Below are 111740 nucleotides of genomic sequence, written 5' to 3'. Positions count from 1 at the left end.
CGCCGCCGGCGGTGCGTTCACCAACTCGGTCGTAAGCAAACCCACGGCATTCGGCATGGCCGGAGGCAAAACAGGCGTCATGGGCGAGGCGGGGGCGGAGGCGATTATGCCGCTGACTCGCACGTCGAGCGGCAAGCTTGGCGTCATGGCTATGGGCGGCGGTGGAGCAGGCGCAACGCAGATCAATGTAGAAGTGCACATCGATGGTGACGGTAACGCGTCGTCTACTGCTGACGCACCAAGCTACGACCTGTTTGGCAAAGAGCTGGCGACCTTCGTAGAACAGAAATATCAAGAGCTGCGCTCGAAGGACATGCGCCAGGGCGGCGTCATCAACAAAGCAATTAAGGGGCGCTGATGGCAATCGAACGATTTACCTGGGCCACGGAGAAGGGCGCGGAGGGAGATATTGCCCAGCGCGTCCGCTCCAAGCAGTTCGGCGATGGCTACGAGCAGTCGGTCGAGGATGGCCTGAACAATCTGTCGCAGTCCTGGCCGGTGACCTTTACCGGTCTGAAACCGCGAATCAAGGAAATCATGGCCTTCCTCGACCGGCACAAGGGTGCGAAGGGCTTCCTGTGGGAGCCGCCGCTCGGCGAGCTGGGCCTCTACAAGTGCAATGGCTATAAGCCGGTGCATCGGGGCGGCCAGGTCTACGCAGTCACCGCCACCTTCCAGCAAACCTTTCAGCCCTGAGATAACCGCCCATGGCACTCATCACGGACATCCAGAAACTTGAGCCCGGCGGCGAAATTCGCCTGTATGAAATCGACGGTACTGAATACGGCGCGGATTACCTGCGCTTTCACGGCCACGCAATCCCGCACACGGCTGAGGAACTGCTGGCCTACGAGTATTCTGAGGACGACTTGCCCGCCAAGTCGATTATCTGGCAGGGCCAAGAGTACGCGGCCTGGCCGGTGCAGATTGAGGGCATTTCATCGAGCAGCGACGGTACCGCTTCTCGGCCGACGTTCGCTGCCGGCAACGTCAACGGGCGTGTCACGGCGTTGTGCCTGGCCTTCGAGGACATGCTGAAGTTCAAGCTGACGGTTCGCGAGACCCTGGCCCAGTACCTGGACGCGGCCAACTTCCCCGAGGGCAACCCAACCGCCGACCCGACCCAGGAGGCGCTGGAGATCTGGTACATCGACCAGAAAACCAGCGAGGACGGCGAGGCTGTGGTCTGGGAGCTGTCTTCCCCGGGCGAGATCGACAACCACGGGCTGCCCGGCCGGCAAATGACGACATTCTGCCATTGGGCCATGACCAACGGTTACCGGGGGCCAGACTGCGGCTACACCGGCGCAGCCATGTTCGACGATGAGGACAATCCCACGGATGATCCAGCACTGGATCAGTGCAAGGGCTGCCTGTCGTCCTGCAAGTTGCGCTTCGGCGAGAACAACGAGCTCTCCTTCGGTGGATTCCCCGCCGTTTCCCTGATAGCCCGGAGCTGACCATGCGCAAGCACATCATCGCGGCGATCCAGGCGCACGCGACCGCGCAGTACCCGAAAGAATGCTGCGGCTTGTTGTTGGCCGTCGGCCGCGCGCAGAAGTACTTTCCATGCCGGAACATCGCCGCGGAGCCTAACGAAGAATTCCGGCTTGATCCCGAGGACTACGCCGCAGCGGAAGACTTGGGCGAAGTGATCGGCATCGTTCACTCCCACCCGGACGCCACCAGCAAGCCGTCACCGCATGACCTGGCCATGTGCGAGGCCACCGCCTTGCCCTGGCACATTCTGAGCTGGCCTGAGGGCGATATGCGCACGATCACCCCAACGGGCTGCACGCCGCTGCTCAAGCGTCCGTTCGTGCACGGCGCCTGGGATTGCTGGCAGGTCTGCGCTGACTGGTACCAGCGTGAATGGGGGCTTGAGTTCGAAGCCTTCCAGCGTACCGACGGCTGGTGGGAGAGTGCGGAGAACGCGAGCCTGTACGAGCAACATTACGACGCGGCCGGCTTTGTGCGAGTCGACCGGCCGCAGCGCGGCGATCTGATCGTTATGCATGTGGGCCGGACAGTTCACCCGAACCACGCTGGGATTTACCTCGGCAAAGATCCGGCATTGCCTGGTGAATATTCGGGCGCTTTCGGCCCCGGCCCATTCCTGCTGCACCACCTTTACGGAAGGCCGTCGGAGATCATCGTCTACGGTGGGCCTTGGCATGATCGAACTCGCCTGATTCTCAGGCACAAAGATGCAAAATGACTAACATGACGCGGCATGGCCGCAGGAGTGGGTATGCAAAAGATCGATAAGTTCAGCCCGGTAATCGCTTGGCGCTCGATGCTGGGTAATAAGCCAAATCGGGAGCCAGTCGAAATTGATGTTCAGGACGGGCGCGCCGAGTACTTGCTCAGCGGCCCGTACAATCTTTCCGAGGGCGGTAAAATCGAAGTTGTCGGTGGCAAGCTTCTTTTTACCGGAAGCAGAACGAAGGTCAGTTGATGTGATGGAAGGCCCTATCGAAATTGCCGTCGCCGAAGTAGTTAAGATCATCAGCCAAGATCAGCGCATACCCTGAGCCAACGCTTTTTAGCGCGTCGTAGATGGTCCCAAAATCCGACTCTGACAAAAAGGTGATGACACCGCACCCCACTTCAACGCCTTTGTAGGCGAATTTCTCCGCTACTGGGATGTAGTCGTCTTTCGCGGTGACGATAATATAGGGGAAGATGGTTTGTCCTTCGTTCACATTGACCTCCAGGTCATAAACGCGCCGATATTGGCGCTATCCCAGTCCTTGGGCTTGCACGCGTAGGACTGGGGAAATCCTTTTTCACTCATTCGAGTATTTCGAAATGACTCAAATCGAACGTAGCGACATCGCGCGCACGATGGATGCTCTCGCGTTGGCGTTGGCTGATCATGGACACAGCTGGAGTGATGAGCTGAGAGCTTCCTACGAGCGCGCCACAGCAACCCTCAAGGCTTGCGATTGTAAGGTGACTGATTCGTCGGCTTGAGGCTGATGCCCAGCTCGGCGGCCTTGCTGTAGATGGACGCCTCGGAACGGCCAAGCTTGAGGCCGATTACGCGGGTGGGGGTGTTACCTGCTGCCAGGGTGCGCAGCTGAGTGATCTCTGCTGCCGTCCATTCCTTGCCACCGTTCGTGGGTTGCTTGGCCATTGCTCAGTTCCTTCTGGGTTGGAGGCCAAAAGCTACTACTGATAGCGGCCTGGGCGTTACTGGCATTTCATCCACGCTGGATGCTTGTTCAGTTGGTTGATGAATGGCGTTTGGCTATTATGCTTGCCTACTGCATTTCGTTAACTACAAGGATCAGTAACCCATGGCGCAGCAACCCAAAAAGCAGTGGTTCCGGGCAAAATATCAGCGTAAAAAGCCGGGCAGCTCTACGAGCTCAACAGGCGCGAAGTCGTTCTTCGTTTTTACTCATCAAGAGGCGATTGACACTCTTTTGTTTGAGCAAAGAACTGCATATCCTGATAATGATGTCCTGGTTACCGCGGGATAACTCTTGGCTTCGATATTCCAAAGCCCAGCCCCGCGCTGGGCTTTTTGCAACCGGTCCCCAGTGCTACAGTCCCGCCAAACCAAAGAGGGAACGACATGCGAATTTTGATAGCGGCGGTAGCGGTGGCGATGCTGGCGGGGTGTATGGCACCAACGATGAACGAGGCCCGCCAAGAGGGGCCATACAAAGTGCTGACCTCAAAAAAATCAGACGCTGCACTGGCTAAGTGCGTTCATTACGAGTGGCAGAACCAGCCAATATTCGGGGGTACGCCTGGCGCAACGCTTCAGCCGGGGCGGGATAATGGATATACGGTCTTTACAGAAGGCTCCCAATATTTCGTGGACATTCAGCCGCAGGGTGCTGGTTCGGTGGCGAAATATTATGTGGTGGTTGGTAACTGGATCGCCAACAAAAGGCTGACTGCATTGCAGAGTTGTCTTTAGACGATCAGTCATCTATTCAAGGCTCGCTTCGGCGGGCTTTTTTATTGTCCGGAGAAGTCTCAATGGCAGCACTCGCTATTAATTATCAGCCCATGACCACGATCATGCTCTATGGGCAACTTCGGCAGTTTGGCCGGTCCTTCCGCATGGCTGTGAGGTCACCAGCAGAGGCGATCAAGGCGCTTTGTGTGCAGATCCCCGGATTCGAACGTTACCTGTCGAACGCCAAGTCTAGAGGGATTGAGTTTGCCGTATTCCGAGGGAAGACGAACCTGGCAGAAAAGGAGTTGGGGTTTGCTGGTGGCGGAGATATTCGAATTGCCCCGGTCATCACCGGCAGTAAGCGCGGCGGGGCGCTGCAAACCATCATCGGCGCCGTACTGATCGTTGTCGGTCTTGTCATCACCGGCGGCACGTTCGGTGCCGGAGCGCCTTTCGGTTCTGCCTTGGTAATGATGGGCGGCTCAATGGCGTTGGGAGGCGTGATCCAGATGCTAAGCCCCCAGGCTGGTGGCCTCAAGACCAGCGCCGCGCCCGAGAACACCCCCGGCTACGCCTTCGGCAGCGCCAAGAACACCACGGCATCTGGTAACCCGGTACCGCTTTGCGCAGGCGAAAGGGACTGGGGAGGCGCGATCGCTAGCGCTGGGATTTACGCCGAAGACCAGATGTAAGAACCACCCGCAACACAGCAGCCGGCTATGAGCCGGTTTTTTATTGCTTGGAGAAAAGCATGGGCGCAGCACATAAGCTCGACATCTACGGCGCCAAGGGCGGCTCCGATAAGCCAAAAACGCCGACGGAAGCTCCTGACAGTCTGCGCTCGATCGCGCTCGCGAAGATGCTTATAGCTGTTGGTGAGGGTGACTTTGAGGGCATGCCTACCGCCAGTGATATTCGCGTTGACGGCACGCCCTTGCAAGATCCTCAAGGCAATATGAACTTCCCCAACGTGAAGTGGGAATGGCGGACAGGCTCAGTCGATCAGCCCTATATCCAGGGCATCCCATCTATCGAGAATGAAATCACCATTGGCGTCGAGCTTCGTAGCACCACGCCGTGGGTTCGAGCGATCACCAATACCCAGTTATCGGCTATGCGTGTGCGCCTTGCGTGGCCTGCACTCCAGTCAGTAGATGCCAGCGGCAACATCAACGGGTACCGGATTGAGTACAAGGTCGAGTTGGCAACGGACGGCGGCGCATATCAGCAGGTTCTGAGTGAGGCTGTCGACGGCAAGACTACGACCATATATGAGCGCACGCGTCGTATTGACCTGCCAAAGGCAAACAGCGGTTGGTTGATTCGCGTCACGCGGCTTACTATCAACCAGAACAACAATAAAATTTCCGACACCATGCAGATCGCCGGCTTTACCGAGGTGATCGACGCGAAGATTCGATACCCGAATACCGCGCTGCTCTATATTGAGTTTTCGGCAGAGCAGTTCCGCAGCATCCCGGCCGTCACGATCCGCTGTAAGGGCCGCAAATGGCAGGTGCCGAGCAACTACGATTCGGCCTCCCGCAGCTATAGCGGAATTTGGGACGGCACCTTCAAGGAAGCGTGGACCGATAACCCTGTCTGGCACACCTACGGCATAACCACGAACGACCGCTTCGGCCTTGGCCGCCGCATCAAACCGTGGATGGTTGACAAGTGGGAGCTCTACCGCATCTCCCAGTATTGCGATCAGTTGGTGCCGGACGGGAAGGGCGGCCAGGAGCCGCGCTTCATCTGCAACCTGAATCTTCAGAGCAAGGCCGACGCCTGGTCTCTGCTGCGTGACATCTCCACGATATACCGAGGCATGACTTACTGGGCCCAGGGCCAAGTCTTCACCCTGGCTGATATGCCGCGCGCTACCGACTTCGACTTCGCCTACACCCGTGCGAACGTCATTGACGGCAAGTTCACCTACTCCAGTGCGTCGGAGCGTACCCGGTACACTCGGGCGCTGATCAGCTACGACAACCCGCTGAACAACTTCGACACCGACGTCACCGCAGTGACCGACGCCAAGCTGCAGCGGCGCTACGGCGACAACCCGCTGGAGATCAGCGCCATCGGCTGCACTCGCGAGTCAGAAGCCCAGCGCCGTGGCAAGTGGGCGCTGCTGACCAACTCCAAGGACCGGGCGGTAACCTTCAAGGTTGGCTTGGACGGGCGTATTCCGCTGCCTGGCTACGTGATCCCTATCGCGGACGAATTGCTTGCGGGTCGGCCGGTGGGCGGGCGCATCTCGGCGGTGAACGGCACGGTCATCACTTTAGACCGCGATACCCAGGCCAAGCCCGGCGACCGGTTGATCCTCAACCTGCCTGACGGCAAGTGCGAGGGCCGCACGGTTCAGCTTGTCAGCGGCAGGCAGGTCACTGTGACGGTCGCCTATTCCGTGCCGCCTGAGCCCGAACTGGTGTGGGCGCTGGATGCTGACGACCTGGCCATCCCGCTCTACCGCGTGGTGAGCGTTGCCCGGCCAGAGCCAGGCGTGTTTGAGATATCGGCAGTTCAGTACGATCCGAGCAAGTTTGCTCACATCGACACTGGCGCGCGCCTGGAAGAGCGCCCGATCAGTGTGATTCCGATCACGGTGGTACCGGCACCGGCCAGCGTCACGTTGACGTCGAGCTACTCGGTCAATCAGGGCATCGCGATCACCACCATGAACATCTCGTGGCCGGCCGTCACCGGCGCCGTCGCGTATGACGTGGAGTGGCGCAAGGACAGCGGAAACTGGATCAAGGTGCAGCGCAGCGGCTCGACGAGCGTCGACGTAACCGGCATCTATTCGGGCGCATACCTGGCTCGGGTGCGCGCGGTGAGTGCCTTCGACATCTCGTCGGTTTGGGAAAATTCGATCCTGACGAACCTGCAAGGCAAAACCGGCCTGCCGCCGGCGGTGTCGTTCCTGACCACCACCAGCCTGGTTTACGGCATCGGCATTCAATGGGGCTTCCCACCAGGTGCAGAGGACACCGAGCGCACGGAAATCTGGTACAGCCAATCGGCTGACCTGACGACCGCGATCAAGCTGAGCGACTTCAGCTATCCGCAAGCGAAGCATGAGATGCATGCCATGCTGCCCGGCGCGACGTTGTTCTTCTGGGCCCGCCTGGTGGACCGGTCGGGCAATATTGGCCCGTTTTTCCCGGTATCTGGCGCGGTCAACGGCCAGGCCAGTACCAAGCAGAGCGACTATGAGGCGTATTACGCCGACAAAATCGGCAAGGGCGCCCTGTACCAGAGCCTGCGCGAAGAGATAGAACTGATCACCGGAGACGGGCCTGGCTCTGTGAACGAACGCCTCGAGGAAGCCAAGCAGGAACTGGAAGATCTGATCAAACAGGTAAGTGATGCACTCGCCTACGATCCTGCGAAGCCTTATCTGAAGGGTGACATTGTCCGGCTGGATCAGCACCTCTACCAAGCGAAAGGCCCGGTGCCCGTGGGAGCGGCCCCGCCAGACGCCGATCACTGGACCGATATCGGCACTATCCTGGAAACAGCGAATGCGTTGGCATCCCAAGTGCAGATCATTGAAACCAAGATCGAAGAGATCGACGGCAAGGTGCTGGCCACCGCTACCTCGGTGGAAGCTTTGCGCTCTGCTGCTCGTGGTGATGACGGCGCCGGCGACCTGGCCGACGCTCTCAAGGGCTGGACGTCGACGGCAGATCTTGCGGTCGAGCGCAAAACACGAGCCGGCGAGAATTATGCAATGGCTCAGCAGTTGCTCACCCTTGGCGCGCAGGTAGGCGATAACAGGTCGTCGCTCACCGTCCTTGAGCAGGTGGTGGCCAGCAACCGCGAGACGTCGGCGGCGCAGATCACCCAATTGAAAAGCGATCTTTCTGCGATCGATCAAAAGGCGATCGGCAATGCCCAGGCGATCACGAGCCTCGATAGCAAGGTCACCAACCTTGACGGAAAGATCATTTCTCAGGCGTCGAGCAACGAGGCGCTACGGGCTTCCGTCCGGGGCGACGATGGAGCTGGCGATCTTGCGGGCGCTATCAAGGCCTGGGAGTCCACCGCCGCGATCAGCACTGAGAAAAAGGTGCGAGCATCTGAAATCGAGGCCCAGGCCAAGGTTTCGGAAACGCTGCAATCGAGCATTGGCCAGACAAGCGCCTCTGTCCGATCCGTGAGCGAGACCGTAGTTGGCCTCGACAACAGGGTATCCGCGCAGGTCACGCTCCAGGCACAAACCATTGTGGATGGTAGGCGGGTGACCACTGGCCTTGCCTTCGGCTCAAACGGGTCGCAGTCGGAGTTCCTGATCATGGCTCAACGGATGGCGGTCGTGAATGAAATCGACGGCAAGGTTGTACCGATGTTTGTGATTGAGAACGGGCAGGCTGTGTTCAACACCGCGATCATCAGCAAGGCGATCATTCAGGAAATCATCCTCGGCATGGTGCTTCGTTCGCCGACGGCGGACTCGAAAGGGCGGCCACTGCTGGAAATCAACATTCCGGCAGGCACGATCACTGTGCGTGGCGAGGGCACCGACGGCTCTAGCCTGTTCGATAACAGCGGTATCTCGGTGTTCGACGCGAACGAGAAACGTCGCGGCAAGTTCGGGAGGCTTTCCTGATGGCTGAATATGGCCTGGGTACGTGGGACGAGAACGGGGTCCAGCAAATTGGCCCCGCCTCTTTCACATTGCGCACTGTTTTCTCAACGCTCGTTACCTTCACCGGCGCGGCAACTGGCACAGGTGCGTCACAGACGTTCTCTGTGCCAGGGGTTACTCCACAAAACTGCATCGCTATCGTCCTACCGATTGGGCCGTATTCAACTGGCTTGAACACAATTCAATACGAGCCCGAAATACTTGTCGGCCAGATAAGAGTGTGGCGCGGGCATAGAACAGCAGTTGATGGACGATTTGGAGAGGGTACGCAAAGGCTTATTGTTTCGAGGTACAGATGATGGGCTGGGGATTTGAATTTATCAATAACGAAGATGTAGTCATTATTGATTCTGAATATGCTCGACTTTCAATTTTGTCGAAAGGTCGATTTATTCCAACACAAGAGTCCGGCCTTGGATCTGCGACCAACTTTGAGAAAGTCATAACCACTCAAGAACCACCTCTAGTCTTTGTTAAGCCTGACAATGTTGGAATTGTTGCAGGGCTCTGCAGGGTTCTCATCCTGGGGACGCCTGGTAATTGGACGGGTTTTTACGTTCGTGCGTATGACGTGAACACGGCGCAGCCAAGAGGCAGCTACTTTGCGGCAGCTTACTTAGCGAGTCCGACCGCTTTGTGGGGAGGCAGACTTTACGATCAGAACGAGTCTCTGATATTTGACACAGGCACTCCCAGCGCGGTGTTCAGCCGGTCTTCTGCATCTTGGAACTTCGTAACTTCAGGCAGAGACGCTCAAGGCCTGTCCATGGTTTATTTCAGTGTGCCATTCGTGTTCTCTAGCGATGAGTACATGCTGATTAACAACTTTGGTATGGATGTGGCTGGGAGCTCATTTCGTTCAGCGTCTTTGTATTGTTGGTGGGATTTTCCAGCGAACAGGTTGTGGGCGATAACGATTGGAGCCACGCCACAAACAACGTTTTTTATACCGGCGGTGTTTGCGAAAATGCAAGCCTAATTCGTTTGCTTGAAGGGCTAATTATAATTTCTGATTGGAGAAAAACATGGCTTCTTGGTTTTCAGAAGGAACCGTCACCGTCACGAATGGCAGCGCCACCGTGACAGGTGCCGGTACAAAGTTTTCTAACTGCCGATCCGGCGACATGTTCGTTGGGCCGGATAACGGCATTTATCAAGTGATCAACCCGTCGAGCGATACCTCCGTGTCGATCTCGCCGGCGTACCGCGGTGCCAACGCCGCTGGCGCTGTTTACGGCATCGTGCCCGTGAACGGCTACCCAAAGGCTTTGGCCGATGCTGTAAACGTGCTGGTTCAGCAGTGGGGAGCAACGCTTGCCGGGCTTGGCCCAGTGGCGAGCATGACTACTGTTCCTGTTGCAAATGGTGGTACCGGGGCGACCTCGGCCGCGGCCGCGCGCGCAAATCTTGGACTGGGGTCGGCGGCACTGAAGGCAGTGGGTAGCGCTGCGGGGAACATCCAGGACGTGAGCTCACCAACACCCATGGTGGGAAACTCCGCGTTTATCGAGCAAGGCAGCCACTTCATTAACTACGGGGACGGCACAACGGTGGTGCCCGCAGGCGGCGCTTACTGGGCGGGCATTCGCGCTCAGTACCCTTTCCAAAACTGCGCTATGGATCTCGTTGCACAAGTGGTTACGGGGAACAGCATGAACTTGATGTTCCGGACCGTCGCCGCAAGTGGAGCGGGCGACCCGTGGCGCAAGATTTACCACGATGGAAACACCACCCGTGCCCAAGACGGCACCCTTAAGGCGATTTAATCATGGCAAGAGCAGCAATCAATATCGTGGGCGCTACTGGCGCGATGTACGACCTGACCTCGCTTGGCGGGATCGACGTGGGCAGTTACCGTAAGGACGTGGGTGTGTACTGCGTGACCGGTGCACTGGGCATGGTTCCGTTTCCACCTTTGGACCAGGGCTGGGGCTTCTCGCTGCACCCGTCGGAAAACCAGGCACTCGTTGATACGTCGTTCTCCGACGGGCTGTTGACCGTCACCGTCACGATGGATGGCCAGCCGTATGACCTGAAAACAATGATCACGCTGCACATCCTGGTCCCGGATCTGGAGGCAATTGTCGTTCCGCCGCCGGCTGCTGATCCTTTGGTAGAGGCGCAGACCGAAATCAATCGCTTGCGCGCTGCCGCCGACTACGCGATCGCACCACTTCAGGACGCGGTCGATGTCGACGAAGCGACCGATGCCGACCTGGCCGCACTGAAGGCGTGGAAGAAGTACCGCGTGGCACTCAGCCGCGTTCCCGACCAAGCGGATTACCCTCAAACGATCGAATGGCCTGATGTTCCTGCGTAATTGCTGAAGCCGACCACCAGCCGCCTTGTGCGGTTTTTTTCGCATGGAGAAAAGATTTCCGAATTCAATCGGAATGGAAGCTTGCGCCGGAAAACCCATAAGTCGGTGCTTCCTGCGCATGTTCGCCTGCCCACTCAGCAATACGCTTTATGTCATCGCGAGTAATTTTATCGAGATTAACGGGCAGAGGTTCAAGGCCTGCAACCTTTAGCAGGTTCGTACCGGGAATAATCACAGCGTCTCGAATGTAAATATTCTGCATAAGCTCACCCTAATTGAATTTTTAGTATAGCCCGCCCTTAGGTGGTGTTTTTGTTGCCTGGAGAAAAGTATGCCGATCACCGAGCAGCAGTTGCTGCAGATCCTCCCGAACGCCGGCCGCCAAGCCGGCGTTTTTGTATCCGCTCTAAATGCGGCAATGAACCGGTACGCGATTGTGGGCGCAGCGCGCGCCTCAGCGTTCATTGCTCAGATCGGCCACGAGTCGGGCCAGTTGCGTTACGTGCGGGAAGTTTGGGGGCCGACCGCCCAGCAGCTTGGGTACGAGGGCCGCGCCGATCTGGGCAACACCGTGAAGGGAGACGGTTCCAAGTACCGCGGGCGTGGCCTGATCCAGGTCACCGGGCGAGCCAACTATGCTGCGTGCGGCGAGGCCCTGGGCCTGGACCTGATCAACAAGCCTGAATTGCTCGAGCTGCCCCAGCACGCCGCTATGTCAGCTGCCTGGTTCTGGTCGACGAATGGCCTGAACATGCTGGCGGATCAGGGGCAATTCGAGAAGATCACCAGGCGCATCAATGGTGGGCTCACCGGACAGGCCGACCGCCAGGCGCTGTACGACAAAGCGCTGAAGGTGCTGGCATGACCTCGGTGCAGAAGCTGGCCGGCCTCGCAGCGCTGATCCTGCTGCTGATGGCCAGTGCCGCCGGCGTGACCTGGCAGGTACAGGACTGGCGCATGGGCAAGAAGCTCGCCGAGCAGGCCGGTCTGCACAAGGATGATTTGGCGGCGATAACCAATGCCGCCGCAGATCAGGCCCGCGCCGAGCAGGATAAGCGAGTTGCCACCGAGCAGGCCCTGGCCACCGCCGACCAAAAACACACCAAGGAATTATCCGATGCCCAGCGCAACCAGGTTCTGCTGCGTGACCGCCTTGCTACTGCTGATGTGCGGCTGTCAGTCCTCCTTGCCGAGGATTCAGCCAGTGGCTGCAACGTGCCTACCGCCTCCGGCGCCGTCAGCGTGGTTCATGCAGCCCGTCGAGCCCAACTTGACCCAGCGCATGCTCAACGAATTGTCGCCATCACCGATGACGGAGACAACGCCATAATCGCATTGCGCGCGTGCCAGGCGTACGTGCGGGCTATTACACGCTGATGGGGCTGATCAGTTCAGGGCCCTTGTTCCGCACGTTTCCCACGGCCGTGTCGACCTTGAACCACTCGAATACATCGGACGGTTCGCCCTGGTGCAACAACATTTGTTCGGCGCGCTCCTTGGGCGTGGCGGGGTCCAGCCACTCCCGCGCCAGATGAGGTGTCAGCACCACCGGTCGCCGGTCATGAATGTCCACCATGCCCCCGGCACTGTCGGCGGTGATGATCACAAAACCGTCATGCTCGCCTGGGCCTTCATCGGCATCCGGCAGCTGGCCGATGGCAGCACAGAAGATCGGCGCACCATCCCGCCGGCGGATCAGGTAGGGCTGCTTCTTGGGGCCGCCTTCATCCACCCACTCAAACCAGTTGTCGATAGGCGTGATTGCTCGGTGCGGCCAGATCGCCCGAAAGAAGGGGCCGTGGGCGACCTTTTCCACACGCGCGTTGATCGGCGCGGCGCGGTCCTTGGCCCAATGCGGTCGCCATCCCCAACGAACCGGGTCGGCGTGCAGCAACTCGCCTTGCAGGTGTAGCAGCGCCACGGCGGTCGTCGGCGCCACGTTGTAACGCTCTATCGGCTCGTCGCCCACGGAGTTCTCCAGCGCATTGGGCATGCTCAGCGCCGCAACGAAGTCATGAATCCCGGTGTATTGTGAAAGCCTTCCGCACATAGGCGCCGCTCCGTCTGTCGAAATCCCCTACAGAAAAATTGACCACAAGCCTTCTGCAAAGTTAACTGTACATTCATACAGTTCGTGTAGAAGACTGCATCATGAGCTTCACCATTTTAGGCCCTATATCCGAAGGCGGCACGAAGCTGCCTTTCTGCTCGTTTCGGGTGCCAGCTGGGTTTCCATCACCAGCGGCCGACCATATCGAGCAGCACATCTCATTGGATGAGGTCCTAAATATCCGCGCGCCGCACGTTTACTTGATCGCCATTACCGGCGAAAGCATGCAAGGCGCTGGCATTTTCGAGGGCGACCTGGCTGTTGTGGATCGTTCTATTGAGCCAGCTCACGGGCATATAGTCGTGGCCCTGCTCAATAACGACCCGATGTGCAAGCGCCTGTGCAAGCGTGGGGCCGAGGTTATCCTGCTGTCAGAAAACCCCAAGTACCCAGCGCGCTACATCCTCGAAGGTGACGAGCTATCGATCTGGGGCGTGATCACCAGCACGGTGCGGAGTCATGTCTAATACGCCTGTCTTTGCGCTGATCGACTGCAACAGCTTCTATGCGAGTTGCGAGCGGGTATTCCGGCCCGACCTAGCCAAAACCCCAATCGTCGTGCTGAGCAACAACGATGGCTGCGTGATCGCCAGGAGTTATGACGCCAAGCCATTTATCAAAATGGGCGAGCCGTACTTCCAAATCAAGCACAAGCTCAAGCAGCACGGCATCGTGCCTTTCTCCTCGAACTACGCGCTTTACGGCGATATGAGCGAGCGCGTGATGACGCTGATCGAGACCTTGGTGCCCGCGGTTGAGATTTACAGCATTGATGAAGCGTTTGCCGACCTCACGGGTATATCGGGGCTCGATGCCCTGGGGCGCCAGATCAGAACAAAGGTGCTGCGCGGCACCGGTATCCCCGTCGGTGTCGGCATTGCAAACACCAAGACCCTGGCCAAGCTGGCCAACCACACCGCAAAGCGCTTACAGGCGCAGACCGGCGGGGTCGTGAATATCACCGACCCGGTCAAGCGCGATTGGGTGCTGCGCAATACCGACGTCGCGGAAGTTTGGGGCGTCGGGCGGAAAATGAAACTGCACCTAGACGCAATGGGTATCAAGTCGGCAATGGATTTGGCCAAGGCTGATCCACGGACGCTCCGCAAGAAATTCAGCGTAGTGATCGAAAAGACGGCGCGGGAGCTGGCCGGCACATCGTGTCTGGAACTGGACGAGCCCGACCCACCCAAGCAAGAAATATGCTGCAGCCGAATGTTCGGAAGACGCCTGACCGAGCTACCCCCCATCAAGGAAGCGGTGGCCACCTACATGATGAGGGCATCCGAAAAGCTGCGCGCCCAGAACTCTCTCTGCAAGAAGGTCCGCGTCTGCATTCGCACCGGGATGTTCAATCCCGAGGAGGCGAAGTATGCCAACGGCGTGGTGGTCGATATGCCGTACCCTACCGATGACGTGCGCCTGCTCACGAAAGCCGCTGTCGATGCGCTCGACAGGATCTTCCGACCAGGCTTCAAATACAGCAAGGCCGAGGTAATGCTGCTCAACCTGTGCCAGCCAGGAGAATACACGGACGATCTGTTCGCGATATCTCAGGCGGCCGAGGCAACCCGTGTAATGACTGTGCTTGATCAGATCAACGAGCGGTGGGGCAGAGGTACGCTTCGGTCTGCCAGCGTGCCGACCAATCCAGACTGGGGGATGCGTCGGGAGATGATGAGCCAGAGCTATACCACCAAACTGGACCAGCTCTGGACGGTGGCATGCAAGTAGAGCTCAGTCCTGCGTCATAAGGACAGCCAGAGACATTTTGATGAACTCTTCATTGTCGCCGATCGTGAAAAGTGCGCCGCGCACGTTGTCTGCCACTTCAGCGGAGCCTCGCTGCTCCACCCAGTTCGACAGTTCCATGATTGAGGCCTCGAGGGCGAGTTGGTTCTCGTAGAGTTTGGATAGTAGGGAAGGGATCAGGTCAGAATTCAACATCGTTGTTCCTCCGTGGAGTGAACAGCGTAGCAGGCAAATTATGGAGTTGGGAGATCGATCGGCAGGACGCCGGAGGAGGGGGTTATGCAGTTTCGGCATGAGCTTAAATTTACCCGTTGGGACCAGTCTTGGAACCAACGGGTGCATTTCGGTGCGTTATTGTTGCTTACTGATGACGACTTGGCCCAGTAAACACTGATCACCAGTAATCACCATTATGCGTTTCATACCGCATGGTGATGTTAGCTGTGGAGATCAATTACTTTACCTATCAATGGGTTGCGAGCGTGGCGGCAGGTGCCTTCAGGCATGCGTCAACAGCGACATCAAGGCGCGAAACCCGGTCGCTGAACGGAAAATTTGGGATGTGTGTTGGAATTTGGCGCGCATTGTCGCATATGTCAGGCGACAGTTGTATGGCCAGCGAAGGTTGGTTTAGCCAATGTCTCCGGCATGGCCAGCCACAGCAGCAGCAAGGCGACGGCGGCCACCCCGGCCAGGGTCAGGAAGGCGGCGTTGTAGCCGGCCATTTGCACCACGAAGCCGGCCAGGCTGCTGCTCAGTGCCGCGCCCAGGCCAAACACGGTCGACAGCGCGCCGAGGCTGACGTTGAAGCGGCCGGTGCCTTGGGTCAGGTCCTTGACGATCACCGGGAACAACGCGCCGAAAATGCCCGCGCCGATGCCATCGAGCATCTGCACGGCAACCAGCCAATAAGGGTCGCTGGACAAGGTGTAGAGCACGCCGCGCAGCGGCAGGATCATGAAGCCGGCCAGGAGCAGGGGCTTGCGGCCCCAGAGGTCGGCCTTGATTCCCACCAGCATTGCGGTCGGCACCATCACCAACTGCGCGGCGACGATGCAGGCCGAGGTCAACGGCGTGGCCATCTGCAGGTTGATCTGCGACAGCTTCTGGCTGACCAGCGGCAGCATCGCGGCATTGGCCAGGTGAAACAGCGCGCAGCAAATGGCGAACAGCAGCAACGGACGGTTGGCGAGCAGCACGCGCAGGCCCGAGGGCTGCTCATGGTCGGTGTGGTGAGCCGGGTCGAAGCCACGGGCCACCTCGTGATCGATCGCCTTGGCCGGGACGCAACTGACGGCGACGACACTGGCGACGGCCATAAACGCCATCAGGTAGAACACCACCACCGGCCCGAACAGATACGCCAGGCCGCCGGCCAGCAATGCCGCGACGGCGTTGCCGGCATGATTGAAGGTTTCGTTGCGCCCGGTACGCCGGGTAAACGCGCGCGGGCCGGTGATGCCCAGGGAAATCGCGGAAATCGCCGGGGCAAACACCGACGCGGCAACGGCGCTGGCGGCTTGGGTCAGCGCCACCCAGCCAAACGAGCTGACGAAGGGCAGCATCAGGCAACTGAGCGTGACCAGCAGCGCGGCAAGCGCAATCACTGCGCGCTTGCTGCGGGTTCGGTCGATCAGCGCGCCCGCCGGGCCCTGGGTGATCAGCCCGGCGATGCCGGCCAGCGTCATGACCACGCCAATACTGGCCGGCTCCCACTGGTGTACCGCCAGCAGGTAAATGGCCAGGTACGGCCCCAGACCGTCGCGCACATCCGCGAGGAAGAAATTCAGGCTGTCCAGGGACAAGGCAATGCGCAGGTCTGAGTGATGGGCCACGATGCTATCTTCCAGAGCAGTCCAGGGGCTGGACACGCGTTGGGGTAGTGACCTGCACGGGGAGTGATTAGTTCGCGGCTGCCTGGAATTTCCAGGCGCAAAAAAAGCCCGCAAGCAGAGGCGGGCCAAGGGATTCACTGGAGTAGGTAGGCTTCACCCTATAGGTCGCAAAGTGAAGGCCTTGTGAAAATGCCGTGATCAAACCGCTAATCAGACCCGCTCATGCCCGACGCACGAAGGTGCGCATGGTCTGCCCCGGGCCGGTGCTGAATACGGTGGGCCGGGGCATGCCTTCATCGGCGGCGATAAACACAAAATGATCGCCGTCGAGGCAGTAGCTGGCCGGTAAAGGCTTGCCGGCGTCCGCACCGATGGCGTCCACCCAGGTAATGCTTTTGGGCGTGGTGTCGGCGTTCAGCACAAAACGGCCTGCCAGCAAGAGGTCACCCTCGACGGTGACGACTTCAAATTTATCCGCGCTGATAGTGGTAATGGCTCCTGGCGCGCTATGTGCATCGGCAGGGTTGAGTACGCCATTGTCTTCCAGGGCGATTTGCTCCCAGGCACCTTGCAGAGCGTGGTAATCCGTGACTGAAGAGGGTGACATGCAACTTCCTTTTGCTGGGGAGCGAGGCGGGCGATTGTATCGGCAATGTAACAGCCTTGCAGATAAAGGGATTTTTTTCTTTGGGGACAGCTATTTGACAGCTTTTTCATGTTGTTTTGACTACGCTTGTAGCGTGATTAGTCCCACATCAAAATATCTTTGTGACTACATGTCTGCATAAAGCAGAAATAATCCTCAAGTCAGTGGGATTTTTCGTCAGACTGAGTGGTCAGACTGCCATTGTCGGCTGTGCTCAGGGCGTTGTCCCTGACGTGAAGCCGCTTGGGCTTCCGCTAAGTGATGGCCTTTTAGTATTAATTTAAGGTGTTCTTATTTTGAATCGAAGCTCCCCGCTTGCGCCTGCTGTAGCGTCTGATGAGATTGATCTGTTCGAATTGTTTAATGCCATATGGCGGCAGAAGAAGCTGATCGTGGGGTGTACGGTTCTGGCGGGTGCCCTGGGCGCGGGATATGCCTTTCTGGCACCCAAGACCTACGAAGTCAGTAGCGTGCTACGGCCAGCGGCGATCAACGAACTCGACGCGTTGAACCGCTCCGAAGTGTATAAATTGCCGCCCGCTGATGCGTTGCTCAAAGTGGGCGCGCAATTGGACTCCTACGAGGCGCGCCTGGGCTTTTTCAAGGACCATGAGGAATTGTTCAAGGCGTTTCAGAAGCCAGGGCGAACGCTGGAGCAGAGTTTTGAAGACTTCAATCGCAACTCGGTCAATCTGATCCTGCCGGACCCCAAGAAGTCCGACTCGCTGAGCAGCTACATCCGTCTGGAATTGCAGTACCCGACCGATGTCGATGGGGTGAAAATTCTCAACGGGTTTGTTGACTACGCCATTGCCGCAGAGCGTCAGCAGGTAGGAGCCGACCTCAAGGTGATCGTCAATAACCGCCTGAATGAACTCAAGGGCAAGATCGACGCGGCCCGTGCCAACTACGACACCGACAAGGAGTCGAAGATCGCCAAGTTGCTCGAGGCGGACCGGCTCAAGCGTGCTCAGTTGCAGGATGAGCTCAGCGCCCTGCGGTTGCAGATGAAAATGGAGCGTACCAATCGCCTGGCGGAATTGTCTGAGGCCATTGGTATCGCCCAGTCCATGGGGATCAAGACACCGACAACGCCGTCCTCCATGGCGGACTCCACGCGAAACGGTTCAAGCCAGGTGATGCGCACCGAGGTCAACAATCAGAAGATTCCGCTGTACTTCATGGGTACTGAGGCGCTGGAGGCTGAGCGCGCTGCGCTGCAAAAGCGCACCAGCGATGACTTCACCAACCCGCGTATTGCCGAAATTGGCAAGGAGCTCCAGTTGCTGGACGCCAACCGGGAGGTTGAGGTGTTGCGCAAGCGTGCCAATGAAGACATCTTCCTGCAGGACGTAGAGCCACTGCGCGCCGAAGTCGCCCGGTTGCGTGGTTTGAACATCGACATGAGCAACCTCAAGCTGGTGACGGTCGACCGCCGCGCCCAGGAGCCGCTGTCACCGATCAAGCCCAAAAAGGCCCTGGTGATTGCGTTGAGCCTGGTGGGCGGCATGTTGCTGGGCCTGATGATCGCGCTGATCCGCCACCTGGTGCTGACGCGCCGCCAGGCCGTGCCTTTCTCGGCATTGGAAGACAGCAGTTTTTCCCGCCGTGAGCGTAAGGGCGACCAACTGTAAGCCTTGGCATTTCCCTGCAGTGGGCGGGCCCAGGGGCCCGCCTGCTCATCCCCCCCCCCAGCACACTTTGTAGACAGCTTTTCACAATTCTTAGTTAACCTTTGGTTACAAAGTATGGCTAAATAACCGCCAATGGTCACACATCGCATGGTCTCCAGTCGGTCGTGTTACCTGTATGTGAATTGTGATTTCAGGTGCTGCTTATCCAATCCTCGGCCGTTGTGGGCACGCAGGAGCAGCCTGTTATCTCCCTGACGTGTGACGAATCCCTTGAAACTCATCATTGTTGCTCTCTACGTTGCTTCCATCGCGTATGTACATCTGCGCGGCCGGGTGCGACACAAGCTGGGCCGCCAGCTTAGCGATCATTCGACGTTCCTGGCGCCGATCAACTGCTTCCTGTACCTGTTCTCCAGGCAACCCAGCCGCCCCTTTCTGTCGCCCAGCGACTTTCCTGACCTTAGCCCGTTGCAGGAGCACTGGGAAGAGATCCGCCGGGAAGGCCAGAACCTGATGCGTGCCGGGGAGATCAAACGTTCGCAACAGTACAACGATGTGGGGTTCAACTCGTTCTTCAAGTCGGGCTGGAAGCGCTTCTATCTGAAGTGGTACGGCGACAGTCACCCCTCGGCGATGAAGTTGTGCCCGCGCACTACCGAGCTGGTGCAGGGCATTGGCTCGATCAAGGCCGCGATGTTCGCCGAGCTGCCACCGGGGTCCAAGCTGGTGCGCCACCGTGACCCGTATGCGGGTTCCTACCGTTATCACCTGGGGCTCGATACGCCGAACGATCCGGGCTGCTACATCAATGTGGACGGCGAAAGCTATTACTGGCGCGACGGCGAGCCCGTGATGTTTGACGAGACCTACATTCATTACGCCGAGAACACGACATCACACAACCGCATCATTTTGTTCTGTGACATCGAACGGCCGATGAAATATCGCTGGGCAGCCGCCTTCAACCGTTGGTTCAGCCGCAATGTGATGGCAGCGGCGGGTTCACCCAATGACGAAGGCGACAAGACCGGCGGCCTCAACCGGGCCTTCACCCGCCTGTACAAGATCCGGTTGCGCGGCAAGGAGCTCAAAAAGCGCAACCGCACGCGCTATTACCTGGAAAAGTGGGCGATCTTCGCCGGCTTGGCGTTGATTTTCATCCTTATCTGATTGCTGCCCCGGACGCGAATCACTTCGGTGGCTTCGCGCCCAGCTTGTCCCACATCTGCTTGCTGATCTTCTGCCGATTGGCATAGCCGGCCCAAGGGTCGTCTTTCAAGTCGCGCAATCGCTCGTGCAGGTTGGCCACCGTCCATTGCTGGGCACCGCGCAAGTCACTCAATTCATCGCGACTGATCGGTACCGACACCGGCAGGCCTGGTCGCGCCCGCACGGAGTAAGCCGCCACAGTGCTGGCGCCCCGGGCGTTGCGCAGATAATCGATGAAGATTTTGCCCACGCGGTTCTTCGGGCCGCTGGTGGCGGTAAAGCGCTCCGGCAGTTGCTGGGTCATGAATTGGGCGATGGCCTTGGCGAAGGCTTTGACGGTGTCCCAGTTATCGCGCCGCGCCAGCGGTACGATCAGGTGCAAGCCTTTGCCACCGCTGGTTTTGACGAAGGCCTGCAAACCTATTTCATCCAGTACCGACAGCGTCAACTGCGCCGCTTCCAGCATGGATTTCCAGGGCAGGGCGGGGTCCGGGTCGAGGTCGAGTATGAACAGGTCGGGGGTTTCGATCTTATCCGTGGTAGCGCCCCAGGTGTGCAGCTCAACCGTGCCCATTTGCACCGCGCCGATCAGGGCATCGGCGCTGTCTATTTCCATCAGGCGGGCATGGCCGGGGTCCAGTGCCTTGTCCAACTGCTTGATGTGCGGGATGGTCATGCGCTCGGAATGCTTCTGGAAGAACTGTTCGCCTTCGATGCCTTCCGGCGCCCTGAGCAGTGAGACGGGCCGGTTGCGCAGGAAGGGCAGGATCGATTCGCTGATATCGGCGTAGAACTGTGCCAGTTCCTGCTTTTGCGTGCCGCTCTGCTGGTCGATGACCCGCTCAGGGTGGGTGATTTTCATGGCCTTCACGGGTTTCACCTCCTTCTCGGTTTTTTTCGCCTTTGGCGCCTTCACCGATTTGGCCGTACGCGGCTGCTCACGGATGATCTGCGCAGCGGGCTTGTCGGTGCGCATGCCCACAAAGGCAGCCTGGCGCACCACGCCTTCGCGAGTCCACTCGGCAAATTGCACTTCACCGACCAGGCTCGGCTCAACCCAGTGCACGCCGCGCGCCTGGGCGCTGGTCAACGGCTTTTGCAGCGGCGAGTCCGTGCGTTCGAGCGCGGTAAGCTTGGCATAGATGGATTTGAGCGACGCCTGGTCGAAACCGGTGCCCACCCGCCCGGCATACACCAGTGCGGTATCGTCGTTGACTGCCAGCAGCAGCGCGCCAAACCCGGTGCGCGAGCCTTGGGGCCGCGTGTAACCGACAATCACGAACTCCTGGCGCAGGCGGCATTTGAGCTTGATCCAGTCAGCACTGCGGCTGGACACGTAAGGGCTGCCGGCACGCTTGCCGATGACACCCTCCAAGGCCAGGTCACAGGCGCTTTCGAAAATGTCGCGGTGGTTGGCGGCAAAGGCTTCGGAGAAGCGCAGCAGCTTGCTCTTGCTGGCGGACAGCGCAGATTTAAGTGCCGCGCGACGCGCTTCGACGGGCTCTTCGCGCTGATCACGGCCGTCAAGAAACGGCGCATCGAACAGGTAGTAAATGATGTCGAGGCTGCGGCCAATGTCGAAGGCATTTTGCAATGCCTGGAAATCCGGCAACCCATCGCCGTTAAGGCTGACCACTTCGCCATCAAGCCAGCTGTCCTTAAGCTTGAGCGCTTGCAAGGCTTTGACCTGGCGCGGCAGGCGCTCGGTCCAATCGTGGCCATTACGAGTGAACAGGCGTACCTCGCCGCCGCGGATGCGCGCGAGGATGCGGTAACCGTCGAACTTGATCTCGTAGTGCCAGTCACCCTCGGGCGCCCGATCAACCAACGTTGCCAGTTGCGGGGAGAACGCTTCGGGCACGGCGGCTGCCTGCTTTCGCGCGCTCGCCTTGGGTGTCGTTTTGGTTGCTGCCTTGGCCTCAGGCTTGGTCTTGGATTTGCCGACCACAGCATCGCTGAGCACGCTGGCGGGCTGTGCCTCGACGATATCGTACTCAGCCGAAGGACGCGCCTGCTGGTCCTTTTCCTTGATCAGCAACCATTGTTGCTTGTCGCCGCTGCCTTTGAGCCGGGTGCGCACCAAGGTCCAGTCGCCGGTGAGTTTTTCGCCGACCAGGCTGAATTTCAGTTTGCCAGCCGCGTAGGCCTTGTGCGGGTCGTCATGGGGTTGCCAGATGCCACGGTCCCAGACGATCACATCCCCGGCGCCATATTGCCCGGCGGGAATGCTGCCTTCGAAGCCGCCATAACTCAGGGGATGGTCTTCGACGTGGACCGCCAGGCGTTTCTGGCTCGGGTCCAGGCTCGGGCCTTTGGGCACGGCCCAGCTCAACAGCACGCCGTCCAGTTCCAGGCGAAAATCATAGTGCAGGTTGCGCGCAGCATGTTTCTGGATCACAAAGCTCAGGGCGCAAGCTTTGCGCTTGCCGGCCGATGGCTTGCCTGCCGGCTCGGCGGTAATCCCGAAGTCGCGTTTGCGGTTGTACTCGCTCAGGGGCTTTGCCATGTCGTTCTCCAGCCAATGGCCAGCTCAAGAAGCCTTCTTATTGGATTTTTTCGCCGTGGTTTTTTTTGCGGCAGGTTTACCCGCCAGGCTGCGCTTGAGCAATTCGGTCAGGTCGATCACATCGGCGGATTTGCGCTCTTCGCTGCCTTCGGTCGATTCGACGTCCTCGATCTTGCCGGCCTTGGCCTTCTTCTCCACCAGCGCCATAATCTTTTCCTGGAAGCTGTCGCGGTATTCCTCGGGTTGCCAGTCTGCGCTCATGTCTTCCACCAGACGCTTGGCCATGTCCAGCTCACCCTTGGCCAGGGTCGGCTTGGTTACGTCGCTGCCCAATTCCAGCTCATCCAGGCTGCGCACCTCAGCGGGCCAGCGCAGCATCACCAGCACCAGGGCCGACTCCAGCGGCATCAATGCGGCCAGGTGTTGCTTGGTGTGCAGCACCACATTGGCCAGGGCAACCTTGCCGGTTTTTTTCAGGGTCTCGCGCAGCAGCGCATAGACCTTGCCGCCGCGTTTATCCGGGGCCAGGAAGTAGGGCGTGTCGATGTTCTGCAGCGGAATCTGGTCGCTGGCGACAAAGGCGATGATTTCGATGGTCTGGGTCGACTTGGGGTGGGCCGAGCGAATTTCTTCTTCGCTGAGCACCACGTAGCGGCCCTTTTCATAGGCCACACCCTTGACGATATTCTCCTTGTCGATCTCTTTTCCGGTCGCCTTGTTGATGCGCTTGTAGCCCACCGGGTCCATGCTGCGTTTATCCAGCCAGTCGAAATCAACGCCTTGGGACGACGTGGCCGACACCAGCGAGACCGGGATGTGAACCAGACCGAAGCTGATGGCGCCTTTCCAGATTGCCCGGGGCATAGATACCTCTCCTTCAAAGATAAGCCTGTGTTCTGGTGACTCGTGGGCCTGGACAAAAGTTTCGGCGAACGGATGCTCGGACAGATCCTGTTACACCTGATGAGAAACAATTTAATGTCCCCAGCCGAACCCCTGGCGTAGCGTGTTATCGAAAGCACGTACTACCACTCGGTATAGAGAGGCAGAGTCATGAACAGTTGTGTGCGTTACCTGGCAGTGCTGGCTTTGGGGCTGGTCCTGGCCCCCTTGGCCCAGGCGCAAAACCTGCCGGGCCGCTACGATTCCAACAACAGTCCCATTCATCGGGCCAACCCCAACAGCATGCAGGGCACCCAGCCCAATGCGCCGGTCGTGCGCGGTATCCAGACCGCCCCGAGCAACCCTCGGCCTACGCTGGAAAACGGCGGGATCGGCAACAGCTACCCCAAGCGCGACAACGCGCCCAGTCGCCCGACCACCGAACCCAAAGCGCCCACCTATGATGCCAACGGCAATCGCCGGTAAGGATCCGTCTTATGTTTTTACGCAAAACCCTGCTGGCCGCCCTGTACGCAACCACGCTGCTGCCATTGGCCACAGTCCAGGCCGCCGAGGCCCGACAGTTTCCCAGCGAGCAAGGCAGCATCACCGCGACGCCGGTCGCCAAGGGCCTGCATCATCCCTGGGCGGTGGCGTTCCTGCCGGACAGGCAAGGCTTCCTGGTGACCGAACTTCCCGGCCAGCTGCGTTTTGTCAGCCAGGATGGCAAGCTCTCCGCGCCGTTGACGGGCGTGCCGCAGGTGTGGGCCAAGGGGCAGGGCGGCTTGCTGGACGTAGCGCTGTCGCCGGACTTCAAGCAAGACCGCCTGGTCTATCTGTCGTACGCCGAAGGGGGCGGCAAGGATGGCAAGGCCGGGACCGCCGTGGGGCGCGGGCGCCTGGCCGATGACTTGAGTGGCTTGAAGGACTTCACGGTGATCCTGCGCCAGGAGCCCAAGCTGTCCACCGGCAATCACTTCGGTTCGCGCCTGGCATTTGACCGTGACGGTTACCTGTTTGTGACTCTGGGCGAAAACAACGACCGGCCTACCGCTCAGGACCTGGACAAGTTGCAAGGCAAGGTCGTGCGCATCTACCCCGACGGCCGCGTGCCCGACGACAACCCGTTTGTGGGCCAGCCCGAAGTACGTCCCGAAATCTGGTCCTACGGCCAGCGCAACCCGCAGGGCCTGGCGCTGAACCCTTGGAGCGGGACGATCTGGGAAAACGAACACGGGCCACGTGGCGGGGATGAAATCAACATCATCGAGCGCGGCAAAAACTATGGTTGGCCGTTGGCGACGCATGGCATCAATTATTCGCTCGCGCCGATTCCAGAGGCCAAGGGCAAGACCGCCGAAGGCACCGTGGCGCCGCACCATGTGTGGGAAAAGTCACCGGGGATCAGTGGCATGGCGTTCTATGATGCCGACCGGTTCAAGGCCTGGCAGCACAACCTGTTTATCGGCGCCTTGGCCAGTCAGGAGCTGATTCGGTTGCAGTTCGACGGTGACAAGGTGGTCCATGAGGAGCGTTTGCTGGGGGATTTGAAAGCCCGTATTCGCGACGTGCGGCAGGGGCCGGATGGTTATCTGTATGTGCTGACGGATGAAGAGGATGGGGGGCTGTACCGCGTCGGACTGAATCAGGACTAGGCATGTGGCGGGGCGGCGCCACGACGACTTGCTGCGGTCTCGGCCGCAAAGCCAACGCGTATTTACCTGACGTTCCGTGATTCATGAGTGAGGGACGTGTCAGTGGGGTAGCTGTCGGTCGGGATATCGTCACTGGGGCAAGTCCCCTCCCACATTTGGCCAGGGATCTGCATCCCGATGCAACGAATCGCCCCGGTCGTCGCTCCTATGCTTACGAATCACCTTTAACGACCACAGGTATCAGGCTTATGACGGCGGCGGACAACGATCATGTGAATTGGCTGGTGCAACAGTCCATGCTGAACGCGGCGCGCCAGCGCGCCAAGCTCTATTCGGGGCAGGGACGGATGTGGCAGCAACCCTTCGCACAAACGCGCCCGCGTGACGCTTCAGCCTTGTCATCGGTGTGGTTCACGGCTTATCCGGCGTCGATCGTGACCCGCGAAGACGGCACGGTGCTGGAAGCGCTGGGGGACGAAACCTTGTGGCATGCGTTGTCGAAGATCGGCATCCAGGGCATTCACAACGGTCCGCTGAAGAAGTCCGGCGGTTTGTCCGGCACTCAACATACGCCGACCATCGATGGCAACTTCGACCGCATCAGCTTCGACATCGACCCGCAACTGGGCACCGAGGCGCAGTTGCAGGCGCTGACGCGCATGGCCGCCGCGCACAACGCGGTGATCATCGACGACGTAATCCCCTCGCACACCGGCAAGGGCGCAGATTTCCGGCTGGCGGAAATGGCCTATGAAGACTATCCCGGCCTGTACCACATGGTCGAAATCCGTGAAGAAGACTGGCCGCTGCTGCCGGACGTCGCCGAGGGCCGCGACGCGCAGAACCTCAGCCCGCCGCAGGTGGACGCACTGCGCGACAAGCATTACATCGTCGGCCAATTGCAGCGGGTGATTTTCTTCGAGCCCGGGGTCAAGGAAACCGACTGGAGCGCCACGCCCGTGGTGATGGGGGTCGACGGCAAGCCGCGCCGCTGGGTGTACCTGCATTACTTCAAGGAAGGGCAGCCGTCGCTGAACTGGCTCGATCCGTCATTCGCCGCCCAGCAGATGATCATCGGCGACGCACTGCACGCCATCGATGTCATGGGCGCCAAGATCCTGCGCCTGGACGCCAATGGCTTTCTCGGCGTGGAACGCAAGCTCGACGGCAGTGCCTGGTCGGAAAGCCATCCGCTGTCGATCACCGGCAACCAGTTGCTGGGCGGCGCGATTCGCAAGGCCGGGGGTTTCAGCTTCCAGGAACTCAACCTCACCGTCGACGACATCGCTTCCATGTCCCACGGCGGCGCCGACCTGTCCTATGACTTCATCACCCGGCCGGCCTACCAGCATGCGCTGCTGATGGGCGATGCCGAGTTCCTGCGCCTGATGCTGCGCCAGATGCACAGCCTCGGTATCGACCCTGGCTCGCTGATCCACGCGCTGCAAAACCACGATGAATTGACCCTGGAACTGGTGCACTTCTGGACGTTGCATGCCCATGACAGCTTCATGTTCCAGGGCCAGACCTTTCCCGGCAACATCCTGCGCGAGCATATCCGCGAGCAGATGTATGAACGCCTGACCGGCGAGCACGCGCCGTATAACCTCAAGTTCGTCACCAACGGCGTGTCCTGCACCACGGCCAGTATCATCACTGCGGCGCTGGGCATTCGCGACCTGGACGCGATCACCGCGGCCGATGTGCAGCAGATTCGCCAGATCCATCTGCTGCTGGTGATGTACAACGCCATGCAGCCAGGCGTGTTTGCGCTGTCCGGTTGGGACCTGGTGGGTGCGCTGCCATTGGCCGCCGAAGAGGTCGGGCATTTGATGGCCGATGGCGACACGCGCTGGATTCATCGCGGCGCCTACGACCTGGTCGACCTCAACCCCGACGCCGAACTGTCGGCCGGGCAGATGCCGCGTTCCAGAAGCCTGTACGGCAGTTTGAACAGCCAGTTGCAGGACCCGGACTCCTTCGCCTCGCAATTGCAGAAGATCCTCGGCGTGCGCCGCGCCTATGACATTGCCGCCAGCCGCCAGATTCTGATTCCGGACGTCGAGCACCCGGGCCTGCTAGTCATGGTGCATGAGTTGCCGGCAGGCAAGGGGACGCAGATCACTGCGCTGAACTTCGGCGCCACGCCGATCACCGAATCCCTGCACCTGCCCAATATCGCACCGGGGCCGGTGGTGGACATCATCAATGAGCGAGTGGAAGGGGATTTGACCGAGGAGGGCACCTTCACGATTACGCTGGATGCCTATGAAGGACTGGCACTGCGGGTGGTGAGCAGTACGCCGATGTAGTGGGCGTGAAGGCTACCTCTTACACGCCGGGTTGAAGGGCGAGTCAAGGTCGTTCAACCCGGCGAGTGTGCTGTCGGGAGAGCGTCAGAGGATCAGCGGTGCTTGTTCTTGTGCTTATGCTTGTTGCCTTTGTGTTTCCCGCCGTCATCCCCCAGGTTGTTGCCCATCGCGCCGCCGGCGGCGCCACCCAGGCCGGCGCCGATGGCCGAGCCGGTGCTGCCGCCCAAGTGATTGCCGATCACTGAACCGCCCGCAGCGCCAACTCCGCCGCCCAGTGCCGCCTCCGCTCGATTGCCTTTGCGCGCGCCCACCGCGCTACCGGTCGCACCGCCTACACCGGCGCCGATGGCCGCACCGGTCGAGCCACCGAGCTGTCCGCCCACGACATTACCCAGCACGCCGCCGACACCGCCGCCCAGAGCGGCTGTGCCATCCCCGGCGGCCGAAGCGCCTTGGGAGATCAGGATGCCCAATGCCAGGGCTGGGAGAGTCATTTTCATTTTTGTATACCTCAAGGGCTGTCGCAGGCGCTCACGGGGTAAAGCACGCCTGTGTTGAGATTAGAGCACAAGCGCTGACCCCGCCGTTCCTGCTATAGCGATATCAGCAAAGAAAATTTTTTTCAGCCCCCTTGAAATCCTTTTGCGCGTCCATAAATTTTTGATCACGCGATGCCGAATGCGGGTCGCGTCCTAAATCACTTGGAGAAACTCAGGAGATTTTAAAATGGCTACTACCCTTTCGTTGGCCCCACTGTTCCGTCAATCGGTGGGCTTTGATCGCTTCAATGACCTGTTCGAGTCGGCGCTGCGCAGCGAGGCTCCGAATTCCTATCCACCTCACAACGTGGAAAAGCACGGTGATGACGCCTACCGGATTGTCATCGCAGTGGCTGGCCTGACCGAGGAGGATCTGGATATCCAGGTCGAACGAGGTGTATTGACGGTTTCCGGCGGCAAACGCGAAACCGACGAGAAGGTCGCTTACCTGCACCAGGGCATCGCCCAGCGTGCTTTCCGGTTGTCGTTCCGCCTGGCGGACCACATCGAAGTGCGCGGCGCGGCCTTGAACAACGGGCTGCTGAGCATCGACCTGCTGCGCGAGGTGCCTGAAGAGGCCAAACCCAAGCGCATCATGATCGGTGGCGAGGCCAAGCCCGAGCTGCGTCAGGTCAGTTTGCAGTAAGGCAATCGGCGGTAGAAAGGCGCTCTTCGGAGCGCCTTTTTTGTGTGCGCGGAGAACCAAAAGTCACAAGGCCGCAGCCTGCGCGACCATTCATTTTGAACTGCCTGCACCGCAGAGTGCCGAAACTCTACAACCTGGAGGAATCAGCCATGACCGAAGAAAAGCCCAAGGAACCCGAAGAGCAAACGCCGGCGCACTCCACCGAAGAGGAGCGTGAGCGACTGAAGGATTTCAACAAGGACGGTATCCCGCCGGGCGCGTGCTGAAGGGCACTCGCACGTTCTGTCTGAACAGCCCACTCAGCCCTGTGCGCAACCGCGCTAGTGAAATAGAGGTGATTTATGGTCGATGACAATAACGGTCCCGCAGCGCCCTATCCCGGACCGGAAAAGCAAGTGCCCGACCTGGGCGAAGGTCACGCGTCAGGCCTGGAGCAAGCTGAATCCGAGCCCAAGCAGGGTACAGGCGAGAAGCCGGAAGATTGGAACCCCCCGCCGGGCAATCCCGGATCGGATCAGGACGCCCAGACCGACCGTAACAATGGCGGTGCGAAGTAGTTCGTCCCACAGCATGAACTGACAAAACCCGGCCAAGCGCCGGGTTTTTCTTTTGCAGGCAGGAAGGATGTCTGCTCCCTGAGTAGGAAATGGTGTTGATGAAGAATTATTTAGATTGCGCCCGCAGGTGATTCCTACTCGATATCCCCCTCGGCTCAGCCGGTTTTCGTGCCTGCAAATTAATGTCAAATAATCAGCACGTTAGAAAATATGCAGGCAGTCAACCGGACTTCAGTGCCGTGATTTTTATTAGCTTCCTATCTTTATTTTCAAGTTGGCTATTCCAAAAAGGTCTTTTGTGGAGAAATCCAAGCCATGTTTTATTGCGGGAGGATGTAACAATTTGTTTCAGTTTTCTGCCGTTTTTCGGTACCGGCTAGGGGGCTTTCTGTCGGCGAACAGGTAATTTCCGTTCGTTGCGACGCTGTGGGTTAAGCCTGGGACATTGATGATTTTGCGTGTGTCCGTCCGGCGCACTGCAAACAAGGGATTTGACAATTATCGAGGCTTGAACCCATGAATCATGTGATCAATTCCATACTGGAAAATGCATCAACTCGCCCCTCAATCGGCCATACCAACCCCGCGCTACTGCATGACGTTCTATGGCGAGCATTGGAGCACGCACTCAAGGCCAACACGGATGATGCTTCCCAAGCCCCGCACACCCGCGCCTGCCTGAGAATCTATGCTGAAATCGATACGCTGTCGTATCTGGACAAGGGTGATTCGAAATTGGCCGCTGCCCTGGGCAAGGCGTTCTTTGAATCCCGTTCCAGCAAGGACGTCGAGGCGTTCTGGAAGTTGTTGCTGATCAAGCAACTGCTGTTCGAATTGTCGGTCAGGAGCGTGGCGACCCAGATTGCGTCGCAGGCCAGCCTGCCTCGTCAGTTGCTCACGCTTGACCCGCAGTTGATTACAGCGCCGGCGGGAGTAAATATCAGCCTTGGGGTGCTGTGCAAAGAGACCGACCAGCTCAAGCACTCCGTTGTGCTGGTCTTGCAGAAACTGGCCCAGCACGTCGAAGACCGTGGCCTCAAAAAGCCTCAAGTCACTGCGCAGCTCCTGCTGGAGCTGTACAACGCCGTGTGGTCGGGCAGTAATGGCACGGATATCGAATCACAGATTTTTTACGCCGACAGTGTGTATGACGCGTTGCCCGACGTGCATCACGCCCTGGGCCTGGCGCCGCAGGAAAAATGGCTGACCTTGTTCACCTGGTTATACGGCGACAAGGATGGCCGCCCTTATGACACCAACCAGCACACCGAAACCCTGGTGCTGGCGCTGGAAACGGCGCTGCGCAATCGCTACATCGCCGATATCGACAGCCTGATCAAGGACGGCGGCGCACGGCATCGCCTTGAAGAGATTCGTGCCCGCGTGGGCCAGGATCATCCCGCGCATTTCGAGCGTCCCGCCGAACTGATCGATGCACTGAGCAGCATCCGTTTTACCCAGCCGGCCGCCATCGACCGTCTGCTGCTGCGGGTGCATGCGTTTGGCTTTCACTATCTGGATATCGAGTTTCGTGAAAACGCCGAGATGTTCAGCAGCGTGGTCGATGAGATTCTGTCCAGCCAGTGGCTGGAAACCATTGGCCTGGGCCAGGGCCGGCATTATCGCGAGCTGGATGAGCGTACGCGTCAGGCCGCACTTGAGGTCGCGCTGGAAGGCGCAGCGGCCCAGACGCCCGCTGGCCTGTGGCAGGAGTATCTGCAACGCACCACGCCGCTTTACACCCGCAAAGTCCAGCAATACGCAGGCCAGGATTACATTGCGCTGATGGAGCAGGACCCAAGCTATATCCGCATGCACGATGCGCGCAACGCGGTGGAACGGTTTGAAATGATCGACCGTTATCGCGACCGCATGAAAATCCACGGAGTCGCCGAGTACACCTCGGCCCTCAGCGCGCTTGAAGTGCTGTTCCTGATGAAAGCGGCCCAGGTGCGGGATGGGATCGACATCGCCCTGCAACCCGAAGACCTGGCAGGTGCCGAGCGCACGCTGGCCACCGTGCATGAGGTGTACGAAAACCCGGTGTACCGCCAGCACCTGGCAACGCGCGGCAACCGTCAATACATCACGTTTGGCCCCAGCGACACGGGCAAGCAGGGCGGCAAGGCCATGCACAAACTGAACATGGCGATTGCCAACCAGCACAAGCTGATCGCGGCCCGTTACGGCATCGAGGTGGTCGTCCACGTCATCATGGGCGGGGAACACGCACGGTGTAATGGGGTGATCGCCGAGACCTTGCAGGAGTTCGGCGCGCTGGAGGGCCCGGAAACCCGCTTCATGCTGGCCGGCTGTGCGGAGATGCGCGCGCATCTGCTGACCCGCAACCAGTCCGTCAACTTTCTCAGCCAGTTGTACCGTATGCACGCCGAGCCCCAGCCGCAGCTGTCCGAGGAGGTCATTGCCGGCAGGATTCAACGTTGGGGGGACGTAGTGCGCCGCTACCAGGCGACGTTCTTCGAGCATCCTGCGCTGCCTTCCCTGCTGCGCGACCTGGCGCGATTCGATGTGGTCAGGGCCACCGCCAAAGGCACCCGGCCGCCTTCTCGTATCTTCAACATCAAGGTGTTCGAGTCGCGCCCCGATGCCATTCGTGCGATTCCCTGGACCCGCGCCTTGCTGGCCGGTGGGTTGCACAGCGAACTGATCGGCGTCGGGCAGTTCGCGCCAGCGCCGGCAACGCAGCTGTCGAAGGCTTTTAACGAGGATGAGAGCTTTCATACCTACGTCAAAGGGATGGCCTACGCCATTGCGCGAACCGACCTCAAATGCGCCTGGCTGACGCTGACCGGCAGCATTCCGGAGAAGGCCCACATCCTGGCGCTGGCGCAGGCCTTGAAGACTGAAGCTGTCGGCACGGCAGAACAGTTGCTGGCCAGCCTGCACCTGGAAGTGATTGAAGGTAAGCGCTTCGTGTACAAGGCCACCACCGGCACCGAGCCGGCGGACCCATGGAAAATCAAGGAAAACAGCGTGCTCAACCTATGGCCCAGTCTCAAGGCCGAGGTCTACCGCAAGGAAAAGAACCTGCGAATCTATCGGTTGTTCCTGATCTACGCCAAAAGCAATCCCGCGTTCATCCAGTCTTCATCGCTGAATGATTTCTACAGCGGGTTCCTCGCGGCCGTGAGTACCGACGCGGGCCTGGTCGATCCTACCAGCGCCCACCATTTCACTTGGTGATTAACCCGATGGTTAACCCCGATGCCTGGGGCAACCCGGGTATCGGCAGGCGCTACCCTCCAAGAGGATCAACGGTATGGCATTGACCACCCTGATACTGGATGCCCCCGGGCCGCCGTTACTGTTTGAGGAAGTCGATCGATTTCTCGAACGGGGCCTGGGCGTCACCCTCAACCTGCACTATTTTGCGGACAAAGAGCGCATTCGGCAGCACTACGGCACGCGTATTGACTATGCCGAGATCGACTGCCATGACGAGCCGGCCTTTATTGTCGCCGTAAGTCGGGCTGGCGGCTACAGCGTGTTCAAGACGCGCCTGAACATTCCCCTGGGCGCCGGCCTGATTCGCGCCGCCACCTCGACGGCGCTGGCCACGCCACTGCGCGCCATTGCCCAGGCTGGCACAGGGGTCAATCATATTGATCGGCTGGCGTGCGAGCAGTGCGGCGTGGTGATCCTTAATACGCCGGGCTCCAACGCGGCCGCTGTTGCCGAATACGTCCTGGCCCAGGCGCTGTTTTTGTCGCGCGACCTGGATGACTACAACGCCGAAACGCACAACGGCCATTGGGCAAAAGGCACCTTGGCACCTGCCTCCGAATACGCCGAACTGACGCTTGGGCTGGTGGGCACAGGCAGCATTGCCCGGCAGGTGGCGCGCAAGGCTGCGGCGCTGGGCATCAAGGTGATCGCCACCGGGTCCGAACGTTTTACCGAGCCGGTAGCGCACAGCCTCGGACTTGAACGACGCGCAGGTCTTGAACAGTTACTGGCCGAGGCGGACATCGTCTCGATCCACGTACCGCTCACCCCCCAGACCCGAGGCATGTTCGGCACTGCCGAGTTCCGGCAGATGCGCCAGGGCTCAATCCTCATCAATACCGCACGCGGCGGTATCGTCGACGAGCAGCAATTGGCCGCCTTCATGCGCCAGTTTCCCAGGCATATCAAAGCCGTCGCCATCGATACCTTTGCCCTGGAAAAAGACCGTTTCGCCTCGCCATTGACCGACATTCCCAATGCGCAATTGACGCCGCACATCGCCGGCAATACCAGCACGGCAATCCGGACGGCGTCACGCCAGATCGTCGACAAAATCCACGCATTCAGTGCCGCCGCCACCGCGCGTTAACCCACAGGACACAAGGAAGGCCCCATCATGCAAACCTCTATTTTTACCCGTCTTGACGGCCTGAGCTGCACCGACCTCAGCGATGCGATGGACCGCCTCAACATCGTTTGCCAATGCACCGACATCATGCCCCTGGACCGCACGTTCAAGCTCACGGGCAAAGCCTGGACCCTGCGCTACGGCCCCATTGGCCTGGACGGTGGTTCGGTGGGTGATTACATCGATGACCTCGAAGCCGGCCAGGTGGTGGTGATCGACAACCAGGGGCGGCAGGACACCACCGTGTGGGGGGATTTGCTGACCTCGACCGCCTCGCGCCAACGCTTGGCCGGCACGGTGATTGACGGCATCTGCCGCGACGTTGACCGTGCGCTGGAACTCGGCTATCCGATCTTTTCCCGAGGCAACTGGATGCGCACCGGCAAGGACCGCGTGCGTGTCGAAGCGATCCAGGCACCCGTGACGCTGGGTGGCGTGCGGGTACAACCGGATGACTGGTTGCGCGGCGATGGTGATGGCCTGGTGGTGATTCCCGCCGGTTCACTCAGCCAGGTGCTGGCGGTGGCCGAAGAAATCCACCAGGCCGAAGAGCATATTCGTGCGGCGATCGAGGCGGGCATGCCGTTACGCCAGGCCCGCGCCGATTACGGCTACCACGCCTTGCAGACGCCGCGCCGCTGACAGCCCAACGACAGAAGCCGCAGTGGACGCGGCTTTCGTCTTGGTTACAACTGCCGGCCTCATCGCAGAAGCGTGCCCGGGATGTATCCGTTCACAGCATGCGGCGCAGTACGTCGTTGCGAGGGTCGCGGTCGAACAAGCGGTGTTTGAGTGCGCCCGCGATATGCAGCACGATCAGGACCAGCAAGGTATAGGCCAGGACTTTGTGCAGCCATTGGAATACCACAAACCAGTTGTCATTCTTCGGCAGCAGCTCCGGCAGGTTCACGCCGAAAAAGAACACGCCGTCGCTCATGGTGAAGGTGCTCGACATCGAGTACCCCATCAGCGGCACGGCCACGATCAGTACGTACATGGAGCGTTGTACGAACCGTGAGAGGAATCGCTCATGCGCCGCCAGGGTGAGCGGTGGCTGCGGAAGGGCGGGGGTGCGAACACGCAGGGCGATCTGTACCAGCACCAGCAGAAACGCCAGCACGCCGAACGATTTGTGCCACGGGTAGTAGAGGGTGAATTTACTCACGACTTCATCATCAAGCCCGGTCATGTGCCAGCCGGCCCAGAGCAGCCCGGCTATGACGACGGCACGCACCCAGTGCAGGATGCGCAGGGACACGGGATACCGATCGATTGCCGTTTGTGTTTGGTTGTTCATCGCAGTCTCTTTATTGATCATCAAGGCGTCGAAACGCACGGCTGAATCCCACCCTCTGCGACCAGGGCCGAGAGGGTGGCAGGTGCAGTGACTGTTCTAGGCAGGCAGCAGCACGGTGATCACTTTCTCCTCGGTGTAGGCCAGCGCGCCGCTGATTCCGCCTTCCCGACCGATGCCGCTGGCCTTGACGCCGCCCCACGGCAGGTTGGCGTCCAGCGGGCTCCAGCAGTTGACGCCGATGGCGCCGGCCTTTACCGCTGCAGCCACGCGGTGCGCGCGCGCAAGGTCGGTGGTCCACACCGTAGCGGCCAGGCCGTAGGCGGAGTCGTTAGCCAGTGCCACGGCCTCTTCTTCGCTGTCGAAGGTGATCACCGTGCCGACAGGGCCGAAGATCTCGTCCTGGGCGATCGCCATGTCATTGCGGGCATTGGCGAAAATCGTCGGACGCACGAACCAGCCCTGGTCAGGGGTGGATACGCCGCCGGCCAGCAGCGAGGCGCCTTGGTCGATACCCAGCTGGATGTAACGGTTGACGCGATCAAATTGCGCTTTCTTGGCCACCGGCCCCATCTGGATGTCAGGCTGGCGAGGGTCGCCGACCTTGATCGAGCGAGCGGCCTCGGCCAGGGCGGCCGCGAAGCGTTCGGCGAGGCTGCGCTGGACCAGGATGCGCGAGCCGGCGGCACATATCTGCCCCTGGTTGACGAACAAACCCAGGGTGCAGCCGAACAATGCATCGTCGAAGGGCGCATCGTCGAACACAATCTGCGGGCTCTTGCCGCCCAGTTCCAGGGCCACGCGCTTGAACAGCACACCCGCAGTGCGCTGGATCTCACGCCCGGCCTCGGGGCTGCCGGTGAAACTGATCTTGGCCACATCCGGGTGTTCGCACAGGGCCCGACCCACCTGCGCACCGTAACCGGTCACCACGTTGATCACGCCGTCGGGAAATCCCGCTTCCTGCGCCAGCGCCGCCAGGTGCAGGGCCGATTGCGGGGTTTCTTCGGAGGGTTTGATCACCACGGTACAGCCTGCCGCCAGCAATGCGGCGAGCTTCCACACGGTGATCATCAGCGGTGAGTTCCACGGCACAATCGCGCCCACCACGCCTACCGGCTCGCGTACGGTGTACGAGAGGGTCTTGCGACCGAAGTAGCCGCCGGTGGGAATGGTGCGCCCTTCAAGCTGATTGGCCCAGCCGGCGGCCGCGCGCAGGTTGGCGATGGCGTTGGGCAGGTCCATCCGGCGCGGTTCGAGCGGTGAGCGGCCGATGGCGTCGGCGTCCATGTCGGCCAGTGATTCGCTGTCGCGCTCCACCAGGTCGGCGAGTTTGGATAACAGCCGACCGCGCTGGGCGCCGTCAAGCTGGCTCCAGGCGCCACCTTCCAGTTGGGCGCGCGCCGCTGCCACGGCACGGTCGACATCGTCGGCGGTGCCGCTTGCGCAACTGCCGTACACCTGTTCGGTCACTGGGTTGATGAGCGGGATGCGCGCTCCGTCGCTGGCGTCGCAGGGCGCGCCCTGGATAAAGTGTTTCAGGTGCTCGGTCATGTGGGTGTCCATGCGTGATGGGAGGGGTTGGAGATGACGCACTCAGGCCTTGAGGGAGGCCAGGGCATCGCCGAAAATGTCCAACGCCTTGAAGAACAGCTCGCGCGTGATCGTCAGCGAAGGCATCACACGCATCACGTTGCTGTAACGCCCGCAGGGAATCATAAGTACGCCGTGGTTCATCAGGTAGCCCATGAGCTGGCCGATCCTGGCGCCTTCGAGCGGCGTCTTGGTGGCGGCGTCTTCAACCAGCTCGATACCGATCATCAGGCCGCGACCGCGAACTTCGCCGACGAACGGGCTGTTGAACCCGCGGATACGTTCCTGCGCTTCCAGGCCCAGGGTGTGGGCGCGATCGAGCAGGCCGAGTTCCGGGTCCTGCAGGATGTTGATATTGGTCAACGCCACGGCCGCGGACAGCGAGTTGGCGGCGAAGGTATTGGGCATCGAACCGTCGGGAATCTGCGCGGCGAGGTCCGAGCGCATGATCAGCCCGGCCATCGGCAGGTCGCTGCCAATGCCCTTGCCGAAGGTGAGCATGTCGGGTTTGACCCCGGAGTGCTCGACCGCCCACATCTTGCCGGTGCGGCCCGCACCGGACTGGACTTCGTCAACGATCAGCAACGCGCCGGCGCGGTCGCAGGCCTTGCGCAACAGTTGCAGGAATTCGGGGGAGGGCGGCACGTAGCCGCCTTCGCCCTGCACCGGTTCCACAATCACGGCGGCCACGTCATCGGCGGCGGTGTAAGGGCTGTTCAGCAGGTAATCCACGTAGTCGCCGGCAATCTGCTCGGCACTTTTTTGCGTGGTGTCGAAGGGAAAGCGGTAGGCGTAGGGGTAGGGTGCGTGAATCACGCCGCCCATCATCGGGCCGTAGCCCTTGCGGTAGGCCGTGCCGGTGGTCAGCGCGCCCGAGGCGTTCCACACGCCGTGGTAGCCGCCGTGGAAGGCGAGGATCTGGTGACGCCCCGTGATGCGTTTGGCAAACTTGATGGCAGCTTCCAGCGCATCGCTGCCGCTTTGCGTGAAGAACGTGATGCAGTCACCGCGCAAGCCCTCGGGCGCGATCTCGGACATCTTGGCGGCCAGTTCGGTGCGGCGGGTGCTGTTGATTTCCAGCGCATGCATCAACACTTCGGACTGTTCGCGGATGGCTTTTACCACCTGCGGGTGACAGCGACCGACGCTGCTGACGCCCACGCCCGCGGAAAGGTCGATGTAGGTGTTGCCGTCGGGATCCTTGAAGGTCGCGCCGAACGCGCGGTCCATGGCAATAGGCATGCGGCCGCCGCCGCGCGCCATCGATTCGGTACTCGCCGACAATGCCAGCGCTTCGCGGGTCAGCGGGCCGGGCAGGGTGCTGGAAATAATGCGCGGGGCATCCGCGAAATGCAGGGGTTCTAGTTTGGACTCAATCATGACGCACTCTCTGGAATGTCGGTTTCAGTATGTGGATCATTCTCATGGAGTGTGCCTGTCCGTTAGCCCGAATCGGCAAATGATGAATCGGTCCATCGGCAGGTTCCGCCAAAGGCCCTATTTGAGAAGAAACTTCGCGGTAATTGATCTATGTGCGAATATTGCAAGGTAGCTTGAGATAAAAACAAAAATTGGCAGAGGCTTTTCGCACATTATGAAAAATCATCATATAAGCCATTTTCGCGATATCCACGTCCATGCGGCCAATGTCCAGGAGTGGAGCCAGGATTACAGCCAGTTAACGGCCGGTCCGGCCGAGAGTTCGTTGATGCAGCTGACCACTGCGCGTTGCCACGTGTTTCGCGAGCAGATCAACCAGCGGGTGGTGCAGCGCGGTGTGGCACCGCGAGGCAAGATGTGCTTTGCCGTGCCGATCAGCGTGCCGGGTTCGACGCGCATGCAGGGTCGCGAAGTCGATGACAGCAGCCTGTTCTTTCTGCAGGGGGGCGAGGAGTTCATGTTCCATATGCCGATGGGCATGGAGCTGCTATCCGTGACCTTCGAGCGCGAGTGGTTCGAGCAGGTACTGGAGCAAACGGCGTCGGCCAGTGAGGTCAGTCGGTTGCTGCGCCAACCCGTGATCCGGGTGTCTGCGCAACGCTTCGCCCAGGCTCGGCTTGGATTGCTCGCCGTGCTCTCGCTGGCGGAGGTCGGCGAGGAACTCGACAGCGCGGGCGAGCAGGGGCTGGAGCGGGCGTTGCTCGGTGAGTTGTTGCAATTGCTCACCGACCCGGCCTGCGACAAGCTCCAACGCAGCCCCAGTTCCACGCGCAGCTTCATTGTCGAGAAATGCCACCGACTGGCGACTGCCGAAAGGATCGACGTGCCCAGCGTCAACGAGTTGTGCCAACGCCTGCAGGTGAGTCGGCGCACCGTGCAGAACAGCTTCCGCTCGGTAGCCGAGACCACGCCGCTGAACTACTTGCGCTCTGTCCGGCTCAATGGCGTGCGTCGGACCCTGATGTGTACCCTCGCGTCCCGCCTCTCCATCGGTGACGCCGCCGCCCAGTGGGGCTTCTACCACCTCAGTCATTTTGCCGAGGAGTACCAGGCACTGTTCGCAGAGTTACCGTCCCATACCGTCCGCGCCGCCATCCCCGTCTGCGCGCGCGCGTGATGGCCTGCACGGCGGCGCAACGGCACGCCACGGGTTAAGCGCGGAACTGATCCATCAGTTTCATTTGCTGATTGGCCCGTTCGTTGAGCTGACTGCTGATCTGTGCCGACTCGGCGGCCTGTTCAGTCAGTGTCTCGGTCACTCCGCGGATGGTCGAGACATTGCGATTGACCTCCTCGGCCACCGCGCTCTGCTCTTCCGCCGCGCTTGCGATCTGCAGGTTCATGTCATTGATCACCGTGACCGCCTCGCTGATTTTTCCGAGCGCCTCCACGGCCTGATGGATCTGGCTGGCGTTGCTCTGGGCCTGGGTCTGGCTTGAGTGCATGGTGGCCACCACGCCACGCGTGCTGGTCTGGATACGCTCGATCACCAGGCGAATTTCCTCTACCGAGTCCTGGGTACGCTTGGCAAGGTTGCGGACTTCGTCGGCCACCACCGCGAAACCCCGACCGCTTTCGCCGGCCCGCGCGGCCTCGATCGCGGCGTTGAGGGCGAGCAGGTTGGTCTGCTCGGCGATGCTGCGGATCACCTCCAGTACCGAGCCGATCTGTTCGCTGTTGACCGCCAGCGCTTCGACTTCGGTCACGGCCTTGCTGACTTCGCTGGCCAGCGCGTTGATGTCACGGGTGCTGCGCTCGATGATGGTGATGCCTTCCCTGGACGCCTGGTCTGCGCCTCGGGCCGCCGTCGCTGCGCTTGATGCGCTGTTGGCGACTTCGTGGGCCGTGGCGCTCATCTCGTTGGACGCGGTTGCCAGTTGATCGATCTCGCGAAATTGCACCTGCATCCCTTCGCTGGTCTGGCGCGCGATGTGCGACGACTGGTCGGCGGTGCCGCGCGCAGCGGTGATGCTCTGCTTGAGTTGCGCAATGGTGGGTTGCAGTTTGTCGAGAAACCGGTTGAACCAGTTCACCAGCTCGCCCAGTTCATCTTTCTTGCGGTAATCGAGCCGCTGGGTCAGATCGCCGTCGCCGCTGGCAATCGCCTTGAGCATCCGAGCGACACTGTTGATCGGGCGCGTCACACCGGAGGCGGTGAACCAGATGAGCAGCAAGCCCAACAGCCCTGCGCCGACGGCGACCAACAGCGACTCCAGAGTGTCGCGGGTTTGCGTCTGGTCAAGCAGGGTCTGCAGCTTCATCGAGTCCGCCAGCAAGACGTCCTTCGGCAGGTCGATGACCACGCCCCATGCCGGCGCTTCGGCGATGGGGGCAACGGGATACACAGCACGAATCAGCGCATCACCGGCCAGCACCACCGGTTTTTGTTGCGTCAAGGCCGCAAGCACCGCCTTGCCCTCATCCTTCAACGGGACGCCGATGTTTTTGCCGACCTGACTCGCATCCGCGCTGTAGGCGGCAAGTACGCCACTGTCGGAAACAATCAGCATGCGCCCTGAACCGTCGAACAGGGTGCGCTGGGCATCGCTCGCGGCAGCTTGCAGGGCGCCGAGCGCAAGGTCGACCCCAAGGGTGCCGATCACCTTGCCATCGGCGATCAGGGGCATCGACAGCGTGGTCATCAGCTGGACCTGTCCGGCCTGGGTGTCGGCATAGGGAGCCATCAGGCAGGTACGTCGCGTATCTCGCGGGCAGGTGTACCAACTGTTGTAGGGCGTGCCGCTGATGCTCAACTCGGTCTTTTGCAAATCGCTTTCGGGGATCAGAATATTCATCGCTTGACCCGCGCCGCGATTCCAGGCGCTGGCAAAACGTCCGTTCTCGTTGGCGGCGCGTGCGGCGTCGTTGACGAACTCGCTGTCTTTGCCATCCAGCGCATCAGGTTCGTACACCAGCCAAAGCCCGAGAATCTCGGGATTGCGTTCGAACGTGGTCTTGAGCGCCAGGTTAAGTTCTTCACGCAATGTCGCGGCCGCCAACCCGCGCTGGGCGGCCATGGTGCGCAAGCCGGCCGCCTGGTCGGAAAAAGCGCTGATGATCTGCCGGCTGCGGGCGAATTCGCCCTGCAGGTTCTTCGCCTGTTCCGCCGCCCTGGCCAGCAGCAGGGTTTCGCCGCTGTCAGTCAGCATCTTGCTGCTCGAGGTGCTGATCAACCGGTTGTTCTGGTTGCCCTGGTAGAGATTCATGCCGACGATCAGGCCGATCACGCCGAGCAGGCACAAACCGGACAAAAGGACGAATTTCAAACGGATGGAAAGGGCGTCGAGCATTGGGCTATCTCACAGGTGAACAGCGTGTTGATCGATCATCGGTTGGTGTGGCACCACCGACTTTTTTTATTGGATGTGTTACTGCATCGGCTGATGTCACTGATTCATGACACCCGGTTGCGTGGCCTGACCAGCAGCGCTGCCATCAATAGCAATGCCGCACAGGTGGCCATTACCGCGACGAAACCCGCGTCGAACGCCGAACGGGCCGACCCGATCAGCATCGCCGCGTCCTCCGGCGCCAGCGTCGCGGCGACCACCAGCGCATCGTCGAGGCTCTCGAAGATCATGGGGTTCAGGGCCAGCCATGGAGGAATCATCTGGCTCGCCGAGTAGGCGTAGATGGCCGATAACAGGCTGCCCGCCAGTGTCACGCCTGCGGCGCCGCCCAGTTCAAAGGAGACCTCCTCGAGGGAGGCGGCCATGCCGGCCTTGTCGGCGGGCGCGCTGAGCATGATCGTGCTGGACGCTGCGGTCAGTGAGGCGCCCATCGTAAGGCCCAGCAGCGCGAGGCTGATGATTTGCACTGGCGCTGCGGCGTTGTGCGCCAGCAAGTAGGTGAGCATCGCGGCAGCCGAAAGCAGCAGCGTCCAGAACAGCATGCGCTGCTCTCCCAGGCGCGGCAGATAATGCCCGGCAAGCGGCCCGGCGACGAACGAACCCAGCGGCAGCGGCAGGATGAACAGCGCCGCCTCCAGTGGCGACAGGCCCAGCACCAGTTGCAGGCGCTGGCTGAAGACCAGCTCCATGCCGATCAAGGCGGCGGCTGATACCACTGCCGAAATCACCGCATTTCTGAAGCCAGGCGTGGAGAACAGAGACAGATCCAGCATCGGCTGATCGGCACGCCGTTGACGTCGAATGAAAAGCGTCAGGAATAACGTGCCCAGGACGAGTGCTATCAGCATGGCCGCGAAGGAGGGGTGCCGTTTACCCAGTTCCTTGACCGCATAGGCTACGCTGATCAAGCCGATCATGACCTGCAGCGAACCGAGCCAGTCCCAGCGTCTTTGCGCATTCCCCGGGTGATCGGGAATCACTGTCGCTGCGAGCAGCAGGGCCAGCAGCACAATCGGCACATTGATGAGAAACACCGAGCCCCACCAGAAATGCTCCAGCAAAAGCCCGCCCACTACGGGGCCGAATGCGGCGCCCCCGGAGGCTACTGAGGCCCAGACACCGAACGCCATGGCCTGCTCGCGCGGGTCGGTAAACGTCAAGCGCACCAGCGCCAACGTGGCGGGCATCATCATCGCCGCGCCGACCGCCAGGAACCCACGGGCGACGATCAAGATGCTGGCCGATGGCGAGAACGCGGCGATCAGCGAGAATAGGCCGAAAACGCTCAGGCCGCCGATAAACAGCCGTTTGTGCCCGAGACGGTCGCCGAGGGTGCCCATGCCCAACAGCAGTCCGGCGGCGATCAGCGCGTAGATATTAATGATCCAGAGCTTTTGCGACGCCGTGGCGCTGAGCTCCCGCGTGAGTGTGGGCAACGCGGTATACAGCACCGTCATGTCAATGACGATAAGCAGCAACGCGCTGGAAATGATGGCAAGTATCAGCCAGCGATGTTTGGAGTCGGTAAAGGGCATGGCCGGCATCCGGAAAAGGGGGCTGGACCTAGCATGCCTGAATGCAGAGGGGCGCCGTTATCCCAAATCGGTTCTGAAGGCCGGTATCTGTCGGTCTGATGCGACAGCGGCGATGTTACCGATTTGGGATAGCGGGTTGTTCATGGGCGGGCATAGCATCGAATACAGCGTGCAATCCCAAAAACAAAAGCGCTATCTGGTACCGATAGCGCCTCGCTCGGTCCCACACCACAGCGACTGCCTCATACAATAAGGTTAATAACATGAGTCTATCTATCCCGGTCAACAGCTCCACGGAGCTCAAGCGTGGCGCCTTGGGTGTCGGCTTTATCATCTTCTTCGTGATTTCGGCGGCGAGCCCGCTCAGCGTTATCGCCGGAGGCTTCCCGATTGGCATCATGCTGGGCAACGGTGCCGGCACCCCGGCCTTGTTATTGCTGGCCCTGGCGGTGCTGCTGGCGTTTTCGGTCGGTTACACCACCATGGCCAGGCATGTCACCAACGCCGGTGGTTTTTACGCCTTTACCTCGCGCGGCCTGGGTGGCCTGGCCGGAGGGGCGGCGGGCGTGCTGGCGATGTTTGCCTACAACATCCTGCAGGTCGGCCTCTATGGCATGTTCGGCGGCGTGGTCAGCGGCACCATGGAAAGCGTATACGGCGTGGTGTTGCCCTGGTGGTCCTACTCGCTGATGGCGATGGTCAGCATCGCGATCCTGGGCTATCGCAAGATCGATCTGTCCGCCCGCGTCTTGTCGGTGGTCGTGATTGCCGAATACCTGGCGATCCTGACCCTGGATATTGCGATTCTCAAGACGGGCGGCGACAGCGGTGTCAATCTCGACTCGTTCACCCGCCAGCATGTGCTCAGCGGTACCCCGTCGATCGGCCTGCTGTTCTGCTTCGCGGCCTTTATCGGCTTCGAGGCCACGACGATTTACGGCGAAGAAGCGAAAAATCCGCACCGCACCATTCCGATTGCCACCTACAGCTCGGTGCTGCTGATCGGCGGATTCTACGCGCTGTCGGTCTGGTCGATGGTGGTGGGCGTAGGTACGGATAAAATCGTGCCGATGCTGCAAGCCCTGCAGGACCCAACCACCTTTATCTACGGCATGTCGGACCACTTTGTCGGCCCGTACCTGACGCAGATTATCCGGGTGCTGTTCATGGTCAGCATCTACGCCGGGCTGCTGGCATTCCATAACGCCGCAGCGCGCTATTTCTACGCTATCGGGCGCGACGGTCTGCTGCACAGTCTGTTGGGCACCACCCACCGTGTGCACCAAAGCCCGCATATGGGCTCGGCGTTGCAAAGCCTGATCGCAGCCGTGGTGGTGCTGATCTTCGCTGCGATGGATGCCGATCCGATCCTGCAACTGTTCGCCTGGTTCTCCAACCTCGCCACCTTGTGCGTGATTTTGCTCATGGCGATGACTTCGATCTCGGTGTGTGTGTATTTCCACCGGCACCCGGAACTCGATGTCGGCCTCTGGCGCGGGCGTATCCTGCCGATTTTCTCCAGCCTGGCCTTGCTGATGGTGCTGATACTGGCGGTGGTGCATTTCGACGTGCTCACCGGCGCCAGCCAGCTCCTGTCCTACGCACTGTGCGCGGTCATTCCAGCGGCGCTGCTGGGCGGCGTTTTTCTCGCCGCGCGACTGCGCAAGGTCTCGCCGCAGCGCTTCCTGGCGCTGGGCAGCCACAAACTCTAAAACATCGAGCGATACCGTCCCACTGCACACTGTTCGCTTGCCGTTGTCCGGCAAGGCTCGCCAGCGTTAAAGGAAGATGACACATGCACCACTACAAGATGCTTATCAATGGGATTCAGGTTGCCGGTGAAAACGGGCAGTTTGATGTGATCAATCCGGCTACCGGCGCCGCATTCGCACAATGCCCGGCCGGTTCGCTGGCTCAATTGGACGACGCGGTGGCCGCCGCTCAAGTGGCCTTCAAGGCGTGGCGTCACGTATCCCATGCTCAGCGCTGCGAGCGGCTGTTGGCGATTGCCGAGAGTATCGAGCAGGGCGCCGATGAGTTGGCCCGGTTGATCGTGCAGGAACAAGGTAAACCGCTGGAACTGGCGTTTTCCGAAGTCATGGGCGCCGCTGCGTGGACCCGCTATGCCGCCGGACAGCAGATTGAAGTGGAGCTGGTGGAAGAAACCCCGACCCAGCGCATTGAACTGCACCGCAAACCCCTGGGTGTGGTGGCGTCCATCACGCCATGGAACTGGCCGTTCATGATTGCCGTGTGGCACATCATGCCGGCGCTGCGGGCCGGCAACTGCGTGGTCAGCAAGCCGTCGAGCCTGACGCCGCTCAGCACCCTGCGCCTGGTGGAAATCATTGCCCGGCATGTGCCCAACGGTGTGATCAACTGCGTGACCGGCGAGCAGGGTTTCGGCAGTGCGATCACTTCGCACCCCGGCATCCAGAAGATTGTCTTCACCGGTTCCACCGCCACCGGCCAGAGCGTGATGCGCGGCGCTGCCACCAATCTCAAGCGCCTGACCCTTGAACTGGGCGGCAACGACGCTGCGATTGTATTGCCCGGCACATCGGTGGAAGAGGTCGCCGAGGACATTTTCCAGGCAGCCTTCCTCAACATGGGCCAGACGTGCGCAGCCCTCAAGCGTTTGTACATTCACGAATCCCAATACGAGGCCTTCGCCGACGCGCTGACGCTGATTGCCCAGCGCCAGGTGGTGGGTGATGGCCTGGAGCCCGGTGTCAACTTCGGGCCGGTGCAGAACCTTGAGCAATTGCAGTTGGTTGAAGCCCTGGTCGCCGATACACGGGATCAGGGGGCGCGGGTCCTGTGTGGCGGCGCCCGTCTGGACCGTCCGGGGTTCTTCTACCCACCGACATTGGTCGCGGATGTGACCGATGGTCAGCGCCTGGTGGACGAGGAACAGTTCGGCCCGGTGCTGCCGCTGATCGCTTACAGCGACGTCGAGGATGTGCTGCGTCGTGCCAACGCCGGTGACATGGGCCTGGGCGGCTCGGTATGGGGCCCGGATGTCGAACAGGCGCAGGCGTTGGCCAGCCGCCTGGAAAGTGGCGTGGCCTGGGTCAACTGTCACGCCCGGATCCAGCCGAACACGCCATTCGGCGGCAGCAAGATGTCTGGCTTCGGTGTCGAGTTCGGCCTCGAAGGGTTATTGGAATTTACCGGCCAGCAATTGCTGTTCGTCAATAAGCGCGCGGGCGAGTAACCCTCGGCCAACAGGGGCGCAGCGTCGCTGCGCCCTGTTGCCACTATCCGAGACAGCCTTTAACGACGCGCTTCAAGGAGCTTCGATCATGCGCTACCCATCCACTTTATTTCTCGGCGGTACGCTGGCATGCAGCTTGACGCTCTGCGCCATCAGCCAGGCCCAGGCCTATGAGCTGTACAGCGATGACAGCCGCCATCTCAACGCAGACATGACTGCCGTATTCGGAATGTTCAACAGTCGCAAGAACTACAACGGCACGTCGGGCGGCTCAACCTGGCGTGAAGGCTTTATCAAATATGGCCTGAGCGGCGACCAGTCCCTGGCAGGCAACGGCACCGCCTACGGTGCGTTCGCCCTGCTCAGCTCCGCCACCTGGGGCGACGGCGACGCGGCCGGCAATACCCTGGGCACCGAACGCACCACCAAAATCGAAGACGCTTACCTCGGGTGGCGCTCAGGCGACCTGTTCCCGGCATTGGGCCAGGACGGCGTGGATATTTCCGGCGGGCGCCAGGTGGTCAAGCTCGGCAGAGGCTTCCTGATCAACGACGACGGGCCGAACCTGGGCAAGGGCCCGGCCGATGGCGCGCTGAACCGGGGCGGTGCCTACTATCTGGCGGCGCGGCATGCGTTCGATCAGACCGCGTTCCTGCGCTTGGGTGGCAAGGACGGCCTGCATGGCAGTCTGTTGTGGCTCAAATCCGACAACCGCGCCCAGGCCGAAACCGAAGTGGCCGCCGGTACCCTCGATTACACCACCAAGCCCGGCACCCTGGGGTTGACCTGGGTGCATGGCATCGATGTAAACGATCGCTGGGCCAGTGATTTTCAGCGCCAGCGCAAGGGTATGAATATCTACAGCGTGCGTGGCGAAGGCGACGCGGGCCTGCCCAATGTCAGCCTGGCCTTCGAATACGCCTGGCAGGACAAGGACAGCGGGCCGGAAAAAGCCTGGTACGGCGAAGCCGGTTACACCTTTGCCGATGTCGCCTGGGCACCCAAGGTCACCTACCGTTACGCCCGCTACTCACAAAAATGGGATTCGCTGTTCACCGGCCAAAGCACTGGCTACGGCACCTGGCTGCAAGGCGAAGTCGGCGGCAACTATTCCGGACCGTTCAACAGCAACACCCGCATCCATCATGTGGGCCTCAAGGCCACGCCGCTGGAAAACCTGACCCTGGGCGCGTTGTACTTCGCCTTCGAGACCGTGCGCAAAAGCAATGCACTGAACCTCGATGCGCGGGAGCTGGACGTGTACGCCGAGTGGGCGGTCAACCCGCACCTGATCATCACGCCCCTGATCGGTCTCTACAAACCGAAACAGGACTCCACCACGGGCGGCAACCAGGCCGTCGGCAACGGCACCAATGTGTACAGCCAAGTGACTGTCGCCGTACCGTTCTGATCCACCCTGGCTGTCGCGTCTTGACCTCAGGACGCGGCGGCGCCTGGCTGATTGCGCATGTTCTCGGCAATCCGCCGGGTGGTGTCCATCACCATCTCGATCACGGTTTCCTGGCGCAGCAGCTTGAAGCTCTGGGTGCTGCCGACAGCGGACAGGCTGCCCACCACCTCGTCGATATCCGGCTGGATGATCGGCGCCGCGATGCCGGTCAGGCCCAGGTTCAGTTCATCGTGGGTCATGCAATAGCCGTCCTTGCGAATCTTCTTTGTGGCCTTGGCAAAGCTTGCCCAGTCGTAGGCACTGTCCGGATCGCCGGCCATGTGTTCTTCGAACAGGCGTTGCAGGCGACGACCTTTCTGAAAGGCGATCAATACCTTGGATTGCGCGCCACGAAAAAACGGCAGCGGGTGACCGCGCCCGAAGGAGAAGTGGTAAGTGTCGGTGGGTTCGGCGATGTAGGTGTTGATGATGCGTCCGTCATAGAAAACGCTGGCGAACACCGCAAGGCCGGTCTGCGCCGACAGCTCATGCATCAGTTCGCGCCCGGCGAGGAGGATGGGGTCGTACTGGCGCATCATCCAGTCCAGCTCGATCACGCGCGGCCCCAGGCCATAGTTGCCGGCGTCCACGCGCGTCAGCAGCCCGGCGTCGCATAACTCCTTGACGTAGCGGTACGCGGTGGCACGCGACAGGCCCATGCGCTCGGCGATGGTGTCCGGGTCGATCTTCAACGTCTGTGGACCGATCAGATCCAGGACCCTCAACAACTTGTTCAGACTGCTCATTTCGTTCCTAGAGAAGGGGTTGCACGCGGGTATGCACTATAGGCGAAAACGCCCCGGATCCACTGTAGGAGCGAGCTTGCTCGCGAAAAACGTCAACGATAACGCGGGCCTCCTGAAGGAACGCGGTGCCTGTGAGTTTTTCGCGAGCAAGCTCGCTCCTACAGGTCATCACATTAACTTATCTCGGTTTAAATATCGCATAAATCTCAATATAAGAGATTTATTATTAAAAATACTTGTCATGTGCTGTTTTGTGTGTGATAAATCTCACCAAAGAAAACGCTCAAGTGAGAGGGCTGACAATGAATGGTGCGCAACTGATAGTGAATGCGGCAGCGGCAAGCGGTATCGAGTACTGCTTCGCCAACCCGGGAACCACCGAGATTCCACTGGTGGCCGCGATGGCCAGTGCACCCGCCCTCAAGCCGGTGTTGTCGTTGTTCGAAGGGGTGTGTACCGGTGCTGCGGACGGTTACGGCCGTATCGCCGGCAAACCGGCAATGACCCTGACGCACCTGGGCCCTGGCTTTGCCAACGGCATCGCCAACCTGCATAACGCACGGCGCGCCAACACGCCCATCGTCAATGTGATTGGCGACCACGCGTCATGGCACGTCAATTACGATCCGCCTTTGGCCAGCGACATCCAGGCCCTGGCCGGTACTGTGTCCAGCTGGGTACGCACCTCGCGCACCGCGTCGGGTGTGGGCGAAGACTTGCAGGAAGCCATGCGCGCCGCCTGGCAAGCCAAGGGCCAGATCGCCAGCTTGATCCTGCCCATGGACCTGCAATCCAATACCGTGACCCACAACGGCCAGTTCAGCCCGCTGCGTGCGCCGGTGCGGCGCTTTGCCGGCGACCGCATCGAAGGCGTGGCCCAGGCCCTGCGCGACGGCCAGCGCCTGGTGTTCATCGTCGGTGACCAGGGCTTGTCGGTGGCCGGCCTGGAAGCGGCGGGGCGCCTGGCGCAACTGCCCGGCGTGCGTATGTTTGCCGAAACCTTCCCGCGCCTGAGCTACCGGGGGGGTGGCTTGCCCGACCTGGATCGCCTGCCGTACTTCCCGGAAGTGGCCATCGAGATCCTCGAGCAGTACGACAAGGTCGTGTGCGCCGGTGTCGTGGAGCCCATCAGCTATTTCGGCTACGAAGGTATCCCGTCGCGACTGGCTGAGCGTGAGCGTCTGCTGTCGCTGGCCGAAGTGGGCGACGATGTGGCCGGGGCGCTGACCGCGCTGGCCGATGCGCTGGACGCGCCTGCCTACATACCGACGCCGCAGGACATCCAGCTGCCGCCGGGCGAGGCCGCGTTGAGCCCGCAGTCGGTGGGGCAAGTGTTGGCCGCCGCGCTGCCGGACGACTGCATTGTCTCGGTCGAGGGCGGCACCTGCGGCTATCCGTTTTTCACCGCCTCTGCCCGTGCCGCGCGGCACCGTGTATTGACCAATACCGGTGGCGCGATCGGCCAGGGCATTCCGGTGGGGTTTGGCGCGGCCCTGGCTGAGCGTGGCAACCGGGTGTTCTGCCTGCAATCGGACGGCAGCGCCCAGTACACCATCCAGACCCTGTGGAGCATTGCCCGCGAGCAGTTGCCGGTGGTAATCCTGATTGCCGCCAACCACCGCTACGCAATCCTGCAGAACGAACTGCGCCGTTTCGGCATGACCGAGCTCGACCCGCAGTCGCTCAAGCTGACCGTGCTCGACACTCCGCGCATCGACTGGAAGGCCCTGGCCAAAGGCTATGGCGTGCCGTCCTGCACCGTACACACCAATGCCGAACTGCAACGGGCGCTGGCCAATGCCGCCGCCGATGCCGGGCCTTGCCTGATCGAAATGGCGCTTTGAAGGAGTCGACCATGAACCAGCTCCCATTATTACCTGCCGTCCAGGCGTTCCTGGACCAGCCCGGTCGCCTGTTCATCGGCGGTACCTGGCAGGACGCCGCCAGCGGTCGCCGCTTTGCGGTGGAAAACCCGGCCACTGAACAGACCCTGACCGAAGTCGCCCAAGGCGATGAGCGCGATGTGAATGCCGCCGTTGCGGCCGCCCGCGCAGCGTTTACCGGCGCCTGGGCCTTCCAGTCACCGGCGCAGCGCGGCCTGTTGCTGTTTCGCCTCGCCGATCTGTTGGACCAGCACCGCGAGGAGCTGGCGCAACTGATCACCCTGGAGAACGGCAAGCCGATCGCCAACGCACGGGGTGAAGCGGCCAGCGCGGCCAACATCATTCGCTACTTCGCCGGCTGGCCCAGCAAGATCGAAGGCAGCACGCTGCCCGTATCGCCGGCCAGCGGCGCGCCGATGCTCAACTACACGTTGCGTGAACCGGTCGGTGTCTGCGCGCTGATCGTGCCGTGGAACTTCCCGTTGACCATGTGCGTATGGAAGCTCGGCCCGGCGCTGGCCACCGGTTGCGTGGCGGTGCTCAAGCCCGCCGAGCAGACGCCGTTGGTGGCGATTCGCCTGGTGCAACTGATCGAGGCCGCCGGTTTCCCCGCCGGCGTGGTCAACCTGATCACCGGCCTGGGCGCCGACACCGGCGCACCGCTGGCACAGCACCCGGACGTGGACAAGATCGCCTTTACCGGCTCGACCCAGGTCGGTCGGCTGATCGCCCAGGCGGCCACCGGCAACATGAAAAAAGTTTCGCTGGAACTGGGCGGCAAGTCACCGAACATCATCCTGCCCGACGCCGACATCGTACGCGCCGCCAAGGGGGCGGCCGACGGGATTTTCTACAACCAGGGCCAGGTGTGTACGGCCGGCTCGCGCCTGTATGTGCACGACAGTGTGCTCGACCAGGTGCTTGAAGAACTGCAGCGCCATGCCGCCGCCTATGTGCTCGGCAATGGCCTGGACCCGGCCAACAGCATGGGCCCGCTGGTATCCGGGCGGCAGTTGAACACGGTCAAGGGCTACCTGCAGCGGGGCCAGGAAGAGGGCGCCGAACTGATCTGCGGCGGTGGCCGTCCTGAGCACCTTGAGCGCGGTCACTTCATTGAACCCAGCGTGTTCCTGGACCGTGCCGAGCGGGCCTGCGTGGCCCGCGAAGAAATCTTCGGCCCGGTGCTGACTGTGATGAGCTGGAGCGAGATCGACGACCTGGTGCTGCGCGCCAACGACTCGCCCTATGGCCTCGCTGCCGGCCTGTGGACCCGTGACCTGCGTTCGGCGCACCGCGTGGCCGCGCAGCTCAAGGCCGGCTCGGTGTGGATCAACTGTTGGAACGTGGTCGATCCGGCGTCGCCGTTCGGCGGTTACAAGCAGTCCGGCTGGGGCCGGGAAATGGGCAAGAACGTGATTGACGCCTACACCGAAACCAAAAGCGTCTTCGTCGATCTGGCCTGAATCGAATAATCACAAGAGGAAATGGCAATGGATCTGGAATTGAAAGGCCGCGTGGCAATCGTCACCGGTGGTGGCATGGGTATCGGCAAGGAAGTCGCACGCTTTCTCTCCGAGGAAGGCTGCAAGGTGGTGATCTGCGCGCGGCGCATGGCGTTCCTGCAACTGGCCGCCGAAGAGATCACGGCACAGACCGGCAATGAAGTGCTGCCGCTGTTCTGTGACACCAATGACATGAAGGCCGTGTCCGAGATGGTCGATGCGGCGTACAAGCATTTCGGCCGTATCGACATCCTGGTCAACGGTGCTGCCGCGCCATCGGGCGTGGTGCGCAATGACATCGAACACGCTGGCGACGATGAGTTGCTGTCGGACCTCAACACCAAGGTGATCGGCTACTTCCGCTGCGCCAAGGCCGTGACCCCGCACATGAAGGCGGCCGGCTTCGGTCGCATCATCAACATCGGCGGGCTTACCGGGCGCAGCAGCAAAGTGCTGTCGGGCATGCGCAACCTGGCGATCGCCCACATGACCAAAACCCTGTCCGACCAGCTCGGCCCGTCGGGCATCACGGTCAACCTGATTCACCCAGGCGTGGTGGATACCCCGCATATCCAGGAGCTGTACGACCGCGAAGCGGTCAAGCAGGGCAAGACCGCGGAACAGGTTGAACAGGCCTACATCGACGCAACGCCGATTCGCCGCACCCTGGCGCCGATTGAAATGGGTTGGTTGATCGGCTTCCTGGCGTCGCCCAAAGCCGGCGCGGTAACCGGTGAGTCCATCGGCATCGACGGTGGTTTGACCCGTGGCATCTATATCTGAGGAGTATCAGAGATGAGTAACGGAACCCTTTTGGTCGCCACTGTCGGGCAAGCGGTGATTCGCAGCGCCGACGATGGCAAGACCTGGCACCGCCTGGGCCTGGGACAGGACCTCGAATTCGATGCGATCACCCGGTCCCTGAGTGTGCATCCCGACACCCCGGAGCGGATCTACGCCGGTACCGACGTGGGCTTGTGTGTCAGCCAGGACACCGGCGGGCATTGGCAGCGCATCGATTCGCCGTTCAACGGGCAGACCGTGTGGAAGGTGGCGGTCGACCCACAGGACGCCCAGCGGATTTTCGTCGGCACCGGCGCGCCGTCGCGTGCCGTGTTGTGGCGCACCCTGGACGGTGGCCTGAGCTGGGATCGCGCTCCGGTGGAGATCCCGGAATTCTGCGACGGCGTCAGCCGCCCGCGTTTGCTGGCCTTCGCCTATGACCCCACCGACCGCAACCAACTGTGGTTCGGCCTGGAAGAGGGTGGGCTGTTTCACTCCCGTGACGGCGGTGACAGCTGGACCCGCGTCGACGACCGGCTGCTGTGGGACTACAACTCGGACATCCACAACATTGTGGTACTGCCCAATCACGGTGAGAAAGTCATCGTGGTGGTTTGCGTCAATGCGGTCTACCGCAGCCTGGACGAGGGGCTGACCTGGACCGGCATTGTCGGTCGCGAAGCCTTCGGACTGTATTACCTGCGCGCCATGAACGCGCCGCTGGGCACGGAAAACGAGCTGTACCTGAGTATTTCCGATGGTACGCCAGGCACCACCAGCAAGATCCTGATATCCCGTGACGCTGCACTCACGTGGACCGTGCTGCCCCTGCCGCAACAACCCAACTCCTGCGTCTGGGCGATTGCCTTCAACCCGGCGAACCCGCGCCAGATCGTGGCGGGCACCAAGTATGGGCATTTGTTCACCTCCGACAATGGTGGCGATAGCTGGCAGAAGCACTGGCGCGAATTCAGCGAGATCGCAGATGTGCTCTGGACGCCTGCCGTGGCGCAGATCAAGGCCGGGCATCAATCCATCGTCAAGAAGAACTGAGGTAATCAGTGATGAAAGTCAAAATCCTTCGGACTCACTTATCGCTATTTGTGAGTGATCCTGATGTGTCGGCACTGTGGTACGCCGACATCCTGGGCATGCACGAAAGTGCCCGGGGCGAAAGTTGGGTCATGATGGCATTTGGCACCAAGCATCACGACATCGCCTTGATTCGTGCAGAACCGGGCGCCCACCAGGGCGGCCTGGGCCTGCAGCACTACGGATTGGAAATCGAAGGTGACATGACCACCTTGCGCCAGCTCTACGGCATGTTGCTGAAGAAGGGGGTGGAGGTGGTGAAAATTACCGATCATGAAATCGGCAACGGCCTGTATTTCAACGACCCCGATTGCAATCGTATGGAATTCTTTCTCGAGACCGAGCATGACGATGCGTGCGGCAAGGCCCGCTTCAAGGCCGCCCGCGCGCCGAGTCGCAACATCACGCTTGATCCCCTTGACCCGATTTGAACTGAGGTTCACCTGATGAAAACCGCGAATTTCGCCAGCTATCACATCCGCAAATGGTACAGCTTCGTCGAAGAAACCCTGGCTAACGAAAGTGGCCAGTTGGCCGATGGCGAACCGGTGTTCAAATACGCCGTGGCCGCCGTGATCGCCAACCCGTACGCCGGCCGTTACAGTGAAGACCTTGCGCAATTGATCGAGCCGTCGCCGTTGCTGGGCGAAGAGTTCGGCCGGCGCATTCAGGCCCTGGCCGGTGCCCGCAAGATCGAAAGCTACGGCAAGGCTATCCTGGTAGGTAGCGCGGGTGAGTACGAGCACGGCAACGCGTTCCTCACCAACCCGGCCGCCGACCCGATCCGCGTTGCCCTGGGCGGTGGCAAGTCGTGGGTGCCGTCCACCGGCAAGCGTGGCGGCCCGGGTTCGACCATCGACGTGCCGCTGGCGCACAAGGATGCACTTTACGTGCGCTCGCACTACGACACGTTCTCGGTGACATTCGGCGACGGCCCTTCGCCGGATGAGCTCGTCGTGATCTGGGCCTTCGCCACGCGTGGACGTCTGCATGCACGCCTGGGCGGGCTGAAAGTAGAAGATGTAAAGGGCCTTGACGGCCTGCACTGATAAAAGCACAGCAATTGTAGGAGCGAGCTTGCTCGCGAAGAACCCACAGGCGCCGCGTTCGCTCAGCGAGAACGCGTTATCGTTGAAGTTTTTCGCGAGCAAGCTCGCTCCTACAGAAAGGCCGATGCCGGACCTCACTCACAACAAAAAAAGCGGTGAATAGCGATGAAGCAGGAGAAAACCCAGGTTGTCATCGTGGGCGGTGGCCCCAACGGCATTACGGCCGCGCACTATATGGGAATGTACGGTATCGACTGCATCGTCCTTGAACTGGCCGATGGCATACTGCCTTATCCGCGTGCCGTGGGCATGGACGATGAGGCATTGCGTGTGTTGCAGGGCATCGGTATCGCCGAACTGGCGGTACGCGACATGATTTGCGATGTGCCGCTGCGCTACTACAACGCGCGCGGCGTGTGTTTTGCCGAGGTCAAGCCAAGTGCTGCGCAATACGGCTGGCCGATGCGCAATATTTTCATGCAGCAACTGCTCGAAGGCACCTTGCGCGAAAACCTTGGACAGCACACCAGTGTCGAGTTGCGCCAGGGGCATGAACTGCTTGAACTTGAGCAGGACGGGCAGGGCGTGACGCTGCAGGTGCGCGGCGCCGACGGCGAGCTCTACCAGCTCCAGGCCGACTATGCGATCGGCGCCGACGGCGGCCGCTCCACGGTGCGTAAAAAACTCGGCATTGAACTGCTGGGGTTGACCCATCCACGCAAATGGGTGGTGGTCGATACGGCCAACGACACGCTGGACGCACCCTTTACGGCCCTGCATGCCGACCCGCAGCGGCCCTTCGTGTGCATCTACTTGCCTTACCAGCAGCGGCGCTGGGAGTTCATGCTGATGGAAGGCGAGGACGAAGCGAAAATGTGCGAAGAGGCGACGATTCGCAAGCTGATCCACGGGCATATCGGCGACGCCGTCGACCAACTCAACGTCATTCGCATTCGTGCCTATACGCACCACTCGCGTGTCGCGGCGCGCTTTGTCGAAGGGCGTGTGGCACTGGTGGGTGATGCGGCGCATATTTCCCCGCCCTGGGCCGGGCAAGGCCTCAATTCCGGCCTGCGCGACGTGGCCAACGTGGCCTGGAAGCTCGCGGCGATCATCCAGGGCCGGGCGGCGCCATCGATCCTGGCCAGTTACGACCAGGAGCGACGTGGCCACGCCACCGAACTGGTCGCCCTGGCCGACAATATGGGCGCTGTCCTTGGCTTGACCAACCCGCTGATGGCCGGCGTGCGCGACTGGCTGTTCCAGGCCGTCAACAGCGTCGACAATCTGCGCTCGCACTTGCTGGAGTTCAAGTTCAAACCCAAGGCGACCATCACCAAGGGGCTGGTCCATCACGAGCGGGCCGAATTGCGTGAGGATGACCTGGTCGGGCAACTGTTCATCCAGCCCAATATCGAAGACGCCCAGGGCCAGCGCCGGCGCCTGGACGAAGTCCTCGGCAACGGCTATGCCGTGCTGGGTTATCGAGTGAACCCGCGCGAACACCTCAGCGAACCGATGGCCGAGTATTGGGCTCGTTGGGGCACGCGTTTCATCCAGGTCAATCGGTCGCGCAGCGGCGTGGGGCGTAACCAGCCGCTGACGGCCAACGACGCCGTGAGTGTGGAGGACGTGGATAACCGCTTGGGCGAATGGTTCTCCAAGGTGCGTGACTGCATCGTGGTGGTGCGTCCGGACCGTTTTGTCGCGGCGATTACCACTCCGGAGCGGCTTGATGGGGTACTGCGCAAGCTGGCGGAGCAACTGTCATGAGCGGCGCCAACGCGTTGCTCGTCGAACTGGACGAGGCCTTGCGCAGCGTCCAGCCCATTGCTCCTTTGGCGCCCGAAGCGCTGGACCGGCTGGAAGGCTACGGTCTGCAGCGCCAGGGGCTCGTGCGGCGCCAGGCCGACGGCGAACGGTTGAGCGGCTGGAAGGTCGCCTTTGCCGGCCGCGCGGCGCAAGCACGCTTCGGCCTCGACGAACCGGTGTACGGCGGCCTCACCACGGTCATGCAGGTCGAGCCGGGCAGTGCGGTGTCACTCGGGCGGTTGATCCAGCCCAAGCTTGAGATCGAACTGGCGTTCGTCTTCGGGCGCGCGCTGGAACCGGGCGACTACGCGGATGAGGAGATTCTGGCGGCCATCGCCCAGGTGGCGCCAGCCTTCGAAATCGCCGACTGCCGCTGGCAAGGCTGGCGTTTCGGGCTTGGCGCGTTCCTGGCCGATAACGCTGCCGCCGCACTTTACTGTGTAGGACCGCAGGTGCCGTTCGACCCTGTGCGGCATGCCTGTGTGGCGTATCACCTGGAGCATGAAGGTGTGTATCTGGGCAGCGGCGATACCCAGGACCGTGAAGACAGCCCCCTGTTCAACCTGTGCTGGCTGGTGCGGCGCCTGCTGGCCGATGGTCATCGCGTGGAAGCCGGGCAGGCGGTGCTCTCCGGTGCGCTACTGGCGCCGATGGATATTCAACCGGGCACGTATCATTTGCACATGCTTGGCACGGAACTGGCTTTGGTGTTCCAGGCGGGCGCTGCGCCTGCGTAACGCCAACCGATGTCACGGATGACTGAGCCCCCTTCAGGCCAAATGCAAGTACCCGGCGGCCGAGGAATGACGAATATGCTCGCTGAAGTCCGAACCTTCAATGACTCTCAACAGCACGCCGGCTCGATCCAGGGTTGGCAGCAGGTGTATGACCAGCTTGGTCGCGGCTGCCTGACCAGTGAACTGCGGCAGTTGTCCGGTGATCGCTTTCAGATCTTCCAGGAGGTGCTGGACAAGCGCGTGGTGCAGCATGGCCGCTCGCCCCAGGGCCGCTTGTGCGCCGCCATGTCGCTGGGCAACCCTCCGGTGGTCCAGGGGCAAAGGGTAAGCGCGCAAAGCGTGGTGCTGCTGCGTGATGCAGAAGAGTTCGTATTGCATGCGCCGGAAGGTACGCATTTTTTCGCGTTCAACGTCGATGCCGTGCGTTTCGCCAAGCTGGCGGCCTTCGAATTATCCAATGAGCAACTCAAACGTTTGACCAGCGTGCCCGCGCTTAACGTGGATGAAACGTTACTGCAGCGCATTCGTCAGCGCATTCACCCCTTGTTTCGTCACTTTCTGCAACACGCCGACGCCATCAACCCGGCGTCGGAAAAAATCCTCGAAGACGAACTGCTCGGCGCCTTTCTCGATCTGTTCAGCCATGCCAGCGATGAAGTCCGTTGCCGGCGTGGCAATTTTGCGGTCAGCGCCTATCTGGTCAGGCGCAGCCAGGAATTGATCATCGCCAGTGGCGATACCCCGTTGAGCATCCTGGACCTGTGCGAACAGTTGCGTGTCAGTCGCAGGACGCTGCAGAACAGTTTTCAGGCGGTAACCGGTATGCGGCCGGTTGAATACTTGCGCAATTTGCGCCTCAACGCGGTCAGGCGACGCCTGATCGAAACCTGCCCAAGCCAGAAAAACGTCGGTGATATCGCCGTGGCCATGGGCTTTTTTCACCTGAGCCATTTCGCCACGCATTACCGCGAGCTGTTCGGTGAATCGCCCTCCGAAACGCGCAGGTCACCGCGCTGAATCACGCCAGGCCTGGGTCCACGCGCTTGCCGATATCCTTGAGCCGCGCCAGTTGGTCGATCATCGAGGGGGCTTCATCCAGGCAACTGACGAAGGTCCACAGGTAGGTCATCACCGCATAGATATGCCCGGCTTTCACCGCTGGCGCCAAGGCCAGTTGGGTGATCGCGACCACGAACAGCAGCGCCGCCAGAATGCCGATGGACAGGAACGCCACGGCTTCACGGTCCGACAGCCAGATGCGCAGCCGCGACAGCACCTGATAGTGGCGGTGCAAGGTGTGCGCACCGACCGTTTCCACCAGGCCGATTTCCTTCTCCAGTCGATTGTTCAGGCGTTCATGCAAGCGTTGGTTGCGTCGCGCAAAACCCGGCATGAGCGTGACGCACAGCAGCAGCGCCAGCAGGCAGGCCAGGCCGACCCAGGGCTCGATCACCAGCAGCATGCCCGCCGCCCCGACGATTGACACCAGCGCGGTGGCGATTGTCGGCACGTGCTTTTCAAAAAAGTCGACGAAATCCCGTGCCAGCACGACCCGCGCCGCCGCCTTGGAGGTGCTGTGGCGCTGCAGGCGCTGGTTGAGAATCACCGGCACCGCAAGGTCGGCGTAGATGCGCGTAAAGGTCCGCGTGTCCAGCGCCCGCCGCGCCGCGCCGACCACCCAGAAGCCGAGGACCACGGCGGCATACCACAATGCACTGGCGGCATCGCCGCGGATGATCGAGTCCACGGCAAAGCCTGCGAACAGCGGGTAGGCCAGCAACAGCGCATTTTCCAGTGCGACAAGCGACAAGGTGCCGAACAATTTACCGGGGTAGGCCCGGGCGATGGCCTTGAGCGTCTGGCTGGCGGATTGCTGCCCCAGCTTTTTACTTTCTTCGAGCAGAATCGGCGGTGTTACGGATGCCATGGTGCACCTGTGGCGCGCGTTGCGCGGTGATGATCGTCGCGGGAGATGCCCAGCCGATAACGTGCTTCGTCGGTCATCAATAACAAGTCGGTCTGGACTTCTTCGATGATGATTTCCAGGGTGATCAAGATGCAAATGGCCGGCGCCATCAACAGCCAGTGATAATAGGACTGAGTGATCAGCGACGCACCTACGCCCAACAGCCACAACGCCAGGACACACGACGGCGCATGCCTTTGCAGCGGAATCCAGAAACGCTGCAACTTTCTGAGTTTGAACGTGTAGAGCATCAGGGATGCTTCCAGTTGTTCAAGGGCGATAGCGTTCCCAGCTGAATGCAGTGCAGGCATAACAGTTATCCACGGTAGAGCGTTAAACAAGCGGGCCAGGCGTTACACGATGCGGGTGTTCGCTGCCTGGGGTTGAAGGTCCGGCAGCATTTGATTGAGCCAGGCGAGATTGACTGCTTCGACTTCCACCCAGTTACCCGGGCTTGGCGTTCCTTCGCAACTCATGAAAGCGATACAACGTCCGTGTATATCCAGTAAGGCAAAGTGCCGATATTTAGTGGCTCTTTTGAATAGGGAAATACAGAAGCGCATGCCATCACCTTGGTGGGTGCTAATAAAGCAAACGTTGCTTTACGCTTGTCAGGATTCAATATTCAAAGTGGTTGTCGTTGGCCAACTGAGTTCAAATAAAGTGCCGCCATTTACACGTGTTCGACAGGCCACGGCGCCGCCATGGGCCAGTGCAATCGAACGCACCACGGCAAGGCCCAGGCCACTGCCGCCCTGGGCACGGGAACGCGAACTGTCGCCGCGTTGAAACGCATCGAAAATAAGCTCGGCGAACGGTTCGGCGACCCCCGGCCCCTCATCCGCAATCCTCAGGAAATGACCGCGCTCGTCACTGCCGAGCTGAACGCTGACCTTGCCCGGCGTGGCATGCCGGCGCGCGTTGTCCAGCAGCGCCAGCAATGCCTGGCGGATGCGGGCAGGGTCGCAGTTCACGGGGCCTTTGCGCAGGTCCAGCAGCAGCACGAATCCGGCAGCGTTCAGGCTGGGTTCGAACAGCCGCGCTTCGGCCTCCAGCGCATCGGACAACTCGACCTGCTGGATTTCAAGTTTCAGGTAGCCGTTATCCCCCATGCCCACGACACGCAAGTCTTCGACCATGCGCGTCAAGCCTTCGACCTGGCTCAGCAGGCTGTAGAACTGCGCGGTGTCCGGCTCGAATACGCCCTCGGCCAACCCCTGCAAACGGCCACGCAGGATCGTCAGCGGGGTGCGCAGTTCATGGGCAATCGCGGCGTTCCAGAAGGCTTGTTCTTCGGCCATGCGTTTCAATCGGTTCGCCATGCTATTGAAGTCATTCACCAGCCGGGCGGCTTCGCCCGGAGAAACGTCGGGCGCCACTGCCCGTGCATCCAGGTCGCCGTCAGCCAGGCTGCGCAGACTGGCCGCCACCGAGTTCAGCGGCATGAGAATGCGTCGGGCCAATTTGACGGCCACCGCCACGCCGACGCCCAGACTGATGCTGGTGATCAAGCCCATCCAGGCCCATTCAACGCCGCTGGGCAGCCATTCATCCGCCTCCAGCTCCAACTGCGTCGGCGGCGACAGCGCCCACAGCAACGAATAGAACACGTAGGTGCCGACGACCGCGAGTGCGATGACGCAGAGCACCACGGCAGTCATCGACAAGATAATCTGGCGGCTCATGCCGCTGCCGACGTTCATGCCTGGCTCCCGAAGCGGTAGCCGACGCCACGGATACTGGTCGGCACGCCGCGCAGGCCGAGGTCTTCGATCTTGCGGCGCAGCTTGCTGATATGGCTGTCGACCGTACGCTCCAGGCTGTCGCTCTCGGGGGAGCAGAGCACCAGCAGTTCGGCTCGGCTGAACACGCGACGCGGCGACTTTGCCAACTGCGCGAGCAACCTGAATTCGGTCACCGTCAGCTGCAACGGCTGTTTTCGCGTGCCGATGCGCACGCTCACCTCATGGTTGTCGATATCGATCTCGAAGGGGTCGACGCGCAGCACACTGTGGCCGCCGCCATGCCCCTGGTCGGCGCATCGACGCAGCACGGCCTGGACCCTGGCGATGACTTCCGCCGGGTTGAAGGGTTTGACGATGTAGTCATCGGCGCCTATGCGCAGCCCCATGAGCTTGTCCATGTCCTGATCCTGGGCCGTCAGCATGATCACGGGCGTGTTACCGCGATGACGAACTTCGGCCAGCACCATCCAGCCGTCCAGCTTGGGCATCAGCACATCGAGCAGCAACAGATCGGGCTTGAGCGTCTGATGCAGCTCCAGCGCGCGCCGCCCGTCCTGAGCATGCGCGGTTTTAAAGCCGGCGCGCTTGAGGTAGGCCGAGAGGATGTCGGCAATTTCCGGCTCGTCTTCGGCGATCAGGACCAGTGCCTGGTTGGAGCTCGATGCAAGGAGTGATTCAGTCATGGTGTGCTCGGTCGATGTGCTGGGCGGTGTCTCAATGCTGCAACGGCGCGCAGGCGTTCAGCAACGGATAGGATGATGCCTCGTCAGCATGCACGTTCAGCGTAGGATTTATGGAGAAATGATGGAGGCGCTGAATATTTTTTTCGGCGAGGGCAGGGGACAGGGATTCAGGCGAAGCAGATGCGGTCGTTATAGGCGTTTCGCAGCATTTTGCGTTGGTATTCGCAGGGCGTGGTACTGACCAGTTTCTTGAAGTCGCGCAGGAAGTGCGACTGATCGGAAAAGCCCAGATCCAGGGCCAGTTCCGAGAACGACACATCGTGTTGGGTATTGAGGGTTTCCAGCGCCGCCTGGCAGCGGATGATCCGGCAGAAGGTCTTGGGCGACAAGCCCGTGTCCTGGCTGAACTGACGATGAATGGTGCGGCTGGTGTAGCCACTGAGGTGTTCCAGCTGCTGGATGCGCAGGTCGCCGCGATGGGCGAGCGCCTGTTGAATGACCATGGCCGTCAACTTCGAGGTCCTGCCCATCAGGCGCGGGATCAGATAGTCGTTGAACAGCTTCATTTGCTCCTGCAACTGCGGGGCCTGGACGATGCTCTCGAAAATGCGCTGAGCAAACGCAGACACCTCCAGCAGGTCCCATTCCCGTTCGGTCAGGTCCTCGGCCATTACGGTGATAAAGCCGGGAATCACCCCCGGCGAAAAGCGCACGCCAAAATAATGATGACCCTGCAGCAACTCCACGCGCTGCGCCACCAACGGCGTGCCGCAAATCCTCACGCTGGGGCGCGTGGGGTCACAGTCGAACACGATGTCCACACAGCCATCCGGAACCGCCAGCAGGTCGGCCGAGTGGGCAACGTCGAAGGCGTAAAAATGCGAGATCGCCGGGTGATCCGAAGGCATTACCGAATAGCGCGATGAATTGAGTACGAACCAGGGTTGTTCGTATGCAGTGTGGTGCTTCAGCGTCGGCGCAAACAGGTTGACCATGACCGGACCTTCAAAGGGCGTTATGCGCGAATAATCACGCATTTATCGCGCCAATTCCTGCGCGCGGAATAGATGTCGATGTCCGAAATTTACAATACCGCCCAGGTTCGCCCGCTGATACTCAAGGTCGATAGCGTGGAGCCGCGCCTACCGCGGTGATATCACCTTCAGTCCGAGAATAATTATGTCCATTACTACAAAAATAGACTTCATCTACTTGTCCGAGCAGGACATGATCCGCGCCGGCGTGACCGACATGCTCGCCTGTGTGAACACCATGGAAGAGATGTTCGCGCTGCTGTATAGCGGCGACTATCGCATGGCTGGCCCGAACAACGATTCCCACGGCGCAATGGTGATATTCCCGAAGGAATCGCCGTTCCCGAACATGCCCAAGCCCACCGCTGACCGGCGCATGATGGCGATGCCGGCCTACCTGGGCGGCAGTTTCTGCACCGCAGGCGTCAAATGGTACGGCTCCAATATTGCCAACCGCGACAAGGGCCTGCCTCGCTCGATCCTGATGTTCACCCTCAACGACCCCGACACCGGAGCACCGTTGGCGCATATGTCCGCCAACCTGCTGTCGGCCTATCGCACCGGTGCGATCCCCGGTGTGGGCGCGCGCCACCTGGCGCGCAAGGACTCGAAAGTGGTCGGCCTGCTCGGCCCGGGCGTGATGGGCAAGACCACGCTCGCCGCATTCATCGCCGTTTGCCCATTAATCGATACCTTGAAAATCAAGGGCCGTGGCGAGAAGAGCCTGAATGATTTTCTTGCCTGGGTGAAGGACACCTACCCGCAGATCACCACGATTAAAGTGGTCGACAGCCTCGAAGAGGTGGTCCGTGATTCCGACCTTGTTACTTATTGTAGCTCCGGTGAGACGGGCGACCCCTCAAAGTACCCAATTGTGAAGCGCGAGTGGGTCAAGCCGGGTTGCTTCATGGCGATGCCGGCGGCCTGCTCGCTGGACGAAGGCATGGAGCGCGCCGACGTGCGCAAGGTGCTGGACAACACCGGCCTTTACGAAGCCTGGTTCGAAGAACTGCCCAAGCCTGCGCACCACAACGTGCCGGTGATTGGCGTGCGGTTCATGGACATGATCGCCGAAGGCAAGATGCAGCTCCATGAGCTTGAAGACATCGGCAAGATCATCGCCGGCGATGCCCGGGGCCGTCGCAACGATGAAGAAATCATCATCATGTCGGTCGGCGGCATGCCGGTCGAAGACGTGGCCTGGGGCACGGTGGTGTACCGCAATGCGATCGAAAGAGGCATCGGCGTGAAGTTGAATCTGTGGGAAACCCCGGAGCTGCGCTGAGCCATTCCTTTTTACAACTGACGAGACCTTCGACATGACAAAAATCATCAAGCTCAAGACCGGTTCCCCGTTTGAAGATCAGGCCAGCTATTCGCGCCTGGTGGTGGTGGACAACTGGATCTATGTGTCCAACACCGCCGGCCGCAACCCGCAAACCAAGCTGATCCCCGAAGATATCCTCGAGCAGACGCACCAGGTGTTCGCCAACATCGAGTCGGCCTTGAAGGCAGTCGATGCCAGCCTGGCGGATGTGGTGTGCTCGCGGGTGTTCATCCAGGAGCCCAAGGACGTGCCGGCGGTAATGGCCTTGATCGGCGAAAAGTTTCGCGGCGTCGACCCGGCCAGCACCGTCACGTGCCCGCCGCTGGGCTCGACGGTCTACAAGGTGGAACTGGAAGTGACGGCTTATCGCAACGCTTCCAAGGCGCAAGTCGAAGTCATTCGCCTGTCGCAGTAACCCGTTATGCGGCCGTGCGTGTGCGCGGCTGACCTCTATTGCTTATCGAGTCTTGATCATGGCCCCGACGATTGCGCCCGTGAATACGTCCACCGAGTTTCCCACTGCGACCAGCGTCGTCATTATCGGCGGCGGCATCATTGGCCTGACGGCTGCGCTGACGCTGGCCGAACGCAATATTCCGGTAGTGGTGCTGGAAAAAGGCCGTATCGCCGGCGAGCAGTCCTCACGCAACCTGGGCTGGGTGCGCAAGACCAGCCGCCACGCACACGATATCCCGCTGGCCCTGGCCGCAGACCGCTTGTGGGCACAAATGCCTGAGCGTGTGGGTGCGGATGTGGGCTACCGGCAAGAGGGCATCATGTTCGTCGCCCGCAACGACACGCAGCTGGCCATGCATGAAGGCTGGCTCAAGTCGGTCGACCACCTGTCCCTTGATTCTCGGATGCTGAGCAAACGCGAGATCGAACAGTTGGTGCCGGGCGGCGCGGGCAATTGGTCCGGCGGCATCTACACGCCGTCCGACGCGCGTGCGGAACCGACACTGGCCAGCAGCGCGATTGCCAAGGCCGCGATGGCCCTGGGCGTGGTCATCATCGAGCAGTGTGCGGTGCGTACGTTGCAGATGTCTGCCGGCAAAGTCAGTGGCGTGGTCACGGAAAAAGGCGAGATCCGCTGCGACCAGGTATTGCTCGCAGGCGGTATGTGGTCGCGGCGCTTCTTGGGTAACCTCGGGGTGTCATTGCCGACCCTGGCCTTGACCTGCTCGGTGTTGCGTACCCACCCGATGGAGGGCCCGACGGAAATTGCCGTGGGTGCACCGGACTTTTCGTTTCGCAAACACAAGGATGGCGGTTTCATCGTTACTCAGCGAGGCAAGCTGGACGCTTTTCTGACCCTCGATCACCTGTTGCTTGCCAAGCAATACATGCCGCAATTTCGTGCGCAGCGCAGCGTGTTGAACGTGTCGCTGGGCAAGTATTTTTTCAACGACCTGGCGCTGCCCAGGCGTTGGTCGGCCGACAGCATCAGCCCGTTCGAACGTGTACGCATGCAAGACCCCGCCGCCAACCCGCGGCTCAACAATGATGCGATGAACAACCTCAAGGCGGCCTGGCCGGTATTCGAGCAAGCCCGGATCGCCCAAAACTGGGCCGGCACTATCGACGTGACTCCGGATTCCAACCCGGTAATAGGCCCGGTCGCACAGATTCCCGGCCTGACCGTGGCGACCGGTTTTTCCGGGCACGGCTTTGGTACTTCACCGGCGGCGGGTCACCTGGCGGCGGATATCGTCAGCGGGCACACCCCCATCATCGATCCAAGCCCTTATCGCTTCGATCGTTTCTAAGTCGACCCAGGCCCCTGATGCCACTGTAGGAGCGAGCTTGCTCGCGAAAAACGTCAACGATAACGCGTGCTTCCTGGATGCATGCGTCGCCTGTGCGTTTTTCGCGAGCAAGCTCGCTTCTACAGGAAAATCTTAACTGTACTTACGGAGCAAACCCATGTCCCCAGACAGCCGCTTTTTCATCAATCGCACCGGCTTGCGTTTGCATTTTCTACGGTGGGGCGACCCGAGCGGCGTGCCGCTGGTGTTGTTGCATGGCTTGCGCGCCTATGCACAGACCTGGGAGTCGCTGGTCGAGGCCCTGGGTGCCGGTTATTGTGTCTACGCGCTCGACCAGCGCGGTCGCGGCCTGAGTGACTGGGGCCCGGCCGCGAGCTATCACACGCAATCCTATGTCGAGGACCTGCAGGACTTCGTCGCCCATGTCGGCTTGCAGCGCTTCGTGTTGCTGGGGCATTCGCTGGGCGGCGCCAATGCCCTTGAGTACGCACGGCAGGCACCGGGACGCTTGATGGGCTTGATCATCGAAGACATCGGCCCCGGGTCGTCGAGCCAGGGCGACGGTGCGGCGCGCATCCGCCGCGAGATGAACCAGACCCCCCTGCGGTTCGACGACTGGCAAGCCGCCCGCGCTTTCTGGCAAGCGTCCCGCCCGGGCTTGTCGGAGCAGGGCCTGGCGTCACGCCTGGCGCATTCGATGAAGGAGAGCGAGGGCGCGATCATTTGGCGCCACGATCAGCAAGGCATCGCCGAGGCGCGCCTGAGCATCGAACCGACGGACTTGTGGCCGGCGGTGCGCGCCCTGGATTGCCCGACCCTGTTTATCCGCGGCGCACGCTCGGACTTTTTGCCGGCGGCAACGCTGCAAGCGATGCGCGACTGCAATGCACAGGTGCGCACCGCCGAAGTCGCGGACGCCAGCCATTATGTACATGACGATCAAGGCGATACGTTCAACCGGCTGGTCATCGACTTCCTTGAGAGCCTGGCGACTTCGGCCCCGTCAGCATAGGTATCTATTTACAGCGTTCCTGGCCCAAATGTGGGAGGGGGCTTGCTCCCGATGGCGGCCTCAGAGCCGACCAGGATTTTGAGTCGATCCTGGCTCAAATGTGGGAGGGGGCTTGCCCCCGATGGCGGCCTCTGGGCCGACCAGGATGCTGGATCAGTCGAGTACATATCCGTTTCTGCGGTAACGGCCACTTAGGGTTCCGCCCTGACGGCGGCTCACTTTTGAAAAGCGCAAAAGTAAGCAAAACGCTCTTGCCCCACCACTCGGCACCTCGCTTAGGCTCGGTGTGCCCGAACGCAGGCTTGAATCCGTGGGCCGCCGCCACGCGCCATCCATGGCGCGGGGCGGCTAACCCGGCGTCCTGCCGGGTTGCCCACGGATTCAAGCCTGCGTTCGGCCAGCGTGGTTTAACGGGGCGCCTGAGATCAAAAGCCAGATCAAGATCAAGAGCGACTCGCTTCGCATCGTGGTTACGGTGGGCGCTACATCGACACAACATCCTGGTCGGCTCTGAGGCCGTCATCGGGGGCAAGCTCCCTCCCACTGGCTGTGTCAGCGGCAACTGAAGCAGGTTATTTCATGTCCTTGACCTGCACCCACAGCACCGCATCCTGAGACAACGGTTTGCCCTTATAGGTTTTGGTCGAACCGACGTTAAGCGCTGCAATGCCCCACCAGCCTGCCCGTGGCAGGCCGATCGTCACGACACCCTGGGCGTCCGAATACGTACTCAAGGATTTGAATGAAGCCTGGGGCGCCTTGACATAGTCCTGCTGGCCAAAGGCGTTGTTCTTGATGTCGACAGAATGGTTGACGTACTCGATCTCTATTTCGGCGAACGGCACGGGTTTGCCGTCCGCCAGCACCACGCCTCGGAACACACCGCCCGTCCAGTTTGCATACGGCTTGTTGAGAGGTTGAATCTCGACCGCCAGCCCCTGGGGCTCCGACCAGTCGCCGGGGACGCCGCCCACGTTCACGATGAGTTTGGTGAACTGCTGGATGTAGACGCCTTCCTCGTTTTCCAGATACGGCTCAGGTTCGAGTACGAAAATATGGTCGCCCAATGAGCGCACCAGCTCCCGTGGAATCGACGCGCGGTAGGAGGCCGCCGGTTTATCGCGACTTTGCCATTGCACAGGGTGCAGGTACTGGCGCAGGTCGGTTTTTTCTCCGCCGTGGGCGCCGACAAGGTTGAACGCGCGGGGCTCGCCCATGTTCATCGTCGGCCCGCCGGAGAACGGGTGCGTGAATACGATCGCGAACTCCAGGTCGGCCGCACGTTGCAGCGCCGTTTCGTCGAGGTAGAGCATCTGGAAGTGGGCTTGCGCGGCGCAGGTCACGCCCCCGAAGGTCGCGGCGGCAAGGGCTTGAAGCAATCGTCGTTTGATCGGCATGGTCGATTTCACTGTGTAATGTCGGAAGACTGGATCGTGGCGCCGTGGTTTTCGCCGCCTATGAACTCAACGGAGTACGCGCCGGTGGGGGCCTTGAAGGTGTAGGTGTTGTCTTTGTCGACCGTGCCTTCGAGCAGCAGCTTGTTGCTGGTGTCCTGGACATGGATTTTCTTGCCCACGGCGGAACTGCCGTCGGTAAAGCCCGCTTCACACTTCACCGTGTCATCGTGCTCGATATAGCAGTCAAACACGGGGCCATGGGCCAGGGCGGCCTGGCAGAACAGCAGTGCACTTGCCAGCAGGATCGGGTGGGTCAGATTTCGCGGTTTCATAGCGTTTGAGTCTCCATGGTCAAAGTGATCACTGGGGCGTGGCTGCTTGAACGCCAGCGAAGGCCGCGAGCAACGCGTCCAGGTTCGAACTCAGCAGCGCCTCGTAGCTGCTGGCGGTGTTGGCGAGCAGGCCGGGGTTGCCGATATCCAGGATCAGCAGGCGTGCGCCGCCGTCCTCGATGGCCTTTACAATCCCGGCGTCAGGCGCCCACTTGTGGACCACCACGCGGATATCACGCTCGCGCAGGTAGCGGCTCAGGGCGCTGCGGTCAGCGTCCGTCCAGTCGATGTCCTGGCGCACGAACCAACCGTCCACATACACGCCGAACTCGCCGAGCAGATACACCGGCTCGCTGCTCAGCGACAGCACGCGCAGGTCCGGCACTTTCAGCAGCCGGTCGCCGTAATCAGCCTTGAGTTGGCGTATGCGGCCGTCGAGCGCGGCGAGGTTGCGAGTGATCCGGGGCGCGTCGCTCGGCGAGAGGCGTGCCAGGTCGGCGGCAATCAGCGCGGACATGCGCATGGCATTGATGGGGCTCAACCAGGCGTAAGGCGAGGGGCCCGCTTCGGCGTTACGGGCGCCGGCCCAGGGCACATCGTTCGCGGGCACGCGTGTGACGGCCACGCCGGGCTTGAGGCCGTCCCATGAATGCGATGCATCGATTTCGACGATCCGCAGGTTGTGCCGACGGGCCGTCGCGTACAGCGGGTCGGCGCGCCACAGGCTGCTCAGGGTGACCACGGCGACGGCATTCTGGAACACGGCGGGGTCCAGGCGTGACAGTGCGTTGGCCTGGCTTTCCATGGGCGTGGCGGCGTCCAGCGGTACACGTACGACCTCGATGTGTGTACCTTCGCCGAGCGCCGAGGTGAGCGCATACACCGCCGGCAGGGCGACCAGCACTCGTTGCTGGTCGACCTGCGCAAAAGCCGACGGCGCGACGCCCGCCAGCAATGCCAGCAGCACCAGGCAAGGCCGAACAAATGAGTTGAACCGTGTCATACGCTGGCCCCTCTGAATTGCGGCGCGGTGCCGCGAATGATGGTGGTAAACACGAACACCAGGGCCGCGACGATCACGATGGCGCCGCCCGTGGGGACGGGAATATGGAACTGCATCGGTGCCAGGATTCCGACCACGCAGGAAAAGGTCGCAATCACCACGGCCCACGTGACCAGGCCCGGCAGAGAGCGGCTGATGTTGCGGGCGGCCGCTGCCGGTATCAGCAGCAGGGCCTCGACCAGCACGGCGCCGATGATCTTCAGGCAGGCGACCGTGACCAGGGTGACCAGCACCACGAACAGGTACTCGACGCTGCGCACCTTCACGCCGCGCGCATGGGCCAGGCTTGGATTGAGGCTGGAGAGCAGCATGCCGTTGTACAGCGGCAGCCCGATCAGGGTGCAAATCACTGTCACGCCCAGCAGGACGTTCATGTCGGTGTGGTCAACGGCCAGGATCGAGCCGAACAGCACACCCTCCATCACATGGGTGTTGATTTTCGCTGACACGAACAGCAGCAACGAAGCACCGACCGCCAGGGAGATGGAGAGGAACACGCCGATCAACGTGTCATTGGCCAGGGTGGTGCGGTGCTGCGTGTACTTGAGGGTCAGGGCAAAAAGCAGGCAGAAGCCGAACATCGAGAAGTACGGCGAAGTGTAGGATTCGCCGATCAGCACGCCGATGGCCACGCCGGTCATCGCTGCATTGCCCACGGACTGGCTGAAGAACGCCATCCGTTTGATCATTACCATCGAACCCAGCACACCCAGCAACGGCCCGATCAGCACCGAGCACATCAACGCATTGATCACGAACTCGTATTCGAACGGTTGCGGCAACAGGTGGCTCGCGGCAAGCGCCTGGAGGTGGTCTCGGATAAAGTCGTAAAAGGCATTCATCGAATGACCTCCAGTCGGCTGTCGATCTGGTCGGCGGGGCCGTGATACAGCACCCGCTGGTTGATAACGGTCACCGATTGCGCGATGCGCTTGACCTGCTCGAGGTCGTGGTTGATCCACAGGATGGTCACCCCACGGCCGTTCAGTTCGGCCACCAGCGCCTCCACCAGGCGCACACCGGCCTCGTCGATCCCGGCGGTCGGTTCATCGAGGATCAACAGCCACGGCGCCGGGCTGATCGCCTGGGCCAGCAGCACGCGCTGACGCTGGCCGCCGGACAGGCTGCCAAACGGCTTTTTACCCATCCCCGCCATGCCGGTACGCTCCAGGGCCTGGGCATTGGCCGCCTTGGCCGCGCGGCTTGCGCCCAGGAAGGCGGGGCGGCGTTGACCCAGCAGGGCCATGAGATCGTTGACCGTCATCGGCACGTTGCGGTCGAAGTCGGGCAGTTGCGGGACATATCCCAGGGGCGTGGTGAATGGGCCCTCGAGCCGGATCGCGCCCGAATGCGGCATCTGGCCCAGCAGCGCACGCACCAGTGAGGTCTTGCCGCCGCCGTTGGGGCCTACCAGGCAATGCAACGCGCCGGCTTCGATGCGTATGTTCACCTGATCGAGCACCTGCGTGCCGCCCAGGCGCAGGGAGACGTTGTCGAACACAATGGCGGGGCCGCGCATCGCGTGTTCCTCTCTCAGCGCGTTCATTGCTGGGTGTACTTAACGGCTTGCGCCAGGGTCTCGAGGTTTTCGCGCATCGCCACCTCGAACTCGTCCGCGCTGTAGGTATCGCCGGTGATATGGGACAGGGCGAACACCTTCACGCCGGTGGCCGCTTCGATGGGTTTGGCCAGGTCCAGGGAGAAGTTCTTCTCGGCGAACAGCACTTTGACGTTGGCCTTCTTGATCGCCCCGATGGTGTTGGCCAGTTGGCGTGCCGTTGGCGCGACGCCGTGGCGCGGCTCGATCACGGCGCTAACGAACAGGCCGAACTCCTGCATCATGTAGTCGTAGCCGGCATGGGTCGTCGCGCAGCGGAACGAAGACAGGTCCAGTGCGGCGAAGCGTGTCATGAAGCCTGCGCGCAGCGCGCGGATACGGCCGGCATACGCCAGGGCGTTTTTTCGATACGCGGTAGCGTTGTCCGGGTCCAGTTCACCCAACCGGCGCGCGATCTCGAACACCTGTTGTATCGCCGCCGTGGTGGAGACGAACGTGTGCGGATTGACCACCTTCACGCCTTCCTGGTCGCCGCCGATGGGAATCAGCGCCACCGTGGCATTGGCCTGGATAATCGGCAGGTTTTCCGTACGGCCGGCGGCCTTGATGATCTGCGAGGCCCACTCATCGTGGCCGATGCCGTTGACCACCAGCACATCGATATTCATTGCGCGGGTGATGTCATCGGGCTGCGGCTGGTAATTGTGCGGGTTGGCCTCTGCCGGGATCAGGGCAATGACCTCTGCCCGATCGCCGACGATATTGGCCACAAAGCTGTAGTAGGGATGCAGCGTGATGCCGACCCTGAGCTTCTTCGCCGACGCAAGAGCCGGGGCGGCGAGCGCGATGGCGGGTATCAATACCAACAGCGCGATGCAACGGCGCCACAAGGCGCGGTGTTTCGTGGCAACAGTCATGGCTGGGTTCCTTTAACGCGTTCGATTTCGCTGGCGCCGTCGTACGGGATGACTTGCCGCCATCCCTCGCCGACCAGGGATTCAGGCTTGACGATGGCGGGGTAGGGCGCGTTCGGGTCACGGTGGACCCAGATCGTCGCCTGGTTGGCCCACATCACACCGGCATGGGCATGCCCGATGATCAGCAGGTAAGCGCTCTGGCCCGGCGCGTGGCCGGCTGAGCCGTAATAGACCGTCGCACCCTGGCCCAGGGTGGCTTTGGACACGTCGCTGACGGTTGGGTCCGCCACCGTGGCATCGTCCTCAGCGCCCTTGTGAGCCAGGTGGGTGCCGGGCAGAACCAACTGCCAATGCACCTCGCCATTGGCCTTCCAGAAGGCATCCTGGTAGAAGGGCGGCAGCAACAATTCCTGGGCACGCTCCAGGCTGACCCAGCCGCCGGTGTCGTTGTTGTCCCAGATGATTTCTTCACCGGCCGGCAGCAATGCGCTGTGAATGGCCTGATCGACCGCACCCAGGCCATCGAAGGAACGCACCTGCCAGCTCAACGGGGTGGGCGGGCCGACACGTTCGGGGCGCAGCAGCACATAGCCTGCCACGCTGGTGATGACGGCCAGGGTCGCCAGCACCAGGGCCAGCGACTCCCATCCGCCGGAGCGTGGGCGCACCTGCGTGATTGCAGCGCTCGGGCGCGCCATCAGAGAAACGCAATCCAGCGGCCGAGGAAGACCACGCCGGCCCACAACAGCAACGAGCTGAAGCCGGCGACACGCGCCTGACGGGGCGGCGGCAGCGTGGTGTCCCATTCGGCAATGCGGCGAAAGGCGCCCAGATGGAAAACCGCCATGTTGATACCTGCCAGCATCAACAGGCCCATTTTGAAAAGGAACGCGGTGTTCTGCACATACGTCGTGCCATTGGCGCAGAACATCAGCAGACCGGTGATCACGCAGGTCACGAATGCCACCCAGGTGTAGGGCAGCAAATCCTGAATCAGCTTTAATGCGCCGCGCCGGTGGGCGGTCACGCCAAGCAGGCGCAAGTCCACCACGGCGATGGTGCCGTAGACGATGGCAATGCCGATGACGTGCACCGATTCAAGCATCGGAAAAGCCGAGCCTGATTCGCGAATTAACGTCGCGACCGAGGTGTCCTGGACAGCTTGCAGCAGGGGTTGGATATCCATGGCGAGTACCTGAGAACTTGGTTGAAAACGCTTAGATCGTGTAGGCGATCCAGCGACCGCAGATGATCACGACGCACCACAGGCCGATCGACAGCCAGGCAAATGCCTTGACCGGACGTGACGCGTCGTCCTGGTCTGCAGGGCCTGCGGGGCGCAGCAGGGGGCGACGTAGCAGCCAGGTCAGGCCGAACGCCGTCACCACCAGGACCATCTTCAGCCAGAATGTGGAGTTGACGAGCACCCGGTCGGGCTCGGCGATGATCATCACCAACCCGGTACACAGCAGGACGATCAGCGCATTGCGCATCCACGGGTAGTAACGGCGTACGACGCCGCGCAAGGGCTCATCGCCGGCGAACACCCCCGCCAGGCGTAGATCGGAAATCAGCGCCGAGCCGAAGAGCACGGTGATGGCGATGATATGAATGCTCTGCACGGTGGGGATCACCCACAGGATGTCGCGGATCGCAGTGCTCAACGGTGACGCGTAGATCCAGGCAATGATGAGTGAAGATGACATCGGCTTTTCTTCCGCAGTGGGTTAGAAATCTTGAGGGGTTGCGATCGGATGCAGGCCCGCCGCATCCTCCGGCAGCAAGTACCCTTCCTTGATCGAAACGGCTTTGGCGTCTTCGAATTTCTGTGCGTAGCGGCTGAAGTTTCCATAGCGCTTGCCCAGCACTTCTTTGGAATACGGCACCTTGGTGTCGTAGATCAGCCCGCAGCCGGTCTCTTGATCGGTGAGGTAGCTGGCGCTGGGCACCTGGACCCACGGCGGGCGCACCCCGCCTTGCAGGTTGCCGGTAGCGGGCGCACGGGCGACCGCCTTGCCGTCACGTATCACCCGAGGCGCTTTGGGCATCGGTTTACCGTCACGCACCCATTGGTCCATGCCATCGAGCAGTGCCGAGACCACCAATTCAACCGGTTCGTCATACAGCGTCCGGCAGCGTGGGTCGTCGCCCTTGCCGACGTCGGCAGCGAGCTGTTCGGTGTGCTCGGTGCCAAGGTCGGCCAGGCGCAGGTGGGGCATACCGGTGACTTCGTAGTAGCGCAGTTGCGGGGAGTCGGTGTCCGGGGGCGTGGGGATGCCTTCGATCACGTCGTGCAGCAGTTCGGACTGGCTGAAGACCGTCACGAACGGCACGCCTTCGGGCATCTGGCGGGGCACTCGGATCACGTCGCCGCCCACTTCTCCGTAGGCCATGCGGCCGGTCATGTAGGCGTCGATCAGCGGTGTGTCGTCGGGCATGCGCCATTGCTGGTGACGGCCCTGGTCGAGATAGTCCATCCAGACTTGCGCGGTGACGGCCCAGCTATTCACATAGACGCGCTGCACGTCGAGGCCTTCCAGCGGGCTCTGTGCACCGTTGGTTTTAAGCAGCAACGCCAGTTGCGCGCCGATGCCCTGGGACTGCGGCACAAACGGATCGGGCGCGGCGCCACGCGTGAAGTGTGCCGGGTCGTAGTAGGTGCCCAGCGGCGCATAGCGGGCAAAGTCGAAGCGGCGCATGAACTCGAAGTTCACGATGCGCCCGTACTGGGCGATCTGCTCGGCTTCGGCCGCCGGGGTATCGGAGATGAACTTGGGGTCCACCTGCGGCTTGTTCACATTCAGCGTGTACCCGACATAGGCGTAGCCGCGCCGCAGCAGGTAGTCGCGGGTCAGGATCCAGCCCGCGGCACGTTCGCCAAACCAACTGAACGGCTCGATCACCACCGTGCCATTGAAGCGCGCCGGGTCCGCTGGTTTGCGCACCAGAATGCGCGTGGTGTAAGGCGCTTCCAGCACGGTTTTGCCGGCGGCGGTGATGGCCGGGGCAACGCCTTGAAGGTAGAACTCTTGCTCGATGTAGCCGTAGTGATCGAGGTCACTGTATTCGGTGCCCGGGCGTGTCGCCGACGACAGCGGCGCCTTGTCGGACGGCGGTACCGCGATCGCCGTGGGCATGTGCGGGACCTCGGCGAGGGCGTTCGCTGCGATGAACAGCGACAGCACCACGCAGAGGCTCAGGGGTGTCAGGCGTTCCATTCGTAAAGCTCCAGCAGGAGATGGGGGGTGGTTTCACTCAAGGCTCAGGGATGCCTTGCCCTCGCTGTCGATCACGATCTGGTTGTTCTCGCACACGTACTCCTGGATGGCGTAGTTGGAGCGCTTGTACTCAAACGTGAAGCGATATGGGGTATTGAGTACCTGCGGGTCTTCGATCAGGACCTGGTTTTCCAGGTGATCGGGGCCGCGCAACCGGATGCGTTCAGTGATCTTCATCGCCGGCCCATGGGGCACGTCGTAGAAAAGTACATCGGTGCGCACGCGCTGGGTCTCGACCACCAGCGTGTCGCCTTCCCAGTGGCCACGTGAATGACCTTGATACAGCGGGTCGAGCTTTTCTATTGGCGGCATGGCCTGGTTCAACAGAATCCGCCGCACCTGCTGCAGGTACTCGCCGAGGACGATCACTTGCTTGTCGTCGTGAATGATCTGGATCGGGAAGAGGGCTGCCATCATGGTCGGCATGCCTTCAGGCAGGCACTTGGAACTGGTGGTGGCAATCGGCGTCCCGGCTTCGTTGGCCACCGCCTGTTTTTTCTTGAGCTCAACGTACTCGGCGGCGTAGGGCGCCTTGAGGTCCATTGGGCCACCGGGATGCACGGGGTCGTCCGGGTTCTCGCCGAACCAGTCATCCGGGGTTCTTTCCCAGGTACCGCTGATGTCTGGCCGCTTGGCTACGCTGTGCTTGTCGGTTTGGGGTTTCGACGCTGTCGCGGCGCTGCTCATCCCGGTGAAGGTGACGAGCACCACCCCGAGGAAAATCATCGCTGTGCGGGAAGTGAGTGCTGATTTCATTGAAATGTCTCCACGTTGCTGGTTTGCCCAGTTCTGTTATTGCCGCATTCGCGAGAGGTTGGGTTCAGCCGCCACCCGAGAGCACCACGTCACCGATCTTGATCTCCACCAGCAGCCCGCCGGGTTCACCGTTCTTCAACGGTTTGAAGGAGACTTCGGCGTTATCGCCAGCCTTGATCGAGTCGGCTGTCCAGCCCGTGCGCTTGAGCGCGTTGACACTGCCCGTCTCGATCTTGAAGCGCTGGGCCGGCGGGCCGGGGGCATCAACGTAGATCGTGATGTGCGGGTTGGTCCAGGCGAAGCGCTCGACCACGCCCTTGATCGTGAGCGTCTGGGTCTGGTCGAACAGCGCGAAAGAGTGGTGGGCACTGGCAACAGGCGGCAAGGCACTGCAGGCGATGAGGGTCAGAAGACAGAGCCCCTGACGGAACAACGGGAAACGTGACGAAGGGGTCATGACGGGCGCCTCGATTTTTATGGTTCTTATGGGCCCAGCATAGGGCGCTCGCGCCCACAGGCCATATCCCAAAACGGCAACCATTGAATCCGTTGAGGGCGTGCCTGCACCGTTCAGGCTCCGCGCGACGACAGTCCCTTCGCAGGGTGCTGATTTGGGTTACCGCATGCCTGCGCCAAGCCGGAACACTCCTGTCTCGCCTCACAACAATAAAAACAGGAGAGACGTCATGCGCATGCGCCCTTACGCGCCAATGCTGTCGCTGGTTGCACTCTGTGCAGTCGGCTGGCAGGCAAACGCCTACACGCTTTACAACGAAGAGGGCGGTGGAACCGTCTTGAATGCCGACCTGGGTGCTGCATTTGGCTGGTATGGCAGCACCCATAACTACCTGGGCGATCCAGACAAACAACCCGGCGGCATGCATTGGCAGGAGGGTTACGTTAAATACGGACTCAACGGCTCCACGGACAAGATCGTGGCCGGTTCGGTCTATGGTGGCTTCAGCCTGCTAAGCAGCGGGTCATGGGGCGATGGAGACATCGGGGCGACCACGGCGGGCGACGAGCGACGCACCGCTGTGGAAGACGCGTTCCTGGGCTGGCGATCGGGCGACCTGCTACCCGCCCTCGGCAAGGATGGCGTGGATTTCTCTTTCGGACGTCAGATTGTCACGGTGGACGGCTTTCTGATCACCGACGATGGATTCGACGCAGGTAACGCGTTCAGCCCCATCGAGGGCGTGCGTGATGGCCGGTTCGACCGGGGTGGCGCCTTTTACCTGGGCCAACGCCTGGCGTTCGGCAACACAGCGGTACTCAAGCTGGGCGGCAAGGAAGGGTTGCACGGCAGCGTGATCTGGTTGAAGTCCGATAACCCCGGGCAGTCCAAGACCGAACTGGCAGTGGGGACCATCGATTACACCACACCCTTTGGTTCTATCGGTTCGACCTACGTGCACGGCCTGGATGTGGAGGAGAAATACGCCTTCGCAGATCGGGCTGAGCGCAAGGGCATGAACGTCTACAGCATTCGTGGGCAGGGCAATGCCGGGATCGAGAACGCCGATTTTGCGTTCGAAGTGGCCCGTCAGGAAAAGCGTTCGGGCTCGCAGCGGGCGATGTTCTTCGACGCGGGTTACACCTTTGTCGACAAGCCATGGCAACCGACCGTCAGCTATCGTTATTCGCGCTACTCCGAAGGCTGGGACTTCCTGTTCCAGGGCGGTTATCGCAAGCGCCTGCAGGGCGAAGTCGGGCTTAATTATGCGGGCTCCGTGACCTCGAATATGGAGATCCACGACGTGCTCCTTTCGGTCAAGCCGACCGAGAAGTTGACCCTTAATGCGATGGCGTTCAACTATCACCAGCTTTCCCGTCGCCATGAGCTGGACTTCGCAGCGCAGGAGGTCGATTTTTTTGTGGATTGGGCGGTCACGGAGAACATCATGCTGTCGCCGCTGATTGGCTTCTACAAACCGGAGAAGTGGCTGGGCAACGGTGGCCGGCAGAGCGGCGACGCCTCCACCAACACCTACATGCAGTTCATTGTGTGGGCGACGTTCTGAGTCGTCATTGAGGGCTGGTGCAGTCCGGGCAGGCGTTGACGTTTAGCGTCAACGCCTCCTTGCGTTCATGCCCATGGCTTCTCGTATCAGCTCAACCCTGCGGCGCGGCAATAGCTGCGCCGCTGCGGTCCTGCAAACCCCCTCCCAGAGACTTGTACAGTGCGACTGTGTTGACGATATCGTCACGTCGCAACTCCAACAGCGCTTGGCGTGCGGCGTAGAGCAGACGCTGTGCGTCCAGCAGCTCCAGCCTGCCATCCAGCCCCGCCTGATAGCGCAGGGTTGACAGCCCAAGGCGGCGTTCCGCGGTCTTTACGGCACGTAGTTGCGCTTCGATTTGTCTATCGAATGTCGCTGTACCGGCCAAGGCGTCCGCGACCTCCCGAAAAGCCGTCTGAAGGGTGCGCTCATAGAGGGCAATGGCTTCGGATTTACGGACCTTGGCCAGGTCCAGTTCGGCGCGCAGCTGCCCGGCCTGGAACAGCGGCTGGGTCACCTGAGGCACGAATCTCCAGACCTGCCGCGAGGGGTCGAACAAGTCGCCGATTGATGAGCTGGCATAACCAAAAGAGGCGGTCAGTGAAATTCGCGGAAAGAACGCCGCACGCGCGGCGCCGATATTGGCGTTGCTGGCGATAAGGTGTTGTTCGGCCTGGCGCACATCGGGACGCGTCAAGAGCACGTCAGCCCGCAGTTCGGCGGGCAGTCGTGCGATGACGGGTTGCCGTTCCAGCGGCAGTGCCGAAGGCAGATCGTTGGGCAGCTCGCCACCGACAATCAATTGCAGGGCGTTGCCGGCCTTGGCAAGTGTACGCTGACGTGCCTGCAAGTCGGCTTCGGCCAGTGCGACCTGGTTTTCGGCCTGGGCGACGTCCAGCTCACTGTTCTGCATCGACGTCTTCATCAGGCGAGCCAGTTCCAGGGACACTCGCCAATCCGCGAGTGTGCGCTCGGCCAATTGGCACTGCTCACGGGCCAGTTGCTGTGCGAAATACGTCTCGGCAACGGCACTCACCAGGATGATCTGAGCGGCTTCACGGCCATTTTCACTGGCGAAGTAGCGTGCCAGCGCGGCATCGGAAAGTGCCCGTACACGTCCGAACAGATCCAGCTCGAACGCATTGATGCCCACGTTCACCCCCACCTGCTGAGTGACTTGGCGATTTTCGCTGCCCTGGCCGCTCACGCCTGCGGCCCGCTCGCGAGTGGCGCTTGCATCGGCGGACACGGAAGGAAAACGTCCGGCGATTTGAATCTGTGACATGGCCCGGGCGGCTTCGACATTCAGCGTAGCCAGACGCAGATCACGGTTGTTCTGCAGCGCCAGGTCAATCAACCGCTGCAAACGCAGATCGCCGAACATCGTTCGCCAGCCCAGGGCTGCAGCCGTCAACGAAGCGCCTGACTTCATCGCGGCCCCTTCCTGCAGTGGAAAGTGCGAAGGAACGGGCAGTGCCGGACTGTCCAGCTTGGGCGTCAGCACACAGGCGGACAGGCAGCCAGCCAGGGACAAGCAAACCAACAGGCGCATGTTTAATTTTCCGGGGTCATGGTTGAGGTGCTTTTGGAGCGGCGTGCACGCCATGCCTCGAAGCGTTCCTGGCTGCCGATTACGAAGACGAAGAACGCGGGCACAAAGAACACCGCCAGCAAGGTGCCACTGAGCATTCCGCCGAATACGCCAGTGCCGATCGCATGCTGGGTTTCCGCGCTGGCGCCCGAGGCGAGCATCAGGGGGACAACGCCGAGAGTGAAGGCCATGGACGTCATCAGAATCGGGCGCAGGCGTAGCCGAGAGGCGGTGACTGCCGCGTCGATCAACGTTCGGCCTTCAGCATGCAACTGGCGCGCGAACTCTACGATCAAGATGGCATTTTTCGCCGACAAACCAATGATTGTGATCATCCCGACTTTGAAAAATACATCGTTGGGCAAGCCTCGCAGCATCACTGCGGCGACTGCCCCGAGCAGGCCCAATGGCACCACCAGCACCACTGAAAGAGGAATCGACCAGCTTTCGTACAATGCGGCGAGCACCAGGAAAACCACCAACGCTGACAACAACATCAACAACGGCGCCTGCGCCGCCGACTGTTTTTCCTGTAGCGATTGGCCTGTCCACGCCACGGCGAAGCCCTGGGGCAATCGCGCGACCAGGCGCTCCATTTGCGCCATCGCCGCTCCGCTTGAGACACCCTCGGCAGCGCCACCGGTAATGCGCACCGCCGGGAAACCCTGGAAGCGCATCATTTGCTGGGGGGACTCGGTCCACACCGGCGTCACCACTTCGCGCAACGGCACCATGCCATTTGTCGAGTTGCGTACACGCAGGCTCAATACGTCTTCCAATTGCATACGCGCAGCGGCATCGGCTTGCAAAATGACGGATTGCAGGCGTCCTGCGTTGGGAAAGTCGTTGACGTAGAGCGAGCCCATGGCCGAAGACAACGTGCTGTTCACGGCGGCGAACGACAGGCCCATTGATTCGGCCTTCTGCCGATCAATCTCCAGCCGGACGCTCTCGCCAGGCGGCAGGCCATCGGCGTAAACGCCGCTGACGAGCTTGTCCTGCGCGGCCAGTTTCAGCAGTTGCGCCTGGGCCGCCAGGAGCGCTTGCTCTCCACGATTTGCCCGATCCTGTAGAAAAAAGGTGTAGCCGGACGACGTGCCCAGGTCATCTATCGGAGGTGGCATCAGGCTCATCGTGGTGCCTTCGACACTGTCGGTCATCGCGCTCTGGGCCAGCGCGGCCTCATTGCTCGCTGTCGCACCATTGCGTTGATTCCAGTCCTTGAGCATGGTGAACGCCATGGCCGTGTTGGGGCCGGAACCTGCGAAGCTGAAGCCCTGCACCACCAGGTTGGCGGCAAGCGCCGGACGTGACGCCACATGGGCTTCGAACGCCTTGACCACATCCAATGTGCGCTCGCTGGTTGCGCCGGTTGGCAACTGGATCGATGTCATGAAATAACCCTGATCTTCCTCAGGCAGAAACGAGGAGGGCAACTGCGCCATGGCAACGGTCAATACGGCGCATATCGCCGCAAAAATCAGCATCATCCTGCCGCTGCGGCCGACCATTTGGCCAACGCGCTCGCTGTAGCGGCCTGTGAGTCGCTCGAAGGCTCGGTTGAACGCACCGAAAAAGCCGCGCTTGTCGTAATGACCAGGCGTGACCGGGCGCAGCAGCGTTGCGCAAAGCGCGGGTGTCAGGGTCAACGCCAGCAGCGCCGAGAACAGGATCGATACCACCATGGACAGGGTGAATTGCTGGTAGATGACGCCGACGGACCCGCTGCCGAACGCCATGGGTATGAACACCGCCGTGAGCACCAGGGTGATCCCGATCACCGCACCGCTGATTTCCTTCATGGCCTGGGACGTCGCCGCTCTTGGCGATAACCCCTGGGTAGCCATCAGGCGCTCCACGTTTTCCACCACGACGATGGCATCATCGACAATGATGCCAATGGCCAGCACCATGCCAAACATGGTCAATGCGTTGATCGAGAACCCCGCCAGCAACATCACGGCGAAGGTGCCGAGCAGGGCGATGGGTGCAACGATGGCGGGAATCAACGTGTAGCGTACTTTTTGCAGGAACAGGTACATCACCAGAAACACCAGGACCATGGCTTCGAGCAAGGTATACACGACCTTCTCGATAGAGACCTTGACGAAGGGTGCTGTGTCGAAGGGGATGGAGTACGACATGCCTGTCGGCATGCTGGGTGCCAGCTCGGCCAATCTGTCGCGCACCGCCTGGGCGGTGCGCACGGCGTTTGCGCCTGGCGCGAGCTGAATGGCGGCGCTGGTCGCGACCTTGCCGTTTTCTCGATTGGAGAATGCGTAGGATTGCGCACCCAGCTCGACACGCGCTACGTCGCCAATCAGCACTTTTGAACCGTCCACATTGGCACGCAGTACGATAGCCGCAAACTGCTCCGGGGTTGATAGCTGCCCTTGCACGGTCAACGGGATCGTCAGGCGCTGGCCGGGCAGTGTGGGTTCGTCACCCAATCGACCCGGGGCGATCTGCGCATTCTGCTGCTCGACTGCCTGGGCCACATCACTCATGGTCAAGCCGAACGCCGTCAGCTTGGCGGGCTCCACCCAGATACGCATGGCCTGCTCAGCGCCGAATAACTGCACGCGACCCACGCCTTTGATCCGTCTCAGCTCCTGCACCACGTTGCGCGCCAGGTAATCGTTGAGGGCGAGTTCACCGAAGCGCAAGTCGGGCGATGTCATGCCGATCATCATCAGAAAACCCGACGCCGCCGACTCGACCTGCATGCCGTTCTGACGCACCACCTGCGGCAGGCGTGTTTCCACCGCTTTGACGCGATTTTGTACATCGATCTGGGCCATTTCGGGGTTGGTGCCAGGCACAAAAGTGGCGCTGATCTGCGCGGTGCCCGATGCGTCGACAGCGGATTCGAAGTACAGCAGATTCTTCACGCCTGATAGTTCACGTTCAATCAGGCTGACGACCGAGTCGTTAAGCGTTTGCGGCGAAGCCCCCGGATAACTGGCCGTCAGGCTGACTGACGGAGGCGCTACCGAGGGGTAACGCGCGATCGGCAGTTGCGGAATGGCAATAAGGCCGAACAATACAATGAACAACGCGATCACCCAGGCGAACACCGGGCGATTGATGAAAAACTGAGACATGACGGGGTTCTCTGCCTAACGCGCAGTGGCGTTGAGTGGGAGCGCAGCGGCATTTGCCTGCCAGGAGGCGGCGCTGACTTGCGCGTTTTCGGTCAGGCGCTCCAGACCCTCGATGACAACGAGCTGTCCAGCGCTGAGCCCGGACACCACGCGGTAGCGGCGATCGACCAGTTCCCCCAGTTCGATTGCGACAGCGTGTGCCTGCTCCTTGGCATCTATCACCCACACGCGTGCCTGGCCGCCGCTACGCAGTACGGCTTGCTGCGGTACGCTCAGCGCCTGCGGATAATCGGCCAGTGGCACCCGCGCTTGTACAAACAGGCCTGGCAGCAGCTGGCGATGGGGGTTGTCGACCAGTATGCGGAGCAACACGTCTCCGGTACCCGCATCTACGTTGATCCCGGAGAACAGGATGCTGCCGTTGAGGCCGGTGGGGTTGCCGGAACTGTCGAGAATCTCTACGGGCAAGCCAGGCGCGCGTTGACCGTCCTGGGCGCTGAGTGATTCGCGCAGCGAGCGCAGTGTCGATGCGGTTTGACGAACATCGACATACACTTGGTCAATCTGCTGGATTCTCGCCATCGGTGCGCTGTCAGTTGATGATACAAGCGCGCCTTCGCTCACCAGGGTCTGGTCAATGCGTCCGGCAATCGGCGCGTCGACTGTCGCGAACCTCAGGTCCAGCCGGCGTCGAGCCAGGGTTGCCTTGGACTGGGCGACATCCGCCTCAGCCTGATCGCGCAGTGATATGGCGTCGTCGTAGACTTGGCGGCTGACTGCCTCGGCGTGCATCAAAGGCGAAAGCCGTTCGGCCTGGATGCGTGCGCGTTTCAATGCGGCCTGCGCTTTGAGCACCAGCGCTGCAGCGCTATCGACTTCGGCTTTGAAGGGGGCCGGGTTAATCTGAAACAAGGCCGTGCCGGCAGTCACTTCAACGCCCTGATCAAATAGACGCTTGTGCACGATGCCGCTGATCTGCGCGCGAATGTCGGCAGTGCGAACTGCCGAAACACGGCCAGGCAGTACCTCGCTGACTTTTATGGAAGCGGGTTCAAGGGGCATTACGGAAACCTGTGGGATAGGCACGTCGTCGGCGACTTGCCCCTCGGGGTGACACCCGGTTAAGGCGAACATAAAAAGCCCGATCCATAAGGGACACGGTCGCCTGGATCTAAAAGACATACCTGAATAACCTCATTAAAAATATTGCCAGGCTCAAGGCCGTGGCGCTCGAATGGAATGTTCAACTAAAAGAGTTGGGATTCATTCGACGTTATGTGTAGGTAGTGTGGATTTTGAAACTAACGTGGCGGGCGGTAATGATGTTCGGAGTATCCGAAAACAGTAGCGTGGTTAAATCTCCATCAAAACTCCATCGTTTCTCCACACGGTCTTGGCATTGTTCATGGAGCATGCGTTATATATAAAGAGCCCCTGAAAACCTGGCGCTGAATCGATCTGGCTGTTGGCAATAACGGTTGAGTCAGGGTGCGCAGAGGCAAGTTGGCACAGGTCGATAGAATGAAATTTGATGGTTTTAATCAGCGGCTTAGACAGGCGATTGGCGGTGAAACAATCTATTCATTCGCGAAGAAAAGTGGTATTTCCGAACCCTTGTTGCGCAAATATTTGAGTGGTGAATCTGTCCCGAGTCTGGAAAAAGCCTGGAAAATGGCCGTCACGGCCAATGTCTCGCTTGATTGGTTGGCGGGGAAGGGAGCCCCGCACGTTATCCAGCAATCAAGCAGTACGGTATCCCTGGATCACCACTCACAACGTTTGAGCATTCCTCCTGGTGACGGCGCTGTCAAAGAATTTGGCGGGTTCAGCGCACGCTTGAAAAAAGCGCTGGGCGATGAAACACCCCACGCATTTTCAAATAAATGCGCAATCGCTAACAGTTCGCTATACAGTTATCTAAAAGGACGGGTTGTACCTAATATTGAAAGGGCCTGGAAAATGGCTGTCGTCGCCAACGTATCACTTGATTGGTTGGCGGGTGGGGGCTGTAAGGAGAGTCAGCCCGATCAAAATGGAGCAGGCAGTGGGGATAATGACGCCTACGTCTATATTCCACTTTACGAGCCTGTTTTGCGTGGCCGTAAGGGTCCAGGGAATCTCAGCGCAAACGTTCTCACCCACCTTGCGTTCCCCGCCGACTCATTGCACAAACAGAAACTGTGCCCGCAGCAGCTTTTAGCGATTCCAGTAATGGGTGATTCGATGGCTGGAATATTGAATGCGGGCGATATCGTAATGATTGACCTGGAACGCAACCAGCTCGATGCCGATGCCCTCTATGTGATTCGTTTGAACGACCAGTTGTATGCCAAGCGGCTGCAGCGACTTTCGGACGGTTCGGCATGCATCATTAATGAAAACAAGGCATACCGTGATGTGCTCGTAACAAAGGCTCAGGTCAATGATATTGACATTATGGGCCGTGTGATATGGACCTCCAGCTGGATGTAGGCGCTCAATATCGGGAAGCCTGCGTAGCGGCGTTGGCGCACAAGCGACATGCCGCAGGCAGAAGCGAGTGCGTTATTCCGCATCAGCGGGAAAAGGGCTATGGAAGCGTTTGCGCTGGCTGCGATCAACGCCAAAATGTACCAACATCCTTTGTCCTATACGTACGGAAGCGGGCACCGCCTGATCGAGCACCAATATGCATTCGACGGTACGCAGATTACCGCGTGTCTGCGGATCGTCCTCAAGCGTGCTATTACCAAACACAGGGCTGACACGCAGTACATGGGCAGATATGGCCGGTAGTCCGCTGCCGGTATCATCGGTGACTTGTGCCTTCATACCCGGGACAACGATGCCGATAAATGACTCGTTCAACTCGGCCCGTATGATGCGCTCTGTAGTGGGCAATAATATGAATGCGGGTCCTGATGACGCGGAGAGAGACGCGCCCAGTTGAACAAAACTACGAACAATCTGCGCATCCGCGGGTGAAACAATATTGCGCTGTTCCAGTTCATAGCGCGCACTGGCCAGTTTTCTCCTGGTGACGGCTGCGTCCGCGTCATTATCTTCAATTCGATCGTGCAACTGCTGCGCAGCCTCACGCGCATCGTCAGCACTCTGTTGATCGCCGGCCCCGACGCTTGCAGCGGTCGTCAACCGTTTGGCCTTTAGATCAGCGGCCTTGAAGTGTCTGGCCAATTGCTTGGCGCGAACCTCGAGTTGTTGTTGCTCGGCCTGCGCCGCACTGACGGCCAGTTGCGCAAGTTCGCTGTCCAGGGAGGCCAGCAATTGGCCTTTACGTACCTGATCGCCCTCGCTTACCCGGATTTTTTTCACGACGCCCTCTCGCTGCGTGCCAAGCTTCAAGACCCCGCCTTCAACATCGAGACGGCCGCGCGCGATGGCCAGGTAGGGAGGGGCGGCAGGCACTGCGCCTGAAGAGGTGTCTTCCATACCGCAGCCGGTAAGACACAGGGCGAGAACCAGTGCCAGCAATGGCCGAAACGAACCCGGATTCATAAAACATGTTCCTTTTTACTGGCGATGTTGATTGCGTGGGAGAAAGAGGCGTGGTCAGCCAGGATTCGACCGTCTTCAATGGTCAAGACACGGTCGCTATGATTTATCACTCGTGGGTCATGGCTTACGCACAACACCGTTGTGCCTCGATTGCGCGCAATCCTGTGCAGTATGTCGATAATGATCTGGCCGTTGGCCGCATCCAATGCGCTGGTGGGTTCGTCGGCGAACAGCAGTTCAGGTTCCTTTGCCACGGCTCGCGCAATGGCGACGCGCTGCTTTTCACCGCCGGACAACTCGGAAGGACGCAGGTGCATGCGCGGCCCCAGGCCAACGTCTTCCAAGGCTTGGGTAGCACGTCTGGTGACGTCCTTGGCCGAGAGACCTAGGTAGCTCAGGGGCAGCTCGACCTGTTGCAGCGCATTCAAGGCAGGAAACAAATTGAAACCCTGGAAAATAAATCCCGTGTGTTGCAGGCGAAATTTTTCCAGCTCATGGGTATCGAGTTTCCCAAGGTCATGCCCCAGCGCAGTAACGCGGCCTTGTTCCGGCCGTTGCAAGCCGCTGAGAATTGCCAGTAACGTACTCTTGCCACAGCCGGACGGTCCTGAGATCAACGTCAGCTCGCCTGGCCTTATCGCCAGATTGACATCATGCAGCACAGCCGTAGTCACGCCACCCGCTATAAAGGATTTGCGAATATTGCTTGCCTGAAGTGTGGCTGGAATTGCTGATCTTAACGGTTTCATAAGGCCTATCTCAGAAGACTCGCCGGATCGGCTTGACGTAAGGTTCGAATGGCTGCCAGTCCGGATACCAGCGCCAGAATCATGCTTAGCAGCAGGCAAGCGCCCACCGCAGCGGGTGAAATTTCCACGGGAACGTTGAAATGCCAGGCGATGGCGAACAATCCGCAAGCCAGGATGCTGCTGCCCAGCAGGCCGATCGCCCCGACCCAGAACGCTTGCTCCATCACCACTTTGCGCAGCGCGTTTACGCCGACGCCAAGCGCGTTCAAGGTCGCGTATTCACGGATGGAACCGGCCACGGCGGCCACCAGGGTTTGGCTGGTAATCACCGCACCGACCAAAAATACGATGGCGGCCATGAACAACACCCCAGCCCCGGCCCCGGTATCGAAAATCCAATACATCTGTGAGCGATGAGCAAATTGCTCTGCAGTCCAGACCGCGTAGCTGCCGAACGCCGTCGCCCCTTCGAGACGACCGGCAACCGCATCCGCCTGGGCCGGATCGCGCACTTTGGCCACCAGGTAGGTGGTGCGGTCACTGGCGATGGCGGTATCGAGTAGCCGGGCGGTGGACGACGACGTCAGCACGTTCACACCCCCCAACGCCCGCAAGCCGCCGGTGATGCCCACGACGTGTACGCGACGGCCGTTAATGGTGGCCACGTCCCCCAGATTGACGCCCAGGGTGACCAGGTCGGCGCGGTCGACGATGACGGCTCCCGGCTCGTTCAAAAGCGCGCGTAGCGGCGTAGCCAGTAGTTGCTGAAACATCAATCCACGTGGCCCAGCCTCAATACCAGAGACAAATACCGAGACACCGCCGGTATCGCGTGCGCCTCGCCAATCGGCATCCAGCCATTGAAATTGCTCAACCCTGGTGATGTCGGGATCCATGCGCAGACGCATCTCCACGCCGGCGTCTATTGTTCGGCCCAGGTTGACGCTTTGAGTGCCTGGGAATCCCACCCAGACATCGGCGGCGGAGCGGGTGATATAGACGCTGGCGCTACTGAAGATTCCCGTCACCAGACCCACTTGGAGCAATTGCAGCAATCCGGCAAAACCCACCGCAATAATCGCGGGAAGGAACCGGCGCCATTCGTAGAGGAGCGTTTGACGCGCAAGGGCAACCATCAGTCAATGTCCTTCAGGGTATCTGCCGGCAATGGCGCACCGCCTAATGCTTTGTACAGCGTGATGTAGGCCAAACCTCGCTCGGCATTGGCGCGAGCCACCTGTTGCAGGGCGTTCAGCTTCTCAATCCGGGCATCGTCGATGTCCAGTTCACTCAGCAAACCCAATCGGGCGCGTTGCTCCAGCGCGTCAAGGTAAGCTTGAGATTCGGTTAACGCGTGCAGGGACGACTGTTCATACACACGCAACTGCTCGAGGTCTCCCAACGCGGTTTCCGCTTCAGCGACGCCCTGTAATACGGATTGTTGATAGGCCAGGACCGCGGCCTGCAGTTGATGGTCCTTGGCCTGTGCATTGGCCAATCGCTGACCCCAGTCGAACAATGGGATACTTATCCCAGGTCCGGCCGAGAAGATGCTGTCGCCACTGCGCGTTCGTTTGCGGTTGCTGGCAATATTGACTGACCACTGCAATGACGCACCTAAACTGATACGGGGATAGATATCGGCCCGACTCATACCCAGTTCGCCCGCGGCAATGAGTACCTGAGCTTCGGCAATACTGATCTCAGGCCGCGTTCGCAACAGGTCAGCCGGTAAGCTGGTCAGTTGCCAAGGCCCCAGTTTGGGTGGGGGGCCGGGCTGCAGCCACGCCGCATCCGGCTCGTTTTGTCCGACCAGTAGCGCTAACTGTTGCGCGCTTCGGTTTATGGTTTGTCGTGGTGCATTCAGCGCAATTGCGCAACGCGCCAGTTCGGCCCGAGCCTTTGCAATTTCGGTAGAGGCGGTGAGATTCAGGTGCTCGCGAACAAGCAATAATTCCAGCTTTTTACGTTGCACTTGCTCAATGGCGCTCAAGGTGGCTTCAAGCTGCTGCGCCGCGCGCAGTTCAATCCAACGACTGCTCACTTCTGCGACCAATGACACGCGTACCGTGCGTAAGTCGCCCGTCATCAGCGCTTCATGGCCATGGGCAAGACGATCGGCACTCTGTTTCGCCCCAAACAACGGGAGTTCCCATTGTGCGTCGAGCCCCAGGAGCAAGTAAGAGGTGCTGGTGTCGGGGCTGACGGCATCGGTGGTTTTTATTCCCAGTGCGGGCAAGTAGGGCGACTGCGCGCGCTGACTGAGTATTCGTGTTGCCCGTAATCGCTCTGTTGCCTCGGCAACATCCAGGTTTTTCTGTAAGGCGCGAATCACCAATGCGTCCAGCTCGGGATCACCGAACGCATGCCACCATTGCTTGAACTCCGGGTGTGCAGGCGCGGTATAGGCGCGTGAATTACGCCATGCATCAGGCGGCGCCGGGTTCAGCGGAGGCAGCGGCGCCACGGAGCAACCGGCAAGCACCAATAGCACTATTAGCGAAAGAGCCAACCTAGTCCTACCTGTTCTAAGTCTGATAAAAGGCTTGATGTTCTTCACCTGGTAGTAAATGGCTGTTCGAGGCTTTAGGGGCATGTGGTTAATTGCAAGAACCGCATCGTAGGCTGCGGTTCTGTATGGTTATTTTATTTTTTCAATAAGGATGGACCTTCTGAGCGCAGAGGTAGGGTTTTGCCCGCATGCTGATAGTTGGGTTTTAAACGTCATATTTGGAAATGGCGGATACCCCGCAGCGGATGCAATGGTACTCACCCAATGTGTGCTTTTGCCCAAGGGTTGATGGAGAGTTTGTGGAGAAACTGCTTTTGATTAGCGAGACGGTGTAGTGATATGGGTATTACGGGAAACCGGCATGGAGCCGCGTCAGAAAAAAGTGAGCCATAAATTGTCTGAAGAATTTCCAGAATTCTCGCTCAGGAGAATCAAGCTGAGAAAAGTCCGTCCTGAGGATGTTGCCTCTGTTTACGCGGGACTGTCGGATCCCCGTGTGGTCGCGCACTACGGTGTTTCCTATACAAGCCTGGCTGCTACCGATGAGCAGATGAGGTGGTTTGAGCACATAGTCGTGCAGAAGACAGGAATGTGGTGGGCTATCGCCCTGAAGACCGATGACTCAATGATCGGAGCATGCGGGCTGAATGATTGGTGCCACAAGCACCGCAAGGCTGAAATCGGCTATTGGTTGATGCCAGAGCACTGGCGACAAGGCCTTTTGACTGAAGCTCTGCCGTCAGTTGTGCGGTACGGCTTGCGCGATATGGGACTCCATCGTATCCACGCAGACGTAGAGCCCGATAACGAGCCCAGCTGCGCGCTTTTGAAAAAATTTGGATTTCACCTCGAAGGAACGCTTCGTGATGTTGAGCTGAAGGATGGCAAGTTTTTAAGCCTCCACCAGTTCAGCTTGCTTGCATCAGACGCGGGTGCAGGGCGGTTCCTGCGTTAATTGGCGAGACGGCTTATGGTGGGTGAAATTGGGTTTGCCTAAAAAGCCCCGCAAAAAGGGCGGGGCATTACCATTTTCATTTACCGAGTTTTTTACGCACGTCGGCGACCATTGGGCCAACAGCCTTCACTGCATCCTTGAGCTGTTGCTCAGTCACGCCAAACTCTTTCGTCCAGTGTTTCAGCTCCCAGGCTTCGGAGGTGTTTACTCGAGCACGGTCTTGCGGGCCACGGTCGTTCAGTCAGACATATTCAGCTCCCTGCGGGTTGACCTGGAAACGTCCAGGTGTCTCTCGATAGAGCGTTGGTAGAGGTGGGTAGTTCGGTCGGAATACAGCGATGGGGATTTCGTTCGGCAGAACGCCGCGGCGGACCCATCTTTCCTGGCCATGATTCGATCAATCACAACCTTAAGCTCAGCCGTTATCTCAATTCTCCTTTTTGCATGCGTCTTGCCTTGCTTTACGGACACCCCGTTGTCGCGGATGTCTCGCTCATCCATTTTCACGGTGTCAGCGATGCGCCGCCCGGTCAGGTGGAACAAATCGAGCGCATCCCGTAGCGGCTGTTCAGCGTGCTTATACACCAGGCATAAGGGATCCGCGCAGGCTGGCGTGATTCGTTTAAGTAGGTGATATGCTTTGCTGCTTTTCAAACAAGGAGGTGGTGATGGCCGGTAAAAAGCTTGAAGCGTTCCGCGAGTGGTTCACGCCGCGTAAGCGGTTATGGGCAGGTGTGTCTTTCCTTGTGGTCGGTGCATTCGGGCCGTTTTTCTATCCAAGTACAAATGGTTATTGGGCTTGCTTGATTGGTCCTGGGGCCATACTTCTCGGCAGCACATGGAATCCCAATCCTCACGATAAGCGCTGAACTCCTCGCCGGCTGGCGCTGTTCAGTGACACGGCGTATTACGGGTGACCGGCATGGAGCCGGCCCACGGAGGCGAAAATGAAGCTTGGTTTTGAAGAGTTTAGCGGCGTCAAATATTGGCTGTCTGCCTCCAAGAAGGGCGATAACCCATGGCGCGGCGAGGTAAATGTGCGAATAAAGGTAGGAGCCGAATATGGACAAAAAACCATCGCTGCGCCTGAAGCCTTCCGAACCGGAGAGGAAGCCATGGACGGCGCGAGACAGATGTTGCAGGCGCTTTGCTTGAGTGGCTCCCTCCGCAGTATGCTGCCAAGCGCCTACGAAGTGATTGAAGGGGAAAACGGTTCCAAACCGTTATCCTGATTTAGCCAGCTCCGCGCTTGAGCTGACCAGTCAGCTGCATGGGCAGGTTACGCAGTGTCAGCGTTCCGCCGGCCTCGTATCTTAGACCTTCGCTTTGATGAAACCGTAGAAGTTCTTCGGCCGGTCTTCGTCGATAAGGCCCGACAGCTCGCCGAACGTGATCGGTTCCTCGATCTTGGCCTTGGCCTGGACCATGGAATAGTTCATCAGGGTGGCCGTCTTCGCGCGCGCCGCCTCATCGACTATGTCCTCGCTCTCAACAAAATCACTGAAAGCCTTCAATAGCTTGCGGGTTTCGCCCGGGCCGTAGATGCCTTCCTGGCAGCCGATGACATCGCCAAAGTATTCGTCGAACTTGCGGACCTGCTTGCCCCTGAGGTAGGAGATATATTGCAGTGACCGCGAGTTGTTCGCTATTCGCTGATATTGATCCTCGCGGCCAGTCAGATGTGGTCCAGGTCCAGGCGCTTTACTGTTATCAGGGCCAGTTCCTCGGTCATGGTCACCGCTTCGGTTTCCTGCACCAGAGCGATGACCAGGTAATCGGTCATGCCTTGCTGGTAATGGCAGAAGAGCGCGTGTCCACCGGTGGAAAGCTTCGATTCTTCCATTAGTTTGGTCAGGTGTTCGACCGCGGTCGTGCTGAACGCCAAGAAGGTGGATTCGCCGGCCAGGTACTTGCTCAGCCAGCCGCTGAGTGGGTAGTCGCCCGACTCAACTTGCCCCCCCCCAAGCCTTGCTGGCGGTGGCGTTGTAGTTTTCGTTGAACTGTTGCATCAGGTCGTCACTGGACTGGCTTTCAACCTACTCAATTGAGGCCAGATGCAGCACCGCGGGGTTACCGTCGGGCTTTTTGTCGATTTTGTGGATTGCAGTGTGGTGTACGGGCATCTCGACCACCTCAAATAATCGCCGCTATCCGTTCATGTGTTCAGAGCGTAGTGGTGGTGGTGGTGGCGTTTTGATTGTGCCCCTCGGCTTTGACTGCTAATGTCGAGTTCACACCAGTTAGAAATCAAGGAGGGTGGTTTTGGACATCTGGCAAACTGACAAGCTAATTCTATTTATTGCTTTTGTTATTCCTGGCTTTTTAAGTATTAAGTTTTATCAATTGATATTTCCGGGAACAATCAGAAATGCTTCAGACCAAATTATCGATGCAATCGCATATAGCTGCATAAATTATGCTTTGCTCTTTTGGGCGATAGTTTATGTAGAGGGTACAGGCTTTAGGCAAATTCACCCTTCGCTATACTACATGTTTTACGTTTTTGTTCTGTTTGTTTTCCCTTTTTTTCTAGTACTGGCTTGGAAGTGGCTTCGAACGCACGAAAGGTTTAAAGGTACCGCGCCGCATCCGACGCCCAAGCCTTGGGATTTCATTTTTAAGCAAGCGAAGCCCTTTTGGATTATTGTCTATCTAAAAAATGGAAATAAGGTAGGAGGAAAGTATTCGGGAAAATCTTTTGCTTCCAGTTTTCCAGCAGATGAGCAGATTTATTTGGAAGAGGCTTGGCTAGTATCCGATGCAGGACTGCTTGATAGAGCAGTAAAGCAAAGTGCAGGCGTGCTAGTTATGGCGTCTGAGATTTCTTATGTGGAATTCTTCCACTATAACTAAGGTGGCATCATGTCTGATAAAGAACTAACTAATAATGGATATCAACCTAAACCAAGTGACAGAATTGATCGTGGCTATCAGCCAATTTTAGAAAAACCCGATACAGCGCCTGCTACTGGAGGGTATCAACCTACTAGTACTGGCGACAGCCCTGCGAACGTTCCATCCCCTCCGAAGGAGCGATAATCTCGTCACCCGGGTCTTTACGTAACTCGTTTACACTCATGCAATAAAACTGCCGCGCCACGTTTTCACTAATCACGATTTCGTGGCGCGGCTAACGCAAGAACCCGATCAGTTCGCTGTCTCCATTCAAGTCCATCTTCATAATGGCTATCTGCAAAACCTCGCTGATTATCGGCACCTGGCCGCAAAGCCGTATGCGCTCTATGGCTTGTTCGATGGCCGGCCGTGCCTTGTGTCGCAATTCCTTTTCTTGCGGCGAGTAGCTTCGCGGATGTATTTCACGTTCAAGGTTTTCAGTTCCTAAGTAGTGATGGCCTTGCCGATGGTTCAACTGCTGAGGCGAGCCAATCCACGCGCTCCTGCTTCTGCCGACAAATCTGCAGTGTGGCGACATGATCGTCATGCACGTCGGCAGAGCGGTCCACCCAAACCACGCCGGGATATACCTTGGGACAGATCCGGCATTGCCTGGCGAAGAGTCGGGCGTTTTCGGCCCGGGACCCTTCATGCTGCACCATCTGTACGGTGGGCCGTCGGAAATTATCGTCTATGGAGGCCCTTGGTACGACCGAACGCGCCTGATCCCCAAGTATAGGAGAGCCGTGATGAAAGATTTTTAACCGACCGCGACTAATCTAAAGTCTCTATATCAAAGCATTGTTATTTTTCGATGGAAGTCTACTTGCTGTCCTGAAGTGCGCGAATTCATCAGGTCTTTAAATGCAAAAATATGATTTGCTGGGATGACGTATCCAAGATTTATCATGTGACTAACTTCTGCGAAACCATCAAGGGAGCTTGGAATATCCCTGATTACTATTTTGCCTTTGCTGGTGTATGTTGGTCCTGCATAAAGTATTCCTATTAGTGTGTTAGGGCGTCTTTTCAACGTAACAAGACCGTTGTTGTTAGTAATGAGGTTGTTTTCTTTAAGCACCACTGGACTGCCACTTGATCCAGGGAAGCAAGCACAGTCAATTACAAAATGCCTACGCCCGTCAAAATCAATTTTTGGATCGCTAGCCAGTGTTCCCTGTCTGATAATAGGAAGGTTGTGTTTCTCGTCAGAGAGGCCGGTTGGGTATCCAACCATTACGACGGTTTCAGCCAAGTCAAGACCACCTAGTACCTCCAAGGAAACGAGGTCAACTTCTGAAAACATATTTCCATAACCCGAGTATCCTGAATCTGTCAGATTTTGTAGAACCGCCGCTATGTTGATAGCTGCGAGATCAATATCGTCGTCAGGATGCTCAAATACGAGAAAGTTTAAACCCTCTTTAAGAATATACTCCGCGACGCCGATTTTTTTGGTGTGATCTGAAGGGGAGGAAAGAGATATTTTTATTGAGATCGTTAATGCCCCTTTAATTACATGCTTGTTCGTGATAAGCATAGGAGCGAATTCATCTTGCCCCATTTTCATGGCGAACATAAACCCAGTACCACGAGATGTACCATTTTTATTGGTGGTCTCAATAAGTGCAGTAGTACTGTCTAAGATGTTTTTGTTAGCGGTGATTCCATTCATTTATTAAAGTATCCTTGGAGTTTTTTTGTGGTAGAGGTTCTTATGCTGGTAGGTCTTACAAGACATCAAATCTATGACCAACGGGGAAGAACATTCGTTGACGGGCATTTTGTTGACTTCGAAACGAAGCTAGGAACCTTTCGCGCTTTAGCCGCGAAATACTTAAAGTGCAATTTAAAGAAGTTCTTCCTTCCGATGCTGAGCACGCTCGATTCACGCTGGGCACCGCTCATAACGAGTTACCTCTGAAGAGGATTGGGTGCGAAACCCTGCTCTACTGCCGGCGAAGGGGTGCTGGCAGATAGCGTAAAACTACTACGCCTTCAGCGACTCTCGATACTGGCATTCCATCCACACTGGATGCCTGGCCAGTGACAATCATGGAAAGATTTCTGGAACGTATTTCAGGCAGGTGATAATTTGCCTGAGCAGCGAAAAGGAGATGCTAAATGTCGATGTATGAAGAAGATGAAGCCCACTGGTGGGATTCGGCGTTCAGTGAGGCTGTTCAGGAATATCTGAATGGTGCGGGCTGTTCTGGCTTGGAATGGCATGAAGTTCCTAACGAAATTCTCGCAGAAGCTGAGTGTGAGGCATTGAAGGTTGTCGGTCCGAAGCCTAAGGATTAGCGCAAGTCAAAGCCCAGCCCCGCGCTGGGCTTTTTGCATCTGGAAATATTGAAATCAAATACCATTGGAGCGGAAACGCATGGAAGTGAGTAGCACTCAAAACGAGTACCGAAAGCCAGACAACTTGGCCGGATTGGGACGTCGGCTTGGAGGGCAGTGGATTGACTCGTTAATTACCCTCTTTGCGCTATTTCTCGTCGGACGCGCGGCTGAGTTTGTTGGTTTTTCTCCAGACTTGGTCGCGGTCTTGGCTTTCGGCACTGCTGCGGGGTATTACCTATTCTCCGACGCAATGCCCAACGGTCAAAGCGTGGGTAAAAAACTGTTGGGGATGTCAGTAATTGACGAGCGCAGCCACCTTAATTGCAATCTATATCAATCCTTTATGCGAAACATCACTACGCCCATTCTGAGCATTTTTGACTGGATATTTATTTTCTTTGGCTCACGGAAGCGCTTAGGAGACATGCTCGCATCCACCATAGTAGTCCGACTTAAGCAGCTGTAACTGTTGGAGGCCTGCCAAACCAAAGATAAAAAGCAGTTCGCGACTGTCTGTGATGAGCGATCAATCCAAGCCGTCTAAGGGCGGCTTTTTCATAGTTGGAGAAAACAATGGCTGCGCTTGCAGGTATCGGTCTTGTCGCTGGCGGCGTAATCCAAATGCTCAGCCCCCAAGCCGGCGGCCTGAAGACCAGCGCCGCGCCCTAGGACACCCCCAGCAGGGTTGGGAGACAGGTCGGCAGGACGCCGAAAGAAGGTAATTGCGCAGCGAATTCTAAAATTACGGAGCAAAAACGATAAGGGCCTGCCCAGGTTTCCCCGGCAAGCCCTTGATATCTATGGTGCCCGAACCCGGAATCGAACCGGGACGCCCTTACGAGCGGGGGATTTTAAGTCCCATGCGTCTACCAGTTTCGCCATTCGGGCGGTAGCGCGGTGCAGCAGGGTTGCGAATATATAGATCCAGACGCTTCGGTGCAACCTCGATGCATCCTTTCCTGCACAAACACAGGTCTGAAAAAACCTGCCAGATCAGTGATCTACGCTGCGGGGCAGGCTCCGCTCAGTCAATCAGCGCGAGCAGGTCGGTATCACCCACGTCCACGCCGGCCTGACTCAATAATGTGGTGACCTGGCCGCGATGATGGGTCTGATGGTTGAAGAAGTGCATCAGCAGGCCGAAAAACGGTTTTTCAGACGCTACGCCGCCCATGGTGTGATAACTCAATCGCAGGTCCAGGTGGGCGTCGCGCAAGCTGTGGGCCCAATCGAGGATGAGTTGGTCCAGCCAGGCCCGATGGGTCGAGAGTTCACGGATGTCTGCGAACGCCAATTGCCTGAGGTCGCCGGGTGTGGCGATGGCGTTCAAGGGCGCCAACGCGCTGAATTCCGCCGGGTGCTGGGTAAAGCGTTTGAGCCAGACGGTGTCGCCCAGTGCCAGGTGATTGAGGGTGCCGAGGATCGAGCCGAAAAATGCCTGGCGGTCCGCAGTCAACGCCGCGTCTGTGAGGGTGCCGGCAGCCTCATAGACCTTGCGATTCATCCATTGATTGTAGTTGGCCATCAACCCGATGTGCTCGATGCGATTCACCTGGGTTCTCCCTTGAGGTTGTTGTGGCGCCATCATAAAGCTTGCCCGCCCGGCGGTCATGGTGTTCCATCAAGGGCGGACTAAGGTTGATTAACGCCACTACGTACCTGGGAGGGCGACACCATGAATACCGGCGATTTACTGGAGCAATTGTTGCGCGGCGCAGGGCAGGGCGGCGCTTCTTCGAGCGGCGGTTTGGGCGGGGTGCTTGGAGGACTGCTCAAGGGCAACCGCGCCGGTAATGCTTCGGGCGGCGGCCTCGGCGATTTGTTGGGTGGGCTCGGCGGCATGCTGGGCGGTGGCGCGGCTACGCGTCCAACACAAGGGCGCGCGGGTGGGATGAACTATGCCGCGTTGGCGTCTCTCGGGATGATGGCCTACAAAGCGTATCAGGCCTGGCAGAGCCAGCAGGCGAGCCAGGCACAACCAGCGTTCCAGACGGCCGATCAGCTCTCGGGCGCGCAAGTCGAAGCGCACAGCCATGCAGTGCTGCGCGCACTGATCGCTGCCGCCAAGGCCGACGGCCACATTGATGAAAAAGAGCAGCAGCTGATTTCCAATGAGCTGGGCAAACATACTGACGACCCGCAATTGCAACAGTGGCTCGACGCTGAAGTCGCCAAGCCGCTGGATGCTGCGGATTTCGCCGAGTTTGCCGCAGACCCGGCGGTGGCGGCCGAGGTGTATCTGGCCAGTGTCCTGTTGGTCGATGACCAACAGGATGCAGAGCGCAATTACCTGGACGACCTGGCGGGGCAGCTGGAAATCGATCCGCAGTTGCAACTGCACCTGGAGCAGCAGGCCAAGGCCTAAAATCTCGGTTGTTCTGCGCCTGCAGAAACTGGGCGAGGGCGTGAGGCGGCTTGTCATGGGCCACTTCGTTGTAGCCTTTGTAACTTCAAATACTCTGTGCCGCCAGGACTGCCAAATAAATCAATACCACCCCACAAGTGCCATAGCTGATGCGCTGCCAAGTCGGCGAAGCATTCTTGCGCAGCAAGTTGACCAGCGCGGCGGTCAGAAAGCAGGACAGCACCGACGCGAGCATAAAGCCTGCAAAAAACATCAGCGTTTGCCCATGGCTCGGGGTAGCGCCGACGATGCCCGCCAATGCGCTGCCCAGGGCGCCCCAATAAACGATGTTCTTCGGATTGGCCAAAGAGATCGCCGCACCCACGGCCAGTGCGTTTTTTGCCGAACTGGCGGGTGCGCTTTCGACTTGCGGCAGTTGCCAGGCATCGATCAGGCTGCGGATGCCCAGCCAGGCCAGGTAAAGCGCGCAGATCACCGTCAGCGGCACGCGCACCGCGTCATGCTGAATCAACAGCGCGATGCCCGTCAGCCCGATCACCGCCCAGACCGCATCGCCCACCAGCGAGCCAACCTGCACCAGCAAGGCCGGCGTGAAACCGTGGAGCAAACCACGGCGCAGGGTCTCGGCGAGCACCGCGCCGGGAGAGAGGCAAAACACAAAGCCGAAAACCAGCGCGTAGAAAAAGATTGTCAGCATGCCCGCGTCCTTTCGAGAAAGTGCGAAAGCATACGTCAGTCCGAGGGCAGGGAACCATGCAGAATTGAATGTGTGCCAGGGAGCGCTTGCGATGAGTCGCCTCGGTCCACATGTGGGAGGGGGCTAGCCCGCGAGAGGTAGGCCCAGTGGATTGACCCACCGCTATCGGGGGCAAGCCCCCTCCCACATTTCTATCGAGGTCGGCTTGGGAAATTGCCCCCGTTCAAACGCATGAACAGAAGCGTTCCTTATAAACTCAGGCGCAAGGCGAGGGCGGCGAGGGTGATCAATAGCACCGGCACGGTCAGCACAATCCCGACCTTGAAGTAGTAGCCCCAGGTGATGGTGATGCCCTTGCGTGCCAGGATATGCAGCCACAGCAGGGTGGCGAGGCTGCCGATAGGGGTGATTTTCGGGCCCAGGTCGCTGCCGATCACGTTGGCGTAGATCATCGCGTCCTTGACCACGCCCACGGCATGGCTGGACTCGATGGACAGCGCGCCGATCAACACCGTTGGCAGGTTGTTCATCGCCGAGGACAACAGCGCGGTCAGCACACCGGTGCCCATGGCCGCGCCCCACACGCCGTGGGCGGCGAAGGTGTCGAGCCAGGTGGCCAGGTAATCGGTCAGGCCGGCGTTACGCAAGCCGTACACCACCAGGTACATGCCCAGGGAAAAGACCACGATTTGCCATGGCGCGTCTTTCAAGACCTTGCGCGTGGAAATCGTGTGGCCCTTGGCGGCGATCACGAGCAACAGCACGGCGCAGACCGCGGAAATCGCGCTGATGGGAATGCCCAGGGGCTCCAGTGCGAAGCAGCCGACCAGCAGAATACCCAGCACCCACCAGCCGGCACGAAATGTCGCACGGTCGTGGATGGCACTGTCGGGTTGTTCCAGGTCGGCCGGGTCGTAGCTCTGCGGAATATCGCGGCGGAAAAACCACAGCAGCACCGCCAGGGTCGCGGCGACGCTGACCAGGTTCACCGGCACCATCACGGCGGCATATTCGTTGAAGCCGATCTTGAAATAATCCGCCGAGACGATATTCACCAGGTTCGACACCACCAGCGGCAGGCTCGCCGTGTCGGCGATAAAGCCTGCACCCATGACGAATGCCAGCGTCGCCGCCGGAGAAAAACGCAGGGCCAGCAGCATCGACATCACAATCGGAGTGAGGATCAACGCCGCGCCGTCATTGGCGAACAGCGCCGACACCAGTGCGCCGAGCAGCACCATATAGGCAAACAGGCGCCGGCCTCGGCCACGCCCCCAGCGCGCCACATGCAGCGCGGTCCAGGCAAAGAACCCGGCTTCATCCAGCAACAGGCTGATGATGATCAAGGCGACAAAAGTACCGGTAGCGTTCCAGATGATGTGCCACACCACCGGGATGTCCGCCAGGCTGATTACCCCGCAGGCCAGGGCCAGGATCGCGCCCAGGCTGGCGCTCCAGCCCACGCCCAGGCCCTTGGGTTGCCAGATGACCAGCACGATGGTGACAAGGAAAATCGCAATTGCGACAAGCATGAATTAACGCTCCGATGGCTCAGCAGCAGGTGCTGGCCGGTTATGGTCTGTCGCCCAGTGCATCCGGACGCGGCGCGTCGTTCTGCCAGCAGGGCCGGCTGTCATCCAAGGCATGGATCAGTTCGCCTACGTAAAGTTCGCGCACGCGCAGGATTAATAGCGTCAGCCGTGCCCGGGCGGCAGCGGCCAGCATTTGAACAGGATTGCGGATAAAGGGCCACGTAGGTCAAATCCTGATTTCGGTTGACGTGGATCAACTGCCCGATGATCGACCACAAGTGATTGAAATTAAAATGAAACATCAATGTCCTAAAGTGCCCGCCCATTGCTGATGAAGGAAGCTCCCGCGTGACCCGAGCCACTCGTAACCTGCGCAAAACCCTGGATTCCGTCGCGGATAATAACGAAACCGCGGCGTTTGACCTGATGCGTGCCGTCGAAAAACTCGGCGATGAAGTGCTGCGCCAGCGCCTGCTCAACACCATCCACCGGTTGAACCAGGACGCCTACGAACTGCGCGAAGCGCGCGACTCGGTGGAGATGGTTTCGGTAAAACTGGCCTGAGCAAGATCGTTCAAGACAAGCGCCCGAGTGTGCCGGCATGCTGACCGACTGTTTGTCGATGAGCTCCGTCCATGCCTGCTGCCCTCCCTTATGACGCGTTCACACGTGGCGCGATTGCTGTCATTCCGTTATCCCTGGCCTGCGCCCCCTGGGGGTTGCTCGCCGGCTCCATGGCCATCGATGCGCAGTTCACGCCGCTGCAAGCCCAGGGTCTGTCCGCCATCGTGTTTGCCGGCGCGGCCCAACTGGTGGCGATCGGCATGGTCAAAAGCGGCGCCAGCCTGATCTCCATCGTGCTGACCACCTTGCTGCTGACTTCCCAGCATTTGCTCTACGGCATGCACATGCGCCCGACGCTGTCCTCGCTCAACACCCGCTGGCGCATGAGCCTGGGTTTTCTGTTGACCGACGAGTTCTTTGCCCTGGTCAACCACTATGACCGCCAGACCTTCAATCGCTGGTATGCCCTGGGTGTGGGCCTCACGTTCTATATCATCTGGAACCTGTTTACCCTGGCCGGCATTGTGCTGGGCAAAAGCATTCCCGGCCTCGACCAACTGGGGCTGGAGTTTTCGATTGCCGCGACCTTTATCGCGCTGATCACGCCGGTAGTGCGCGACGTGCCGACGGTGGTCTGCGTCGCCGTCTCGCTGTTGTGTTCGGTGTGGCTCAGTTACCTGCACTGGGAATCGGCGGTGGTGGCCTCGGGTATATTGGGGATGAATGCAGGGTTCGCCTGCAAACGCCTGGGAGTCGGGCCGCGATGATCTACCTGATGATTGTGGCAATGGCGCTGGTGGTGTTTTTCAACCGCTACCTGTTTATCGAGCCACGCCTGCCGGTACGGCTCAATCGGGGCACGCGTGAGTTCCTCGGGTTTGCCGTACCGGGCATGCTCACCGCGATTTGCGGGCCGATTATTTTCATCAAAGACCACCAGCTCAACCTGAGCCTGAGTAACCCCTACTTGCTGGCCGGGGTTTGCGCCGTGGGGTTGATGCTGTGGACGCGCAGTGTGCTGGTCACCGTGCTGTCGAGCATGGCGCTGTTCTATCTGTTGCGCTGGTGGTTGTGAACCGCGGGCGAAAAAAAGCCCGCGGGAGGGCGGGCAGAAGGGAGACTTCTAAAAATGAGCGTGACCACTATAAATGGCCGGCTTTGCCTTTACCGTGAAACAAAGTTCATGGGCGCGTCAGTTGGCGGCGGCGCAATGGTAGAGTCACGGTTTTTCCAAGGAAGCACAGGCATGTACAAAGTGGTGATAGGCGCATTGGTACTGGCGACGCTGGCCGGTTGCGCGGGTTCGAAGATGAAGGAGGCGCGTGCGGGCAGCCCGTACAAGACCATGGCGTCGGACAAGGCCACCCTGGTGGTCGCCCAATGCATTCAATACGGCTGGCAGGACGAAGGCGTGTTCGGCGTCGATGCGGGGGGCTTCAAGGAAGCCACCGAGGCCGGGGGCTTTACGGTGTACACCACGGGCGGTGATTACTTTGTGGATGTGCTGAGCACGGGCGCAGGTTCTACCGTCAAGTATTACGCCGCAGAGGACACGATGCCCGCCAAACGTCGTCTGGCTGCGCTCGCCACTTGTCTGTAATACCTTGCCTTAGTCATATTCAGAAACGCCCGGCGGGACAGCCGTCGGGCATTGGCTTATTATTCACCGGCTCGCCCGACGTGATGGCTCTTTACCGGTACACGGATGTCGAGGCTTAAACGTCGGGCGGGCACCTTTTTTTCCAAATTTTAATGGTCAGCGTGGCATGAATCCCAACTGCCAGCGCCGGGGAATCGCCAGGGTCGCCAGGCCCAGTAGCCCCGCAAGTGCACCACTGACCCAGAGCGCGCGCAGCCCGATCTGCTGTTCCAGCAGCGCCCCGATCACCGCGCCGATAAACATCCCCGCCCACGGCACCAGCTGCATGCGCCAGCCATTGCGGCGTTCGCCCATCAACCAGCGGCCCAGCCCGCGACCGAAACGTGAGAGTGCCCCGGTGACATAGGTGAGCCCCACGGGCACGCCATTGACTTGCTCGACAGCCGCGTTAAGCATGCCCATGGCGATAATCGCCGCCAACAGCGCGGGCAGCGTATCGGACCATGGCAGCAGTGCCGCACCACAGAGCAGGGCGCCGATACTGAGCAGCAGGGGCAGCGCGTGGCGCTTGCTCAAGCGGCTGACAATAACCCCCAGCGCGTTGCCGATGATGAACGTGGCAACCAGCAATACCAGGCGTGCGGTAAGCCCTCCGTCGCCTGCACTGATCGCGACCGCCAGGCGCGTGGTGTTGCCGCTCATGAACGAGACAAAATCGCCGCTGGCCATGAAACCAATGGCATCGGTCATGCCGGCAAGTACCGACAAACCCGCCACCAGCAGCAGGCCCACGCGCCCACGCCAGCGTTGTCGATGGGCGAGCGCGGCATTGGCGTAAGGCTTGACGGGTGAAGGCAGCATCGGCCGGTTTCCAGTGAGATTATCCGGCCATTACCCTAGGACGCTTTGCCACGGCGCGCAATCAGATCACACAGGCTCCAGGCGCCACCCGCTGCTATACCAGCTCAAGTAATGGCTGGGTTGGATCGCCTGCAGGAACGCCTCGTCGTGGGACACCGCCATCAGCGCGCCAGTAAATCCCTGCAAGGCCTGCTCAAAGGCCACCACCGTCTCCAGGTCCAGGTGATTGGTCGGTTCGTCCAACAGCAACAGTTGCGCCGGTGCCTCGCGCCATAAAGCGATCGCCATCGCCGCTTTCAACCGCTCGCCACCGCTGAGTTGCCCGGCGGGTTGGGTCACGCGCCGGGCATCCAGCTGCAGCAAGGCCAGGCGTGTGCGCAATTCGGCTTCCATCAGCGGCGTGTCGAGCAGGTTGAGCTGTTCGAGGATGCTGCGTTGGTCGTCCAGCAGCGTCAGGTGCTGGTCGATATAGGCGCAGGGCACCGTGACCGCGCAGGTGCCACTGACGGCGTGCCATTGCCCGGCAAGCAACTTGAGCAAAGTGGATTTGCCGCAACCGTTCGGCCCACGCACTGCCACGCGCACCGGTCCGGTCAGGTCCAGGGTCACGTAGGTCGAAGGTGCACGCGAGTCCAGCCAGGGCAACTGCGCCTGGTGCAGGCTGACCACCTGGCGACCGTTTGCCAGCGCCGAACCGGGCAGGGCGAGCAAGGTCGGCGTCTCGTCCACCACACGTGCGTAGGCCTGGCGCACCTGCGCATCGAGGGTGTCTTTGTGATCGCGATGGGCGCTGCCCCGTGCACTGACGATTTGCGTGGCGGCGCTCTTCCAGCGCGCCCTGGTAAAGCGGTCGACGTTGGCGGTCTCTGCCCGTTTGCGTGAGCGCGCCGCGTGGCGCTGCAGGCTGTCATGGGCCTTTTGCAAGCGTTGACGTTCGCGGCTGCGCTGCTCGCGGGCGTATTCCCACGCTGCGGTAGCCGCCTGCTGTTGGGTGTTGCGTTGCTCAAGATAGGCGGCGTAGTTGCCGCCGTAAGCCTGCACACCGAGGGGCGACAGTTCGATGATCCAGCCCATGGTGTTGAGCAACTGCCGGTCATGGCTGACCACCACCAGACCACCGCGCCAGGCGGCCAATTGCTGCAGCAGCCAGGCCCGCCCGCCACTGTCGAGGTGGTTGCTGGGCTCATCGAGGATCAGCAACGGCGGCGCCGCGAGCAAAGCACCGATCAGCGCCACCCTGGCCAGCTGTCCACCGCTGAGTTGATCGACTTGAGACGCGGCGCTGAGCGATGGCAACCCCGCCGTATCCAGGGCCGTGCGCAGACGTTCGGCAAGGTCCCAGCGCTCATCGATCAGCGCCAGGTCGCCGGCCAGACCCACGCCCTGATTCATGCGTTCAAGGGCGGCCAGGCACTGGGCGGTACCGGTCAGGTCCGCGACGCTCGCGCCGGGTCGCACCACCACGTTCTGAGGCACATACACCACATGGGCCGAGGCCTTCAGCGTACCGGAGGTGGGCTGCAGGATGCCGGCCATCAATTGCGCGAGGATACTTTTGCCGCGCCCGTTGCGCCCGACGATTCCGGTGGGGGTCCGGTCGATGGACAGATTGAGGTCTTCCAGCACGGTTTCGCCATTGGCGAACTGGAAACACAGGTGTTGCAGGGAAATCAATGCGGGCGGCCGGTTGACGTGAGTCATCAGCACCTCCAGGAAAATGTCGAACAGGCCAACGTGCGCGCCAGGCGGCTCGTTGCAGATACATTTTTTGAAGGCTTAGTTGTTCACGTCGGCAATCATCCCGAGAGTGTTAGGGCTTCGCAGGCTAACCCGCCTTGGCGGGCTTGGGCAAGTCTGCGACCAGTTGCTCAAGGAACATCGCCAGGGCGACTTCCTCGGCTTTGAGGCCCTTGCGCACCCGTGGCTTGGGCAGCTTCGACAGCTCGCCCAGGCTGAAATGCTCAAGCACCGCCGGGTGGATATAGCACTTGCGACACACCGCCGGCGTATTGCCCAGTTGCCTCGCGACGTCCTTGACCATCGCCACCACATGGCGCTTGGCGTCGGACTCCGGTTGCCACGCCAATTCGCGCAGCACCGCCAGCGCCATGGCCGTGCCGGCCCAGGTGCGGTAGTCCTTGGCGGTGAAATCCTCGCCGGTCAGGCTGTGCAGGTACGCGTTGACGTCCTGGGAGCTGACGGTATGGCGTTCACCGTTTTCGTCCAGGTACTGGAACAGGTTTTGCCCGGGCAGTTCCATGCACCGCTTGACCACACTGGCCAGGCGCCGGTCCTTGACGCTGATCTGGTGCTCCACGCCGCTCTTGCCGCGAAACTGGAATTTTATCTCGCTGCCCTTGATGTCCACGTGACGGTTGCGCAGGGTGGTCAGGCCGTAGGATTTGTTGTCGCGGGCGTACTGGGTATTGCCGACGCGGATCAGCGTGGCATCAAGCAACATCACCACCGTGGCCAGCACCTTGTCGCGGGTGAATCCGGGCTGGGCGATCTGTGCTTCCAATTGTTTGCGCAACTTGGGCAAGGCCGCGCCGAACGCCTGCAGACGTGCGTACTTGTCGCTGTCACGCACCTCGCGCCAGCGCGCATGGTAGCGGTACTGCTTGCGACCACGGGCGTCGCGGCCGGTGGCTTGCAGGTGGCCACGCGGGTCGGCGCAGATCCACACATCGGTGTAGGCGGGCGGCACCGCCAGCGCATTCAAGCGCTTGATCTCATCGGCATCGGTGATGCGCTCGCCGTCGGGACGGAAATACTGGAACTTGCCGCGCAGCTTTTTGCGGCGGATGCCGGGTTGGCTGTCGTCAACATAGTGCAGGTCGCGGGGCAGATCGGCGGGCAGCGAAGAGTCGGGCATGGTGCGGGTTCCTTGGCAACGGATCAGGCCGGTATGTCTGATTGACCGCGTCGCCCTGCGGTCGTGCCAAATGGTTTAGGCGAGCACCGCCACCGCCTTGATGTGCGCCCACAGCACTTGCCCCGGCTGCACATCCAGCTGGTCACGCGAGAACCGCGTGATGCGCGCCAGCAACGGTGTGCCGGCGGCATCCAGGCGCACCAGTGCATGGGCGCTGTTATCCGCTGCGACGTCCTGGATGACCGTCACCGGCAGGCGATTGAGGATGCTGCTGTGCGTGTGCGCCTGGTGGCTGAGGCTTACGTCCCGTGCCTGAATCTTCACCCGCAGCTGTTTGCCCAGGGCCATCGGCGTATGGGCTACGCGTATCTGCGAGAGGCAATCGGGCAGTTGCAGGGTGAGCAACTGATAGTGCTCGTCATAGGCAATCACACGGCCAGTGACGACCACACCGGCATCGTCGCCCCGCGCCAGCGGCAGGTCGAGCCGCGCCAGGGTTTCGCCGATGGGGCCGCTGGCCAGGGCCTTGCCGTCGCCGAGCAGGACGAGGTGATCGGCCAGGCGCGCCACTTCGTCCTGGGCATGGCTGACGTACAGCACCGGGATATCCAGTTCGTCGTGCAGGCGTTCGAGGTAAGGCAGGATTTCGTTTTTGCGCTGGCTGTCGAGGGCCGCCAAGGGTTCATCCATCAGCAGCAAGCGGGGACTGGTGAGCAGGGCGCGGGCGATGCCGACGCGCTGGCGTTCACCACCGGACAAGTGCTGCGGGTCCCGCTCCAGCAAGTGAGCGATACCCAGCAGCTCAGTGGCCTGGGCCATTTCCACGCGCCGCTGCGCACGTGGGATGCGCTTGAGGCCGAACGCCAGATTGGCCTGCACCGACAGATGGGGAAACAGGCTCGCCTCCTGAAAAACGTAGCCCAGGGCGCGTTTGTGCGGCGGCACGAACAGCCCGTTACGGCTGTCTTGCCAAACCTCGTCGTTGACCTGCACAACTCCCTCATCGGCGCGCTCCAGGCCGGCGATACAGCGCAGGCAGGTGGTCTTGCCGGAGCCGGAAGGGCCGAAAAGGGCGGTGACGCCACGGCCCGGCAATTGCAGCTCCACGTCCAGCGCGAAGCCTGTGTACTTCAGGTGCAGGCGTACCTCAATCATCGCGATCAGCTCCAGCCCATTTTGGTTTTACGGCTGGAGTAGAGCGCCAGCAATACAAGGAACGCGAACACCACCATCGCCCCGGCCAGCCAGTGGGCCTGGGCATATTCCATGGCTTCGACGTGGTCGTAGATCTGCACCGAGACCACCCGGGTCTTGTCCGGGATATTGCCGCCGATCATCAGCACCACGCCGAACTCGCCGACGGTATGGGCGAAGCCGAGAATCGACGCGGTAATGAAGCCCGGTCGAGCCAACGGCAGGATCACCGTGAAAAACGTATCCCACGGGCCCGCACGCAAGGTCGCCGCCACTTCCAGCGGGCGCGTGCCGATGGCCGAGAACGCGTTTTGCAACGGTTGCACCACGAAGGGCATGGAGTAGATCACCGAGCCGATCACCAGCCCGGCGAAGCTGAAAGTCAGAGTGCCCAGGCCCAGCCACTGGGTGAATTGGCCGACGTAGCCATTGGGCCCCATGGTCAACAGCAGATAGAAGCCGATGACCGTCGGCGGCAGCACCAACGGCAGCGCGACGACTGCACCGACGGGCCCGCGCCACCAGGAACGGGTGCGCGACAGCCACAGGGCGATTGGTGTACCGATCAGCAGCAGGATCACCGTGGTCAGCGAGGCCAGTTTGACCGTCAACCAGATCGCGGAAAAATCAGCATTCGTGAGCGGCATTTACAGTTCATAACCGTAAGACTTGATTACCGCAGCGGCCTTCGGGCCTTTCAAATAATCGACCAGAGCCTTGGCGGCGGCGCTGTCCTTGCCTTTGGTGAGGATCACCGCGTCTTGTTTGATCGGGTCATGCAGGGACGACGGCACGATCCACGCCGAACCGCTGGAAACTTTACCGTTCTTGTAAATCTGCGACAGCGCCACGAATCCCAACTCGGCGTTGCCGGTGGACACGAACTGATAGGCCTGGGTGATGTTCTGGCCTTCGACGATCTTGTCCCTGACCTGGTCGGTCAAGCCTTCTTTGGCCAGCACTTGAGTGGCGGCCAGGCCGTAAGGCGCGGCTTTCGGGTTGGCGATGGACAGGTGCTTGAACGCATTGTGCTTGAGCACTTCACCCTGGGCATCCACGTAGCCTTCTTTCACCGACCACAGGGCCAGGGTGCCGACCGCGTAGGTAAAGCGCGAGCCCTTGACAGTATCGCCTTCGGTCTCGAGTTTTTGCGGGGTGGTGTCGTCGGCACTGAGGAACACCTGGAACGGCGCGCCATTCTTGATCTGGGTATAGAACTGCCCGGTGGCGCCAAAGGACGCGACCAGCTTGTGACCGGTGTCTTTCTCGAAGTCGGCGGCAATCGCCTGGATCGGCGCGGTAAAGTTGGCGGCGACGGCCACCTGTACCTCATCGGCCTGCGCCGAACCCAGGGCGAAGACGGCAAGCAGGGGGACCAGGCGCGCGGCGCGGATCATCATGAAGCAACTCCTTGAAGGTGTACGGCCGATTGCCGCTATGTACGAGAATATATAGCGGTTAGCAGGTGCGGGTACAGTGCGAAGTTACTCAAGGTGTCCGGGGGGGCTAGCGCAGTTTGGCCAATGTCTGCTCAGCCAGTTGGCGAGTCAGGTCGTAAGTTGAACGTTCGTTACCCAGACGCAAAGCCTGGCCTGCCCACAGGTTGCTGAAACCCGCTTCGTCCCTGGCCTTCAGTGGCATCAATGCACCACCGGCCCGTGGAAATGCCGGTGCGGCGGGGTTGATCGCGCCCAACTCGCGCACCACACGGTTGACTATGCCCCGCGCCGGGCGACCGGTGAACAGATTGGTGAGGGCTGTTTCGCTGGCCTGGGCATGCCGCAGGGCATAATGATGGGAAGCGCTGACGCTGGCTTCGGGGGTGAACAGGTACGCCGTACCGAGCTGCACCGCCGAGGCGCCCAGGGCAAAGGCCGCGAGCATCCCGCGCGAATCCGCGACACCACCGGCTGCTATCACCGGCACGCTGACGGCGTCGACGACCTGCGGCAGCAGCGCCATCAAGCCAATCTGGCTGTTGAGGTCGTCACTGAGAAACATACCGCGGTGCCCGCCGGCCTCAATGCCCATTGCGATAATCGCATCACAGCCGTGCTGTTCAAGCCAGATCGCTTCCTCAACCGTCGTCGCCGATGAAAGCACCTTGGCACCGGTGGCTTTTACCCGGTCCAGCAAGGCTTTTTCCGGCAGGCCAAAGTGAAAGCTGACGACTTCGGGGCGAAAGGTTTCGATCACCTCACACGCCGCTTCATTGAAGGGCGCACGATTGGAGACCGGGGTTGGTGCATCAAAATCGGCGCTCAGCTCGCGGTAGTAGGGCTCCAGCAGCGCTTTCCAGCGCCGCTCGTGTTCCTCGTTCGCTGCGGGCGCCTGGTGGCAGAAGAAGTTGACATTGACCGGGCGGGTGCCGGCCTGGCGAATGGCAGTCAACGCCTCACGCAGTTGCTCGATGCTCAGCGCAGCGGCAGGCATGGAGCCCAGTGCGCCGGCCTGGCTGGCGGCAATCACCATGGCGGTGGTGGTCGCGCCCGCCATGGGGGCCTGGATGATGGGCAGTTCGATGCCCAGCAGGTCGAGAATGCGCGTGTCTGGCCAGGTGCTCATGGGGTGCGTCTCCAGCGTCAGTGAGGCTTTTCGCTGTTTTAGCAGGCCCCTTGGCACCCGGCCACTCTGTTTTATTCACTGGACGAGGGCAGTGCTTTATGCAGCCGGGTCAGTCCGAGGTTTCCCGCGCCAGCAGCGTGCGCTTGCGCTCTACGCCCCAGCGGTAGCCGGACAGCGCGCCGTCGCTGCGCACCACGCGATGGCAGGGGATCGCCACTGCCAGGTGGTTGGCGCCACAGGCCTGGGCCACTGCGCGAAATGCCGTCGGCGCGCCGATACGCTGGGCAATCTGCGCGTAGCTGGCCGTGCTGCCCACCGGAATATCGCGCAGCGCCTGCCAAACCCGTTCCTGGAAGGCCGTGCCGCGTAGATCCAGCGGCAGGTCCAGGCCCAGGGCGGGCGCTTCGATAAAGCCCACGACCTGGGCGATCAAGTGTTCGAAATCCCGATCCGCGCCGACCAGTTCGGCGTTGGGGAATTGGTCCTGCAGGTCGCGCACCAGCGTTTCCGGATCGTCACCCAGCAAAATCGCACACACACCGCGTTGACTCTGCGCCACCAGAATCGCCCCCAGCGAGCATTGGCCCACGGCAAAGCGAATCAGGTTGTTGGCACCGCCGGCTTTGTACTCCCGTGGCTTCATGCCCAGCACCTGGTCAGCCGCCGCGTAAAAGCGGCTGTTGGAATTGAAGCCGGCGTCGTACAGCGTATCGGTGACCGACTGCTGCGCCTTGAGCCCATCACGCACCTTGCGCGAGCGCAGGGCACCGGCGTAGCCCTTGGGGGTGAGGCCGGTGACGGCTTTGAACACGCGATGGAAATGGAACGAACTCAAGCCGGCCTGGCGGGCGAGGGCCTCCAGGCTGGGCGGCGTTTCGGCCTGTTCTATCTGGCGACACGCGTCGGCAACCAGCTTTGCATGGTGGGCGGCCAGTTGAGTCTGGTCGCCGGCGGCGCGGCGGCTGGGACGATAACCGGCGGCTTCGGCTTGTGCGGGGGTGTCGAAGAATTCGATATTTTCCGGACGCGGCAACCGTGAGGCGCTGCTGGGGCGGCAGTACACGCCGGTGGTTTTCACACCGTAGACAAACAGTCCATCGGCCTTGGCGTCGCGGGCAACGATGGCGGCCCAGCGTGGGTCCTGTGGGTTGTTCATGGCCTGCACTCTGGTGGGGTGATCGGCAGATTAACCCTGCGGTTCGCGCTCGACACTCCGAAGCTTGCGGTCAAATCAGCCGGCGGTGCGAAAGGTCAGGTTGATGCGTTGCGCTCCCATGATCGGGTGCACGCCTTCGCGGATTGGCATTACCCCATGATAGCGCAGGCGATCGACACCGCCCCAGACCACCACATCACCGTGGAACAGCGAGACTTTTTGCGTCTTGTCACTGCGCTGATGGCCGCCGAACAGGAAAATCGCCGGCAGGCCGAGGGACACCGACACCACTGGCGCGTCATAGCGCCGCTCGTTCTTGTCCTGATGGAGCGACATTTTGGCGCCGGGTACGTAGCGGTTGATCAGGCAGGCATCCGGCGAGAAATCGCTGAAACCCGCCGCGTTTGCTGCCGAGATGGCCAATTCGCGCAGCGCGTCGGGCATTGCCGGCCAGGGTTGCTGGCTGCGCGGGTCGAGGGCGCTGTAGCGGTAGCCGCGCGTGTCGGTGGTCCAGCCCAGCGCGCCACAACTGCTCAGCGCGGCCGACATGGTAAAGCCGCCGGGCGTGACCATTTGCCGAAACGGCGACTGGGCCAGGACACGCCGCAATTCGGGCAATAAACGCTCAATCCAGGGCAGGGCGTAACCTCCCAGGACGTAAGACTCTTCGCCAATCTGTTCGCGCCTTGCAGGTTGCTGCAAGGCCTCATCGGCGAACAGGTCAGCGGTAGGCCCGGCCATGGCTTACAGCGCCTTGCTCACGTTGATGTCAGTAATCTCGTCGCTGGCATCGTGGATTTTCGCCAGGGCTTG

Annotated in this window: 114 protein-coding genes, 1 tRNA gene and 5 pseudogenes (2 of these 120 running past the window's edge); 59 read left to right on the top strand and 61 right to left on the bottom strand. The window is 60.3% G+C overall.

Annotated features, from left to right (window positions below):
- The 5 genes in view from BOP93_RS13810 to BOP93_RS13790 are tightly spaced (at most 33 nt apart) and all read left to right on the top strand, a layout consistent with a single transcriptional unit that may run on beyond the window.
- Positions 1–358, top strand: the end of a protein-coding gene (locus tag BOP93_RS13810; RefSeq protein ID WP_104503066.1) for a phage tail tape measure protein. Its footprint begins 2693 nt before the window's first position; 358 of the gene's 3051 nt are visible here — the last part of the coding sequence; the start codon falls outside the window, past its left edge; the stop codon is at positions 356–358.
- Positions 358–696 (top strand): phage tail protein, encoded by a 339-nt coding sequence (locus BOP93_RS13805; protein ID WP_104503065.1) that lies wholly within the window; start codon positions 358–360, stop codon positions 694–696. The genes BOP93_RS13810 and BOP93_RS13805 overlap by 1 nt, the downstream gene beginning before the upstream one ends.
- Before the next feature lie 11 nt (positions 697–707).
- The gene (locus tag BOP93_RS13800; RefSeq protein WP_104503064.1) at positions 708–1460 is read left to right on the top strand and encodes a phage minor tail protein L; all 753 of its coding nucleotides are present in this window, start codon (positions 708–710) and stop codon (positions 1458–1460) included.
- A 2-nt stretch (positions 1461–1462) separates the two neighbouring features.
- The gene (locus tag BOP93_RS13795) at positions 1463–2218 is read left to right on the top strand and encodes a C40 family peptidase (protein WP_104503063.1); all 756 of its coding nucleotides are present in this window, start codon (positions 1463–1465) and stop codon (positions 2216–2218) included.
- 33 nt (positions 2219–2251) lie between these two features.
- Positions 2252–2458 carry a hypothetical protein gene (locus BOP93_RS13790; RefSeq protein WP_104503062.1) on the top strand — a complete coding sequence of 69 codons (207 nt, stop codon included), beginning with the start codon at positions 2252–2254 and terminating at the stop codon, positions 2456–2458.
- Here BOP93_RS13790 and BOP93_RS13785 read toward each other — a convergent pair.
- Both BOP93_RS13785 and BOP93_RS13780 read right to left on the bottom strand, forming a co-directional pair.
- Complete coding sequence (locus BOP93_RS13785) at positions 2451–2705, bottom strand: hypothetical protein (RefSeq protein WP_104503061.1); 255 nt, start codon at positions 2703–2705, stop codon at positions 2451–2453. The genes BOP93_RS13790 and BOP93_RS13785 overlap by 8 nt on opposite strands.
- Positions 2706–2935: 230 nt before the next feature.
- Positions 2936–3139 (bottom strand): hypothetical protein, encoded by a 204-nt coding sequence (locus BOP93_RS13780; protein ID WP_057009022.1) that lies wholly within the window; start codon positions 3137–3139, stop codon positions 2936–2938.
- Positions 3140–3302: 163 nt separating this feature from the next.
- Between BOP93_RS13780 and BOP93_RS13775 the strand changes: the two genes are divergently transcribed.
- From BOP93_RS13775 to BOP93_RS28010, 7 genes are all read left to right on the top strand, one after another.
- On the top strand, positions 3303–3488 hold the full coding sequence (locus BOP93_RS13775; protein ID WP_104503060.1) for a hypothetical protein: 186 nt from the start codon (positions 3303–3305) through the stop codon (positions 3486–3488).
- A 95-nt stretch (positions 3489–3583) separates the two neighbouring features.
- Entirely contained in the window at positions 3584–3934 is a 351-nt protein-coding gene (locus BOP93_RS13770) for a hypothetical protein (RefSeq protein WP_104503059.1), read from the top strand.
- Positions 3935–3996: 62 nt separating this feature from the next.
- Positions 3997–4608: a tail assembly protein gene (locus BOP93_RS13765; protein WP_104503058.1), complete on the top strand. Its 612-nt coding sequence runs from the start codon at positions 3997–3999 to the stop codon at positions 4606–4608.
- A 59-nt stretch (positions 4609–4667) separates the two neighbouring features.
- The gene (gene gpJ / locus BOP93_RS13760; RefSeq protein ID WP_104503057.1) at positions 4668–8534 is read left to right on the top strand and encodes a TipJ family phage tail tip protein; all 3867 of its coding nucleotides are present in this window, start codon (positions 4668–4670) and stop codon (positions 8532–8534) included.
- Positions 8535–8871: 337 nt separating this feature from the next.
- Positions 8872–9552 carry a hypothetical protein gene (locus BOP93_RS13755; RefSeq protein ID WP_104505289.1) on the top strand — a complete coding sequence of 227 codons (681 nt, stop codon included), beginning with the start codon at positions 8872–8874 and terminating at the stop codon, positions 9550–9552.
- 46 nt (positions 9553–9598) lie between these two features.
- Positions 9599–10339 carry a hypothetical protein gene (locus BOP93_RS27685; protein ID WP_205885757.1) on the top strand — a complete coding sequence of 247 codons (741 nt, stop codon included), beginning with the start codon at positions 9599–9601 and terminating at the stop codon, positions 10337–10339.
- A 2-nt stretch (positions 10340–10341) separates the two neighbouring features.
- Positions 10342–10893: a tail fiber assembly protein gene (locus BOP93_RS28010; protein WP_104503056.1), complete on the top strand. Its 552-nt coding sequence runs from the start codon at positions 10342–10344 to the stop codon at positions 10891–10893.
- A gap of 64 nt (positions 10894–10957) precedes the next feature.
- Here the strand turns inward: BOP93_RS28010 and BOP93_RS27435 are convergent, their stop codons facing one another.
- Positions 10958–11155 (bottom strand): hypothetical protein, encoded by a 198-nt coding sequence (locus tag BOP93_RS27435; protein WP_157943502.1) that lies wholly within the window; start codon positions 11153–11155, stop codon positions 10958–10960.
- Between the two features lie 69 nt (positions 11156–11224).
- On the opposite strand from BOP93_RS27435, the gene BOP93_RS13740 reads away from it, so the two are divergent.
- On the top strand, positions 11225–11758 hold the full coding sequence (locus tag BOP93_RS13740) for a glycoside hydrolase family 19 protein (protein WP_104503055.1): 534 nt from the start codon (positions 11225–11227) through the stop codon (positions 11756–11758).
- Positions 11755–12270 carry a lysis system i-spanin subunit Rz gene (locus tag BOP93_RS13735; RefSeq protein ID WP_104503054.1) on the top strand — a complete coding sequence of 172 codons (516 nt, stop codon included), beginning with the start codon at positions 11755–11757 and terminating at the stop codon, positions 12268–12270. Before BOP93_RS13740 ends, BOP93_RS13735 begins: the two co-directional genes overlap by 4 nt.
- Here the strand turns inward: BOP93_RS13735 and BOP93_RS13730 are convergent.
- Positions 12260–12943, bottom strand: coding sequence for an SOS response-associated peptidase family protein (locus BOP93_RS13730; protein WP_104503053.1), 684 nt, complete (start codon positions 12941–12943; stop codon positions 12260–12262). The two genes, BOP93_RS13735 and BOP93_RS13730, sit on opposite strands and share 11 nt — an antisense overlap.
- 101 nt (positions 12944–13044) lie before the next feature.
- On the opposite strand from BOP93_RS13730, the gene BOP93_RS13725 reads away from it, so the two are divergent.
- Positions 13045–13470, top strand: coding sequence for a LexA family protein (locus tag BOP93_RS13725; RefSeq protein ID WP_065936683.1), 426 nt, complete (start codon positions 13045–13047; stop codon positions 13468–13470).
- A complete protein-coding gene (gene umuC / locus BOP93_RS13720; RefSeq protein WP_104503052.1) occupies positions 13463–14737 on the top strand; it encodes a translesion error-prone DNA polymerase V subunit UmuC in 1275 nt (424 codons plus the stop codon). The genes BOP93_RS13725 and umuC overlap by 8 nt, the downstream gene beginning before the upstream one ends.
- 3 nt (positions 14738–14740) lie before the next feature.
- Here umuC and BOP93_RS13715 read toward each other — a convergent pair whose 3' ends face one another.
- From BOP93_RS13715 to BOP93_RS13705, 3 genes are all read right to left on the bottom strand, one after another.
- The gene (locus tag BOP93_RS13715; RefSeq protein WP_104503051.1) at positions 14741–14950 is read right to left on the bottom strand and encodes a hypothetical protein; all 210 of its coding nucleotides are present in this window, start codon (positions 14948–14950) and stop codon (positions 14741–14743) included.
- Positions 14951–15351: 401 nt separating this feature from the next.
- On the bottom strand, positions 15352–16590 hold the full coding sequence (locus BOP93_RS13710) for an MFS transporter (RefSeq protein WP_104503050.1): 1239 nt from the start codon (positions 16588–16590) through the stop codon (positions 15352–15354).
- Positions 16591–16810: 220 nt separating this feature from the next.
- On the bottom strand, positions 16811–17197 hold the full coding sequence (locus BOP93_RS13705) for a TIGR03067 domain-containing protein (protein WP_104503049.1): 387 nt from the start codon (positions 17195–17197) through the stop codon (positions 16811–16813).
- A gap of 335 nt (positions 17198–17532) precedes the next feature.
- Here BOP93_RS13705 and BOP93_RS13700 point away from each other — a divergent pair, with 335 nt between their 5' ends.
- The gene (locus tag BOP93_RS13700) at positions 17533–18870 is read left to right on the top strand and encodes an LPS O-antigen chain length determinant protein WzzB (RefSeq protein WP_104503048.1); all 1338 of its coding nucleotides are present in this window, start codon (positions 17533–17535) and stop codon (positions 18868–18870) included.
- Positions 18871–19140: 270 nt separating this feature from the next.
- Positions 19141–20040: a lipid A hydroxylase LpxO gene (gene lpxO / locus BOP93_RS13695; protein ID WP_104503047.1), complete on the top strand. Its 900-nt coding sequence runs from the start codon at positions 19141–19143 to the stop codon at positions 20038–20040.
- Positions 20041–20059: 19 nt separating this feature from the next.
- On the opposite strand, the gene ligD is transcribed toward lpxO, so the two are convergent.
- Together ligD and BOP93_RS13685 are read right to left on the bottom strand one after the other, a co-directional pair.
- Complete coding sequence (gene ligD, locus BOP93_RS13690; RefSeq protein ID WP_104503046.1) at positions 20060–22585, bottom strand: DNA ligase D; 2526 nt, start codon at positions 22583–22585, stop codon at positions 20060–20062.
- 24 nt (positions 22586–22609) lie between these two features.
- Positions 22610–23449, bottom strand: coding sequence for a Ku protein (locus BOP93_RS13685; RefSeq protein ID WP_104503045.1), 840 nt, complete (start codon positions 23447–23449; stop codon positions 22610–22612).
- 189 nt (positions 23450–23638) lie between these two features.
- Here BOP93_RS13685 and BOP93_RS13680 point away from each other — a divergent pair, with 189 nt between their 5' ends.
- The 3 genes from BOP93_RS13680 (at position 23639) to treS (ending at position 27434) form a co-directional block, all read left to right on the top strand.
- Positions 23639–23953, top strand: coding sequence for a hypothetical protein (locus BOP93_RS13680; RefSeq protein WP_104503044.1), 315 nt, complete (start codon positions 23639–23641; stop codon positions 23951–23953).
- A gap of 11 nt (positions 23954–23964) precedes the next feature.
- Positions 23965–25122, top strand: coding sequence for a PQQ-dependent sugar dehydrogenase (locus tag BOP93_RS13675; protein ID WP_104503043.1), 1158 nt, complete (start codon positions 23965–23967; stop codon positions 25120–25122).
- A 248-nt stretch (positions 25123–25370) separates the two neighbouring features.
- The gene (gene treS / locus BOP93_RS13670; protein ID WP_104503042.1) at positions 25371–27434 is read left to right on the top strand and encodes a maltose alpha-D-glucosyltransferase; all 2064 of its coding nucleotides are present in this window, start codon (positions 25371–25373) and stop codon (positions 27432–27434) included.
- Between the two features lie 92 nt (positions 27435–27526).
- Here treS and BOP93_RS13665 read toward each other — a convergent pair whose 3' ends face one another.
- On the bottom strand, positions 27527–27934 hold the full coding sequence (locus BOP93_RS13665; RefSeq protein ID WP_104503041.1) for a hypothetical protein: 408 nt from the start codon (positions 27932–27934) through the stop codon (positions 27527–27529).
- Between the two features lie 226 nt (positions 27935–28160).
- Here BOP93_RS13665 and BOP93_RS13660 point away from each other — a divergent pair, with 226 nt between their 5' ends.
- The 5 genes from BOP93_RS13660 (at position 28161) to BOP93_RS13635 (ending at position 34193) form a co-directional block, all read left to right on the top strand.
- Positions 28161–28619 carry an Hsp20 family protein gene (locus BOP93_RS13660; RefSeq protein ID WP_057722310.1) on the top strand — a complete coding sequence of 153 codons (459 nt, stop codon included), beginning with the start codon at positions 28161–28163 and terminating at the stop codon, positions 28617–28619.
- 341 nt (positions 28620–28960) lie between these two features.
- Positions 28961–29176: a hypothetical protein gene (locus BOP93_RS13650; protein WP_065935592.1), complete on the top strand. Its 216-nt coding sequence runs from the start codon at positions 28961–28963 to the stop codon at positions 29174–29176.
- 516 nt (positions 29177–29692) lie between these two features.
- Entirely contained in the window at positions 29693–32380 is a 2688-nt protein-coding gene (locus BOP93_RS13645) for a phosphoenolpyruvate carboxylase (RefSeq protein WP_104503039.1), read from the top strand.
- Positions 32381–32456: 76 nt separating this feature from the next.
- Positions 32457–33512 carry an NAD(P)-dependent oxidoreductase gene (locus tag BOP93_RS13640; protein WP_104503038.1) on the top strand — a complete coding sequence of 352 codons (1056 nt, stop codon included), beginning with the start codon at positions 32457–32459 and terminating at the stop codon, positions 33510–33512.
- Between the two features lie 27 nt (positions 33513–33539).
- Positions 33540–34193: an RraA family protein gene (locus BOP93_RS13635; RefSeq protein ID WP_104503037.1), complete on the top strand. Its 654-nt coding sequence runs from the start codon at positions 33540–33542 to the stop codon at positions 34191–34193.
- 91 nt (positions 34194–34284) lie between these two features.
- On the opposite strand, the gene BOP93_RS13630 is transcribed toward BOP93_RS13635, so the two are convergent.
- The 3 genes from BOP93_RS13630 to BOP93_RS13620 all read right to left on the bottom strand — a co-directional run bounded on the left by BOP93_RS13630 (position 34285) and on the right by BOP93_RS13620 (position 37818).
- Positions 34285–34848, bottom strand: a complete 564-nt coding sequence (locus BOP93_RS13630) for a cytochrome b (RefSeq protein WP_065885604.1) — start codon at positions 34846–34848, stop codon at positions 34285–34287.
- A 96-nt stretch (positions 34849–34944) separates the two neighbouring features.
- Entirely contained in the window at positions 34945–36399 is a 1455-nt protein-coding gene (locus BOP93_RS13625; RefSeq protein WP_065885606.1) for an aldehyde dehydrogenase family protein, read from the bottom strand.
- 42 nt (positions 36400–36441) lie between these two features.
- On the bottom strand, positions 36442–37818 hold the full coding sequence (locus tag BOP93_RS13620; RefSeq protein ID WP_104503036.1) for an aspartate aminotransferase family protein: 1377 nt from the start codon (positions 37816–37818) through the stop codon (positions 36442–36444).
- Between the two features lie 214 nt (positions 37819–38032).
- Between BOP93_RS13620 and BOP93_RS13615 the strand changes: the two genes are divergently transcribed.
- A complete protein-coding gene (locus tag BOP93_RS13615; protein ID WP_104503035.1) occupies positions 38033–38995 on the top strand; it encodes a helix-turn-helix domain-containing protein in 963 nt (320 codons plus the stop codon).
- Positions 38996–39029: 34 nt separating this feature from the next.
- On the opposite strand, the gene BOP93_RS28235 is transcribed toward BOP93_RS13615, so the two are convergent.
- The 3 genes and pseudogenes from BOP93_RS28235 to BOP93_RS13605 all read right to left on the bottom strand — a co-directional run bounded on the left by BOP93_RS28235 (position 39030) and on the right by BOP93_RS13605 (position 42763).
- Positions 39030–39785 carry a methyl-accepting chemotaxis protein gene (locus BOP93_RS28235; RefSeq protein WP_430758795.1) on the bottom strand — a complete coding sequence of 252 codons (756 nt, stop codon included), beginning with the start codon at positions 39783–39785 and terminating at the stop codon, positions 39030–39032.
- A 102-nt stretch (positions 39786–39887) separates the two neighbouring features.
- Positions 39888–40895: pseudogene (locus BOP93_RS28230) on the bottom strand (HAMP domain-containing protein); the annotation flags it as partial.
- A 377-nt stretch (positions 40896–41272) separates the two neighbouring features.
- Positions 41273–42763, bottom strand: coding sequence for an MFS transporter (locus BOP93_RS13605; RefSeq protein ID WP_104505288.1), 1491 nt, complete (start codon positions 42761–42763; stop codon positions 41273–41275).
- Between the two features lie 263 nt (positions 42764–43026).
- Here BOP93_RS13605 and BOP93_RS13595 point away from each other — a divergent pair, with 263 nt between their 5' ends.
- From BOP93_RS13595 to BOP93_RS13585, 3 genes are all read left to right on the top strand, one after another.
- On the top strand, positions 43027–44475 hold the full coding sequence (locus BOP93_RS13595; protein ID WP_104503032.1) for an APC family permease: 1449 nt from the start codon (positions 43027–43029) through the stop codon (positions 44473–44475).
- A gap of 83 nt (positions 44476–44558) precedes the next feature.
- The gene (locus BOP93_RS13590; protein WP_104503031.1) at positions 44559–45980 is read left to right on the top strand and encodes an aldehyde dehydrogenase family protein; all 1422 of its coding nucleotides are present in this window, start codon (positions 44559–44561) and stop codon (positions 45978–45980) included.
- Between the two features lie 88 nt (positions 45981–46068).
- Complete coding sequence (locus tag BOP93_RS13585) at positions 46069–47391, top strand: hypothetical protein (RefSeq protein ID WP_205885755.1); 1323 nt, start codon at positions 46069–46071, stop codon at positions 47389–47391.
- 26 nt (positions 47392–47417) lie between these two features.
- Here the strand turns inward: BOP93_RS13585 and BOP93_RS13580 are convergent, their stop codons facing one another.
- Positions 47418–48176 (bottom strand): IclR family transcriptional regulator, encoded by a 759-nt coding sequence (locus BOP93_RS13580; RefSeq protein WP_104503030.1) that lies wholly within the window; start codon positions 48174–48176, stop codon positions 47418–47420.
- A 302-nt stretch (positions 48177–48478) separates the two neighbouring features.
- Here BOP93_RS13580 and BOP93_RS13575 point away from each other — a divergent pair, with 302 nt between their 5' ends.
- From BOP93_RS13575 to BOP93_RS13535, 9 genes are all read left to right on the top strand, one after another.
- Positions 48479–50020: an acetolactate synthase large subunit gene (locus tag BOP93_RS13575; RefSeq protein WP_104503029.1), complete on the top strand. Its 1542-nt coding sequence runs from the start codon at positions 48479–48481 to the stop codon at positions 50018–50020.
- Positions 50021–50031: 11 nt separating this feature from the next.
- Positions 50032–51522 carry an aldehyde dehydrogenase family protein gene (locus tag BOP93_RS13570; protein WP_065885619.1) on the top strand — a complete coding sequence of 497 codons (1491 nt, stop codon included), beginning with the start codon at positions 50032–50034 and terminating at the stop codon, positions 51520–51522.
- Between the two features lie 27 nt (positions 51523–51549).
- Complete coding sequence (locus BOP93_RS13565; RefSeq protein ID WP_065885621.1) at positions 51550–52344, top strand: SDR family NAD(P)-dependent oxidoreductase; 795 nt, start codon at positions 51550–51552, stop codon at positions 52342–52344.
- A gap of 12 nt (positions 52345–52356) precedes the next feature.
- The gene (locus tag BOP93_RS13560) at positions 52357–53397 is read left to right on the top strand and encodes a WD40/YVTN/BNR-like repeat-containing protein (RefSeq protein WP_065933302.1); all 1041 of its coding nucleotides are present in this window, start codon (positions 52357–52359) and stop codon (positions 53395–53397) included.
- A gap of 11 nt (positions 53398–53408) precedes the next feature.
- Positions 53409–53867: a VOC family protein gene (locus BOP93_RS13555; protein ID WP_065885625.1), complete on the top strand. Its 459-nt coding sequence runs from the start codon at positions 53409–53411 to the stop codon at positions 53865–53867.
- A 15-nt stretch (positions 53868–53882) separates the two neighbouring features.
- The gene (locus tag BOP93_RS13550; RefSeq protein WP_065885626.1) at positions 53883–54485 is read left to right on the top strand and encodes an amino acid synthesis family protein; all 603 of its coding nucleotides are present in this window, start codon (positions 53883–53885) and stop codon (positions 54483–54485) included.
- 165 nt (positions 54486–54650) lie between these two features.
- Entirely contained in the window at positions 54651–56258 is a 1608-nt protein-coding gene (locus BOP93_RS13545) for a bifunctional 3-(3-hydroxy-phenyl)propionate/3-hydroxycinnamic acid hydroxylase (protein WP_104503028.1), read from the top strand.
- Positions 56255–57034, top strand: coding sequence for a 2-keto-4-pentenoate hydratase (locus tag BOP93_RS13540; protein ID WP_104503027.1), 780 nt, complete (start codon positions 56255–56257; stop codon positions 57032–57034). Before BOP93_RS13545 ends, BOP93_RS13540 begins: the two co-directional genes overlap by 4 nt.
- Positions 57035–57109: 75 nt before the next feature.
- On the top strand, positions 57110–58051 hold the full coding sequence (locus BOP93_RS13535) for a helix-turn-helix domain-containing protein (RefSeq protein ID WP_104503026.1): 942 nt from the start codon (positions 57110–57112) through the stop codon (positions 58049–58051).
- 1 nt (position 58052) lies between these two features.
- Here the strand turns inward: BOP93_RS13535 and BOP93_RS13530 are convergent, their stop codons facing one another.
- From BOP93_RS13530 to BOP93_RS13505, 5 genes are all read right to left on the bottom strand, one after another.
- Positions 58053–58961, bottom strand: coding sequence for an ABC transporter six-transmembrane domain-containing protein (locus BOP93_RS13530; RefSeq protein ID WP_065885630.1), 909 nt, complete (start codon positions 58959–58961; stop codon positions 58053–58055).
- The gene (locus BOP93_RS13525; RefSeq protein ID WP_104503025.1) at positions 58949–59311 is read right to left on the bottom strand and encodes a hypothetical protein; all 363 of its coding nucleotides are present in this window, start codon (positions 59309–59311) and stop codon (positions 58949–58951) included. Before BOP93_RS13525 ends, BOP93_RS13530 begins: the two co-directional genes overlap by 13 nt.
- A 300-nt stretch (positions 59312–59611) precedes the next feature.
- Entirely contained in the window at positions 59612–60703 is a 1092-nt protein-coding gene (locus tag BOP93_RS13515; protein WP_104503023.1) for an ATP-binding protein, read from the bottom strand.
- Positions 60700–61428: a response regulator gene (locus BOP93_RS13510; protein ID WP_065885633.1), complete on the bottom strand. Its 729-nt coding sequence runs from the start codon at positions 61426–61428 to the stop codon at positions 60700–60702. The genes BOP93_RS13515 and BOP93_RS13510 overlap by 4 nt, the downstream gene beginning before the upstream one ends.
- Positions 61429–61595: 167 nt before the next feature.
- Positions 61596–62423 (bottom strand): AraC family transcriptional regulator, encoded by an 828-nt coding sequence (locus BOP93_RS13505; protein WP_104505286.1) that lies wholly within the window; start codon positions 62421–62423, stop codon positions 61596–61598.
- Between the two features lie 184 nt (positions 62424–62607).
- Between BOP93_RS13505 and BOP93_RS13500 the strand changes: the two genes are divergently transcribed.
- The 4 genes from BOP93_RS13500 to BOP93_RS13485 all read left to right on the top strand — a co-directional run bounded on the left by BOP93_RS13500 (position 62608) and on the right by BOP93_RS13485 (position 66567).
- Positions 62608–63747 carry a tyramine oxidase subunit B gene (locus BOP93_RS13500; RefSeq protein ID WP_104503022.1) on the top strand — a complete coding sequence of 380 codons (1140 nt, stop codon included), beginning with the start codon at positions 62608–62610 and terminating at the stop codon, positions 63745–63747.
- Between the two features lie 34 nt (positions 63748–63781).
- A complete protein-coding gene (locus BOP93_RS13495; protein ID WP_104503021.1) occupies positions 63782–64204 on the top strand; it encodes a RidA family protein in 423 nt (140 codons plus the stop codon).
- A gap of 58 nt (positions 64205–64262) precedes the next feature.
- A complete protein-coding gene (locus BOP93_RS13490; protein ID WP_104503020.1) occupies positions 64263–65555 on the top strand; it encodes an NAD(P)/FAD-dependent oxidoreductase in 1293 nt (430 codons plus the stop codon).
- Positions 65556–65712: 157 nt separating this feature from the next.
- Positions 65713–66567, top strand: coding sequence for an alpha/beta fold hydrolase (locus BOP93_RS13485; protein ID WP_104503019.1), 855 nt, complete (start codon positions 65713–65715; stop codon positions 66565–66567).
- Between the two features lie 572 nt (positions 66568–67139).
- Here the strand turns inward: BOP93_RS13485 and BOP93_RS13475 are convergent.
- The 12 genes from BOP93_RS13475 to BOP93_RS13420 form a co-directional block, all read right to left on the bottom strand.
- Complete coding sequence (locus BOP93_RS13475; RefSeq protein WP_104503018.1) at positions 67140–67964, bottom strand: DUF4198 domain-containing protein; 825 nt, start codon at positions 67962–67964, stop codon at positions 67140–67142.
- A gap of 8 nt (positions 67965–67972) precedes the next feature.
- Positions 67973–68296, bottom strand: coding sequence for a hypothetical protein (locus BOP93_RS13470; RefSeq protein ID WP_065885639.1), 324 nt, complete (start codon positions 68294–68296; stop codon positions 67973–67975).
- Positions 68297–68324: 28 nt separating this feature from the next.
- Positions 68325–69299 (bottom strand): metal ABC transporter solute-binding protein, Zn/Mn family, encoded by a 975-nt coding sequence (locus BOP93_RS13465; RefSeq protein ID WP_237140354.1) that lies wholly within the window; start codon positions 69297–69299, stop codon positions 68325–68327.
- Entirely contained in the window at positions 69296–70201 is a 906-nt protein-coding gene (locus BOP93_RS13460; RefSeq protein ID WP_065933293.1) for a metal ABC transporter permease, read from the bottom strand. The genes BOP93_RS13465 and BOP93_RS13460 overlap by 4 nt, the downstream gene beginning before the upstream one ends.
- Entirely contained in the window at positions 70198–70878 is a 681-nt protein-coding gene (locus BOP93_RS13455; protein WP_237140353.1) for a metal ABC transporter ATP-binding protein, read from the bottom strand. The genes BOP93_RS13460 and BOP93_RS13455 overlap by 4 nt, the downstream gene beginning before the upstream one ends.
- A gap of 23 nt (positions 70879–70901) precedes the next feature.
- Positions 70902–71834, bottom strand: a complete 933-nt coding sequence (locus BOP93_RS13450) for a metal ABC transporter solute-binding protein, Zn/Mn family (RefSeq protein ID WP_104503017.1) — start codon at positions 71832–71834, stop codon at positions 70902–70904.
- Positions 71831–72532, bottom strand: coding sequence for a DUF6162 family protein (locus BOP93_RS13445; protein ID WP_104503016.1), 702 nt, complete (start codon positions 72530–72532; stop codon positions 71831–71833). The genes BOP93_RS13450 and BOP93_RS13445 overlap by 4 nt, the downstream gene beginning before the upstream one ends.
- Positions 72532–73020: a DUF6644 family protein gene (locus tag BOP93_RS13440; protein ID WP_104503015.1), complete on the bottom strand. Its 489-nt coding sequence runs from the start codon at positions 73018–73020 to the stop codon at positions 72532–72534. The genes BOP93_RS13445 and BOP93_RS13440 overlap by 1 nt, the downstream gene beginning before the upstream one ends.
- Before the next feature lie 31 nt (positions 73021–73051).
- Entirely contained in the window at positions 73052–73540 is a 489-nt protein-coding gene (locus BOP93_RS13435; protein ID WP_104503014.1) for a DUF6644 family protein, read from the bottom strand.
- A 21-nt stretch (positions 73541–73561) separates the two neighbouring features.
- Complete coding sequence (locus tag BOP93_RS13430) at positions 73562–75052, bottom strand: alpha/beta hydrolase domain-containing protein (protein ID WP_104503013.1); 1491 nt, start codon at positions 75050–75052, stop codon at positions 73562–73564.
- 33 nt (positions 75053–75085) lie between these two features.
- Positions 75086–75868, bottom strand: coding sequence for a hypothetical protein (locus BOP93_RS13425; protein WP_065933288.1), 783 nt, complete (start codon positions 75866–75868; stop codon positions 75086–75088).
- A gap of 64 nt (positions 75869–75932) precedes the next feature.
- Complete coding sequence (locus BOP93_RS13420) at positions 75933–76325, bottom strand: DUF6152 family protein (protein ID WP_104503012.1); 393 nt, start codon at positions 76323–76325, stop codon at positions 75933–75935.
- A gap of 229 nt (positions 76326–76554) precedes the next feature.
- Between BOP93_RS13420 and BOP93_RS13415 the strand changes: the two genes are divergently transcribed.
- Entirely contained in the window at positions 76555–77892 is a 1338-nt protein-coding gene (locus tag BOP93_RS13415; RefSeq protein ID WP_104503011.1) for a hypothetical protein, read from the top strand.
- Positions 77893–77983: 91 nt separating this feature from the next.
- Here BOP93_RS13415 and BOP93_RS13410 read toward each other — a convergent pair whose 3' ends face one another.
- The 3 genes from BOP93_RS13410 to BOP93_RS13400 are packed head-to-tail and all read right to left on the bottom strand — an operon-like array spanning position 77984 to position 83628.
- A complete protein-coding gene (locus BOP93_RS13410; protein ID WP_104503010.1) occupies positions 77984–79423 on the bottom strand; it encodes an efflux transporter outer membrane subunit in 1440 nt (479 codons plus the stop codon).
- 2 nt (positions 79424–79425) lie between these two features.
- Positions 79426–82566: a multidrug efflux RND transporter permease subunit gene (locus BOP93_RS13405; protein WP_104503009.1), complete on the bottom strand. Its 3141-nt coding sequence runs from the start codon at positions 82564–82566 to the stop codon at positions 79426–79428.
- 15 nt (positions 82567–82581) lie between these two features.
- Positions 82582–83628 carry an efflux RND transporter periplasmic adaptor subunit gene (locus BOP93_RS13400; protein ID WP_237140352.1) on the bottom strand — a complete coding sequence of 349 codons (1047 nt, stop codon included), beginning with the start codon at positions 83626–83628 and terminating at the stop codon, positions 82582–82584.
- Positions 83629–84087: 459 nt separating this feature from the next.
- Between BOP93_RS13400 and BOP93_RS13395 the strand changes: the two genes are divergently transcribed.
- Complete coding sequence (locus tag BOP93_RS13395) at positions 84088–85038, top strand: S24 family peptidase (RefSeq protein ID WP_104503007.1); 951 nt, start codon at positions 84088–84090, stop codon at positions 85036–85038.
- A 72-nt stretch (positions 85039–85110) separates the two neighbouring features.
- Here the strand turns inward: BOP93_RS13395 and BOP93_RS13390 are convergent, their stop codons facing one another.
- From BOP93_RS13390 to BOP93_RS13375, 4 genes are read right to left on the bottom strand one after another with little or no spacing between them, the layout of a single operon-like run.
- Positions 85111–86061 carry an HlyD family secretion protein gene (locus BOP93_RS13390; protein ID WP_104503006.1) on the bottom strand — a complete coding sequence of 317 codons (951 nt, stop codon included), beginning with the start codon at positions 86059–86061 and terminating at the stop codon, positions 85111–85113.
- Positions 86058–86810, bottom strand: coding sequence for an ABC transporter ATP-binding protein (locus tag BOP93_RS13385; protein ID WP_104503005.1), 753 nt, complete (start codon positions 86808–86810; stop codon positions 86058–86060). Before BOP93_RS13385 ends, BOP93_RS13390 begins: the two co-directional genes overlap by 4 nt.
- A gap of 5 nt (positions 86811–86815) precedes the next feature.
- Complete coding sequence (locus BOP93_RS13380) at positions 86816–87946, bottom strand: ABC transporter permease (RefSeq protein WP_104503004.1); 1131 nt, start codon at positions 87944–87946, stop codon at positions 86816–86818.
- Positions 87946–89406, bottom strand: a complete 1461-nt coding sequence (locus BOP93_RS13375) for an efflux transporter outer membrane subunit (RefSeq protein ID WP_104503003.1) — start codon at positions 89404–89406, stop codon at positions 87946–87948. The genes BOP93_RS13380 and BOP93_RS13375 overlap by 1 nt, the downstream gene beginning before the upstream one ends.
- A gap of 277 nt (positions 89407–89683) precedes the next feature.
- Between BOP93_RS13375 and BOP93_RS13370 the strand changes: the two genes are divergently transcribed.
- Positions 89684–90277, top strand: a complete 594-nt coding sequence (locus tag BOP93_RS13370; RefSeq protein WP_237140350.1) for a GNAT family N-acetyltransferase — start codon at positions 89684–89686, stop codon at positions 90275–90277.
- Between the two features lie 76 nt (positions 90278–90353).
- Here BOP93_RS13370 and BOP93_RS13365 read toward each other — a convergent pair whose 3' ends face one another.
- Together BOP93_RS13365 and BOP93_RS27820 are read right to left on the bottom strand one after the other, a co-directional pair.
- On the bottom strand, positions 90354–90518 hold the full coding sequence (locus BOP93_RS13365; protein ID WP_104503002.1) for a DUF3606 domain-containing protein: 165 nt from the start codon (positions 90516–90518) through the stop codon (positions 90354–90356).
- Positions 90519–90649: 131 nt separating this feature from the next.
- A pseudogene (locus BOP93_RS27820) lies at positions 90650–90865 on the bottom strand (integrase); the annotation flags it as partial.
- Between the two features lie 80 nt (positions 90866–90945).
- Here BOP93_RS27820 and BOP93_RS27430 point away from each other — a divergent pair.
- Positions 90946–91146, top strand: a complete 201-nt coding sequence (locus BOP93_RS27430; RefSeq protein ID WP_130138267.1) for a hypothetical protein — start codon at positions 90946–90948, stop codon at positions 91144–91146.
- Positions 91147–91224: 78 nt separating this feature from the next.
- On the top strand, positions 91225–91509 hold the full coding sequence (locus BOP93_RS13355) for a hypothetical protein (protein WP_104503001.1): 285 nt from the start codon (positions 91225–91227) through the stop codon (positions 91507–91509).
- Between the two features lie 81 nt (positions 91510–91590).
- On the opposite strand, the gene BOP93_RS28225 is transcribed toward BOP93_RS13355, so the two are convergent.
- Both BOP93_RS28225 and BOP93_RS28220 read right to left on the bottom strand, forming a co-directional pair.
- Entirely contained in the window at positions 91591–91896 is a 306-nt protein-coding gene (locus BOP93_RS28225) for a nucleoid-associated protein (RefSeq protein WP_430758794.1), read from the bottom strand.
- Between the two features lie 56 nt (positions 91897–91952).
- Entirely contained in the window at positions 91953–92162 is a 210-nt protein-coding gene (locus tag BOP93_RS28220; protein WP_430758781.1) for a nucleoid-associated protein, read from the bottom strand.
- A 377-nt stretch (positions 92163–92539) separates the two neighbouring features.
- Between BOP93_RS28220 and BOP93_RS13345 the strand changes: the two genes are divergently transcribed.
- Together BOP93_RS13345 and BOP93_RS27625 are read left to right on the top strand one after the other, a co-directional pair.
- Positions 92540–93130, top strand: coding sequence for a DUF6338 family protein (locus BOP93_RS13345; protein ID WP_104503000.1), 591 nt, complete (start codon positions 92540–92542; stop codon positions 93128–93130).
- Positions 93131–93139: 9 nt separating this feature from the next.
- Positions 93140–93316 (top strand): hypothetical protein, encoded by a 177-nt coding sequence (locus BOP93_RS27625; RefSeq protein ID WP_167400617.1) that lies wholly within the window; start codon positions 93140–93142, stop codon positions 93314–93316.
- Here the strand turns inward: BOP93_RS27625 and BOP93_RS27815 are convergent.
- Positions 93264–93593 (bottom strand): annotated as a pseudogene (locus BOP93_RS27815) (hypothetical protein). The gene BOP93_RS27625 and the pseudogene BOP93_RS27815 overlap by 53 nt on opposite strands.
- Before the next feature lie 103 nt (positions 93594–93696).
- On the opposite strand from BOP93_RS27815, the pseudogene BOP93_RS13335 reads away from it, so the two are divergent.
- A pseudogene (locus BOP93_RS13335) lies at positions 93697–93936 on the top strand (phage tail protein); the annotation flags it as partial.
- 29 nt (positions 93937–93965) lie between these two features.
- On the opposite strand, the gene BOP93_RS13330 reads toward BOP93_RS13335, so the two are convergent.
- Positions 93966–94847, bottom strand: coding sequence for a S1 family peptidase (locus tag BOP93_RS13330; RefSeq protein WP_104502999.1), 882 nt, complete (start codon positions 94845–94847; stop codon positions 93966–93968).
- A 449-nt stretch (positions 94848–95296) separates the two neighbouring features.
- Here BOP93_RS13330 and BOP93_RS13320 point away from each other — a divergent pair, with 449 nt between their 5' ends.
- The 3 genes and pseudogenes from BOP93_RS13320 to BOP93_RS27810 all read left to right on the top strand — a co-directional run.
- The gene (locus BOP93_RS13320; RefSeq protein WP_104502997.1) at positions 95297–95476 is read left to right on the top strand and encodes a hypothetical protein; all 180 of its coding nucleotides are present in this window, start codon (positions 95297–95299) and stop codon (positions 95474–95476) included.
- 79 nt (positions 95477–95555) lie between these two features.
- Positions 95556–95984 (top strand): RDD family protein, encoded by a 429-nt coding sequence (locus tag BOP93_RS13315; protein WP_104502996.1) that lies wholly within the window; start codon positions 95556–95558, stop codon positions 95982–95984.
- Between the two features lie 119 nt (positions 95985–96103).
- Positions 96104–96184 (top strand): annotated as a pseudogene (locus BOP93_RS27810) (tail assembly protein); the annotation flags it as partial.
- A gap of 135 nt (positions 96185–96319) precedes the next feature.
- Here the strand turns inward: BOP93_RS27810 and BOP93_RS13305 are convergent.
- Both BOP93_RS13305 and BOP93_RS13300 read right to left on the bottom strand, forming a co-directional pair.
- Positions 96320–96406: transfer RNA gene (locus tag BOP93_RS13305), tRNA-Leu, on the bottom strand.
- 136 nt (positions 96407–96542) lie between these two features.
- Entirely contained in the window at positions 96543–97070 is a 528-nt protein-coding gene (locus BOP93_RS13300; RefSeq protein ID WP_104502995.1) for a DinB family protein, read from the bottom strand.
- 123 nt (positions 97071–97193) lie between these two features.
- Between BOP93_RS13300 and BOP93_RS13295 the strand changes: the two genes are divergently transcribed.
- Positions 97194–97883 carry a tellurite resistance TerB family protein gene (locus BOP93_RS13295; RefSeq protein ID WP_104502994.1) on the top strand — a complete coding sequence of 230 codons (690 nt, stop codon included), beginning with the start codon at positions 97194–97196 and terminating at the stop codon, positions 97881–97883.
- An 85-nt stretch (positions 97884–97968) separates the two neighbouring features.
- On the opposite strand, the gene BOP93_RS13290 is transcribed toward BOP93_RS13295, so the two are convergent.
- Both BOP93_RS13290 and BOP93_RS13285 read right to left on the bottom strand, forming a co-directional pair.
- On the bottom strand, positions 97969–98580 hold the full coding sequence (locus BOP93_RS13290; RefSeq protein WP_104502993.1) for a LysE family transporter: 612 nt from the start codon (positions 98578–98580) through the stop codon (positions 97969–97971).
- 248 nt (positions 98581–98828) lie between these two features.
- A complete protein-coding gene (locus BOP93_RS13285) occupies positions 98829–100112 on the bottom strand; it encodes an arsenic transporter (RefSeq protein ID WP_104502992.1) in 1284 nt (427 codons plus the stop codon).
- A 348-nt stretch (positions 100113–100460) separates the two neighbouring features.
- Here BOP93_RS13285 and BOP93_RS13280 point away from each other — a divergent pair, with 348 nt between their 5' ends.
- The 4 genes from BOP93_RS13280 (at position 100461) to BOP93_RS13265 (ending at position 102276) form a co-directional block, all read left to right on the top strand.
- On the top strand, positions 100461–100676 hold the full coding sequence (locus BOP93_RS13280) for a hypothetical protein (RefSeq protein ID WP_065885664.1): 216 nt from the start codon (positions 100461–100463) through the stop codon (positions 100674–100676).
- A 71-nt stretch (positions 100677–100747) separates the two neighbouring features.
- Positions 100748–101443 carry an AzlC family ABC transporter permease gene (locus BOP93_RS13275; protein ID WP_104502991.1) on the top strand — a complete coding sequence of 232 codons (696 nt, stop codon included), beginning with the start codon at positions 100748–100750 and terminating at the stop codon, positions 101441–101443.
- Positions 101440–101751 carry an AzlD domain-containing protein gene (locus BOP93_RS13270; RefSeq protein ID WP_104502990.1) on the top strand — a complete coding sequence of 104 codons (312 nt, stop codon included), beginning with the start codon at positions 101440–101442 and terminating at the stop codon, positions 101749–101751. The genes BOP93_RS13275 and BOP93_RS13270 overlap by 4 nt, the downstream gene beginning before the upstream one ends.
- A gap of 171 nt (positions 101752–101922) precedes the next feature.
- Positions 101923–102276: a hypothetical protein gene (locus tag BOP93_RS13265; protein WP_104502989.1), complete on the top strand. Its 354-nt coding sequence runs from the start codon at positions 101923–101925 to the stop codon at positions 102274–102276.
- A 156-nt stretch (positions 102277–102432) separates the two neighbouring features.
- Here BOP93_RS13265 and BOP93_RS13260 read toward each other — a convergent pair whose 3' ends face one another.
- The 10 genes from BOP93_RS13260 to BOP93_RS27620 form a co-directional block, all read right to left on the bottom strand.
- Positions 102433–103137, bottom strand: coding sequence for a YoaK family protein (locus BOP93_RS13260; RefSeq protein ID WP_104502988.1), 705 nt, complete (start codon positions 103135–103137; stop codon positions 102433–102435).
- Positions 103138–103203: 66 nt separating this feature from the next.
- Positions 103204–104838 carry an ATP-binding cassette domain-containing protein gene (locus BOP93_RS13255; RefSeq protein WP_104502987.1) on the bottom strand — a complete coding sequence of 545 codons (1635 nt, stop codon included), beginning with the start codon at positions 104836–104838 and terminating at the stop codon, positions 103204–103206.
- A gap of 124 nt (positions 104839–104962) precedes the next feature.
- The gene (locus tag BOP93_RS13250) at positions 104963–106012 is read right to left on the bottom strand and encodes a DNA topoisomerase IB (RefSeq protein ID WP_065885669.1); all 1050 of its coding nucleotides are present in this window, start codon (positions 106010–106012) and stop codon (positions 104963–104965) included.
- A 75-nt stretch (positions 106013–106087) separates the two neighbouring features.
- Complete coding sequence (gene modC / locus BOP93_RS13245; RefSeq protein ID WP_104502986.1) at positions 106088–107167, bottom strand: molybdenum ABC transporter ATP-binding protein; 1080 nt, start codon at positions 107165–107167, stop codon at positions 106088–106090.
- Between the two features lie 5 nt (positions 107168–107172).
- The gene (gene modB, locus BOP93_RS13240) at positions 107173–107853 is read right to left on the bottom strand and encodes a molybdate ABC transporter permease subunit (RefSeq protein ID WP_104502985.1); all 681 of its coding nucleotides are present in this window, start codon (positions 107851–107853) and stop codon (positions 107173–107175) included.
- Entirely contained in the window at positions 107854–108606 is a 753-nt protein-coding gene (modA, locus tag BOP93_RS13235; RefSeq protein WP_104502984.1) for a molybdate ABC transporter substrate-binding protein, read from the bottom strand.
- Between the two features lie 106 nt (positions 108607–108712).
- Positions 108713–109771, bottom strand: a complete 1059-nt coding sequence (locus BOP93_RS13230) for an NAD(P)H-dependent flavin oxidoreductase (protein WP_104502983.1) — start codon at positions 109769–109771, stop codon at positions 108713–108715.
- Between the two features lie 109 nt (positions 109772–109880).
- Positions 109881–110927, bottom strand: coding sequence for a bifunctional DNA-binding transcriptional regulator/O6-methylguanine-DNA methyltransferase Ada (gene ada / locus BOP93_RS13225; RefSeq protein WP_104502982.1), 1047 nt, complete (start codon positions 110925–110927; stop codon positions 109881–109883).
- 75 nt (positions 110928–111002) lie between these two features.
- On the bottom strand, positions 111003–111668 hold the full coding sequence (gene alkB, locus BOP93_RS13220) for a DNA oxidative demethylase AlkB (protein ID WP_104502981.1): 666 nt from the start codon (positions 111666–111668) through the stop codon (positions 111003–111005).
- Positions 111669–111671: 3 nt separating this feature from the next.
- Positions 111672–111740, bottom strand: the final stretch of a protein-coding gene (locus tag BOP93_RS27620) for a hypothetical protein (protein WP_163001619.1). 96 nt of this gene lie beyond the right edge of the window; 69 of the gene's 165 nt are visible here — the last part of the coding sequence; the start codon falls outside the window, past its right edge; its stop codon occupies positions 111672–111674.

This window comes from Pseudomonas orientalis, assembly GCF_002934065.1.
GTDB lineage: Bacteria > Pseudomonadota > Gammaproteobacteria > Pseudomonadales > Pseudomonadaceae > Aquipseudomonas > Aquipseudomonas orientalis_A.
This window is presented reverse-complemented; position numbering and strand designations above follow the sequence as displayed.

Bases quoted from the DNA above. Each gene is read 5' to 3' on its own strand.
- BOP93_RS13805 (WP_104503065.1), top strand. From the start codon at position 358: ATGGCAATCGAACGATTTACCTGGGCCACGGAGAAGGGCGCGGAGGGA.
- BOP93_RS13800 (WP_104503064.1), top strand. From the start codon at position 708: ATGGCACTCATCACGGACATCCAGAAACTTGAGCCCGGCGGCGAAATT.
- BOP93_RS13795 (WP_104503063.1), top strand. From the start codon at position 1,463: ATGCGCAAGCACATCATCGCGGCGATCCAGGCGCACGCGACCGCGCAG.
- BOP93_RS13790 (WP_104503062.1), top strand. From the start codon at position 2,252: ATGCAAAAGATCGATAAGTTCAGCCCGGTAATCGCTTGGCGCTCGATG.
- BOP93_RS13780 (WP_057009022.1), bottom strand. From the start codon at position 3,139: ATGGCCAAGCAACCCACGAACGGTGGCAAGGAATGGACGGCAGCAGAG.
- BOP93_RS13775 (WP_104503060.1), top strand. From the start codon at position 3,303: ATGGCGCAGCAACCCAAAAAGCAGTGGTTCCGGGCAAAATATCAGCGT.
- BOP93_RS13770 (WP_104503059.1), top strand. From the start codon at position 3,584: ATGCGAATTTTGATAGCGGCGGTAGCGGTGGCGATGCTGGCGGGGTGT.
- BOP93_RS13765 (WP_104503058.1), top strand. From the start codon at position 3,997: ATGGCAGCACTCGCTATTAATTATCAGCCCATGACCACGATCATGCTC.
- gpJ (WP_104503057.1), top strand. From the start codon at position 4,668: ATGGGCGCAGCACATAAGCTCGACATCTACGGCGCCAAGGGCGGCTCC.
- BOP93_RS13755 (WP_104505289.1), top strand. From the start codon at position 8,872: ATGGGCTGGGGATTTGAATTTATCAATAACGAAGATGTAGTCATTATT.
- BOP93_RS27685 (WP_205885757.1), top strand. From the start codon at position 9,599: ATGGCTTCTTGGTTTTCAGAAGGAACCGTCACCGTCACGAATGGCAGC.
- BOP93_RS28010 (WP_104503056.1), top strand. From the start codon at position 10,342: ATGGCAAGAGCAGCAATCAATATCGTGGGCGCTACTGGCGCGATGTAC.
- BOP93_RS27435 (WP_157943502.1), bottom strand. From the start codon at position 11,155: ATGCAGAATATTTACATTCGAGACGCTGTGATTATTCCCGGTACGAAC.
- BOP93_RS13740 (WP_104503055.1), top strand. From the start codon at position 11,225: ATGCCGATCACCGAGCAGCAGTTGCTGCAGATCCTCCCGAACGCCGGC.
- BOP93_RS13735 (WP_104503054.1), top strand. From the start codon at position 11,755: ATGACCTCGGTGCAGAAGCTGGCCGGCCTCGCAGCGCTGATCCTGCTG.
- BOP93_RS13730 (WP_104503053.1), bottom strand. From the start codon at position 12,943: ATGTGCGGAAGGCTTTCACAATACACCGGGATTCATGACTTCGTTGCG.
- BOP93_RS13725 (WP_065936683.1), top strand. From the start codon at position 13,045: ATGAGCTTCACCATTTTAGGCCCTATATCCGAAGGCGGCACGAAGCTG.
- umuC (WP_104503052.1), top strand. From the start codon at position 13,463: ATGTCTAATACGCCTGTCTTTGCGCTGATCGACTGCAACAGCTTCTAT.
- BOP93_RS13715 (WP_104503051.1), bottom strand. From the start codon at position 14,950: ATGTTGAATTCTGACCTGATCCCTTCCCTACTATCCAAACTCTACGAG.
- BOP93_RS13705 (WP_104503049.1), bottom strand. From the start codon at position 17,197: ATGTCACCCTCTTCAGTCACGGATTACCACGCTCTGCAAGGTGCCTGG.
- ligD (WP_104503046.1), bottom strand. From the start codon at position 22,585: ATGGCAAAGCCCCTGAGCGAGTACAACCGCAAACGCGACTTCGGGATT.
- BOP93_RS13685 (WP_104503045.1), bottom strand. From the start codon at position 23,449: ATGCCCCGGGCAATCTGGAAAGGCGCCATCAGCTTCGGTCTGGTTCAC.
- BOP93_RS13680 (WP_104503044.1), top strand. From the start codon at position 23,639: ATGAACAGTTGTGTGCGTTACCTGGCAGTGCTGGCTTTGGGGCTGGTC.
- BOP93_RS13675 (WP_104503043.1), top strand. From the start codon at position 23,965: ATGTTTTTACGCAAAACCCTGCTGGCCGCCCTGTACGCAACCACGCTG.
- treS (WP_104503042.1), top strand. From the start codon at position 25,371: ATGACGGCGGCGGACAACGATCATGTGAATTGGCTGGTGCAACAGTCC.
- BOP93_RS13665 (WP_104503041.1), bottom strand. From the start codon at position 27,934: ATGAAAATGACTCTCCCAGCCCTGGCATTGGGCATCCTGATCTCCCAA.
- BOP93_RS13660 (WP_057722310.1), top strand. From the start codon at position 28,161: ATGGCTACTACCCTTTCGTTGGCCCCACTGTTCCGTCAATCGGTGGGC.
- BOP93_RS13650 (WP_065935592.1), top strand. From the start codon at position 28,961: ATGGTCGATGACAATAACGGTCCCGCAGCGCCCTATCCCGGACCGGAA.
- BOP93_RS13645 (WP_104503039.1), top strand. From the start codon at position 29,693: ATGAATCATGTGATCAATTCCATACTGGAAAATGCATCAACTCGCCCC.
- BOP93_RS13640 (WP_104503038.1), top strand. From the start codon at position 32,457: ATGGCATTGACCACCCTGATACTGGATGCCCCCGGGCCGCCGTTACTG.
- BOP93_RS13635 (WP_104503037.1), top strand. From the start codon at position 33,540: ATGCAAACCTCTATTTTTACCCGTCTTGACGGCCTGAGCTGCACCGAC.
- BOP93_RS13630 (WP_065885604.1), bottom strand. From the start codon at position 34,848: ATGAACAACCAAACACAAACGGCAATCGATCGGTATCCCGTGTCCCTG.
- BOP93_RS13625 (WP_065885606.1), bottom strand. From the start codon at position 36,399: ATGACCGAGCACCTGAAACACTTTATCCAGGGCGCGCCCTGCGACGCC.
- BOP93_RS13620 (WP_104503036.1), bottom strand. From the start codon at position 37,818: ATGATTGAGTCCAAACTAGAACCCCTGCATTTCGCGGATGCCCCGCGC.
- BOP93_RS13615 (WP_104503035.1), top strand. From the start codon at position 38,033: ATGAAAAATCATCATATAAGCCATTTTCGCGATATCCACGTCCATGCG.
- BOP93_RS28235 (WP_430758795.1), bottom strand. From the start codon at position 39,785: ATGCAGGTGCAATTTCGCGAGATCGATCAACTGGCAACCGCGTCCAAC.
- BOP93_RS13605 (WP_104505288.1), bottom strand. From the start codon at position 42,763: ATGCCCTTTACCGACTCCAAACATCGCTGGCTGATACTTGCCATCATT.
- BOP93_RS13595 (WP_104503032.1), top strand. From the start codon at position 43,027: ATGAGTCTATCTATCCCGGTCAACAGCTCCACGGAGCTCAAGCGTGGC.
- BOP93_RS13590 (WP_104503031.1), top strand. From the start codon at position 44,559: ATGCACCACTACAAGATGCTTATCAATGGGATTCAGGTTGCCGGTGAA.
- BOP93_RS13585 (WP_205885755.1), top strand. From the start codon at position 46,069: ATGCGCTACCCATCCACTTTATTTCTCGGCGGTACGCTGGCATGCAGC.
- BOP93_RS13580 (WP_104503030.1), bottom strand. From the start codon at position 48,176: ATGAGCAGTCTGAACAAGTTGTTGAGGGTCCTGGATCTGATCGGTCCA.
- BOP93_RS13575 (WP_104503029.1), top strand. From the start codon at position 48,479: ATGAATGGTGCGCAACTGATAGTGAATGCGGCAGCGGCAAGCGGTATC.
- BOP93_RS13570 (WP_065885619.1), top strand. From the start codon at position 50,032: ATGAACCAGCTCCCATTATTACCTGCCGTCCAGGCGTTCCTGGACCAG.
- BOP93_RS13565 (WP_065885621.1), top strand. From the start codon at position 51,550: ATGGATCTGGAATTGAAAGGCCGCGTGGCAATCGTCACCGGTGGTGGC.
- BOP93_RS13560 (WP_065933302.1), top strand. From the start codon at position 52,357: ATGAGTAACGGAACCCTTTTGGTCGCCACTGTCGGGCAAGCGGTGATT.
- BOP93_RS13555 (WP_065885625.1), top strand. From the start codon at position 53,409: ATGAAAGTCAAAATCCTTCGGACTCACTTATCGCTATTTGTGAGTGAT.
- BOP93_RS13550 (WP_065885626.1), top strand. From the start codon at position 53,883: ATGAAAACCGCGAATTTCGCCAGCTATCACATCCGCAAATGGTACAGC.
- BOP93_RS13545 (WP_104503028.1), top strand. From the start codon at position 54,651: ATGAAGCAGGAGAAAACCCAGGTTGTCATCGTGGGCGGTGGCCCCAAC.
- BOP93_RS13540 (WP_104503027.1), top strand. From the start codon at position 56,255: ATGAGCGGCGCCAACGCGTTGCTCGTCGAACTGGACGAGGCCTTGCGC.
- BOP93_RS13535 (WP_104503026.1), top strand. From the start codon at position 57,110: ATGCTCGCTGAAGTCCGAACCTTCAATGACTCTCAACAGCACGCCGGC.
- BOP93_RS13530 (WP_065885630.1), bottom strand. From the start codon at position 58,961: ATGGCATCCGTAACACCGCCGATTCTGCTCGAAGAAAGTAAAAAGCTG.
- BOP93_RS13525 (WP_104503025.1), bottom strand. From the start codon at position 59,311: ATGCCTGCACTGCATTCAGCTGGGAACGCTATCGCCCTTGAACAACTG.
- BOP93_RS13515 (WP_104503023.1), bottom strand. From the start codon at position 60,703: ATGAACGTCGGCAGCGGCATGAGCCGCCAGATTATCTTGTCGATGACT.
- BOP93_RS13510 (WP_065885633.1), bottom strand. From the start codon at position 61,428: ATGACTGAATCACTCCTTGCATCGAGCTCCAACCAGGCACTGGTCCTG.
- BOP93_RS13505 (WP_104505286.1), bottom strand. From the start codon at position 62,423: ATGGTCAACCTGTTTGCGCCGACGCTGAAGCACCACACTGCATACGAA.
- BOP93_RS13500 (WP_104503022.1), top strand. From the start codon at position 62,608: ATGTCCATTACTACAAAAATAGACTTCATCTACTTGTCCGAGCAGGAC.
- BOP93_RS13495 (WP_104503021.1), top strand. From the start codon at position 63,782: ATGACAAAAATCATCAAGCTCAAGACCGGTTCCCCGTTTGAAGATCAG.
- BOP93_RS13490 (WP_104503020.1), top strand. From the start codon at position 64,263: ATGGCCCCGACGATTGCGCCCGTGAATACGTCCACCGAGTTTCCCACT.
- BOP93_RS13485 (WP_104503019.1), top strand. From the start codon at position 65,713: ATGTCCCCAGACAGCCGCTTTTTCATCAATCGCACCGGCTTGCGTTTG.
- BOP93_RS13475 (WP_104503018.1), bottom strand. From the start codon at position 67,964: ATGCCGATCAAACGACGATTGCTTCAAGCCCTTGCCGCCGCGACCTTC.
- BOP93_RS13470 (WP_065885639.1), bottom strand. From the start codon at position 68,296: ATGAAACCGCGAAATCTGACCCACCCGATCCTGCTGGCAAGTGCACTG.
- BOP93_RS13465 (WP_237140354.1), bottom strand. From the start codon at position 69,299: ATGACACGGTTCAACTCATTTGTTCGGCCTTGCCTGGTGCTGCTGGCA.
- BOP93_RS13460 (WP_065933293.1), bottom strand. From the start codon at position 70,201: ATGAATGCCTTTTACGACTTTATCCGAGACCACCTCCAGGCGCTTGCC.
- BOP93_RS13455 (WP_237140353.1), bottom strand. From the start codon at position 70,878: ATGCGCGGCCCCGCCATTGTGTTCGACAACGTCTCCCTGCGCCTGGGC.
- BOP93_RS13450 (WP_104503017.1), bottom strand. From the start codon at position 71,834: ATGACTGTTGCCACGAAACACCGCGCCTTGTGGCGCCGTTGCATCGCG.
- BOP93_RS13445 (WP_104503016.1), bottom strand. From the start codon at position 72,532: ATGGCGCGCCCGAGCGCTGCAATCACGCAGGTGCGCCCACGCTCCGGC.
- BOP93_RS13440 (WP_104503015.1), bottom strand. From the start codon at position 73,020: ATGGATATCCAACCCCTGCTGCAAGCTGTCCAGGACACCTCGGTCGCG.
- BOP93_RS13435 (WP_104503014.1), bottom strand. From the start codon at position 73,540: ATGTCATCTTCACTCATCATTGCCTGGATCTACGCGTCACCGTTGAGC.
- BOP93_RS13430 (WP_104503013.1), bottom strand. From the start codon at position 75,052: ATGGAACGCCTGACACCCCTGAGCCTCTGCGTGGTGCTGTCGCTGTTC.
- BOP93_RS13425 (WP_065933288.1), bottom strand. From the start codon at position 75,868: ATGAAATCAGCACTCACTTCCCGCACAGCGATGATTTTCCTCGGGGTG.
- BOP93_RS13420 (WP_104503012.1), bottom strand. From the start codon at position 76,325: ATGACCCCTTCGTCACGTTTCCCGTTGTTCCGTCAGGGGCTCTGTCTT.
- BOP93_RS13415 (WP_104503011.1), top strand. From the start codon at position 76,555: ATGCGCATGCGCCCTTACGCGCCAATGCTGTCGCTGGTTGCACTCTGT.
- BOP93_RS13410 (WP_104503010.1), bottom strand. From the start codon at position 79,423: ATGCGCCTGTTGGTTTGCTTGTCCCTGGCTGGCTGCCTGTCCGCCTGT.
- BOP93_RS13405 (WP_104503009.1), bottom strand. From the start codon at position 82,566: ATGTCTCAGTTTTTCATCAATCGCCCGGTGTTCGCCTGGGTGATCGCG.
- BOP93_RS13400 (WP_237140352.1), bottom strand. From the start codon at position 83,628: ATGCCCCTTGAACCCGCTTCCATAAAAGTCAGCGAGGTACTGCCTGGC.
- BOP93_RS13395 (WP_104503007.1), top strand. From the start codon at position 84,088: ATGAAATTTGATGGTTTTAATCAGCGGCTTAGACAGGCGATTGGCGGT.
- BOP93_RS13390 (WP_104503006.1), bottom strand. From the start codon at position 86,061: ATGAATCCGGGTTCGTTTCGGCCATTGCTGGCACTGGTTCTCGCCCTG.
- BOP93_RS13385 (WP_104503005.1), bottom strand. From the start codon at position 86,810: ATGAAACCGTTAAGATCAGCAATTCCAGCCACACTTCAGGCAAGCAAT.
- BOP93_RS13380 (WP_104503004.1), bottom strand. From the start codon at position 87,946: ATGGTTGCCCTTGCGCGTCAAACGCTCCTCTACGAATGGCGCCGGTTC.
- BOP93_RS13375 (WP_104503003.1), bottom strand. From the start codon at position 89,406: ATGCCCCTAAAGCCTCGAACAGCCATTTACTACCAGGTGAAGAACATC.
- BOP93_RS13370 (WP_237140350.1), top strand. From the start codon at position 89,684: ATGGAGCCGCGTCAGAAAAAAGTGAGCCATAAATTGTCTGAAGAATTT.
- BOP93_RS27430 (WP_130138267.1), top strand. From the start codon at position 90,946: ATGGCCGGTAAAAAGCTTGAAGCGTTCCGCGAGTGGTTCACGCCGCGT.
- BOP93_RS13355 (WP_104503001.1), top strand. From the start codon at position 91,225: ATGAAGCTTGGTTTTGAAGAGTTTAGCGGCGTCAAATATTGGCTGTCT.
- BOP93_RS27625 (WP_167400617.1), top strand. From the start codon at position 93,140: ATGTCTGATAAAGAACTAACTAATAATGGATATCAACCTAAACCAAGT.
- BOP93_RS13330 (WP_104502999.1), bottom strand. From the start codon at position 94,847: ATGAATGGAATCACCGCTAACAAAAACATCTTAGACAGTACTACTGCA.
- BOP93_RS13320 (WP_104502997.1), top strand. From the start codon at position 95,297: ATGTCGATGTATGAAGAAGATGAAGCCCACTGGTGGGATTCGGCGTTC.
- BOP93_RS13315 (WP_104502996.1), top strand. From the start codon at position 95,556: ATGGAAGTGAGTAGCACTCAAAACGAGTACCGAAAGCCAGACAACTTG.
- BOP93_RS13295 (WP_104502994.1), top strand. From the start codon at position 97,194: ATGAATACCGGCGATTTACTGGAGCAATTGTTGCGCGGCGCAGGGCAG.
- BOP93_RS13290 (WP_104502993.1), bottom strand. From the start codon at position 98,580: ATGCTGACAATCTTTTTCTACGCGCTGGTTTTCGGCTTTGTGTTTTGC.
- BOP93_RS13285 (WP_104502992.1), bottom strand. From the start codon at position 100,112: ATGCTTGTCGCAATTGCGATTTTCCTTGTCACCATCGTGCTGGTCATC.
- BOP93_RS13275 (WP_104502991.1), top strand. From the start codon at position 100,748: ATGCCTGCTGCCCTCCCTTATGACGCGTTCACACGTGGCGCGATTGCT.
- BOP93_RS13270 (WP_104502990.1), top strand. From the start codon at position 101,440: ATGATCTACCTGATGATTGTGGCAATGGCGCTGGTGGTGTTTTTCAAC.
- BOP93_RS13265 (WP_104502989.1), top strand. From the start codon at position 101,923: ATGTACAAAGTGGTGATAGGCGCATTGGTACTGGCGACGCTGGCCGGT.
- BOP93_RS13260 (WP_104502988.1), bottom strand. From the start codon at position 103,137: ATGCTGCCTTCACCCGTCAAGCCTTACGCCAATGCCGCGCTCGCCCAT.
- BOP93_RS13255 (WP_104502987.1), bottom strand. From the start codon at position 104,838: ATGACTCACGTCAACCGGCCGCCCGCATTGATTTCCCTGCAACACCTG.
- BOP93_RS13250 (WP_065885669.1), bottom strand. From the start codon at position 106,012: ATGCCCGACTCTTCGCTGCCCGCCGATCTGCCCCGCGACCTGCACTAT.
- modC (WP_104502986.1), bottom strand. From the start codon at position 107,167: ATGATTGAGGTACGCCTGCACCTGAAGTACACAGGCTTCGCGCTGGAC.
- modB (WP_104502985.1), bottom strand. From the start codon at position 107,853: ATGCCGCTCACGAATGCTGATTTTTCCGCGATCTGGTTGACGGTCAAA.
- modA (WP_104502984.1), bottom strand. From the start codon at position 108,606: ATGATGATCCGCGCCGCGCGCCTGGTCCCCCTGCTTGCCGTCTTCGCC.
- BOP93_RS13230 (WP_104502983.1), bottom strand. From the start codon at position 109,771: ATGAGCACCTGGCCAGACACGCGCATTCTCGACCTGCTGGGCATCGAA.
- ada (WP_104502982.1), bottom strand. From the start codon at position 110,927: ATGAACAACCCACAGGACCCACGCTGGGCCGCCATCGTTGCCCGCGAC.
- alkB (WP_104502981.1), bottom strand. From the start codon at position 111,668: ATGGCCGGGCCTACCGCTGACCTGTTCGCCGATGAGGCCTTGCAGCAA.